The 115,343-nt window shown below is 47.8% G+C and carries 100 protein-coding genes, 5 tRNA genes, 3 pseudogenes and 1 riboswitch (1 of these 109 running past the window's edge); of the genes and pseudogenes, 69 read left to right on the top strand and 39 right to left on the bottom strand.

What is annotated here, in order from left to right; all coding sequences use genetic code 11:
• Positions 1 to 660: the 3' portion of a putative lipid II flippase FtsW gene (gene ftsW / locus BKE30_RS11550; protein WP_076878741.1), read on the top strand. Its footprint begins 519 nt before the window's first position; the window shows 660 of its 1,179 coding nt (coding positions 520-1,179); the start codon falls outside the window, past its left edge; it ends in the stop codon at positions 658 to 660.
• Between the two features lie 124 nt (positions 661 to 784).
• Here the strand turns inward: ftsW and BKE30_RS11545 are convergent, their stop codons facing one another.
• From BKE30_RS11545 to dksA, 3 genes are all read right to left on the bottom strand, one after another.
• Positions 785 to 1,435 (bottom strand): esterase/lipase family protein, encoded by a 651-nt coding sequence (locus BKE30_RS11545; RefSeq protein WP_076878740.1) that lies wholly within the window; start codon positions 1,433 to 1,435, stop codon positions 785 to 787.
• A 231-nt stretch (positions 1,436 to 1,666) separates the two neighbouring features.
• Positions 1,667 to 2,566, bottom strand: coding sequence for a tRNA glutamyl-Q(34) synthetase GluQRS (gluQRS, locus tag BKE30_RS11540; RefSeq protein ID WP_076878739.1), 900 nt, complete (start codon positions 2,564 to 2,566; stop codon positions 1,667 to 1,669).
• A gap of 14 nt (positions 2,567 to 2,580) precedes the next feature.
• Positions 2,581 to 3,126, bottom strand: coding sequence for an RNA polymerase-binding protein DksA (gene dksA / locus BKE30_RS11535; RefSeq protein ID WP_076878738.1), 546 nt, complete (start codon positions 3,124 to 3,126; stop codon positions 2,581 to 2,583).
• Between the two features lie 380 nt (positions 3,127 to 3,506).
• Here dksA and BKE30_RS11530 point away from each other — a divergent pair, with 380 nt between their 5' ends.
• The 3 genes from BKE30_RS11530 to BKE30_RS11520 are packed head-to-tail and all read left to right on the top strand — an operon-like array spanning position 3,507 to position 5,028.
• Positions 3,507 to 4,109, top strand: coding sequence for a PAAR domain-containing protein (locus BKE30_RS11530; RefSeq protein WP_076878737.1), 603 nt, complete (start codon positions 3,507 to 3,509; stop codon positions 4,107 to 4,109).
• A gap of 2 nt (positions 4,110 to 4,111) precedes the next feature.
• Positions 4,112 to 4,654, top strand: a complete 543-nt coding sequence (locus BKE30_RS11525) for a type VI secretion system amidase effector protein Tae4 (protein ID WP_076878736.1) — start codon at positions 4,112 to 4,114, stop codon at positions 4,652 to 4,654.
• A complete protein-coding gene (locus BKE30_RS11520) occupies positions 4,654 to 5,028 on the top strand; it encodes a hypothetical protein (RefSeq protein ID WP_076878735.1) in 375 nt (124 codons plus the stop codon). The genes BKE30_RS11525 and BKE30_RS11520 overlap by 1 nt, the downstream gene beginning before the upstream one ends.
• A 76-nt stretch (positions 5,029 to 5,104) precedes the next feature.
• Here the strand turns inward: BKE30_RS11520 and cpdA are convergent, their stop codons facing one another.
• The 3 genes from cpdA to thiC form a co-directional block, all read right to left on the bottom strand.
• Positions 5,105 to 5,947, bottom strand: coding sequence for a 3',5'-cyclic-AMP phosphodiesterase (gene cpdA, locus BKE30_RS11515; protein WP_083698551.1), 843 nt, complete (start codon positions 5,945 to 5,947; stop codon positions 5,105 to 5,107).
• A 63-nt stretch (positions 5,948 to 6,010) separates the two neighbouring features.
• The gene (locus BKE30_RS11510; RefSeq protein ID WP_076878734.1) at positions 6,011 to 6,637 is read right to left on the bottom strand and encodes an NUDIX domain-containing protein; all 627 of its coding nucleotides are present in this window, start codon (positions 6,635 to 6,637) and stop codon (positions 6,011 to 6,013) included.
• 171 nt (positions 6,638 to 6,808) lie between these two features.
• Positions 6,809 to 8,692, bottom strand: a complete 1,884-nt coding sequence (gene thiC / locus BKE30_RS11505; RefSeq protein WP_076878733.1) for a phosphomethylpyrimidine synthase ThiC — start codon at positions 8,690 to 8,692, stop codon at positions 6,809 to 6,811.
• 78 nt (positions 8,693 to 8,770) lie between these two features.
• A riboswitch (TPP riboswitch) is annotated at positions 8,771 to 8,892 on the bottom strand.
• 182 nt (positions 8,893 to 9,074) lie between these two features.
• Between thiC and BKE30_RS11500 the strand changes: the two genes are divergently transcribed.
• Both BKE30_RS11500 and phoU read left to right on the top strand, forming a co-directional pair.
• Positions 9,075 to 10,541: a TolC family outer membrane protein gene (locus BKE30_RS11500; protein WP_083698550.1), complete on the top strand. Its 1,467-nt coding sequence runs from the start codon at positions 9,075 to 9,077 to the stop codon at positions 10,539 to 10,541.
• Positions 10,542 to 10,659: 118 nt separating this feature from the next.
• A complete protein-coding gene (phoU, locus tag BKE30_RS11495; protein ID WP_076878731.1) occupies positions 10,660 to 11,412 on the top strand; it encodes a phosphate signaling complex protein PhoU in 753 nt (250 codons plus the stop codon).
• Between the two features lie 146 nt (positions 11,413 to 11,558).
• On the opposite strand, the gene BKE30_RS11490 is transcribed toward phoU, so the two are convergent.
• The 3 genes from BKE30_RS11490 to argH all read right to left on the bottom strand — a co-directional run bounded on the left by BKE30_RS11490 (position 11,559) and on the right by argH (position 13,902).
• Positions 11,559 to 11,864 (bottom strand): hypothetical protein, encoded by a 306-nt coding sequence (locus tag BKE30_RS11490; protein ID WP_076878730.1) that lies wholly within the window; start codon positions 11,862 to 11,864, stop codon positions 11,559 to 11,561.
• Positions 11,865 to 12,150: 286 nt separating this feature from the next.
• On the bottom strand, positions 12,151 to 12,438 hold the full coding sequence (locus tag BKE30_RS11485; RefSeq protein WP_076878729.1) for an oxidative damage protection protein: 288 nt from the start codon (positions 12,436 to 12,438) through the stop codon (positions 12,151 to 12,153).
• A 93-nt stretch (positions 12,439 to 12,531) separates the two neighbouring features.
• Entirely contained in the window at positions 12,532 to 13,902 is a 1,371-nt protein-coding gene (argH, locus tag BKE30_RS11480) for an argininosuccinate lyase (RefSeq protein ID WP_406564683.1), read from the bottom strand.
• Positions 13,903 to 14,088: 186 nt separating this feature from the next.
• Here argH and BKE30_RS11475 point away from each other — a divergent pair, with 186 nt between their 5' ends.
• The 7 genes and pseudogenes from BKE30_RS11475 to BKE30_RS11445 all read left to right on the top strand — a co-directional run.
• Positions 14,089 to 15,132 carry a sensor histidine kinase gene (locus BKE30_RS11475; RefSeq protein ID WP_158073186.1) on the top strand — a complete coding sequence of 348 codons (1,044 nt, stop codon included), beginning with the start codon at positions 14,089 to 14,091 and terminating at the stop codon, positions 15,130 to 15,132.
• A 49-nt stretch (positions 15,133 to 15,181) separates the two neighbouring features.
• Positions 15,182 to 15,928 (top strand): LytR/AlgR family response regulator transcription factor, encoded by a 747-nt coding sequence (locus tag BKE30_RS11470; RefSeq protein WP_076878726.1) that lies wholly within the window; start codon positions 15,182 to 15,184, stop codon positions 15,926 to 15,928.
• A gap of 218 nt (positions 15,929 to 16,146) precedes the next feature.
• Entirely contained in the window at positions 16,147 to 17,067 is a 921-nt protein-coding gene (gene hemC / locus BKE30_RS11465) for a hydroxymethylbilane synthase (RefSeq protein ID WP_076878725.1), read from the top strand.
• Positions 17,068 to 17,088: 21 nt separating this feature from the next.
• A complete protein-coding gene (locus tag BKE30_RS11460; RefSeq protein WP_076878724.1) occupies positions 17,089 to 17,886 on the top strand; it encodes a uroporphyrinogen-III synthase in 798 nt (265 codons plus the stop codon).
• Positions 17,887 to 18,031: 145 nt separating this feature from the next.
• Positions 18,032 to 18,958, top strand: coding sequence for a hypothetical protein (locus BKE30_RS11455; protein ID WP_076878723.1), 927 nt, complete (start codon positions 18,032 to 18,034; stop codon positions 18,956 to 18,958).
• A complete protein-coding gene (locus tag BKE30_RS11450; RefSeq protein WP_076878722.1) occupies positions 18,955 to 20,208 on the top strand; it encodes a heme biosynthesis protein HemY in 1,254 nt (417 codons plus the stop codon). The genes BKE30_RS11455 and BKE30_RS11450 overlap by 4 nt, the downstream gene beginning before the upstream one ends.
• Before the next feature lie 56 nt (positions 20,209 to 20,264).
• A pseudogene (locus tag BKE30_RS11445) lies at positions 20,265 to 20,693 on the top strand (acyl-CoA thioesterase); the annotation flags it as partial.
• Positions 20,694 to 21,098: 405 nt separating this feature from the next.
• Here the strand turns inward: BKE30_RS11445 and BKE30_RS11440 are convergent.
• Both BKE30_RS11440 and BKE30_RS11435 read right to left on the bottom strand, forming a co-directional pair.
• Positions 21,099 to 21,174, bottom strand: a tRNA-Glu gene (locus BKE30_RS11440).
• Positions 21,175 to 21,519: 345 nt separating this feature from the next.
• Positions 21,520 to 22,500: an ETX/MTX2 family pore-forming toxin gene (locus BKE30_RS11435; RefSeq protein WP_076878720.1), complete on the bottom strand. Its 981-nt coding sequence runs from the start codon at positions 22,498 to 22,500 to the stop codon at positions 21,520 to 21,522.
• Positions 22,501 to 22,988: 488 nt separating this feature from the next.
• On the opposite strand from BKE30_RS11435, the gene BKE30_RS11430 reads away from it, so the two are divergent.
• Positions 22,989 to 26,390 carry an AAA family ATPase gene (locus BKE30_RS11430; RefSeq protein WP_076878719.1) on the top strand — a complete coding sequence of 1,134 codons (3,402 nt, stop codon included), beginning with the start codon at positions 22,989 to 22,991 and terminating at the stop codon, positions 26,388 to 26,390.
• Between the two features lie 9 nt (positions 26,391 to 26,399).
• Here the strand turns inward: BKE30_RS11430 and BKE30_RS11425 are convergent, their stop codons facing one another.
• Complete coding sequence (locus tag BKE30_RS11425; protein WP_076878718.1) at positions 26,400 to 28,076, bottom strand: FAD-dependent oxidoreductase; 1,677 nt, start codon at positions 28,074 to 28,076, stop codon at positions 26,400 to 26,402.
• Between the two features lie 121 nt (positions 28,077 to 28,197).
• Complete coding sequence (locus BKE30_RS11420; protein WP_076878717.1) at positions 28,198 to 29,766, bottom strand: tyrosinase family protein; 1,569 nt, start codon at positions 29,764 to 29,766, stop codon at positions 28,198 to 28,200.
• Between the two features lie 233 nt (positions 29,767 to 29,999).
• On the opposite strand from BKE30_RS11420, the pseudogene BKE30_RS16640 reads away from it, so the two are divergent.
• Positions 30,000 to 30,403, top strand: a pseudogene (locus BKE30_RS16640) (CDI toxin immunity protein).
• A gap of 138 nt (positions 30,404 to 30,541) precedes the next feature.
• Here BKE30_RS16640 and BKE30_RS11410 read toward each other — a convergent pair.
• From BKE30_RS11410 to gltX, 3 genes are all read right to left on the bottom strand, one after another.
• Positions 30,542 to 30,757, bottom strand: a complete 216-nt coding sequence (locus BKE30_RS11410) for an Arm DNA-binding domain-containing protein (RefSeq protein WP_076878715.1) — start codon at positions 30,755 to 30,757, stop codon at positions 30,542 to 30,544.
• 200 nt (positions 30,758 to 30,957) lie between these two features.
• Positions 30,958 to 31,033: transfer RNA gene (locus tag BKE30_RS11405), tRNA-Ala, on the bottom strand.
• A 43-nt stretch (positions 31,034 to 31,076) separates the two neighbouring features.
• Positions 31,077 to 32,594 (bottom strand): glutamate--tRNA ligase, encoded by a 1,518-nt coding sequence (gene gltX, locus BKE30_RS11400; protein ID WP_076878714.1) that lies wholly within the window; start codon positions 32,592 to 32,594, stop codon positions 31,077 to 31,079.
• A gap of 194 nt (positions 32,595 to 32,788) precedes the next feature.
• Here gltX and BKE30_RS11395 point away from each other — a divergent pair, with 194 nt between their 5' ends.
• The 9 genes from BKE30_RS11395 to BKE30_RS11355 all read left to right on the top strand — a co-directional run bounded on the left by BKE30_RS11395 (position 32,789) and on the right by BKE30_RS11355 (position 43,270).
• Positions 32,789 to 33,808: a sulfate ABC transporter substrate-binding protein gene (locus BKE30_RS11395; RefSeq protein WP_076878713.1), complete on the top strand. Its 1,020-nt coding sequence runs from the start codon at positions 32,789 to 32,791 to the stop codon at positions 33,806 to 33,808.
• Between the two features lie 437 nt (positions 33,809 to 34,245).
• Positions 34,246 to 35,160 carry a 16S rRNA (cytosine(1402)-N(4))-methyltransferase RsmH gene (gene rsmH / locus BKE30_RS11390; RefSeq protein ID WP_076878712.1) on the top strand — a complete coding sequence of 305 codons (915 nt, stop codon included), beginning with the start codon at positions 34,246 to 34,248 and terminating at the stop codon, positions 35,158 to 35,160.
• On the top strand, positions 35,160 to 35,468 hold the full coding sequence (gene ftsL, locus BKE30_RS11385; protein WP_076878711.1) for a cell division protein FtsL: 309 nt from the start codon (positions 35,160 to 35,162) through the stop codon (positions 35,466 to 35,468). Before rsmH ends, ftsL begins: the two co-directional genes overlap by 1 nt.
• A gap of 17 nt (positions 35,469 to 35,485) precedes the next feature.
• Complete coding sequence (locus BKE30_RS11380) at positions 35,486 to 37,318, top strand: peptidoglycan D,D-transpeptidase FtsI family protein (RefSeq protein WP_076878710.1); 1,833 nt, start codon at positions 35,486 to 35,488, stop codon at positions 37,316 to 37,318.
• A gap of 7 nt (positions 37,319 to 37,325) precedes the next feature.
• Entirely contained in the window at positions 37,326 to 38,849 is a 1,524-nt protein-coding gene (locus BKE30_RS11375) for a UDP-N-acetylmuramoyl-L-alanyl-D-glutamate--2,6-diaminopimelate ligase (RefSeq protein ID WP_076878709.1), read from the top strand.
• A 98-nt stretch (positions 38,850 to 38,947) separates the two neighbouring features.
• A complete protein-coding gene (locus tag BKE30_RS11370; protein WP_076878708.1) occupies positions 38,948 to 40,369 on the top strand; it encodes a UDP-N-acetylmuramoyl-tripeptide--D-alanyl-D-alanine ligase in 1,422 nt (473 codons plus the stop codon).
• Between the two features lie 26 nt (positions 40,370 to 40,395).
• Positions 40,396 to 41,514 carry a phospho-N-acetylmuramoyl-pentapeptide-transferase gene (gene mraY, locus BKE30_RS11365; protein ID WP_076878707.1) on the top strand — a complete coding sequence of 373 codons (1,119 nt, stop codon included), beginning with the start codon at positions 40,396 to 40,398 and terminating at the stop codon, positions 41,512 to 41,514.
• A gap of 127 nt (positions 41,515 to 41,641) precedes the next feature.
• A complete protein-coding gene (locus BKE30_RS11360) occupies positions 41,642 to 42,367 on the top strand; it encodes a hypothetical protein (RefSeq protein ID WP_076878706.1) in 726 nt (241 codons plus the stop codon).
• Positions 42,368 to 42,466: 99 nt separating this feature from the next.
• Positions 42,467 to 43,270: a putative RNA methyltransferase gene (locus BKE30_RS11355; protein ID WP_076878705.1), complete on the top strand. Its 804-nt coding sequence runs from the start codon at positions 42,467 to 42,469 to the stop codon at positions 43,268 to 43,270.
• Between the two features lie 77 nt (positions 43,271 to 43,347).
• Here BKE30_RS11355 and BKE30_RS11350 read toward each other — a convergent pair whose 3' ends face one another.
• Positions 43,348 to 46,026: a penicillin-binding protein 1A gene (locus BKE30_RS11350; protein WP_083698549.1), complete on the bottom strand. Its 2,679-nt coding sequence runs from the start codon at positions 46,024 to 46,026 to the stop codon at positions 43,348 to 43,350.
• Between the two features lie 166 nt (positions 46,027 to 46,192).
• Here BKE30_RS11350 and BKE30_RS11345 point away from each other — a divergent pair, with 166 nt between their 5' ends.
• The 17 genes from BKE30_RS11345 (at position 46,193) to BKE30_RS11265 (ending at position 67,937) form a co-directional block, all read left to right on the top strand.
• The gene (locus tag BKE30_RS11345) at positions 46,193 to 47,251 is read left to right on the top strand and encodes a pilus assembly protein PilM (protein WP_076878703.1); all 1,059 of its coding nucleotides are present in this window, start codon (positions 46,193 to 46,195) and stop codon (positions 47,249 to 47,251) included.
• Positions 47,251 to 47,928, top strand: a complete 678-nt coding sequence (locus tag BKE30_RS11340; RefSeq protein ID WP_076878702.1) for a PilN domain-containing protein — start codon at positions 47,251 to 47,253, stop codon at positions 47,926 to 47,928. Before BKE30_RS11345 ends, BKE30_RS11340 begins: the two co-directional genes overlap by 1 nt.
• Positions 47,928 to 48,644 carry a type IV pilus inner membrane component PilO gene (gene pilO, locus BKE30_RS11335; protein ID WP_076878701.1) on the top strand — a complete coding sequence of 239 codons (717 nt, stop codon included), beginning with the start codon at positions 47,928 to 47,930 and terminating at the stop codon, positions 48,642 to 48,644. Before BKE30_RS11340 ends, pilO begins: the two co-directional genes overlap by 1 nt.
• Positions 48,641 to 49,168 carry a pilus assembly protein PilP gene (locus BKE30_RS11330; RefSeq protein ID WP_076878700.1) on the top strand — a complete coding sequence of 176 codons (528 nt, stop codon included), beginning with the start codon at positions 48,641 to 48,643 and terminating at the stop codon, positions 49,166 to 49,168. The genes pilO and BKE30_RS11330 overlap by 4 nt, the downstream gene beginning before the upstream one ends.
• A 19-nt stretch (positions 49,169 to 49,187) precedes the next feature.
• Complete coding sequence (pilQ, locus tag BKE30_RS11325) at positions 49,188 to 51,410, top strand: type IV pilus secretin PilQ (RefSeq protein WP_076878699.1); 2,223 nt, start codon at positions 49,188 to 49,190, stop codon at positions 51,408 to 51,410.
• A gap of 26 nt (positions 51,411 to 51,436) precedes the next feature.
• Positions 51,437 to 51,985, top strand: a complete 549-nt coding sequence (aroK, locus tag BKE30_RS11320) for a shikimate kinase AroK (protein WP_076878698.1) — start codon at positions 51,437 to 51,439, stop codon at positions 51,983 to 51,985.
• A 36-nt stretch (positions 51,986 to 52,021) separates the two neighbouring features.
• Positions 52,022 to 53,131 (top strand): 3-dehydroquinate synthase, encoded by a 1,110-nt coding sequence (gene aroB, locus BKE30_RS11315; protein WP_076878697.1) that lies wholly within the window; start codon positions 52,022 to 52,024, stop codon positions 53,129 to 53,131.
• Positions 53,128 to 53,997 (top strand): hypothetical protein, encoded by an 870-nt coding sequence (locus BKE30_RS11310; protein ID WP_076878696.1) that lies wholly within the window; start codon positions 53,128 to 53,130, stop codon positions 53,995 to 53,997. Before aroB ends, BKE30_RS11310 begins: the two co-directional genes overlap by 4 nt.
• Positions 53,998 to 54,468: 471 nt before the next feature.
• Positions 54,469 to 58,950 carry a glutamate synthase large subunit gene (gene gltB, locus BKE30_RS11305; protein ID WP_198938078.1) on the top strand — a complete coding sequence of 1,494 codons (4,482 nt, stop codon included), beginning with the start codon at positions 54,469 to 54,471 and terminating at the stop codon, positions 58,948 to 58,950.
• A gap of 78 nt (positions 58,951 to 59,028) precedes the next feature.
• Complete coding sequence (locus BKE30_RS11300) at positions 59,029 to 60,453, top strand: FAD-dependent oxidoreductase (protein ID WP_076878694.1); 1,425 nt, start codon at positions 59,029 to 59,031, stop codon at positions 60,451 to 60,453.
• A 256-nt stretch (positions 60,454 to 60,709) separates the two neighbouring features.
• Positions 60,710 to 62,857, top strand: coding sequence for a TonB-dependent siderophore receptor (locus BKE30_RS11295; RefSeq protein ID WP_076878693.1), 2,148 nt, complete (start codon positions 60,710 to 60,712; stop codon positions 62,855 to 62,857).
• A gap of 175 nt (positions 62,858 to 63,032) precedes the next feature.
• Positions 63,033 to 63,920, top strand: coding sequence for a metal-dependent hydrolase (locus BKE30_RS11290; protein WP_076878692.1), 888 nt, complete (start codon positions 63,033 to 63,035; stop codon positions 63,918 to 63,920).
• Positions 63,921 to 64,149: 229 nt separating this feature from the next.
• On the top strand, positions 64,150 to 64,791 hold the full coding sequence (locus tag BKE30_RS11285) for a LemA family protein (protein WP_076878691.1): 642 nt from the start codon (positions 64,150 to 64,152) through the stop codon (positions 64,789 to 64,791).
• 117 nt (positions 64,792 to 64,908) lie between these two features.
• Positions 64,909 to 66,003, top strand: a complete 1,095-nt coding sequence (locus BKE30_RS11280) for a TPM domain-containing protein (protein WP_076878690.1) — start codon at positions 64,909 to 64,911, stop codon at positions 66,001 to 66,003.
• Positions 65,994 to 66,557: a TPM domain-containing protein gene (locus BKE30_RS11275; protein WP_227518396.1), complete on the top strand. Its 564-nt coding sequence runs from the start codon at positions 65,994 to 65,996 to the stop codon at positions 66,555 to 66,557. The genes BKE30_RS11280 and BKE30_RS11275 overlap by 10 nt, the downstream gene beginning before the upstream one ends.
• Before the next feature lie 268 nt (positions 66,558 to 66,825).
• A complete protein-coding gene (locus BKE30_RS11270) occupies positions 66,826 to 67,245 on the top strand; it encodes a pilin (RefSeq protein WP_076878688.1) in 420 nt (139 codons plus the stop codon).
• A 269-nt stretch (positions 67,246 to 67,514) separates the two neighbouring features.
• A complete protein-coding gene (locus BKE30_RS11265) occupies positions 67,515 to 67,937 on the top strand; it encodes a pilin (protein WP_076878687.1) in 423 nt (140 codons plus the stop codon).
• A gap of 179 nt (positions 67,938 to 68,116) precedes the next feature.
• Here BKE30_RS11265 and BKE30_RS16385 read toward each other — a convergent pair.
• Positions 68,117 to 68,386 (bottom strand): annotated as a pseudogene (locus BKE30_RS16385) (transposase); the annotation flags it as partial.
• Between the two features lie 209 nt (positions 68,387 to 68,595).
• On the opposite strand from BKE30_RS16385, the gene tfpZ reads away from it, so the two are divergent.
• Both tfpZ and BKE30_RS11255 read left to right on the top strand, forming a co-directional pair.
• Positions 68,596 to 69,327: a TfpX/TfpZ family type IV pilin accessory protein gene (gene tfpZ, locus BKE30_RS11260; protein WP_076878686.1), complete on the top strand. Its 732-nt coding sequence runs from the start codon at positions 68,596 to 68,598 to the stop codon at positions 69,325 to 69,327.
• A gap of 519 nt (positions 69,328 to 69,846) precedes the next feature.
• The gene (locus tag BKE30_RS11255) at positions 69,847 to 70,398 is read left to right on the top strand and encodes a Uma2 family endonuclease (RefSeq protein ID WP_076878685.1); all 552 of its coding nucleotides are present in this window, start codon (positions 69,847 to 69,849) and stop codon (positions 70,396 to 70,398) included.
• A gap of 68 nt (positions 70,399 to 70,466) precedes the next feature.
• Here BKE30_RS11255 and BKE30_RS11250 read toward each other — a convergent pair whose 3' ends face one another.
• The 9 genes from BKE30_RS11250 to rnr form a co-directional block, all read right to left on the bottom strand.
• Positions 70,467 to 70,886: a type II toxin-antitoxin system VapC family toxin gene (locus BKE30_RS11250; RefSeq protein ID WP_076878684.1), complete on the bottom strand. Its 420-nt coding sequence runs from the start codon at positions 70,884 to 70,886 to the stop codon at positions 70,467 to 70,469.
• A complete protein-coding gene (locus BKE30_RS11245; protein ID WP_076878683.1) occupies positions 70,883 to 71,134 on the bottom strand; it encodes a FitA-like ribbon-helix-helix domain-containing protein in 252 nt (83 codons plus the stop codon). The genes BKE30_RS11250 and BKE30_RS11245 overlap by 4 nt, the downstream gene beginning before the upstream one ends.
• Before the next feature lie 125 nt (positions 71,135 to 71,259).
• Positions 71,260 to 71,724, bottom strand: coding sequence for a bacterioferritin (gene bfr, locus BKE30_RS11240; RefSeq protein WP_076878682.1), 465 nt, complete (start codon positions 71,722 to 71,724; stop codon positions 71,260 to 71,262).
• Positions 71,725 to 72,053: 329 nt separating this feature from the next.
• Complete coding sequence (locus tag BKE30_RS11235) at positions 72,054 to 72,248, bottom strand: bacterioferritin-associated ferredoxin (protein WP_076878681.1); 195 nt, start codon at positions 72,246 to 72,248, stop codon at positions 72,054 to 72,056.
• A gap of 168 nt (positions 72,249 to 72,416) precedes the next feature.
• On the bottom strand, positions 72,417 to 72,806 hold the full coding sequence (locus BKE30_RS11230; protein ID WP_076878680.1) for a RidA family protein: 390 nt from the start codon (positions 72,804 to 72,806) through the stop codon (positions 72,417 to 72,419).
• Between the two features lie 51 nt (positions 72,807 to 72,857).
• Positions 72,858 to 74,981, bottom strand: a complete 2,124-nt coding sequence (locus tag BKE30_RS11225; protein ID WP_076878679.1) for a RelA/SpoT family protein — start codon at positions 74,979 to 74,981, stop codon at positions 72,858 to 72,860.
• 215 nt (positions 74,982 to 75,196) lie between these two features.
• The gene (rpoZ, locus tag BKE30_RS11220; RefSeq protein WP_076878678.1) at positions 75,197 to 75,472 is read right to left on the bottom strand and encodes a DNA-directed RNA polymerase subunit omega; all 276 of its coding nucleotides are present in this window, start codon (positions 75,470 to 75,472) and stop codon (positions 75,197 to 75,199) included.
• Positions 75,473 to 75,549: 77 nt separating this feature from the next.
• Entirely contained in the window at positions 75,550 to 76,257 is a 708-nt protein-coding gene (locus BKE30_RS11215; RefSeq protein ID WP_076878677.1) for an SIMPL domain-containing protein, read from the bottom strand.
• A 65-nt stretch (positions 76,258 to 76,322) separates the two neighbouring features.
• A complete protein-coding gene (gene rnr, locus BKE30_RS11210) occupies positions 76,323 to 78,680 on the bottom strand; it encodes a ribonuclease R (RefSeq protein WP_076878676.1) in 2,358 nt (785 codons plus the stop codon).
• A gap of 262 nt (positions 78,681 to 78,942) precedes the next feature.
• Between rnr and BKE30_RS11205 the strand changes: the two genes are divergently transcribed.
• The 6 genes from BKE30_RS11205 (at position 78,943) to BKE30_RS11180 (ending at position 82,514) form a co-directional block, all read left to right on the top strand.
• A tRNA-Leu gene (locus BKE30_RS11205) sits at positions 78,943 to 79,027 on the top strand.
• 538 nt (positions 79,028 to 79,565) lie between these two features.
• Entirely contained in the window at positions 79,566 to 79,820 is a 255-nt protein-coding gene (locus BKE30_RS11200) for a hypothetical protein (protein WP_076878675.1), read from the top strand.
• Between the two features lie 119 nt (positions 79,821 to 79,939).
• A tRNA-Ser gene (locus tag BKE30_RS11195) sits at positions 79,940 to 80,030 on the top strand.
• Between the two features lie 116 nt (positions 80,031 to 80,146).
• A tRNA-Arg gene (locus tag BKE30_RS11190) sits at positions 80,147 to 80,223 on the top strand.
• 424 nt (positions 80,224 to 80,647) lie between these two features.
• Positions 80,648 to 81,853 carry a YncE family protein gene (locus tag BKE30_RS11185; protein ID WP_076878760.1) on the top strand — a complete coding sequence of 402 codons (1,206 nt, stop codon included), beginning with the start codon at positions 80,648 to 80,650 and terminating at the stop codon, positions 81,851 to 81,853.
• Positions 81,854 to 81,938: 85 nt separating this feature from the next.
• On the top strand, positions 81,939 to 82,514 hold the full coding sequence (locus tag BKE30_RS11180) for a hypothetical protein (protein WP_076878674.1): 576 nt from the start codon (positions 81,939 to 81,941) through the stop codon (positions 82,512 to 82,514).
• A gap of 2 nt (positions 82,515 to 82,516) precedes the next feature.
• Here BKE30_RS11180 and BKE30_RS11175 read toward each other — a convergent pair whose 3' ends face one another.
• Entirely contained in the window at positions 82,517 to 82,966 is a 450-nt protein-coding gene (locus BKE30_RS11175; RefSeq protein ID WP_076878673.1) for a PACE efflux transporter, read from the bottom strand.
• Positions 82,967 to 83,060: 94 nt separating this feature from the next.
• Between BKE30_RS11175 and BKE30_RS11170 the strand changes: the two genes are divergently transcribed.
• On the top strand, positions 83,061 to 83,960 hold the full coding sequence (locus BKE30_RS11170; RefSeq protein WP_143253714.1) for a LysR family transcriptional regulator: 900 nt from the start codon (positions 83,061 to 83,063) through the stop codon (positions 83,958 to 83,960).
• A gap of 146 nt (positions 83,961 to 84,106) precedes the next feature.
• Complete coding sequence (locus tag BKE30_RS11165) at positions 84,107 to 85,438, top strand: YdgA family protein (protein WP_076878672.1); 1,332 nt, start codon at positions 84,107 to 84,109, stop codon at positions 85,436 to 85,438.
• Between the two features lie 77 nt (positions 85,439 to 85,515).
• Here BKE30_RS11165 and hslO read toward each other — a convergent pair whose 3' ends face one another.
• The 3 genes from hslO to BKE30_RS11150 all read right to left on the bottom strand — a co-directional run bounded on the left by hslO (position 85,516) and on the right by BKE30_RS11150 (position 90,724).
• A complete protein-coding gene (hslO, locus tag BKE30_RS11160; RefSeq protein ID WP_076878671.1) occupies positions 85,516 to 86,388 on the bottom strand; it encodes an Hsp33 family molecular chaperone HslO in 873 nt (290 codons plus the stop codon).
• A 121-nt stretch (positions 86,389 to 86,509) separates the two neighbouring features.
• Entirely contained in the window at positions 86,510 to 88,339 is a 1,830-nt protein-coding gene (locus tag BKE30_RS11155; RefSeq protein ID WP_076878670.1) for a monovalent cation:proton antiporter-2 (CPA2) family protein, read from the bottom strand.
• A gap of 126 nt (positions 88,340 to 88,465) precedes the next feature.
• Complete coding sequence (locus tag BKE30_RS11150) at positions 88,466 to 90,724, bottom strand: primosomal protein N' (protein ID WP_076878758.1); 2,259 nt, start codon at positions 90,722 to 90,724, stop codon at positions 88,466 to 88,468.
• 411 nt (positions 90,725 to 91,135) lie between these two features.
• Here BKE30_RS11150 and gspF point away from each other — a divergent pair, with 411 nt between their 5' ends.
• The 5 genes from gspF to ahpF all read left to right on the top strand — a co-directional run bounded on the left by gspF (position 91,136) and on the right by ahpF (position 96,181).
• Entirely contained in the window at positions 91,136 to 92,344 is a 1,209-nt protein-coding gene (gene gspF / locus BKE30_RS11145; protein WP_076878669.1) for a type II secretion system inner membrane protein GspF, read from the top strand.
• Positions 92,345 to 92,480: 136 nt separating this feature from the next.
• Complete coding sequence (gene gspG, locus BKE30_RS11140) at positions 92,481 to 92,936, top strand: type II secretion system major pseudopilin GspG (RefSeq protein ID WP_076878668.1); 456 nt, start codon at positions 92,481 to 92,483, stop codon at positions 92,934 to 92,936.
• A gap of 262 nt (positions 92,937 to 93,198) precedes the next feature.
• Positions 93,199 to 93,534 (top strand): hypothetical protein, encoded by a 336-nt coding sequence (locus BKE30_RS11135; protein WP_076878667.1) that lies wholly within the window; start codon positions 93,199 to 93,201, stop codon positions 93,532 to 93,534.
• 258 nt (positions 93,535 to 93,792) lie between these two features.
• A complete protein-coding gene (gene ahpC, locus BKE30_RS11130) occupies positions 93,793 to 94,356 on the top strand; it encodes an alkyl hydroperoxide reductase subunit C (protein WP_026471538.1) in 564 nt (187 codons plus the stop codon).
• Between the two features lie 268 nt (positions 94,357 to 94,624).
• Positions 94,625 to 96,181, top strand: coding sequence for an alkyl hydroperoxide reductase subunit F (gene ahpF, locus BKE30_RS11125; protein WP_076878666.1), 1,557 nt, complete (start codon positions 94,625 to 94,627; stop codon positions 96,179 to 96,181).
• 50 nt (positions 96,182 to 96,231) lie between these two features.
• Here the strand turns inward: ahpF and BKE30_RS15865 are convergent, their stop codons facing one another.
• Positions 96,232 to 96,696, bottom strand: coding sequence for a hypothetical protein (locus BKE30_RS15865; RefSeq protein WP_143253713.1), 465 nt, complete (start codon positions 96,694 to 96,696; stop codon positions 96,232 to 96,234).
• 110 nt (positions 96,697 to 96,806) lie between these two features.
• Between BKE30_RS15865 and BKE30_RS11120 the strand changes: the two genes are divergently transcribed.
• Positions 96,807 to 97,616, top strand: a complete 810-nt coding sequence (locus BKE30_RS11120) for a YwqG family protein (protein WP_227518394.1) — start codon at positions 96,807 to 96,809, stop codon at positions 97,614 to 97,616.
• Between the two features lie 50 nt (positions 97,617 to 97,666).
• On the opposite strand, the gene BKE30_RS11115 is transcribed toward BKE30_RS11120, so the two are convergent.
• Positions 97,667 to 98,362, bottom strand: a complete 696-nt coding sequence (locus BKE30_RS11115) for a pirin family protein (protein WP_076878664.1) — start codon at positions 98,360 to 98,362, stop codon at positions 97,667 to 97,669.
• A 201-nt stretch (positions 98,363 to 98,563) separates the two neighbouring features.
• Here BKE30_RS11115 and BKE30_RS11110 point away from each other — a divergent pair, with 201 nt between their 5' ends.
• Complete coding sequence (locus tag BKE30_RS11110) at positions 98,564 to 99,631, top strand: CobW family GTP-binding protein (RefSeq protein WP_076878663.1); 1,068 nt, start codon at positions 98,564 to 98,566, stop codon at positions 99,629 to 99,631.
• Positions 99,632 to 99,678: 47 nt separating this feature from the next.
• On the opposite strand, the gene BKE30_RS11105 is transcribed toward BKE30_RS11110, so the two are convergent.
• Genes BKE30_RS11105 through BKE30_RS11095 form a run of 3 tightly spaced genes read right to left on the bottom strand, consistent with a single transcriptional unit; the run spans position 99,679 to position 102,797 of the window.
• Positions 99,679 to 100,374 (bottom strand): glutathione S-transferase, encoded by a 696-nt coding sequence (locus tag BKE30_RS11105; protein WP_076878662.1) that lies wholly within the window; start codon positions 100,372 to 100,374, stop codon positions 99,679 to 99,681.
• A gap of 21 nt (positions 100,375 to 100,395) precedes the next feature.
• The gene (gene lnt, locus BKE30_RS11100; protein ID WP_076878661.1) at positions 100,396 to 101,967 is read right to left on the bottom strand and encodes an apolipoprotein N-acyltransferase; all 1,572 of its coding nucleotides are present in this window, start codon (positions 101,965 to 101,967) and stop codon (positions 100,396 to 100,398) included.
• Complete coding sequence (locus BKE30_RS11095) at positions 101,964 to 102,797, bottom strand: CBS domain-containing protein (protein WP_076878660.1); 834 nt, start codon at positions 102,795 to 102,797, stop codon at positions 101,964 to 101,966. The genes lnt and BKE30_RS11095 overlap by 4 nt, the downstream gene beginning before the upstream one ends.
• Positions 102,798 to 103,098: 301 nt before the next feature.
• On the opposite strand from BKE30_RS11095, the gene tusA reads away from it, so the two are divergent.
• From tusA to BKE30_RS11080, 3 genes are all read left to right on the top strand, one after another.
• Entirely contained in the window at positions 103,099 to 103,386 is a 288-nt protein-coding gene (gene tusA / locus BKE30_RS11090; RefSeq protein WP_076878659.1) for a sulfurtransferase TusA, read from the top strand.
• Between the two features lie 170 nt (positions 103,387 to 103,556).
• Positions 103,557 to 104,189, top strand: coding sequence for a TetR/AcrR family transcriptional regulator (locus BKE30_RS11085; RefSeq protein WP_076878658.1), 633 nt, complete (start codon positions 103,557 to 103,559; stop codon positions 104,187 to 104,189).
• Between the two features lie 26 nt (positions 104,190 to 104,215).
• On the top strand, positions 104,216 to 105,022 hold the full coding sequence (locus BKE30_RS11080; RefSeq protein WP_076878657.1) for a phytanoyl-CoA dioxygenase family protein: 807 nt from the start codon (positions 104,216 to 104,218) through the stop codon (positions 105,020 to 105,022).
• A gap of 80 nt (positions 105,023 to 105,102) precedes the next feature.
• On the opposite strand, the gene BKE30_RS11075 is transcribed toward BKE30_RS11080, so the two are convergent.
• A complete protein-coding gene (locus BKE30_RS11075) occupies positions 105,103 to 106,773 on the bottom strand; it encodes an electron transfer flavoprotein-ubiquinone oxidoreductase (protein ID WP_076878656.1) in 1,671 nt (556 codons plus the stop codon).
• A gap of 201 nt (positions 106,774 to 106,974) precedes the next feature.
• Between BKE30_RS11075 and BKE30_RS11070 the strand changes: the two genes are divergently transcribed.
• The 6 genes from BKE30_RS11070 to BKE30_RS11045 all read left to right on the top strand — a co-directional run bounded on the left by BKE30_RS11070 (position 106,975) and on the right by BKE30_RS11045 (position 112,379).
• Complete coding sequence (locus BKE30_RS11070) at positions 106,975 to 107,622, top strand: DUF1285 domain-containing protein (protein ID WP_076878655.1); 648 nt, start codon at positions 106,975 to 106,977, stop codon at positions 107,620 to 107,622.
• Between the two features lie 155 nt (positions 107,623 to 107,777).
• Positions 107,778 to 108,716 carry a glutamate racemase gene (gene murI / locus BKE30_RS11065; protein WP_083698547.1) on the top strand — a complete coding sequence of 313 codons (939 nt, stop codon included), beginning with the start codon at positions 107,778 to 107,780 and terminating at the stop codon, positions 108,714 to 108,716.
• Between the two features lie 161 nt (positions 108,717 to 108,877).
• A complete protein-coding gene (locus BKE30_RS11060) occupies positions 108,878 to 109,882 on the top strand; it encodes a DUF4062 domain-containing protein (RefSeq protein WP_076878654.1) in 1,005 nt (334 codons plus the stop codon).
• Positions 109,883 to 110,010: 128 nt separating this feature from the next.
• Positions 110,011 to 111,099 (top strand): ferrochelatase, encoded by a 1,089-nt coding sequence (gene hemH, locus BKE30_RS11055; RefSeq protein ID WP_076878653.1) that lies wholly within the window; start codon positions 110,011 to 110,013, stop codon positions 111,097 to 111,099.
• A gap of 72 nt (positions 111,100 to 111,171) precedes the next feature.
• Positions 111,172 to 111,816 (top strand): MBL fold metallo-hydrolase, encoded by a 645-nt coding sequence (locus BKE30_RS11050; protein ID WP_076878652.1) that lies wholly within the window; start codon positions 111,172 to 111,174, stop codon positions 111,814 to 111,816.
• A 140-nt stretch (positions 111,817 to 111,956) separates the two neighbouring features.
• Positions 111,957 to 112,379, top strand: a complete 423-nt coding sequence (locus tag BKE30_RS11045; RefSeq protein WP_083698546.1) for a DUF4377 domain-containing protein — start codon at positions 111,957 to 111,959, stop codon at positions 112,377 to 112,379.
• A gap of 186 nt (positions 112,380 to 112,565) precedes the next feature.
• Here the strand turns inward: BKE30_RS11045 and BKE30_RS11040 are convergent, their stop codons facing one another.
• Positions 112,566 to 112,763: a DNA gyrase inhibitor YacG gene (locus tag BKE30_RS11040; protein ID WP_076878651.1), complete on the bottom strand. Its 198-nt coding sequence runs from the start codon at positions 112,761 to 112,763 to the stop codon at positions 112,566 to 112,568.
• Between the two features lie 248 nt (positions 112,764 to 113,011).
• Here BKE30_RS11040 and BKE30_RS11035 point away from each other — a divergent pair, with 248 nt between their 5' ends.
• Positions 113,012 to 113,623: a class I SAM-dependent methyltransferase gene (locus BKE30_RS11035; RefSeq protein WP_076878650.1), complete on the top strand. Its 612-nt coding sequence runs from the start codon at positions 113,012 to 113,014 to the stop codon at positions 113,621 to 113,623.
• A complete protein-coding gene (locus BKE30_RS11030; protein ID WP_076878649.1) occupies positions 113,620 to 114,891 on the top strand; it encodes a TIGR03862 family flavoprotein in 1,272 nt (423 codons plus the stop codon). The genes BKE30_RS11035 and BKE30_RS11030 overlap by 4 nt, the downstream gene beginning before the upstream one ends.
• A 94-nt stretch (positions 114,892 to 114,985) precedes the next feature.
• Here BKE30_RS11030 and BKE30_RS16045 read toward each other — a convergent pair.
• On the bottom strand, positions 114,986 to 115,343 hold a 358-nt coding region (locus BKE30_RS16045), incomplete at its 5' end, for a hypothetical protein (RefSeq protein WP_198938075.1).

The raw sequence follows: 115,343 nt of genomic DNA, 5'->3' as shown, positions 1-115,343 counted from the left end.
ATTATGCTGGAACCAGACCTTGGCGCGTCGGTGGTGATTGTAGGCAGCATGATGGCGGTGTTCTTTCTGGCCGGTGCGCCGCCCAAGCAATTTGGAGCCATGCTGCTGACCGCAGTGGGTGCCGTGGCTGTTGCAATTCTGGCCTCACCATGGCGGGTTAAGCGCTTGCTGTCATTTACCAACCCCTGGGCGGATGAGCAGGGCGATGGCTACCAGTTGAAGCAAAGTTTAATTGCCTTCGGCCGTGGTGAATGGACAGGCACCGGGCTTGGCCATAGTGTACAAAAACTGTCTTATTTGCCGGAAGCACACACCGACTTTATGCTGGCGATTGTGGGCGAAGAACTGGGTTTTTTGGGTATTTCCATTTTGTTTACCCTGTCATTTCTGATGGTGGCATCGTGTATGCGTATTGGCTATCTGGCATTGAAAAATAATCATCTGCGTGCTGGCTATCTGGCGTATGGCATTTCGGTGATTTTTGTCATTCAGATATGCGTGAATGGCGGCATGAACATGGGTCTGATGCCGACCAAGGGCCTAACCCTGCCATTTATCAGCTATGGCGGCACAGCGCTGGTGGTGTCATTAATGATGATTGGCGTGATTTTGCGCATTGAACGGGAAACCAGTGAAACGGCGACAGTTCGTGAACGCTGATTTGTGTTGATCAATAAAAGGTGGCAATGGCTGCCTTTTGTTTTTTTAAGACTCGGCTTCAACGTTAAAACACTAAAAACAGATTAAATAACGAGGATAAAACATGGGTCGAACTATATCTGAATCACGCTATATCTGAAATGTAATGGTTGCCTTTAATGCGTTGAAGAATTATCTCAGTGACCTGCTTATTCGCTGGTAGTAAGGAGTGAACCACAGGTAATTTAATCTGATCACTGATCAAGACTGAACTTACTTCAGCCAACGACACCACACCATCGTTGGCTTCCAAGCCAAATGGACTCCATTGACCAGAAAAGCCCTTGATGCCAACAATAGCAGTAATGGGGAGGTTTGGAATGCAGATTGCGCTCATTCGTTGTGATGAACCTAATAGATTGCCACAATCCCGTGTCACCCAGCGAAACAAGAGACGAAACATGGGAATAGCCTGAAATTTCTGAGCCAATAAAGCAGCTTGGATGGGGGAACCAAGTAAAAAAATATGTTTAGGGTTGCGGGTTTCTGTTGGTAATGCACGCAGCGCTGACCGAATCAAAACGCCACCTAGTGAGTGGCCAATCAGCACATAATCTCCTTGAGCAGCAACCGCTATAATGTGTTGGGTTAAGCGTTTCTCAATATGATCAAATGATTGCAGGCTAACAGAGTAGGCGAAACTAGCGGTATGTAGCCCTGCTTTTCTGAGACGAAAAAGCATGGGCCAGCCGGATAAAGCTGAACGCCCCATTCCATGTACAAACAAGACTTGCATGACTTATAAATCCTTAAATTATAATAGTTGGATAGCCTGTAAATTTAAAATCTGATAAAAATGACCTACTGAATTTTTATACTAACTAAATGAATAAAAGCAAATATTAATCGAATGATACTTATAATTTACAAGAAGATTTGTTTCTGAGAATAGAAGCAAAATCTACGAGGTAAGGATTTGGTTCAACCTTTATTGGATCAGCTTATTTTCGCAGTCAAATGAGTGTGCTTATTCAAAAATTTGAGTCAGCATCATATTGTGGTCAATAAGCTTTATATCCCACTGATCAACCGCCTGTATCAACATCCTCTGAGGGCTATCCACCTCAACATCCGGTTGATTAAGCGCATGTAACGCTTGCCGGATCAACAGCGGTGCTTGGTTCAAATTCAGCGGCTTGGCCAGATTCTGCTTGGACAGTTTCTGCCCTTGGGCATTCATTGCCAGTGGAATATGACAGTAGTGGAGTGAAGGTACTGCTAAACATTGCCCCAGCCAGATTTGCCGCGCCGTGTTGTCCAGCAAATCAGCCCCACGCACTACATGGGTAATGCCCTGCAATGCATCATCTACCACCACCGCTAACTGGTAACTAATAATGCCATCGCGGCGCTTTAATACAAAGTCACCCACAGTCTGGTTTAGGTTTTCGCAGCAATGGCCCTGAATCAAATCATCAAAGCAAATGGTGTGATCCGTAGTTTTTAGACGAATGGCATGCTGGTCAAACGGGAGGTTTAAATGATGGCAGGTTTGCGGATAAGTGCCTAATCCGCCTAAGCCGTTTGCAGACAAGCCACTAAGCTGCTTGCGGCTACACTGGCAGGCATAAATCAAATGATTGCTTTTTAATTGTTGTAGTGCCTGTTCATAATATTCCAGCCGGTCCTGCTGGTGAACTACCGGTTCATCCCATTCAAAGCCAAACGCTTCCAGCGCGGTTAAAATCGCAGTGGTCGCACCGACCTGAATACGTGGAATGTCAGTGTCTTCAATCCGTACCAGCCACTGACCATTCTGTGCCTTGGCTTCACAGTAACTGGCTAGCGCGGTAATTAGTGAACCAAAATGCAAAGGGCCGGTTGGCGATGGCGCAAACCGGCCCTTGTACGGTATTAAATCATGCATCAGTCCAGCAGCGGTTAACCGTGATTCTGCTTTTCCTTGATTTCAGCCAGCGTCTTGCAGTCAATACACTGTGTTGCGGTTGGACGCGCTTCCAGACGACGCAGGCCAATTTCAATGCCACAGGTATCGCAATACCCATAGTCTTCGTCTTCGATGGCTTGCAGCGACTGCTCAATCTTGCGGATCAGCTTGCGTTCACGGTCACGGGTACGCAGTTCAATAGCAAATTCTTCTTCCTGCGTCGCGCGGTCATTGATATCCGGCAGGGCAGACGATTCATCCTGCATGTGGCTCATGGTGCGATCCACTTCCTGCATCAGCTCATTGCGCCAGGCTTCCAGAATCTTGCGGAAGTGATCCAGCTGGCCTTGCGACATATATTCTTCTTTGGTACCCGGCTGGTAAGGTGCAATACCATATAAACCGGCTGGCACTTCTCCAGAGGCTTTATCTGTTTTCTTTGCAGCAGGTTTGCGGCCACGCTTTGTTGCTGGTGTTGTAATGTCAGCCAGTGCTGCAACTTGTCCGTTTGTTCCAGAATCTTGGTTTTCAATAGCCATTATGGGCATCCTCATCAAACACGTGTTATCTATACGCAAAAATAGGGGTAATATGCAACCCTTCAAACAAAAAATATCGACCAGCCGTTGCAAAAGCGCACGAATAATATAGAGATTCTTCTCAAGTTGATAGTTTAATTGGTAAACAAAGCTTTATCCAATGATTATACATCAGCTATCAAACTGGTTGAACAATCGGTAAATCTATTAAATGCAATACTCTCTACCGATCAGGGCTATATTGTTATGACCTAAATTTGAAACTTATAGTTACAAGTAAATCCCTTGGTATGCGAAACATTTCATGCTTTTAAAAGAAGTTTATCTTAAATATTTTTATGTTTTAATATTTATATTCTTAACTAAAAATAAAACTCCAAATGAAAGCATTAATAACCATCGGTTGTATGACTGATCATGGTGGAATCATTGTTTTGGGTGATTCATCATTTCTTGTTGAAGGTAAAGCTGTACATCTTGATGGGATGACACATTTTTGCCCAAAATGTAAAGTTCAATCTAGAGCAATTGCATCTAATGCAGGCTTTATGATTGTTGGGGGTAAAAGTATTGTTGCTGTCGGTGACAGCTCAACTTGTAGTTCAAAGTATTTTAAAGTTTCTGATTTGGTGGTAATGAGTAATGGTTTTGGGAGTGAACGTAATTCTACCTCATCATTAATTACAGCAAATAAATTAATTGAGCCCCAAAAAGAAAAACTGATTGAGAAAATATATTGGAGCTATGGCGATAAATTTATTCCTTTAGAAGAAAAATCAAGATTTTTTGACGACCTAAATCTGCATGTGGAAACTTTAGGTTATAGCCCAGGAGAAAGTGTTGATATAAAAGTAAATCCAGAATCATCAGAAATATATACTTTTCAATCATTTACTGTTTATATAAAATTAGACCCTAATGGCAAGGGTATTTTTAAAAATGTTTTCCAGGGTAAAACTATAATAATTGATACGGAATACTAATTATGACAGGTATAACTGCAACAATAGGTGGGCAATCTTCTACGATAAAAGCAAAGCGACCTTTATTTTCCGCGTTGTGGGAAAATTATCCAGTAAAAATGCCTGCTGCTGATGTGTATTCTATGGTTGGAGGTCAAGCCTTGGCTTTGTATAGAGAAAATCCAATTGGCTATGCGAATGCATGTGCTTTAAGGCTGAGTAGATCTTTAAACTATGGCGGCATGCCGATTAAGCAGTCAACAAAAGGCTATAAGGTCAACGGGAGCGACGATAAGCCTTATTTATTGAGAGTTCGTGAAATGATTACCTTTGTTGAGCAAAATTTTGGTGGTGCTGATATAAGATTTAAACCTCAGAGTAATGAAGATGTTTCCTTTCAGTTAAGAGGAAAAAAAGGAATTATTATTTTTAAAGTTTCAGGTTGGGGCGATGCGACAGGTCATGTGACATTATGGAATGGAAGTGACTGTGGGGACAGTTGTTACTTTATTCATGATCGCCCAAATGTAAGAACAACAGATATTTTATTTTGGAATTTAAGATAATGAAAGTCATCATTGTGCTCTTTAGTTGTCTGGTTACAGGCTCAGGTTATGCAGCCAGCTCTTTTAAACCTGTATTACATGCAGATGAACTAAATATAAAAAACTTTGGCTTTAGTTATTGCCTTACTAAAAGTAAAGATAGCCTTTTAAGTTCTGAAGCTTCTCTAGCCATGGGAGGGTTCTTTCAAAATGGCACTTATGAGGAACCAGCGTATAAAAACTTGCAAAAATATGTGGATGAATATATTAGTAGTGCAAATGATGTTTATCAAAGTACAGGCAAGTCTGCAATGTTGATTAACTGTCTGGATATGTATAATTCAAATGAATATAAGAGGATTATTGAAAAACAAAAAAATTATTTAATTAAATGAAACTTGTAAATAGTTATGATTTATCTTGCTCACAAATCTCTATTATTATGTACTAAATAAAAGTGGCTAAATACTATTAATAGCCATCACTTTGATAATCAATATAAAAATTAAATTCTTTCAGGCGGCAGACATCGGTTTCAAAATAGCCATTGGCATACAAATCCAGCCAGCGATAACCGGGGTTGGCGGTATCCAGCGTAAACTTGGCGCTCTTGGGCTTAAACTGAAGCGACGTGGAGGGACAGGATAAATAATTGACTTGCTCATGCATCTGCTCAAAAATCTGGTGAACATGCCCATGCAGCACCAGTTTGATATTGTTAAACGGTTGCAGGATTTTAAAAAAGGTCTGGCTGGTCTTAAGCATGTGCTGATCCAGCCATTCACAACCTACAGCTATTGGATTGTGGTGCAGGGCAATCAATACATGCCGGTTGCGCTGGCGTTCCAGTGCCTGTTGCAGGTATTCGAGCGTGCTGTTGCTAAAGCTGCCGGCAATTTCATGGTCAACGGTAGAGTCCAGCAAGATACAGCACCAGTTGCCAATGATGACTTCACATGGTAACTGGTTAATGCGTAGCCCGGAATGATAGGCTTCATCCAGATCATGATTGCCAGGAATGCAAAAATGCGGTGCCCTGATCGGTTCAGTGGTCAGCGGTTGCATGGTGGCTAAAAAGCGCTGGTAGGTTTCAGGTGCTGATTGCTGGGCAATGTCGCCTGTGGTCAGCAATAAGTCAATGTTAGGCTGTTGCTGCTGGATTAACCCGACCACATTTTGAAAGCTGTGCTGGGTATTTAGTCCCAGCAATTTGGTGGTCGGATCGGCAAACAGGTGCATGTCTGAACATTGCACCAGACGTAGGGGACGTTCTTGCGATAGCACCGAAGCCGGAATTTCAACCTGATAAATCACAACGAAACCCGCCTCCTGCCTGCTGTTTTACGAAATACTGTATGCTGGTAGTACCCGACTGTTTTATTGATTGGCCAGCGAGCACTGCATTGCCAGCCATTGCAAGGCTATGATCACAGGACTATTTTTTAAATATGTAGCCTGTCTTAACAATGTATGTAGCTGTTCATATTTTAGCACATGCAACCTGATATTTTCTGCCTCGTCCATGACACCAAAAATCTGGTTTGTGTGACTTAGTTCTGTATCCGCAGCATATAAATGAAACAATTCATTACAAGCTCCGGCAGACGGATAAAAACTGAAGATGAACTGCGGATTTGTAATGGTTACGCCAGCTTCTTCCAGTGCTTCGCGGATCACAGTGTGTTCAGCAGTTTCACCTGCATCCACCAATCCTGCCACAATTTCCAGTTGCCATGCACTGTCTTTATCATCAATAGCGCCAATCCGGAACTGTTCAATTAAGGCAAACAGTTGCTGCTTTGAATCATAGAGCAACACACCGGCTGCTTCTGGCCGCCTGACCAGCTCGCGCTGAATGGGCTTGCTAAAGCTTTGGTCTTCAAACAGGCGATGCCGGATTTCAATCTGTTCAATTTTGGCAAAACCGGAATAAACCGTGTTGCGGCTTAACACCTGTACGTCATCGGCTGAAAACATCAGGTATGGATTTTTTGCAACAGCCATGATTTAACTCCCGGTCAAGCGTGTATGACAAAAGGCAGGAAATCAACCCACCTTTCGTCGCATGGCTTTTTTGTGATAAGGCTTTGTCTTATTCCTGATTTAATGGATCTTTTTATCGAGTTTTGATCACCGGATAAAAAATTAATCAGGAATAAACCAAGCCATGACTATTTAAACTTCCTTATATAGCTGCTTGCCCTGCTTATGGTATTCCTCAGACATGGCATCCATTCCGGCTTGCACTTCTTCGTCACTCAAACTTTGCTGGGCAGCCTGATTTTTGGTGTAATCGCGTACATTCTGGGTGATTTTCATCGAGCAGAACTTCGGGCCGCACATGGAACAAAAATGCGCTGACTTATGCGCATCCTTGGGCAGGGTTTCATCGTGCATGCTGCGTGCGGTATCCGGGTCTAGCGCAAGATTAAACTGGTCTTCCCAGCGGAACTCAAAGCGCGCCTTGGACAGGGCATTGTCACGCACCTGCGCACCGGGATGACCCTTGGCAAGGTCAGCGGCATGCGCTGCAATCTTGTAGGTAATAATGCCATCTTTAACGTCTTTTTTGTCCGGTAAACCCAGGTGTTCCTTTGGCGTGACGTAACACAGCATGGCCGTGCCATACCAGCCAATCATGGCGGCGCCAATGGCCGAGGTAATATGATCATAGCCCGGTGCAATATCGGTGGTCAGCGGCCCTAGCGTATAAAATGGCGCTTCACCACACACTTCCAGTTGCAGGTCCATATTTTCCTTGATCATGTGCATGGGCACATGGCCGGGGCCTTCAATCATCACCTGCACATCATGCTTCCAGGCTTTTTGCGTGAGCTCGCCGAGGGTACGCAACTCGCCAAACTGGGCATCGTCATTGGCATCCTGAATACAGCCGGGACGCAGGCCATCACCCAAACTAAACGACACGTCGTATGCTTTCATGATGTCGCAGATGTCATCAAAGTGCGTATACAGGAAATTTTCCTTGTGATGCGCCAGACACCACTGCGCCATAATCGAACCGCCGCGCGATACAATGCCAGTCAGGCGGTTGGCAGTAAGTGGCACATAGCGCAGCAGTACACCCGCATGAATGGTAAAGTAATCCACGCCTTGTTCGGCCTGTTCAATTAAGGTATCGCGGAACATTTCCCACGTGAGGTCTTCGGCCACGCCATCCACTTTTTCCAGCGCCTGATAAATCGGCACTGTGCCAATCGGTACGGGCGAGTTGCGGATAATCCATTCGCGGGTTTCATGGATGTTTTTGCCGGTAGACAAATCCATGATGGTATCGGCACCCCAGCGGGTGGCCCAGGTCATCTTGGACACTTCTTCATCAATGGACGAACCCAGCGCCGAATTGCCAATATTGGCGTTAATCTTCACCAGGAAGTTACGGCCAATAATCATGGGCTCGGCTTCCGGGTGATTGATATTGGCCGGAATAATGGCACGACCAGCAGCGACTTCACTGCGTACAAATTCAGGCGTAATGATTTTGGGCAGGCGCGCTCCAAAGTTCTGGCCTTCATGTTGGCGCTGGTCGGTGCCTTCATACTGGCGCTGGGTTTCGCGGATGGCAATGTATTCCATTTCCGGCGTGATAATGCCCTGGCGCGCATAATGCAACTGGGTAACATTGACGCCAGTTTTGGCACGACGCGGGTTCTGGATATGGGCAAAGCGCAAGTCGGCGGTTTTAATATCACGGGCGCGCTGCTGGCCAAATTCGGAGGACAGGCCACTTAATTTTTCAGTGTCACCACGGGCATCAATCCACGGGCCGCGCAAATCGGGCAGGCCACGGGTCAGATCAATGGCAACATTGGGATCGGTATAAGGGCCGGACGTGTCATACACCAGCACGGGTGGATTTTTTTCACCGCCCAGTCCGGTTGGGGTATCGGTCAGGCTGATTTCACGCATGGGCACGCGAATATCCGGCGTTGAGCCTTCGATATAGACTTTGCGCGAGGCGGGTAAAATGCGGGTTAAATCCTGTGCTTCACGCTCATGTTGAGAGAGAGCAGGGTTGGGCGCAGTCAGTTGGTTCATGGCAGGATCCATTCTGTCGTGTCACATGGAAAGGAGGAGGATCAAGCAAAACCATAAATAAATATAAGGTACACTAGCCATCTAGTGTTGCTTGATTCCTACGCTGGTATTAACCAGATCAGGTTCAACGGTACTTATACTGCACTGGTTAATAGTGTGTATAATCTCAGCCTGTTCCACAGGCGCTCCGTCAAGCGGTATGTGCTGTAGATTAGTGGTTAATTGATCAATTGTCCATGACAGTTGCACAAAACAAAAACGGTATGCAATACGCCATAGAGGGCTATTTCAGGCGCAGTTCCGCAGTAATCGGCGGTTGGCTGGCATCCTGAAAACATGGCGCGGCATAGGCTTCACAACAATGAAATGAATAGCATGTGACATGATGAAAAAACAGGCAGCTAAAATCCGGACAGGACAGTCGGGACAGTCAAAAGCGTTATGGGTATGTTTGCTGGTACTGGTCAATACATCAGTCAGTACCTTGGGGTTTGCACAGGACTTGCTGGAAACTTACCGGCAGGCGCTGGCGCATGATCCCAGCTGGCAGGTGACCGTTAACCAGTATCTGGCCGACCAGCAGCAGGAACGGCTGGCCTTGGGCGGATTGCTGCCCACGGTGGGGCTATCAGGCGCCATTAATCGCAACCGCTTCCAGTCAGATAATCCGCAAAGCAACATGTTGCTGGGCCAGCCGGTGAATTCATCGGCCTCTACCACGCGTCAGGCCGCACTGGCTATCCGTCAGCCGCTGTTTCGCATGGATTTGTGGCAGCAGTATCAGCAGGCCAAAGTTGCCACCAGCTTAAATGACAGCCGTTTTATCAGTGATCAGCAAAATTTTATTTTAAGGGTGGCCGAAGCCTATTTTGAGGTGTTACGTGCGCAAAACCTGATTGGCACCTTAAATGCCGAAGTCACGGCCCTGCAACGGCAAATGAACATGATGCAAGCCCGCTTCAAGGAAGGCGTAGTGGCACGTACCGATGTCAGTGAGGCCGCTGCCCAGTACCAGAATGCTGTGGCCAATCGCATTGCCGGTGATAATCAGGTGATCAATGCGCAGGAAAATCTGGCAATTATTCTGGGCACTACCCCGCAAAATCTGGCGCCTTTAAGCAATGATTTTGAAGCGCAGTCGCCGGTTCCCAACCAAATGCAGGCCTGGGTTGATCTGGCCAAGCAAAAAAATCCGCAACTGAGTCAGGCGCGCTTGCAGTACCAGATTGCCGAAAAAAACCGCAAAATCCAGCAGTCCGGCTATTATCCGCAGCTGGATGTGGTGGCGCAAACCGGCTGGAACAAGCAAACCCCCGATAGCCTGATTAGCAATAATGGACGCAGTAGTGCCATCGGACTGGAGCTTAATCTGCCCTTGTACCGTGGTGGACGAACCCAGACTGCGGTTACACAGGCCAGTTATCAGGCCATTGCCGCACGTGACCAGATTGATGTGGCTGAACGGCAGGTTACCGGGTCAGTGCGTTCCTCATTTATTAACCTCAATACCGACCGTGCCCGCATCGAAGCGCGACAGCAAGCCCTGCAATCAAGTCGCCTGGTCGCGCAATCATCTCAGGCAGGTTATGATCTGGGGCTGCGTACCATGGTGGATGTGTTGCTGGCGCAGCGTAATTCATTTGCCGCCGAGCAGGATTACATCAATGCCCGCTATGACTATGTAATGAACATGCTGCGGCTGAAACATGCTGCGGGCCAGCTAGACATTGATGCCTTGGCAGAAATTAACCAGTGGCTGGAATACATGCCCGCTGGGAATGCATCCATTGTTAATCCGGCAACTGCCACTACAGCGGGCAAAAATATACCGTCTGGCACCACACCGTAATCCTGCCGGCCAGTTAAACCAGCTTGCACCGCTAAAACGATGTATAACAGGCTAACTGTCATCAAAATGTCATTAAAATTTGCTGTAATCAGTGCTAAAAAATTGAACAGGTTTGTTTATGCCCTCCACCAATAAAGCGGTGTTTAATCACCACATCTCCTCCCAGTTTAATGAAAACCTGCAGGACGTGAACACGCAGTTCATGAGCATGGGCGGACTGGTGGAGCAACAGGTGGCCAATGCCATCCATGCTTTGCTGGAAACCGATGCGGCACTGGCGCTCAAAGTGCAGTATGAAGACCAGACCGTCAACAAGATGGAAACGCAGATTGATGAGTCTCTAACCCTCATTCTGGCACGTCGCCATCCGGCGGCCAGCGATTTGCGTATGGTCATTGCCATTAGCAAGGCCAATACCGACCTTGAGCGGATTGGCGATGAAGCCGCCAAAATTGCCCGTATTGCGCAAACCCTGTGTGAAGAAGGCGAGTCACCACGCGGCTATATGGAAACCCGTCATATTGGAAACCAGGTGCGGGTGATGATTCATGAAGCACTGGATGCATTTGCCCGTCTGGATGCCGAACAGGCCTTGCGGGTGATGCAAGCCGATGCTGACATTGACCGGGAGTATCAGTCTGCAACCCGCACGTTAATGACCTATATGATGGAAGATCCGCGTCATATCAGTCGGGTGATTAATGTTTTGTGGATTTTACGCTCGCTGGAACGTGTGGGTGATCATGCACGCAATATTGCCGAGCAGGTGATTTATATGGTGAAGGGCCTTGATGTACGCCATACCAGCTATGAAGCCATTGAAAAGAAAATTCATGGCGACAGTCATAATAGCGATAATTCCAATAGCTAAGTGAGCAAAACAACGCACAAAATAAAACCACATGCTCTAAAAAGAAGCCTCATTAACAGGCAGCGCACAAAGCGACAGCGCATAAAAAAGCACGCGGTTTATTGTAGACCGCGTGCTTTTTGAAAAAGCTTTATTAATACTTAAAATTAAAACTCAATCTTGGTGACAACATCAGCATGCGCATTCTGGTCTTCCAGATGCTGGCTTTCAATGGTCAGTTTGGCTGGCTTGGCTTTAACGCTGGCCGGTACAGTTTCCTGCTCAGACCACTCTTCACAATAGGTATCATCAGCGCAAATGGCAGTTTGTGCCTTGTTATTGACTGTAAAAGCCAGTTGGCAATAATCACCGCTACAATCCATTCCAGTCAGGGTTGCTTCAACCGGGGCAGCAAAGGCAGCACTGGTGGCAACAACCAAACTGCTGGTGATCAATAAAAAACGCTTTAACATGATTGGAGCTCCAAAAGCACGGCAGGGAAATGGCCAAAATTTATGCGAAATATAGAGTAATTTGTGACCAATTACAACTTAATAACATGACTGGTGAAATCAGTCACATCACTTGCTTTTAAAGCAGAATGACCTAGCAAAAATTTATAAAAATGTAGAGTCAATGCTCTAATTATTAAAGGAAAAATAAAATGAATAAAAATCAAATAAAAGGCTAGACAGAGCTGTCTAGCCGATCTAAATCTATATACAAACAGCCTATAACTTTAGTCGTATAGGCCTTATATCAGGGTGAATTACCTTTAGCTTGACTTTCTGTCCAGCCTTCAGCCTTTTCTACATCCTGATTGTTGAAAAACTTTTCGCGCTGTTCTTCTAAAAATGCACGCGCTGCCGGTTCAAAGGCATTCAGGCGTTTTTCATTAATCAGCAGGGTCTGGTGCTTAAGCCATTCCTGCCACGCCTGTTTGGACACATGGTCAAATACGTCCTGACCTTTGGGGCCGGGGAACGGGGCAAATTCCAGCCCTTCCATGTCTTTTTGATACTTGCGGCAAAATACAGTACGGCTCATGTGATATCTCTATGTCGTGTTGATTCAATCTGTCCGGTTTGCTCTTTATAAAAGAGCAACCCCCTTTCTTAACACAAGAAAACCAGCAAGAATTTAAAGCTGTTCAATACGCTGATGCGCGCGTTCAATCGCGGCCTTAACCTGTGCCGGTGCAGTGCCGCCAATGTGATCACGCGCCGATACTGAACCTTCCAGCGTGAGTACCGCAAACACATCATCAGTAATCTTGTCGGAAAATTGCTGCAATTGCTGTAAGGTCAATTCGGACAAGTCTTTGTCTTCACGTACACCCAACGCCACGGCTTTGCCCACAATTTCATGTGCGTCACGGAAGGCGATGCCTTTTTTCACCAGATAATCGGCCAGATCGGTCGCCGTTGAAAAACCACGCAGCGCCGCTTCACGCATTACCGGAATATTCGGTTGCAGCGCCGGAATCATGTCGGCAAACGCCAGCAGACAGCCACGCACGGTATCCACAGCATCAAACAGTGGTTCTTTGTCTTCCTGATTATCCTTGTTATAGGCCAGTGGCTGGCCTTTCATCAAGGTCAGCAGGCTCATCAGGTCACCAAACACGCGGCCACTTTTACCACGCACCAGCTCGGGCACGTCCGGATTTTTCTTTTGCGGCATGATGGATGAACCAGTACAAAAGCGATCCGGGATCTGTACAAATTTAAACTGGGCAGACGTCCACAGGATCAGCTCCTCGCTCATGCGTGACAGGTGCATCATGATCAGTGAGGCTGCACTGCTAAATTCAATGGCAAAGTCACGGTCAGACACCGCATCCAAGGAATTTTCCGAAACGGCTTCAAAGCCCAGTAGCTCGGCAGTATAGGCCCGGTTAATCGGATAGGTGGTGCCTGCCAGCGCTGCCGAACCCAGCGGCATGCGGTTAACCCGCTTGCGGCAGTCAATCAGGCGCTCGGAATCACGCACCAGCATTTCAAACCATGCCAGCAAATGATGGCCAAAGGTCACCGGCTGTGCAGTTTGCAAGTGGGTAAAGCCCGGCATAATAGTGTCGGTGTGTTTGGCCGCCAGACTTAAAATACCGCTTTGCAGTTTTTTCAGCAAACCCAGCAGTTCATCAATTTCATCACGCAGGTACAGGCGGATGTCGGTGGCCACCTGATCATTACGGCTGCGGCCGGTATGCAGTTTCTTGCCGGTAATGCCAATCCGGTCGGTCAGGCGTGCTTCAATGTTCATGTGCACGTCTTCAAGGTCAATGCGCCATTCAAAACGGCCTGCTTCAATATCGGCCTTAATGGCGGTTAGACCGGCAATAATGTCGTCACGTTCCTGATTGGTGAGTACCCCAACCGAGGCCAGCATGGTGGCATGGGCAATGGAGCCGGCAATATCCTGTTTATAAAAGCGTTGGTCAAATTGCACAGATGCGGTAAATTCAGCCACAAAGGCGTCGGTAGCTTCACTAAAACGGCCACCCCACATGCCTGAGGTCGCATGATCGACAGGATTAACGACGCTTTCCCCAGCGGATGGGTGTTCAGCGGATTGGGGTTCAGCGGATTGAGAGGGTGTGGTCATATGGGTATCAGCAAATTAAAGCTAGGCAAAATAAAACCGATTATAGCAAATCCTGCGCAAAGATCAGCCTCGGCATACATTAGTGGCAATATGAGTAACCCTATACAAAACAAGGACGCGTTTTTTTTACCGGATTTTACGGAAAACCGTGCAGTGCTGGAACTGCTGGTCAGTACCAACCTGCTGGCGGTCATTCTGGCACTGATTGAAGCCAAAAGCCTGACAGACCTGCATTGGGGTTCGCTGGCGCAGTATGTATTTTTTGTCAACTGGGTGACCGTGTCATTTGCCTGGCTGGCTGACCTGTTGCGTGACTGGCTGCGTACCCGGCCACGGCTTGAGGCGGTAATCTGGAGCTTTGTGCTGCTGGAAGGCATTATTGCGTTCACAACCATTGTCTGCAATATCGGGCTGGCCTGGGCACTGGATGTGCAGCATCCCTGGTGGTGGCGGGTATTGTATCACCTGATTCTGGGCGGTTGCCTTGGCATGGTAATCATGCGTTACCTGTATGTGCGCGAGCAAATGATCAAGCGTAACCGAGCCGAGTTGCTGTCTCGCATTCAGGCCTTGCAGGCGCGCATACGGCCGCATTTTTTGTTCAATACCATGAACAGTGTGCTAAGCCTGATCCAGATTGACCCGCCCAAGGCTGAGGCAATGGTCGAAAACCTGTCGCGGCTGTTTCGGGTCAGCTTGAGTGCCAGTGGTGAAATCAGCCTGCTGGATGAAGTAAACCTGTGCAAAAGCTATCTGGATATTGAATCCATCCGGCTGGGTGAGCGCTTGCAAGTGGAGTGGCGGCTGCCCGATGACGATGACCTGTACGATACCAATATTCCATCACTGACCTTGCAGCCATTGCTGGAAAATGCCATTTACCATGGTGTGGAAAGCTTTAGTAATCCTAGTACAATTAGTGTTTTAATCGAGGTGAATGCCAAAGATGTCACAATCGTGGTGACAAATCCGTGTCAAACTGGTAAAACAGGCATACGAGCTGGCAATGGGATGGCGCTGGACAATATTCAGGAGAGGTTGCAGGCGTATTACGGGAAACATGCCCGGTTACAAACGCATCAAACCAATGGATTATTTACAACATATTTAAATTATCCACACGTGGAACAATAAAAAAAACATTGGTTATTTCAAGGATAATCAATGGTGCAAGGAGGAATGCATGAATATTTTGGTTTGTGACGACGAACCATTAGCACGAGAGCGCTTGTCGCGTATGGTCAAGGTGGCTGGCCACGAGGTGGTTGCACAGGCTGCCAATGGATTTCAGGCGCTGGAACAGGTACGGTTGCATCGGCCCGATGTGGTTCTGCTGGACATCCGCATGCCGGAAATGAACGGCATCCAGTGTGCTCAGGCCTTACTTGATCTTGAAGTGCCACCAGCCGTGATCTTTGTGACGGCATTTGACCAGCATGCCATTGATGCCTTTAACACACAGGCCATTGGTTATTTGCTTAAGCCCATTAGTCAGCAACAACTGGAAAATGCACTAAAGCGTGCCAGCAAGCTCAACAGTGCGCAGCTAAAATCATTACAGCAGCATGCAACTGCCGGCGACTCAGACGATCGTCCTGCACGCAAGCACATTGCCGCCCGTACCCATCGCGGTGTCGAGCTGATTCCCATTGAAAACATTTATTACTTTTTGGCTGACCAGAAATATGTCACCGTGCGGCATTCCGGTGGGCAAGTGCTGATTGATGAAACGCTAAAGGAGCTTGAAACCGAGTTTCCTGACCGCTTTATCCGGATTCACCGCAATGCCCTGCTGGCCATTCCCTATCTGGAAGGGCTGGAGTTTGTCGGCACTGGCCAGTATCAGGTACGTTGCCGTGGAATCAATGAACGTCTGGCGGTAAGCCGTCGTCACCTGCCGCAATTACGGGAAAAAATTCATCACATCTAGAAAACTGAATATACGGGGTTCTTCTATAAAAGTGATATCAGGGCAGTCTTTGCGAGTACCAGACCTTTGTCTTCTCAGGGTCTGGTTTTTTTATGCCTGTGGCTAAGCCCTGTTTTGACCAATTGTGCAGGGAAACCATGACTTGAGCGCATCGCACAAATTTGGCATGCTACCCTTTATTATTCCGAATGCATGCTTAACCACAGGATACCCAGCTGATGAATACCCTAAAAATTGCCACCCGGCAAAGTCCTCTGGCCCTGTGGCAGGCTGAACACATCAAGGCGCGTTTGCAGGACTTACATCCGGGGCTGGTGGTGGAGCTGGTTAAGTTTGTGACCCAAGGCGACAAGATTCTGGATACGCCACTGGCCAAGATTGGCGGTAAGGGACTGTTTGTGAAGGAACTGGAAAATGCCCTGCTGGATGGCCGGGCTGATCTGGCTGTGCATTCCATGAAGGATGTACCGATGGATTTGCCGGAAAATTTAACGCTGGCGGTTATTTGTGAGCGCGAAAATCCGTTTGATGCCTTTGTATCCAACCAGTATTTAACGCTGGATGACTTGCCGCAAGGCGCACGCCTTGGTACATCCAGTCTGCGCCGCAAAAGCCAGATTCAGGCCTATCGCCCGGATTTAACCATTATTGATTTGCGCGGCAATGTCGGCACGCGACTGGGCAAGCTGGATGCCGGTGAATATGATGCGATTATTCTGGCTACTGCTGGCCTGAAGCGTTTGCAGCTTGAATCGCGTATTAAACAAATCCTGCCCCCTGATCTGAGCCTGCCTGCGGTGGGACAAGGGGCACTGGGGCTGGAATGCCGCAGCAATGATCAGGCGGTTTTAACGCTGATTGCACCCTTGTCTGATGCCAGTACCAACATTTGCATTAGGGCCGAACGTGCCTTTAACCGTACCTTGCAGGGCGGCTGTCAGGTGCCGATTGCCGGTTTTGCCGTGCTTGAAAATGATCAGTTGTTTATGCAGGGGCGAGTGGGTAGCCCGGATGGCCAGCAATTGTTAAAAGCAGAAATCAGCGGCGCGCCGGCACAGGCCGAGCAACTGGGCCAGCAGTTGGCGCAACGTTTACTTGATCAGGGTGCTGGCGAGTTACTTGCTGCGCTCTATCATTAAGGCCAGCACAGTTCATTGGCCATGCTGCATGTGCTGAATACGCGACCTACCGAGCGGGCTGATGGGTTAAATCAGGCCTTGCAGCAGGCAGGCTACCGGGTGAGTGCATTGCCCTTGCTGGAGCTGGTGGCTGAGCCGCTGGATACCATTCAACAGCCCTTGGCAGAAATCCGGCAGGTTGCTGTGGTAGTGGTGGTAAGTCCGGCCGCAGCCCAGCTTGGCCTTGATGCCTTAAAGCAGCTCAATATTGTGCCCAGCCAGTTAACCTGCCAGTGGGTTGCGGTGGGGCAGGGCACAGCAACCGTACTGGCTCAAGCCGGTATCAAGGCGCATATTCCACTGCTGGAAACCAGTGAGGGCATGCTGGCACTGGATGTATTTCAGCAAGATAGCCATTCGCCTGCCTCAAAAATAATCATGTTCTGGCGTGGGCATGGCGGTCGTCAGTTTATGCTCAGGCAATTGACCAGCCAGCAACAAGTGATCAGTGTAAACCTGTATCACCGGCAACTGCCAGAACACAGCCAGTTGAATTACCAGCAGCTTTTTAATAATCCACCGCAGGTATTGTTGATTAGTAGCGGGGTGTCATGGCAAAACTGGCTACAACTTGGCCAGCAGTTTGGGCCAATTGTGCCTGAGTATATTTTGGTACTGGGTCAGCGGATTTACCAGAAAATTAGCCGGCAGGCACACACCCTGCATCGGTTTGGCCCTGACGGAAAAGCCGTTTATCCTAAAGCCATGCTGCTTGAAAGCCTGAATCCGGCTACCATAGTGGCCGTGCTTGACCAGTTACAAAAGTGTCAGCAGACGTAAATGTAATATTGTATCAATGCCAAAGCTTCTTTATGCTTTGCTGGAAAATTTGCTAAAAAACCAGTGGGGACTGTCATGAGTGGAGAATATACAGTTTGCTAAAGTCTATGCGGCCTGATCCAAGCCGGGCCAGTGAGTGCAAGCTATGAAACAAAAACTGACTCTCCTGCTGGTGCTGGTGGTCGTTGTGGTGATGGCTGTACTGTCGTACACGCTGTATGTGAAAGACCAGCAACGTCAGCAGCAACTGTTACAAAGCCAGCAGGCCGCCCAAAAGCAAATTGCCGACCTGAATGATCGTCTGGTGGCCGTTGCCCGTCAACAGGCCAGCAATGCCAGTACTGCAAACCCGGCTAATGCCTCGCAGCCTATTCGGCTTAGCCCGTCGCAGCAGGTGCAAATTAACCAGCAGCGTAATACCTTGCGGCAACAGCAGCGTCAGTGGACACTCACAGCCCTGAATCTGGCACAGGACAGCTTAAGACAGGGTAATGCTAAAAAAGCGCAGCAACTGTTGCTGGAATTGCAGCAAAATATCATTGAAGACCAGCAGGATTTTACAGATGCCTTTAACAATACCCTGCTGCAAACCCTGAAAATTGACCAGCTTAATATTGCACAGCAAGCCACACGGCAGCAGCAGGCCCGCTCGGGCCTAAACCAGTCACTACTGCAAATTCAGCAGCAGCTTAACCTGCTGGCAGTGCAGGCCCCGCATCGTTTACAGCAACAACCGGCAGACCAGAAAGAATCCGGCATCAGTAACTGGTTTAAACATTTGCTGCTGGTTGAACCTGCTGCACCAGAAGCAGGCCAGCATATGCTGGATCGTAATTTTATCTGTAAGCAGGCCAGTATTAATGTGGCGATTGCCCGCTTGGCACTGAGCCAGAGTGATCAGGTTAATTTCACCAGCAACTTAAATGAAGCGCTAACCCAGCTGTATTTATTACCTGATCCGGCCAGCCGCCAAATTGCGCAGCAACTGGATAAACTCAAAAACCAGCCATGGCCCGCCAGTATTGAACTCACCTCATTGACGCTGCTGACCGGGCAAAAGGGTTCATCATGAAATACCAGCTGCTGCAACATCGGGCCTTGTGGCTGGTTTTGCTGGGCATTGGCCTGATTCTGCTGCTGGGCTTATGGTCTGGTGCTGGTTATGTGCTGGTAGTGTGGCTGGGCTGGCAGGTACAAACCAGTGCAACGGTATTCATGCTGCTGCTGTTTGCCCTCATTCTGGCTGTGATGTACAGCATTCGGACGATTAACCGCTGGATTAAAAACTGGCATTTGCGCCATCCCAGAAAAATCGAACATTACCAGCAACTGTTACCCTTTGAGCAACTGGGCTGTTTATGGTTATTAAATGCCAAAACCAGCAAGCAGCAGGAAATTGAAGCTATTTTTAATCAGTCCGCCAGTTTAAGGCAGTTGGTTAAGGCGCATTTATTGCGCGAAAATGCCCAGCTGGAACAGGCTGCACACGCCTTAAATCAGGGTTCTGCCTTAACGGATTTACTGGTGCTGGAACAGATTGAACTGCATATTGCTGCACAACAGTATGATCAGGCGCAGGCTGCATTAACGGCTTTAGGCCAGCAACCGGTTTCAGCATTTGCCCAATCCTTAAACCCGGCGTGGGATGAATCTATTCAGGGGCTATGGGCCAAATTACTGATTGCACAACCGTGGCTTTTGCTGGACATGGCTGCGGCCCCTGCATTAACGCCAGTGCAAGCATATGGCTGGCTACTGGCCCTGCATCAGCAACTGGCACAGGCTCACCCTGAACAATTACAACAATTGCTTGCCTACTATCAGGTGGCCCAAAACCAGCCGGAGTTCTGGCAGGATATTGCCAGTGCGCGGCAATGGCTGTTTGTGCTAAACCAGATAAATCAGGATGGCATGCCATTAGAACAGCAGCAGTCACTGATCCAGCAGCGTCAGCAACTGGCCGATCAGCTATTGCGGCTGGAGTTTGACCCCCGTATTTTAAATATCTGGCTGCAAAACCAGTTGCAGGAAGGTAATGTGGAGTGCCAGCATTTTACCCAGCGTCTAAATGAGCTGGCGCAGCGCTATCCCGGCCAGCCATCGATTGCACTGGCACAGTGGCATCAGCTAAAAGCCGAGCAGCAAACCGAAGCGGCACAGAATATTTTGCACAACTGGCCGCAGCATCCGGATTTTGGCTATTTGCGTCTGAAAGAAGCCCTAAATAGCCAGCCTGAATTACTGGCGGATCTGGAGCTGTTGTATCAGGCGCGCAGCCAACTGGAAAATCAGGCCAATTCGCAAACCAGCGCAACAGGTTAACATTCAAGTTCACCGCATTATTTGTGTCATTTAAATCCTGAGGTTAGGAAATACGTATGAGTTCCATTAAAGAATGTCCCGTGGTATATCACCAGACTGTAGCCTGGGGCGACATGGATGCCTTTGGTCATGTCAACAACGTCATGTATTACCGCTATATGGAAAGCGCGCGTATTGAATACCTCAGCCACATTGAAGCTTTTAACCATGGATTGGTCAGCGTCATTTCGGCCAGTAGCTGCCGTTATTTGAGGCCGGTGTTTTATCCCGACAGCCTGAAAGTGGGGGTGCGGGTGGTGGAAGTGCGTAACTCCGGTTTTCGCATGGCCTACGTGCTGTACAGTAACCAGCAGGCCCAGGTGGTTGCCACCGGCGAAGCGATTGTGGTGATGGTGGATGCCAAGACGTTTGAAAAAGCAGCCATGCCGCTGGAACTCAAGCAGCGCATTGCAGCACTGGAAGCCAATTTTGGGAATGAACTGGATATTGGCCTACCTGCTGAAAAAACCAGCCTGAGCAATATTGGCCGTGCCTTGCGCGACAACCTGCGCGGTAATATTGAACAAATCGTTCCCAAGATTGGTGGCAAGCACCATGATCGGGATTAAGTTTTAAAAAACCAATGTTAATACAATAACCAGAACAAGTTTAAAGCACTGCAATAGCCAAGGTGGTTATCTGGCATACACGACGGGCCGGGTGAATTTCATATTATCCCGGCTCCGTGCTTTGCTGGTATGGGGTTTGAATGAAAAAGCAAGTGCCGGAAATCTGGCTTGGAACAACACACTGGCTTTGAGAACAAACAGCCTGAATTAAACCATCTGTTTTAATAAAACTGATGTTAAAAATAAAAAAGCCTGCATTGTATGCAGGCTTTTTTATGAATTTGGCGTCCCTACGGGGATTCGAACCCCGGTTACCGCCGTGAAAGGGCGATGTCCTAGGCCTCTAGACGATAGGGACAGTAGCAAGCAAGTTAACCATTCGGTTAAGTGCTTTAACATCTAGGCTTGGCGCAAATTCTATAGCGTTCATTCGGTCAAGGCAAATACTAATTTGACAATATTGCATTGATTGGTTGTTTATTGGCCGTGCCTGACGGTTTTTAAGGGTTTTAAACCCAGCATAGTGGTTTCCACTATAAAGACGTTAACGGCTGGAAGGGACATTGAGCCAGTGATTTATAAATTTGAATTTGACCCATTAATACTGTTTTAAAAACGGCCACATGTTAGGGTGGCCGTTTTTTAAGTCATAAACACACTATATCAGCTTAGGGGTAGTGGTTTTGTGGCTAGGGTGTTTGCTTTAAGCTACCAGTTTTGCGTATTCAACCGGCTGGGTAATGGATTCAATATTTAGGGTAGTGGCGTCCTGCTTGATGTAGGTAACAGTCAGGTCGTGGGAGTTTGAACCGGTGTACATGCCGCGTACAATGCCCGGCACCCGTGCGCCTGATTTTAAGATTAATGTCCCTGCTAGTGTATAGGGCACACTAATGGTACTTACTGTGGCAGCAATCAGCGCCACATAGGTGGAGTTGGCCGGTACAGTCACGGGTGTGTTAAATGACCATGTCTTGGTTCGGGTGGTTGAACCATTCCAAGTATAAGTATTGGTCACGTCCAGCGACACGCTGATTTTGCCTTCCGCCAGAAAAGGAATGCCAGTTTTAAAGGTGGTGCTGACCCCAACTTTGACGGCCAGCGAATCTGACCAGCCTGAGGTTTCTGAAACTGATTCAGAACCACTAATGCTGCTGGTTTGCGACTGTGCGGTGTTGTTGGTGACGCTCTGGCGATACAGGTCAGCCGGGGTGGATTTAATGATTTTTGCCGCCGCCACGTCATAATTAATGCTGGAGATTTCAATATCCACCACTGGATCAATAGCAGTGCTACACCAGACGCCGCCCTGATTGTCACTGGGGCTGGTGCCCTTGTACACGCACAGGTTGCCGTCATCCTGTAGCACTGCAAAATAAGCGCGATCCGGCTGGCTTTGGTTCAGCGCGCCCCAGACAAAGCCCTGGTTGTCGCTTGGGCCAGTCCCTTTATAAACGCATAAATTCCCATCGCCCTGCATGATGCTAAAGTAGTTACCATTGGGCTGGCTTTGACCCAGCGCGCCCCATAGGAAACCTTGGTTGGCATCTGGTGCAGAACCTCGGTAAACGCACAGGTTGCCATCACCCTGCATAATGGCAAAAAATGCGTTGTTGTTTGACACCAGATAATCATTGGTAGATAGGGTCTGGTTGAGTGCAATGAAAGCGCCTTGATTTGACATGATTGGTATCCTTGAGTGTATTAATGATGTAGTGCATTATTTTTGCTAAATATTTTTTACATGTTCTATTTAGCTGCTGCTCATCATTATGGTGTTGAATGATGATGAAACTGACTATAGTCCTAAATATCAGCCGTGCCAGTATCAGTTCGGGATCATCTGCGTGCAGTAGGTTGCCATTAAAGTTATGGATAAAAAACATGCCAATTTTTGATCAGTGGGCTATAACTGACAGGGTTGAGCGCGATCAAAAAGAACATCATGGCGGCTTGAGATTGTTTTTATTATTTTTTATTAATTAATAACTTAATGAATTTTGGTCTAATAATGAAAAAGGCAGCTAATGACCAGTTTTAGCGCTGGGTTTGCTATTGCAATACCTGACAAGATGTCGGGCATTGCAATAGTTTAACTGCTACCATGATCCCAGCTGCAGTTTAAGCAGATAAAGACATAAAGATTTACGCCACGCGAGATAGAGAGCCGTCATGCTAAATGGCCATGAAAATGACAACCTGCCGCACCAGCCCAATGATGGGCGCATCAAATTGAATATTGCCCGGCTAAAGGAAAAGCGCAAACATCTGGGCCTGAGTCAGGAAGCGCTGGCACTACATAGTTTTGAGTTGAAAATATATTTATCGGTCGCTTCCATTAAGCGCGCCGAGTCTGGCAAAGCCGTGCTGTACAGAACTGCCAAACAGTTTGCCAGACTGTACGATATTGCAGTCGAAGAACTGATTATTGCGGCTTTTACTGCCCCTGACCGTGTAGCGTCCCTGCCGCTGGCTGCTCCGGCATTGCTGGTCGATGACAGCCGCAGCATTATTTGTTTAACCGTGCACTATCCTCATAATAGCGGCATTGATATTCAGTCCATCTTGCAAAGCCGTTTGGCATCAGCGCATTTGCCTTGCCATGTGATTGAGGCTGCGCAGGCACTGCACCTGATATTTGGTAGCCAGCAGGCCAGCCAGCATGACATTTTTAACAGTTTGCGTTACGCATGGGCCGTGTATGGCAGTCTGGCAGCGCTGGATAGTCATGCCCAGATCCTGCTGCACAGTGCGCAATGGTATCCGGCCAGCAATAGCCTGAAATTTCAGCATACTGCGATGGCTGCACCGGATGATTGGCCAGTTGCTACTACGGGCCCGGTATTATGGGTTGCGCGGGGTTTACATGTTGAATTTCAAAAACATGCTCTTTTTGCGGATGCTGAGTCTGGAAACACAGGCTTTGAAGGCCCGGATGCTGAAAATAAGCGCCAGCACTATTTGCGCTTGCTGGATTTAACCGATCACTGCCGACAGTGTCCTGCCTTTCAGCAACTGGACATGAGCAGCACCTGTAACCAGTGTCATGCCGGCCTTGACCAGCTCACCCTGTATGGCCGTGACCGTGAACTGCTGCTCATGAAAATGGCCATGGAAGATGTCTTGCAGGATCAGTTAACCACGGTGCTGTATATCCGGGGCGTGGCCGGGGTAGGTAAATCACGCCTGATTGAGGAATTTGCCGGTCTTGCCCAGCAGCATCAGGTGCACTGTTATCATGCCTGGCTCTCGGACAGCCAGCATGAGTTTCAGGAAAGCCTGCTGGCCCAACTGGTGTTTAATACTCTGGATGTGCCGCTACAGCAGCGCCACAGCAATGAATTCATCACTGCGCTCTTGAATGAGCTGCATTTATCAGCGTTACAGCTCACGGCGCTCATGCTGCTAATGAAAGTGCCGCTGGCCCATGAAAATCCGGTATATACCGCCTTGGCTGCTTCGGCCCGCGAAACCCTAAAGCTGGAAGCTGTGGCCGCAGTGCTGCTGCAACTCAGCCTCAGGCAGCCACTGCTACTGGTGATTGAGGATGTGCACTGGGCCAGTCAGCTTGATCTGGAAGCACTGGGCCAGCTACTAATTCTGACTCAGGAAGCCCCCATAATCTGGTTGCTGAGTTCACGCCATGAGCAGGACCCACTGGAGCAGCATTTGCGCCAGAGTATTGTGGACTTAAGCTTTACCTTACTGGATTTATCCCCGTTGCGGCCAGCCGATGCCCTGCAACTGGCTGAACAGTTTCCAGATGTTGACCCGGTATATCGGGAGCGCTGCATACAACATGCCAATGGCAACCCGCTGTTTTTAACCCAGTTGTTGCGGGCCAGACAAATGGATCACCTGCCGGCCACGCTGGCCCACCTGATTCAGGGCAAGCTGGATTACCTGTCGGCACTGGACCGTCTGGTGTTGCGCTATGCCTCGGTGGCCGGACGGCAGGTGTCACTGCCACAGATACTGGCCGTGCTTGAGATTGAATCCTACAGTTTTGATGCGCTGGTCAAGCATTACTTAATGCGTGCGCTGGGTGAGGATCATGTGTTTGTGCATAACCTGATTGCCATGTCGATTTATGAAGCCATGGATGCCACCCAACGGATAAACCTGCACTTGGGCTGGGCAGAGTATTATCAGCAGCGCGATGCTGCCAGCAGTGCCTTTCATTTTCAAAAGGCCAGTGATCCGCGTGCCGTGATGCAGTATTTGCTGGCCATTCAGGCCTATTATGATCGGCTGGACTATCAGGAGGCGCGTCAGCTCATTGAGCAATGCCTGAGCATCGACAGTGCGCATTTTAATGATGATACCCGTTATCGCCTGCATTATCTGGCTGCCAGTACCGCCAACAAGCTGGGGCAAACCCATGATGCGCGGCGCTATTATGAACAGGCCATGCAACTGGCGCCCAATCAGAAGAAAAAACTGACTGCTGCTATTGGCCTGATTCGGACCTTAAATATTCTGGAAGCGCGCGATCATGAAATGGCCTTGCTGGAACAGGTGATGCCTGAGGCACTGGCGCAGCAGGATACTGAAGTACTGGCACAGTTATTTAACATCAAGGCCAATTTAAGCTTTTTCCTCGGCAATATTAGCGACTGTAAAACCTTTCATAATCAGGCCATTCATTATGCTGAAATGACCAACCTGCAGGAAATCCGGGTGCGTTCCTATGGCGGGCTGGGTGATGCCAGCTATGCACAGGGTCACATGCAAACCGCACGGGAATATCTGGAGCGCAGCATTGTACTGGCGCGTGAACATCAGTTACTGGAAATTGAAACGGCCAATCTGTTTATGCTGGCCACCTTGCGGATTTACGCCAATGAAACACAGGCCGCGCTGCAAGATGCCGTGTCTGCCGCCGAGCTGAGCAAACGGGTGGGCAACCGGCGCGCTGAGGTGGTTTCACGGCTGACCGCTGGCTGGGTGCTGATTTCACTGTGCCAGTATGAACAGGCGCATGTGCAGGTCAGTCAGGGGCTGGAACTGGCACGGGCCATGGGTGCGTTCCGGTTTGAAGCATTTTTGCTGGAAAGTCTGGCACGGCTGGCGTGGGTCACGGGTCAGCCGCAGGATGCCAGAAGCTATATTGCCCAAGCCTGGCAAATTATTGAGCAGCATCAATGCTATGCCTTTATTGGGCCGTGGATACTGGCCACCAAGGCCCTGCTAACCGATGACAACCCAGCAGACCATGCAATGGTTCAGCAGGATTTAAGCATTGCACAGCCCATTTTAGACAAAGGCTGTGTGGGGCATAATTATTACCGGTTTTATGTGGCCGTGGCCGAGTATTACCTGATGCGCAATAATCCAGTACAAGCCAGAGTCTATGCCAGAAAATTACGTGACTATACCGCAGACCAGCCTTGTCCATGGAGCACGCATTTTATTCAGTTGATTGAGCAGCATGCGGACTGGCTGGAAGCACCACATGACCTACTACGGCAAGACGCATGGCGCAGGTGTTTTGCCAGCGGCATACAGCTGGGGCTGGCGGGTGTTACCCCGCACTTGTTACAGGCTTATCAGCAGCAAACCCTCAGCCAATAAACCAACCTTTTACCCGGCCTTGCGCTGCATGCTGGAAGGCATAAGCCACTGGCTAACTTGCTGTGCCTGCATCAGGCATTGTTCATGCAAGCCAGCGCCATTGGTCCAGCCCCCACTAAAAAACAGGCGACAGCGCGGCAAACTACCAGCGGCAATGGACGCAGCCTGTTTGGCCTGATAGGCCTGCAAGTCACGCTGGGCCTGCATGCAGTTGGCATCCAGCACATTGTGCTTGAACATAGTCCATGCCTTGCCATTCAGCTCCTGTGGAATCTGCTGCATCTGGCTGGTATAACCCGATTGCAGGGCGTCATCCTGCATGCGCTGCACGGTGGCCTTGGGCAGCACATGACGGATTTGCGGTGAAAGTTGATGCACATAATTCACCCGGTTTAGCATGGATTCTGCTGGAATACGGCTTAAATCTTCTACCAGCGAGACAAAATATTGTGGCAGGCCGGCATGGTCATAGGCGGGGACATTGTGGTCATTCTGGTGCAGGTTAACCACGTAATGAATGTTGTAGGCCTGCGAATCACTGGGCTTGCGAACCGGCACATTGTAGGTGCGCCAGATGTTCTTATTGTGTGGCATGCAGCCTGCATCAGTGTGGCACACTGCAAAACTTCTGGTATAGCGCACTTGTCGCATCAGGCTGCTAAGCTGTTGGCCTTCCTGCGCCAGATCAGGGGCAAAACGAAGTACCTTAAGCGCATCATCGGCATGGGTTGCCATAATACACATGTCATGTTCAACCGTACCCTGAGCAGTTTCGACAATCACTTTATTGGCCGACAGGTGCACCACAGATACCGGGGTGTTGCGCCGGATAATCACCCGGACCTGTGCAGAAGCCATGTTTTTCTGAATATAACTGGACAACATTTCCAGCCATTTTTGTGCCCCACCATCAAAGTAACGGCGATTGGGCTTTTGCGCACCACCTTCCTGAATCCGGTAATAGTTAAACGGCGCGGCCAGTGGCATCAGGCCGGGGCCACGGTCATCGGTAAAATACATGGCCGAGATGCGGGGATAATAAATCCGGTCACGGATATTTTTAATCCGGATTTTTAGCTCAGGGTCATTCCAGTTAACGCTAATGCCCAATTCAGCTGCTGCCATGGTAAGCATGGCCTGGGGCTGGTTCATGCAATCATTAAAAAACTGGGCAACCGTATAACTGGTGGGCAGGTGCTCGTCCTTGACCTTATCCAGACCTGCCTGATGAATCACCTTGATGAGCTGGGCAAACTTGCCGCCATCCACATAGTTCAGGTTAAAGTCCGGGTCACTCACCCCAAAAGTTAAATCATTGTCATCGGTGAGTTCGACGCTGCCATCAGCCGCCCAGTAGCATTCACTGTTTTGCAGCGGTTTGAGGTGTTCCAGATAGCCCACTGCCTGCATCAGTTTTTCGGTTTCCGGATAGGCACTCAGGTTCATGTCATTGACACCAAGGTCTGCCCAGCGCTGATAGCGATGCTGCGACGGATCTTCAGGATTGACCCGCATGCCAAGGTCTACCGTGACGGTTTCTGCATTGCCACCCAGTGCATTTTTGGATTCATACAGGGTCAGGATCAGGCACTGCCCGGCACTGTGTACGCGCTGAATCAGGTAATACAGGCTGGACAAGCCAGAAATACCACCGCCAATCACTGCCACATGTTTAAAATTTGCCATGATGTGTTCCTTTTTTAAAGCAATGAAAAGCTAATCAATCCTGTGTTTTGCAGCTTCTCATCCTCAAGTTTTATAAACGGTTTAATGGGCTAAACGGGGTTTAACCGGTTTTGTGCATTGCTTATCGGGTCTGATAAGCGGATACCTGAATCTTGCGGATGATGACCGCATCCTCATTACTGCTGCCATCAACCGGACTGATTTCCAGGCTAAATGGCTGGTCATGTTGAAAGAATGGGCTGACTTCAAAGTTTTTTTCTTCCATCATGCTATGGGCAGTCATTTCCTCAGGGGAACTTGGCATTGCGTGCGCATGGGATTGGTGCTCAAGTCCAAAAAAGTTGATCACCCCGATAAAATGGCGCTGGTTGTCCTGAACTAAAAACACCTGATAGCTATTGCCCGGATTGCCCTTAATCTCTAGCGCCAGATCCAGTGTCCAGGCTTGAGCCGAGCGGGCAGTGAGCCGTTGCTTGAGCTGGCGCAGGAACCGGAATGGCGACTTTTGGGTTGAGGTCGTTACGCTGATAGTCTGGCGCTGGCTGGTTAGGGGGCTGGCTAATGTTTGTTCCAGCACAACCGACTTAACCAGTGGGCGACTGCTATCTTTTGCTTTGTCAGCCGGATTTCCTGCCTGTTCCAGCAGTTGCGGTGGCATGTCATCGTAACGGTAATCCGGCATGTACACGGCACGATAAATCTCCTGCGCAGTGCGATAGCGCACTGCTTGGCCATTGGCATCAAAGAAAACAAAGGGCCATTGCTGTTGCTGGAGCATTTGCAGGCTGGGACGGGCATAGGGATTATTTTTATTTTTGACATCCCACTTGGCCCACAGCCGGTCAATGGCGGCATGATGCAACCAGAATACCGGGTCAAAGCCGGCACTGCTGACATTGGCCATGAGTCCCGAAGAATCCTTGCCACTGGTTTGCAAAATCGGATTATCAATTCCCTGCCCATCACCGCCCAGATAATCATGCATTTCGCCATGCGGTGACTGATTGATGGCATTGCTAAAGGTCATAAACAGGCTATTGTTGTCCAGTGCAGTAATGGCCCGATTAAGGGTGGCGGCTTCCAGTACATCAATGGTCTGGCCAGCATTCATGTTTTGACGCCGGGCGGGCGTGTATAGCGCACTTTGGTGGGCTGGAATCACTGCGGTGTTTGTCAGGGACACCGGTTGGGCAGGAACCATGCTATTGCGTAGCAATGGTGGTAGGCTCAGGGCTTGAATGTTCTGATAATCAAAATAAGGAATAGTAAAGTCAGTTTTACCGGATAACTGGCGCACCACTGCTTCCAGTCGTGCGGTGTACAAGCGGTGCCACAATAAAAAATTCAGGTCGCTGGCCGGACGTTGCGGACTATGGGAGCTTGCATGGGTGCAATTGCTCCATGCTGTTTTTAATATGGGTGGCTGATTATTTTTGATCACAAAATCGGGACAGTCAGGATTGGTTTTGAGGTTTTGCGGCACCTGATGAATGGCACCCTGATAGTACCAGCTACGCGGATCGGCACAGCCCATTTGCTTCATTTTCCAGAATGCCATTTCCATGGCTTTTAAATTGGCCTGACCCTGTATGCTATTCACATTATAACGCACATATTGTGCGGCAAAGGTTTCGCTTACTGTGCCCAGAGAAAGTGCCAGTAGCAGATATTTGAATTGTTGAATATTCATGTGCCTGAATTCCTTTTTTAACCCTGTTTTAAAGATATACCTGATCCGGCAACTTGCCAGTATCAGTTCAGGATCAGTTCACTTGGACAGAATTGAAATAAAGAGGCAGTATTTAGAATAGGATTAGCAGGAGGGATAGAAGAGAAATGGTTCCTAATAGTGGACATTTTTATAACTCTTTCCACTCTGATGAACAGTACTACTAGGATATATAAGTAATTTGTTTTTAAAGAATGAGGAGAGGTATGAGCAGCTTATTTGAAGAGTGCATAGAAGCTCTAAATCCAAAAGTTTTGGTACTAAAAAATGATGAAGGGAAGATCGTAGCGGATACTTTTTTAAAAAGTGTAAAGCAAACCTCATGGGGACGTATAGACTGGCATGTATGTCCTATGATATTTCAAACATGTAAATTTTCAGAACTAGAAGCGTTTTTTAAAAAAGAAAAATGGGCTAATGAAGAGCTCTATATTTTTGGATAGATATTTCGCATAAGGTTTTAAAAACTGATTTGATATCTTTATTAAGGAGTATAGATGATATAACGGCTGTTAGTTTCGGTACTTTTATATTATTTTCTAAACAAAATCTATTCGTGGAAATATGGTCTGATGAATTTACTGTAGGTATGTATTAGGATTAAAAGTATGCACAAGAAATATGAGGAATATGTAACATTGTGCGCTTAAATAAAATCAACAGGCAAAGGGAGCCAGTACGGAAAAGATAAGAGGTATTAGCAGCAGAGTTTAGTCAATTAAAAAAATTGGATATCTTAGCCTTCTTTGTTTTGTGTAGCTTTTAATGCATCCAGATAATCAGCCCATGCCTGCATCATTGGCTTGCCTTCAAAACGATAGGCCAAGCGCCAGTATTTGCTGCCATTAGAAAAAACATGCAGTTGCAGGCCGCCACCATCACTGTATTTGTCAGGCCTTTTTTCTATATCGGGAGAAGGTTTGAGTTTTTTGATTTTGGTATCGGTAAGCATGATCTAACCCTATGAAATAGTGCTAAAAAAAGCATTTTGTTGGTATGGGTTGGGCTAAAAGAGCATGTACCAACAGAAGTACCAACAACTATGCTTGGATTCAGTTAAATTGCCTAGGATGCCATTGGACAACAAAAAAGCCTTGGAGCTATATGCTTCAAGGCTTTTCGGACGATTTTGGACTTCTTTGAATCTAAATATGGTGGAGATAAGCGGGATCGAACCGCTGACCTCTACAATGCCATTGTAGCGCTCTACCAACTGAGCTATATCCCCATGGGTTGCAGATGTTAAGCAGTTGGTGCTGTCCTGTCAATCATTAAGTGGGATTGATTTCATCATCTGCTGAAATTTTCGGCAGTTGCAGGCTTTCATTCAGTTTTTGCCATGCCTTGGTTTCATTTTTACTCACGCCACCCAGCACTTCCAGCGCTGCACGCAAGCGCGCATAAGTTAGGTCAGCACCCAGAATCACCATGGATTCCATCACGGGTGTGCTGCTGGTTGAGCCGGCAATCGCCACAAAAAATGCTGGCATAAAGTCACGCAGCTTGATACCCATTTGCTCAGCCAGCGTCATCAGGGTCTGGCTCACGGTGTCCTTGTTCCAGCTGACCAGGGCTTCCAGACGCCATACCGCCAGTTGCAGGCTCTGACGCACCTGTTCTTCAGTCAGTTTCTTGCTGGCAAAAGCATCAGGCCCAACTTTGGGGACACGGTTAAAGAAAAACCCAGCCCAGTCAATCGCATCAGACAGGGTATTAATACGGGGTTGAATGGCAGCGGCAATCTGTTCCAGCTTTTCACGGTTACCACGCCATGCCAGAATTTTATCCAGTAGCTGGCCCGGTGTTAAACCTTTAATCCACTGACCATTCAGCCAGTTTAGTTTTTCTACATCAAAAATTGGCCCACCCAAGGACACCCGTTTGAGATCAAAATGGGCAATCATGTCATCCAAGCTAAATTGCTCGCGCTCATCCGGCATTGACCAGCCCATACGCCCCAGATAATTCAGCAGGGCTTCCGGCAAAATGCCAATATCACGGTAATAGGTAATACTGGTTGGGTTTTTGCGTTTGGACAGTTTGGACTTGTCCGGGTTGCGCAGTAGTGGCATATGACACAGTACCGGCATGTCCCAGCCAAAATACTGGTATAGCAACTGATGCTTGGGTGCAGATGGAATCCATTCTTCGCCACGAATGACATGGGTAATTTGCATCAGGTGATCATCCACCACATTGGCCAGATGATACGTGGGCATGCCGTCGGTTTTGAGCAAAATCTGCATGTCCACCTGTTCCCACGGAATTTCAATTGTGCCCCGTAGCATGTCATCAATCTGGCAAGTGCCACTTTGCGGGATTTTCATGCGGATCACATGTGGCTCACCGGCAGCCAGGCGTTGCTGTACTTCAGACTCGGACAGCTTTAAGCCACGGCCATCATATTTTGGCGTTTCACCACGTGCCTGTTGTTCAGCGCGCATCTGGTCCAGCTCTTCGCTGCTGGCAAAGCAGTAAAATGCATGGCCTTTTGCCACCAGGTCTTCAGCATATTGCTTATAAATACCCATACGCTCACTTTGGCGATAGGGCGCATGTGGCCCACCAATATCCGGCCCCTCAGCCCAGCTTAGACCCAGCCAGCGTAGTGAATCCAGAATCATTTTTTCAGATTCAGGCGTTGAGCGGGTTTGATCGGTGTCTTCAATCCTTAAAATAAATTCACCACCATGTTGCCGGGCAAAGCACAGGTTAAACAGCGCGATATAGGCAGTTCCTACATGGGGAAAACCGGTTGGAGAGGGCGCAATACGGGTACGGACAGTCATAGGTCTGGGCAGGCAAAATTTCTAAATTGCAGGGATTATAGCGGAAAATTTACAGCCACGTTCGCTATTCGCAGCAAGGGAGACGCTCATGCGTATAGCAAAAAAACAGATAAGAAATGAAATTTTAATTATTTTTTTAAGTTGAATTTTTTAATTACGCTTGCCAGCAGAACAGACAAACAAGGCCATAATGAATGAAAAACCGGGCAATAAAAGCAGCAGGGCTATTATTTCTGGCTGGCAGTCTTTTGGCATCCAGTGTGTATGCCGACACGCATTCAGCCCATAAATTTTTGAATGTGTCGTATGACCCAACCCGTGAATTTTATCAGGACTATAACCAGTCATTTGCAAGTTTCTGGAAAAAACACACGGGTCAGGAGGTAACGTTTCAGCAATCCCATGGCGGTTCTGGCAAACAGGCCCGGGCAGTCATTGATGGCTTGCAGGCCGATGTAGTCACGCTGGCACTGGCCAATGATATTGATGAAATCAGTGCTGCCGGACTGATTGATAAAAACTGGCAAAAAGAGTTTCCCAGCAATTCGGCACCTTATACCTCAACCGTGGTTTTTCTGGTGCGCAAAGGCAATCCCAAAAACATTAGGGACTGGAATGATTTAACCAAAGGCGGTGTAGAAATTATTACCCCCAATCCAAAAACCGGTGGCGCCCCGCGCTGGATTTATCTGGCCGCATGGGGTTATGCACTTAAACAGCCCGGTGGCAATGACACCAAGGCGCGTGAGCTGGTTAAGCAGTTATACCACAATGTCAAGGTGCTGGATTCAGGCTCGCGCGGCTCGCTTACCACATTTGCCGAACGTGGCATTGGCGATGTGCTGTTGTCATGGGAAAACGAGGCATTGCTGGCTACCAAGGGACTAGGCAAGGACAAGTTTGATATTGTTTATCCTTCGGTTTCCATTCTGGCTGAGCCGTCAGTGGCCATTGTCGATAAAAATGTTGATAAGGATGGTAACCGTAATTTGGCCAAGGGCTATTTGAATTATCTATATTCGCCAGTCGGACAGGAACTGGCCGCACAGCATTTTTTCAGGCCACGCGATAAAAAGGTACAGGCCAAGTATGCTGTGCAATTTCCTACCATTAAGCTGTTTACCATTGGTGATGTGTTTGGAGGCTGGCCTAAGGCGCAGCAAACCCATTTTGTGAATGGTGCCATTTTTGACCAGATTTATGAGGCGCGATAAAGCGAAGCATTGCTTCGCCGCGCCGCAAGGTGAGCAGCTATGCTGTAAGTGGGCGCGATAAAGCGAAGCAGTGCCCAGTTGTGCTGCAAGAAATAGTGGTTATTGGCGAATACGGTGAAGTGCTGCTTCAGGTCACTATCAGATATGAACGATGCTGAGAAAAGGTATAAAGCCCTTGCCACGCATTGTTTTACCAGCTCCTATGCTGCCGGTTTATTGGATGAAGTCAGTATTGAATAAACCGGCAGTGTGGTGAGGCCATAATAGGGTCTTAGTAGAATTAATAGACTTGGGGATAACCAGAAAACTAAACTTTGAATCAGAAACTTAAATAATTCTAATAAATGTGACCTGCTACAAAAAGTTGCTTTGCGCAGCCGTGCAACAACATGATAATGTCGCCCCTTGCAGGTCTTCTTCTTTACAAGTGTTGCGGTATGTCCCATATTTCTGTGCTATTAAATGAAACGATTGATGCGTTACTGGCTGGACGCACAGAAGGAATCTACATTGATGCCACCTTTGGGCGTGGCGGTCATACGCAGGCCCTGTTAAAACGCCTGAGTGCCAACAGCCGGGTCATTGCATTTGATAAAGACCCACAGGCACAGGCCGTCGGTGCAGCCATGGTGGGGCAGGATTCGCGGCTAACCATGGTGCATGCCAGTTTTGCCGATCTAGCCGAGCAACTGGAACAGCTAAATACTGGTTTGGTCGATGGTGTCATGGCCGATCTGGGGGTGTCTTCACCGCAACTGGATCAGGCCGGGCGTGGCTTTAGCTTTATGCAGGATGGCCCGCTGGACATGCGCATGGACAACAGTAAGGGGCTAACTGCCAGCCAGTGGCTACAGGATATTGAAGAAGAAGACTTGGCCAATGTATTATTTCAATATGGCGAGGAGCGGTATAGCCGCCGCATTGCCAGAGCCGTTAAACAGGCAGGCCTGATTGAAACCACGGGTCAACTGGCACAAATTGTCAAGGAAGCACACCCCAAGTGGGAAAAGCACAAGCATCCGGCCACGCGCAGTTTTCAGGCCATCCGTATTGCGATTAATCATGAGCTTGATGATTTAACCCACTTTTTACCACAGGCTGTACAGGCCTTAAAGCCACAGGGAAGACTGGCTGTGATTAGTTTTCATTCACTGGAAGACCGCTTGGTCAAGCAGTTTATTCAGCAGCAATCCACCTTGCCGGAACAACAGGGCTGGTTGCCACAATCAGAAGCAGATCCACGCACCTTAAAAAAAGTGGCACGTATTGCGCCAAGCCCGGAAGAAGTGAGTGAGAATCCGCGCGCGCGTAGTGCCTGGCTACGTGTGGCTGAGCGTCTGGAGCATGCCTAATGGCCATCAGATCAGTATTACATTCCCCTGCCTTAAAAACATGGGTTTTGCCCATATTATTGGTGCTGCTTATTGTTGGTAGTGCTCTGGCTGTGGTTCAGCAGGTATTTATGTACCGGCAGGAATTCCGGGACTTGCAGGAAGTGCGCAAGGCACGCGAAAATCTGGATGTTGAGTGGAGCCGCTTACTGATTGAGCAGCAAACCTTTGGGGCTACGGCACAAATTGGCAGTCGCGCGGTGATGACCCTGCGCATGTACTCACCGCCGCCTTCTCAAACCGTGGTTTTGACCACACCGACGTTGTAAGCAGGCTTATTGCATCAATGAAAAAAAATATTCTTGCTGGCGACCAAAAAAAACGGACAAAACAGCGTTCTGTGACACAAAAGCCCAGCCTTGCGGTTGATTTGTGGCGCTTTAAAATCCTGTGGGGCTGTGTTGCTGCATTTTTTGTGATTCTGGTGGCACGGGCCTTTTATGTGCAAGTACTGGATCACCAGTTTTTGCAGCAAAAAGCCGATGCCATGATATTGCGCACCGATACGCTTAAGGCCACACGTGGTGTGATTAGCGACCGTAATGGGGTGCCACTGGCAATCAGTACGCCCATGGTCAACCTGTGGATGGACCCCAAGGAATACTTTGAGGCCATGGCAGAGCATCGGGAAATTGAGCAAAAGCTCAGGGAAAACCCGACCAGTGCGCGGCTTAAGCGGCAACTGGCCAAGACTAATTTTGATTTAAATGCGCTGGCTGATGCCATTGGGGAAGACCGCGAAAAGCTGATCCAGCTGGTTAACCGCCGCAAAACGTCACGTTATATTATTTTAAAGCGCCAGTTACCACCACCCACTGCAAAGGTGATTTTAAGCCGTAAGTTCCAGTCGGTTTATCCGGAAAATGATTTTAAGCGCTATTATCCGCAAGCCCAGCCCAATGCCCAGATTATTGGCCTCACCAACCGTAATGGCCGTGGTATTGAAGGGCTGGAAATGGCATGGAACAAGCTGCTGACTGGTGAAGATGGCAAGATGCGGGTGATGCGTGACCGCCGGGGTAACCGGATTAAGGATGTCGAGCTGGTTAAGCCCGAAACACCCGGCAAGAACATGACGCTCAGTATTGATTCGCGGTTGCAGTATATTTTATACCGTGAACTTACTGCTGCCGGGATTGCCCAGAATGCGCGCTCTGCCACGGCAGTAGCGGTAGATGTCAAGACCGGTGAAATTCTGGCAATGACCAGTTGGCCATCGTTTAATCCCAATGATCCCAACGGCTTAAATAACAAGGATGCCATGCGAAACCGCGCGGCCATTGACATGTTTGAGCCGGGTTCTACCATGAAACCGATTTCCATGATGGCGGCACTGGAATCTGGTAAATGGCAGGTCAACGATATTGTCAATACCAATCCGGGCAGCATGATGATTGGCAATCACCGGATTAGTGACACGCACAATTATGGCGTGCTGGACATGCGCGGCATTATCGTTAAATCATCCAACGTGGGCACTGCAAAAATTGCCTTGTCGTTACCTTATAGCACCATGCCTACTTTCTTTAAGCGGCTGGGTTATGGCCAGCGTACCGCAGTGCATTTCCCCGGTGAAGCAGCCGGCCTGATTTTGCCTTCCAGATTATGGAATGTGTCTGAAGTGGCCACCATGTCGTATGGCTATAGCCTGAATGCCACTGCATTACAGGTTGCGCAGGCCTATGCCACCTTGGGCAATAGTGGGGTTTCGCATCCCTTGAGCCTTAAAAAGCTGGATAAAGTGCCTGCGGGTGAACAGCTGATAGACCCTAAAATTGCTCAGGAAGTACTTGGCATGATGGAAGGGGTGGTTGAGCCGGGTGGTACTGCCACACGCGCTGCTATTCCAGGTTACCGGGTAGCGGGTAAAACTGGTACAGCGCGCAAGCTGGTTAATGGCCGCTATTCCACCACAGAATATCGTGCCTTATTTGCCGGGATTGCCCCGGTAAGTAATCCGCGCATTGCCATGGTGGTGGTGGTGGAAAATCCGGTCAGTAAATATGGTGGCCTGGCTGCTGCCCCGGTTTTTAGCAAAGTGATGCAGGAAACCTTGCGCTTGCTCAATGTACCACTGGACAAACCACTGGACTTGCCAAAATCAACCCCTGCAGCTTGAGGCCAGCATGTCAAATACCTTATTTCAGCTATGGCCAGAGCACGCCAATGATGCATGGCCTGTCCAGCCGCTAAACAAACTGGTGCTGGATAGCCGTAGTGTTCAGCCGGGTGATGTGTTTTTTGCCTTGCATGGCACCACACAGGCCGCGCGCATGGCCGAGTTTATTCAATCGGCGCTGGATCAGGGGGCCATAGCTGTTTTTAGTGAAGTGGCTGTAAGCCAGTTTGAAACTCAGCCGGTATTTTTGATTGAAGATTTACGCCAGTGGATTGGTGTGCTGGCCCAACGCTGGCTACAACAGCAACAGGCCGTGCATTTACCCCGGATTGCTGCGGTAACGGGCACTAATGGCAAAACCACGGTAACCCGCCTGCTGGCAGAGCTGTTACATCAGGCTGAATTTGCAAGTGCTGTCATGGGCACCACGGGCAATGGCATTTTACCGAATATTGAGCCATCGACCCACACCACCGTGGATGCCATCCACCTGCAACAGCAATTACACCAGTTTGGCCAGCAAGGGGCCTTGTATGCCTGCCTTGAGGCCAGTTCACATGGGCTGGATCAGGGACGTTTGGCCGGAACACCGGTTGAGGTGGCCATTTTTACCAATTTAACCCGTGATCATCTGGACTACCATGGCACGCTGGAACACTATGCCGCTGCCAAGGCCAGATTGTTTGCGTTTCCTTCCCTAAAACACATTATTTTAAATGCCGATGATCCTGCTTCAGCCATCATGCAAGCCAGTGCAGAGCAGGCCGGCCATGGCTCAGGACAAGGTGCAGTCCTCTGGACATATTCCCTAAAAGATTCCAGTGCCGATTTTTATGTCCAGCAAGTGCAGTATTCGCTGGCAGGCGCAATGGTGGCTTTAAAAACTCCGCAGGGGCAATGCAGCCTGCATAGTCCGTTACTGGGCCATTTTAATGTGGCTAATTTACTGGCGGCAGTGGCTGGCGCGCTGGCATTGGGTTTAAGCCTTGCACAAATTCAGCAGTTTGTTCCATTGCTACAGGGTGCGCCGGGGCGCATGCAGGTGGTTAATGACCATGACCGGTTGTTTGTGGTGGATTATGCGCATACACCCGATGCCTTGACGCAAGTGCTGGGTAGTCTCAAGCATCATGTGGCCGGTGAGGGCCAGCTCTGGGCCGTGTTTGGTTGTGGTGGTGACCGTGACCGCGGCAAGCGTCCGTTAATGACACAGGCTGCGCTTGAGTTGGCTGACAAGGTGCTGTTAACCGCAGATAACCCGCGTACCGAGGCTGTTGCACAGATTCTGGATGACATGCTGACTGGTGTAACCGAACAGCAGCACCGCAAACTACAGGTTGAAGCAGATCGCCGTCTTGCCATTCGTCAGGCAGTGGCACAGGCCAGGCCACATGATATTGTAGTGATTGCAGGCAAGGGCCATGAAAACTATCAGGAAATTGATGGGGTACGCCACTGGTTTGATGACGTGGTGGAATTAAGGGCCGCATTAGGCTTAAATGGCACACCGCCATCCGGTTACCCGGCGTAGCTGCTGGTTTTTTTATGCATATTGGGCATATCGAGTAAATCATGGGTCAGTCCGATTCTTTTCAACATAGCGCTTCTTTTCAAGAGTCATCTTCTCAAATGCCATCTTCTGCTGTGCCTGATTCGTGGAGCAGTAAGCAATTACAACTGGCAACACAAGGGCAGTGGCACAACCTGCAAGCTGGGTCGCCACAACAGTTTAAGCAGATTGTGACCGATAACCGTCGCATTCAGCCTAGTGGTGTTTTTTTGGCACTGGTTGGCGAGCGGTTTGATGGCCATAATTTTGTGGCTGACGCTGTTGCCAGTGGCGCAACGGCTGTGATTGTTTCCCGTCTTATCGAACAGTTGGCTGTGCCACAACTGCTGGTAGCGGATACGCGTCTGGCACTGGGCCACTTGGGTGGCTATCGTCGCCAGCAGTGTCCGGATTTAACGGTTTTAGCTCTTACGGGCAGTAGTGGTAAAACCACCGTCAAGGAAATGCTGGGCAGTATTTTACGGATTGGCGCGCCTGCGCTGGTGACCCGTGGCAATTTAAACAATGACCTTGGCGTCCCCATGATGTTGCTGGAGCTATTGCCGGAACACCGCTATGCCGTGATGGAACTGGGTGCCAACCATGTGGGTGAAATTGATTACACCTCAAATCTGGTCAAGCCACAGGTTGCCGGAGTGCTGAATATTGGTACGGCACATATGGGCGAATTTGGTGGCCGTCTGGGTATTGCCCGCGCCAAGTCAGAAATTTTTAATCATCTGGATGAAGCAGGCATTGCCATCGTCCCTGCGCAGGGTGATTTTAGTGATGTGGTGCAGCAGGCCGCCAGTCGTCATAAAACCATTTCATTTGGTACGGGCGGTGATGTCTTTGCCGAGCATATTGAATTACAGGCCAATAGCAGCCGTTTTGAGTTGGTAACGCCGCAGGGCCGGATAGCCATTTCATTGCCTTTTGCCGGACAACATAATATTGAAAATGCACTGGCTGCGGCCAGCTTTGCCTTGGCGATTGATATACCTTTACTACAAATTGCCCAAGGTCTGGAGTCGGCAGTGGGTGCACAAGGGCGCTTAACCTTCAAGCAGCATGGCAATTGGCTCATTATTGATGACACTTACAATGCCAATCCGCATTCCATGCGTGCTGCCGCACAGGTACTGGCTGCACAAGCTGGCAACAAGATACTGGTACTGGGTGATATTGGCGAGCTGGGTGATGCCGCTGCTGATGAACATTTTGCACTAGGGCAGGATCTGGCCAGACTGGAACTGGACGCGGTGTTTGCCGTGGGTGAGTTTGCAGCACAGACCATTGCTGGCCTACAGTTGCAAACATCCCAGATTCAGGCACAGGCATTTACTGAAAAATCCGAATTACTAGCACATCTGCGTCAATTTCTGGCACAGGCAGAAATGCCTGATGCCAGTTTATTATTCAAAGGCTCACGCTATACCAAAATGGAAAGCCTGATTGCCGATTTGATAGATGGCCCGCTTGCTGGCTCAATGGCTGGCTAAACTGCCAATTTAGGGGAGAATGCGTAATGCTGTTATGGCTATCTGAACAACTGGCAGTACACTTTAGCTGGTTTCAGGTTTTTCGATACTTAACCCTGCGGGCATTGTTAAGTGTTTTAACGTCACTGGGTATTGGCCTGATGGTTGGGCCGTACATGATTCGCAAGTTACGTGCGCTTAAATATGGTCAGGCGGTTAGTAATTTTGCCCCGGAAAACCATGCCGTCAAGATGGGTACGCCGACCATGGGCGGGGTACTTATCCTGATCAGTATTGGTATCAGTACGCTGCTGTGGTCAGATTTACGCAATCCCTATGTCTGGATTGTGCTGGGCGTCATGGTGGTGTTTGGTGCAGTGGGCTGGGCAGATGACTGGATCAAGATTCGCTATAAGGACAACAAGGGCCTGCCTGCGCGCAAGAAGTTTTTCTGGACGTCGATTGCCTCATTAGGGGCAGGTATTGCCCTGTATGCCATTGCCGCCCAGCAAACCAATCCGGTGCATAGTGCCGGTATGGTTGACCTGCTGATTCCATTTTTCAAAAACCTGAGTCTGCCATTTTCAGTTGTCCCTTATGGCATTGCCTTTATTGTATTTACCTATCTGGTAATCAATGGCGCCAGTAATGCCGTTAACCTGACTGATGGACTGGATGGGCTGGCCATTATGCCAGTAGTGATGGTGGCGGCGGCACTGGGTGTGTTTGCCTACTTATCTGGCGATGTGCGTTTTGCCGATTATCTGCATATTCCTTATGTGGCCTATGCCAGTGAGCTGGTGGTGATTTGTAGTGCCATGGTGGGCGCTGGGCTGGCGTTCCTGTGGTTTAATGCGCATCCTGCCGAAATCTTTATGGGCGATGTGGGCGCGCTGGCATTGGGGGCAATGCTAGGTACGCTGGCAGTGATGGTACGCCAGGAAATTGTATTTGCCATCATGGGCGGTGTATTTGTAATGGAAGCCGTATCGGTTTTCTTGCAAATTGGCTCGCTGCGCATGCGCCAGAAACGGGTATTTTTAATGGCACCACTGCATCATCATTATGAAAAGCAGGGCTGGAAAGAAACCCAAGTGGTCATTCGCTTCTGGATCATTACCATTATTCTGGTGGTGATTGGCTTGATGACACTAAAATTGCGTTAAGCGGTTTGCCAAACAAACAAATAGAAGCTGGCCAGTCCAGCTTTTTTTGTGGCTATCATTTGCCTGTCACAAATACGGCCTAAAATTTTTGCAGGGTTAAACTGTTGAATTATGCGGAGAGTGTACAGTGGCATTGCCTCAATATTACCGTACGCCTAAGGGAAATCAGGCACTTGAAAACCGTTCCATAAAATTAAGCTCCAGACAGCGGGCCTTGCTGCTGATGATTGAAAATGGCCATACCAGTCATTTAAGCCAGCAGCAGTTACGGCAACTGGCCACGGCGGATAATCTGGCAATCTTGCTGGAGCATCAACTCATTGTTGCAGGTACATCGGCTGTATCAGTGGACTCTCAAATTGCCACGCCGCTTGTTCAGCCTATTGCACTGGTCAGCCAATCCGACATGGATCAGCCGCATGAGCAGCAAATTTCTGCCAATGTATCCATTCAGCCAGCCGTTGACACATGGCCTGAAAGCGCGCATAAGCAAGCAATTGCAGCAGCTCAAGTGCCAGACCTTGCCGGACAGGATATTATTGTTTCCGCTGATCTGCACACGGCAGCCATGCTACAGGCAACACCGGATTATTTAACATTTGATGACGTCAAACAACTGATGATGAACAGCCTGCGTGAATATTGTGGCTTGCTGGCCAGTGCCTTAATTAAAGAGATCCAGCATGCCAGCAGTATCACCAAGCTGCGCATGTGCCAGATGCGCTGGGTGACCACCCTGACAGAAACCCGTGCTTCATCAGCACAAATTGCCATGTGGGTAGAGCAGATTAACTATAGTCTAAGTTGCCCCAGTGAGCAGGTCATCCCGTTATCTGAAGCCTTAACGCTATAAACTTTAATAAGCGGGCCGTTGAAATGACCGACTAAAATTAACTAATGGATAAAAACCTCATACAATAGCGCTGCTTTTAATCAGGATAGCGCCATTACCATGACCATTATTTGCCCCTTGTGCCACACTGACTTGCAACAGGAAAAAACACGCTGGGTATGCCATAACCAGCATAGTTTCGATGTGGCGCGGCAGGGCTATGTTAATTTATTACCGGTACAACATAAAAATAGCAAAAGTCCGGGCGATACAGCAGAGGCAGTACAGGCGCGGCGTGAATTTTTGCAGGCTGGCTTTTATCAGCCGCTAAAGGATAACTTAATGAACTGGCTGGCTGAACTACAGGCGCAGTCAATTTTGGATATGGGTTGCGGTGAAGGATTTTATACCAGTGGCATGCCTGCTGTGGCCACTAGGATTATCGGGGTGGATATTGCCAAAACTGCCGTACAAATTGCAGCCAGGCGTTATGCGCAGATTACCTGGTTAATTGCCAGCGCTGCCAAGTTGCCTATAGCCAGTGAATCGCTGGATGTGGTCACCAGTTTTTTTAGTCCCTTGCCGCGTGATGAAATGGCCCGTGTGCTCAAGCCCAATGGCTACCTGTTGATTGCTACCCCAGCTCCGGGACATTTATATGAGATGCGCGCTGCACTGTTTGAGCAAGTTAATCCGCACCAGCCCGACAAATTTATAGAAACATTAATGCCAGATTTTCAGTTAATCAGGCAGGATGTCTTAACGTATGAGCTGACGCTGGAACAAACCGCATTGCGCCATTTGATTGCGATGACGCCCTATGCCTGGAAAGCCAAAGCTGAAAAACGGCAACAGCTGGAACAGGCTGATTTGCTTAAAACCAGCGCCAGTTTTCAGATTTATTTGTTTCAAAAGCAGGGTTAAAACCTGTTGTCTTCATAAGGTTAAATGAAGACAACAGGTAAAGTAACAATAAATAAAAGACCTTTAAATATCAGCCTTTAAAAAATTTCCGAGGGCGCAACCGGACGTACTGGTGGTTTATTGGCTGGTACGGCAGGTGAAGTTGGCGCAGGATTTACCGGGGTACTGCCACTTGCTGGATTTGCATTACCGGTATTGCCAGCAGGCGGCGTGATGGGCGCAGTTGTTGGTGAGGTAGGCAAACTTGGCAGGTTAAGGTCATCATCATTCACCCCCATGTCCGGTAAATCTGCAAAATCATCCACCACGGTTACCTGCAATGGCTTGGGCTTATATAGTGGCGTTGCAACTGGCGGTACACGGCGCTGCTTACGCTGTTCATCATTGGCTACTAGGTCCAGCATCGGGTCATCAGCATTACGGTCCAGTGTGACCCATTTGCTGGGTGTATCTTTAAGCGCATCGCCCATAAACTTGATCCAGATGGGCAGGGCAGCAACCCCGCCATATTCACGGCGGCCCAAGGTTTTTGGCGTGTCAAAACCCACCCAGGAAATAGTGACCAGATTGCCATTAAAGCCAGCAAACCAGGCATCCTTGGCATCATTGGTGGTGCCGGTTTTACCGCCCAGATCATTACGTCCCAGTTTGAGCGCCGCACGTCCTGTCCCATGCACAATTACATCCTGCAGGATATTGGCCATATCAAACGCTGAGCTGGATTTAATAATCCGCGTGGCCTGCCGGTAGGTTTTATTATTGCTGGCAGAAGTAGTTACCGCCTGCACTGTGGCACTGGCATCTGCATTCTGGTTTTCAGCCGCAGGTGCTGCTTGGTCAACTGTTTTTTCAATAGGCTGGCCCTGCTTATTGCTCAATTCTACCACCTCGCCATTTGTATCGGCTGAAGGGGCAGAACCAGCATTGGCCTGCTCAGGATTGCTCAGGCAACTGGCACAGGCATACAGGGGATTGGCCTCAAACAATAATTGGTTATCCGGGTCCAGTACTTTTTCAATCACATAGGGCTGAATGCGAAAGCCCCCATTGGCAAAAGCCGCATAACCAGTGGCCATTTGAATTGGAAGCACTTGTGGCGTACCTAGCGCAATAGTCAGGTTACGGGGAATCTTGTCTTCTACCAGTCCAAAATGAACCAGAAAGTTACGGGCACGATCCAGCCCAACCGATTGTAACAAACGGATTGAAACCAGATTGCGTGACAGATACAGCGCACGACGCAGGGTAATACTACCCAGATAACGGCCATCCGAATTTTTAGGCTGCCACTTTCCCACTCTTAATGGACTATCGCTAACCACACTATAAGGGGTCATGCCACGTTCCAGTGCCAGAGTATAAATAAATGGCTTAATGGTTGAACCGGGCTGCCGCCAGCCTTGAACGGCACGGTTAAACTTGCTTTGGGCAAAGTCATAGCCACCCACGACTGCTTCTACTGCACCACTATTGGGATTTAAGGCAATCAACTGGCCTTGAACATCAGGAATCTGGGTCAGCACCCAGTTGCTTTTCTTGTCATCGGTAGGGCGCAGGCGAACAATATCATTGAGCTTGACAACCTGACTGGCATTAGCTGGCGTACCCCCGACACGGTCAGCGCTGTAATAACGGCGTGCCCATACCATGCCATCCCAGCCGACCGTAATTTTTTTGCCATCTACAAACTCTGCTTCAAAACTACGTGAATTGACCTTGGTTACTTTGGCAGGCCAGGTATTGGCATATGGCATAAACAGTTTTAAGGGCTTGTCATTGACTTCTGCACCACGCCAGCCATGCCGGCGGTCATAGGCTTCCAGCCCTTCACGCACTGCTGTTTCAGCCATGCTTTGACGCTTGCTGTCTACCGTCGTATAGACCTTGTAGCCAGAATTAATCACCTGTTCACCAAAACGTTTGACCATTTCTGCCCGGATTAACTCGGCCAGATAGGGATGTCTGGTTTTTACCCGGTATTCCCGCATATTGAGCTTAATGGGTTCTTCAACGGCATGCTGGTAAGTTTGCTGGTCAATCGAACCCAGTTGAAGCATGCGTGCCAGAATCCAGTTGCGGCGTTCCAGTGCACGCTCCGGATTAACCACCGGATTATAGCGGGAAGGCGCCTTGGGCAAGCCTGCAACCATGGCCATTTCAGCCACCGTCAGGTCTTTTAAGTCCTTGTTATAATAAATACGTGCCGCCGCAGCAATGCCATACGCATTTTTACCCAGAAAAATCTTATTCACATATAAAGTTAAGATTTCTTCCTTGGTCAGGCTTTGCTCAATCTTGCGTGCCAGAAAAATCTCGGTCAGTTTGCGGCGCAAGGTACGCTCAGGGGTTAAATAATAATTCTTGGCCACCTGCATGGTAATGGTTGAACCACCCGTCTGTGCACCACCGCTTACTGTTTCGCTGACAGCCCGCCCCAGTCCCTTAAAGCTCACACCATTATGTTCAAAAAAAGACGAATCTTCCGCGGCCAGAAAAGCCTGCACCATTTTTGGCGGAATCTGATCGTATTCCACAGGCATTGATAGCTTCTCGCCAAATTCGGCAATCAGTTCATTATCCTTGGTATAAACCTGTAGCGGTTTTTCCAATGCTGCTTCCTTCAGCAAATGCATATCTGGCAAGCTTGGATAAATATACAAGTACATGCCATAAAAGCCCATTGGAATTGCCATAACCATCACAATTGCGAATAAAAAAAATGGATAGATACGGCCCGAACACGATAGCTTTTTCATAACAAGTGCGTTTTAATACCTGCAGGGATCGGAATTGACGCAGTATAGCGCTAGAAACTTAGGATTGTTAGTTTTACTATATTTATTATAGTGGGCTATTCGCACTATGTATTGGCTCAGCTTGTGGTATATTCCGGATGTTTAGAACAATAACAGGGAACTTACGGTGCTTTCCTTTCAGCGTAAACAAAATAAAAGTCTTGTCGGGGTTGATATCAGTTCCACTTCTGTCAAGTTACTTGAATTGGACATCAGGGATGGACGGTACTGGGTAGAAAGCTATGGAATTCTGCCATTACCACCTCATGCAGTTGTCGAGAAAAACATTGCCGATCCTGAAAGTGTTGGCGAGACCATTGAACGACTACTGAACCTGACCAATCCTAAAAGTAATGGCGCCGCAGCGGCCGTGGCTTCCTCAGCAGTGATTACCAAAGTCATTGAAATGGATGCTGACATGACCGATGACGAGCGAGAAGTACAGATTCGTCTGGATGCCGAGCAGTATATTCCATATCCACTGGATGAAGTCAGCCTTGACTTTGAAGTTGTCGATATTTCACCCAATAATCCTAATCGTGTCAGTGTGCTTTTGGTTGCTTCGCGTACAGAAAATGTAGATATGCGCAGTGAAGCCATAGAGCTGGCAGGTTTGGTGCCCCGGGTGATTGATGTCGAATCCTATGCCATTGAACGCGCTTTTTCACTCATTATTGATACGCTGCCGGGCACACCGGATATCGTTGCCATTTTTGATATTGGCCATACCATGACCACCTTAAGCGTGCTTAAGGATGAAAAAATTATTTACAGCCGTGAGCAGTTGTTTGGGGGCAAGCAACTGACTGAAGATATTCAGCGCCGCTATGGATTGTCCTTCGATGAAGCCGGCCGTGCCAAAAAAGAAGGCAACCTGCCAGATGACTATGAGCCTGAAGTACTGCTTCCTTATATGGATGCCATTGTGCAGCAGGCTGCACGCTCATTACAGTTCTTTTATTCATCTACCCAGTACAATGATGTCGATCACATTTTGCTGGCTGGCGGCAATGCCAATATTCCAGGCCTCGCGCGCCTGTTGCAGGAAAAACTGGGGCATCGGGTAACCATTGCCAATCCATTTTTACAAATGGGTTTTGCATCCCAGATTGATGCCAACCAGATTGAAAATGATGCACCGTCATTACTGGTTGCCTGCGGATTGGCTTTACGGAGTTTTGATTAATGGCAAAGATAAACTTACTGCCATGGCGCGAAGCGCTCCGTGAGCAGCGAAAAAAAGAATTTATCAGTATTTCGATTGGGGTTTTCCTGCTGGGCTTGGTGTTATCAGCATTAGCGTGGGCCTTTGTAAATCAACGTTTAAATGATCAGCAACAGGCCAATCAGCTGGTTCAGACAGCTAATAGTGAACTGGATGTACGGTTAAAGGCACTGGATGGCCTGCAAGCTCATCGTGATGAAATTATTGAGCGTATGAAGCTGATTCAGGACTTACAGGGTAAGCGCCCAGTGGTGGTACGCCTGTTTGATGAAATGGCCCGCCTAACACCAGACCAGATGTTTATTACCCGTTTTGAGCGCACGGATAATAAGTTTACCATTACAGGGCGTGCCGAAAGTCCAAACACGGTATCCGAGTTCTTGCGTAATCTGGAAAATTCACCGTGGTTTAGAAATGCTTTCATGAACTCCTACACAGGGCAGGAAGCTAATACCCAGCCAAAGCCATCGGGAACCGTATTGCCACGGCCAGAAGACAATTTTGGCACGTTTCTGGTGACAGTCGATATTAGTGATGAAGCTGCTACATTGGATTTAGCAACTACGGATGCTACTGCACCAGCATCAGTTGCTACCAGTACTTCGGTACCAGCAACAACGACAGGGGGTCAACAGTAATGGATAATTTTGATGACTCTACACTAGAAAAAGATGAATTATTGGCGCCCAAGAAAAAGCCCTTTAATTTCCAGGAATTTATAAACAGCTTTAACTCACTGGATCCCCAGAACATGGGGAGCTGGCCCAGCTCGGTTAAAATTACAATTTATATTTTTGTACTGCTGCTGACGCTGGCACTGGCTTATTTTGTCCTGATCCGGCCTTTGCTAAATGATATTGACAACGCACGTGCACAGGAAGAAAGCCTGCTTAACGAGTATCGTGAAAAGGACTCCAAGCTTAGAAACCTGCAGTTGTATCAACGCCAGATTGAAGACATGGAGCGCACCTTTGGTGAATTGCTACAGCAGTTACCCAAAGAAACTGAAATTCCAGGTCTGGTTGAAGACATCAACTTTACCGGAGTAAGCAGTGGCTTACGCTTTAATACGATCAGTGTGCAACCGGAAGTAAAGCAGGAATTCTTTATTGAACTGCCAATTTCAATTGTGGCACAAGGTGACTATCACGCATTTGGCTCGTTTGTCAGTGGACTGGCAGCACTACCACGTATTGTGACGCTCCATGACTTTGTGATTGAAACCGTACCTGAGTCAGAAACCAAGAGTGAGGTTCCTGTTCTCAAAATGACAGTTCAGGCAAAAACCTATCGATATAGCGACCAGACTGAGGCTGACTCGGCTGCAACACCGGCAGGAGCACCACAACCATGAAGCTCAAGCTACTCATAATTACAGTATCCAGTACTCTTTTGCTGACAGGTTGCAGTTCACGGCTTGATGTTGTGAATGAGCAGATGCAACAAATCCGCAGTCAGCCGCCACAGCCTGTGCCCCCGGCACCGGTATTTTTACCGGTACCTTCGTTTGCTTATTCGGCCCAGCAGCTCAGAAGTCCATTTATGCCACCTAGTCTGGCTATGGAACTTAGCATCGCAGCTGGTCGGCAAATTATGCCTGATCTTTCACGGCCGCCGCAGTACCTTGAACAGTTCCCTATAGAATCCTTGATTATGAAAGGAACCTTAAGACGTTCAAATGGTTCATTATACGGCTTGATTCAAGCACCGGAGGGTGGTGTGGTGCGTGTCGAGAAGGGGAATTATCTGGGCAAAAATTATGGTCGTATTGTTGATATTTCGCCCAGCCAGATTTCTGTCGTTGAAATTGTACCTAATGGTCGTGAAGGTTTTGTTGAGCGTCCACGTAATCTCGTCATGATCGATGTTGGCGCATAAGGAATTTGAGGAAATAAAAATGAGGAACTCAATTAATCAGTTTGGTATGGGGGCAAAACCCGCAATGACTTTTTTTATGCGTCAACTTACACTTGCCAGCGCTTGTGCATTAGCTGTACAGGCAGCAGTTGCGGCTCAAGTAAGCTTAAACCAAGTGATACCACTGGCCTTGCCCAATAATGAAACAGAGTTGCGTCTGGTTTTTAGTAGTACGCCGCCTGAGCCTCAAGCCTATCAAATTGAGCAACCAACCCGTCTGGTACTGGACTTTCCAGAAACCATTAGTGCATTACCCAGCAACCGGATTAGTGTAGCCAGCAAGAATGCGCAAGATGTAAGTGTTGTTGATAATCAGGAGCGTACGCGTCTGGTTGTAAATCTCACTGAAGCAGGTAGCTACAGTACCCGGGTTGAAGGAAATACCCTGATTTTAAAGATTGGCCGTGCCACTGGTGTTACATCAGCTGCTGTAGTAACGCCTGTAATACCTGCTGTAGTTAACACAACTGTAGCGCCTGTACCTGCAGATATCCGGAATATTGATTTTCAGCGTGGCGCTGCCGGTGATGGGCTAATTACCGTGGATCTGTTAAACCCTTCATTGCCAGTTGATGTGCAACAGCAAGGCAGTCGGATTATTGTCCGGTTTTTAGGTGCTAAGGTTCCTTCGCAATTGCGCCGCCGACTGGATGTCAATGACTTTGCTACGCCAGTTTCCACTATTGATGCCTACAATGAAGGCAGCAACGGCATGATGGTAATTCAGCCGCAGGGCGAATACGAATACATGGCGTATCAGACGGATAATAAACTCACCATCAGTGTTAAGCCAGCAGTAAAGCCAGAAGTCACTACCAAGGCACGTGCTGAAGAAGTCTATACGGGGCAAAAACTTTCGCTGAATTTTCAGGACATCGATGTCCGTTCTGTTTTGCAGTTAATTGCTGATTTCACCAATTTGAATCTGGTTGCCAGCGATAGCGTCAATGGACGTATCACCATTCGTTTACAGAATGTACCTTGGGATCAAGCCTTAGATATTATTTTAAAAACCAAAGGATTGGATAAACGTCGTACCGGCAATGTCATTATGGTTGCGCCTGCAATCGAAATTGCTGCACGTGAAAAACTCGAAGCACAAGCAACCCAGCAGGTAGAACAACTGGCCCCTTTGCAAACCGAATATATCCAGCTGAGTTTTGCAAAAGCTACAGATATTCAAACCCTGATTACATCAGGTCGTAACAACGGTACTTCCGGAGGTGGTAACACAAGTAACTCAAGCGTTAACGGGATCGACAGTAATGTCGGCAGTTTATTGTCTGCTCGTGGTACCATTTCTATTGATCCACGCACCAATACTTTGATTATTCAGGATACCGTCAAGAAAATTGATGAAATTCGTGCCATGATTACACGTCTGGATATACCTGTTAAACAGGTAATGATTGAAGCACGTATTGTTAGAGCTACCAGTAATTTTGGTAAGGAAATGGGTGTAAAGTGGGGTATTTTATCGCAAGGCATTACCAATAATAATAGCTTACTGGTGGGCGGATCAGATACAACATTATGGAATCTGCGTGAACCGGAACTAGATGATGAGCTAGGCGGTTATACTTATGAGATTGAGCGGCCTGACAACTTGAATGTGGATTTAGGAGCCTCTAATCAACTTGGTAATCCAGCAAGTCTGGCTTTAGGACTAATTAGCTTATCTGATGTCATGTTAGACTTGGAGTTATCAGCATTACAGGCTGATGGTAAGGGTGAAGTGATTGCTACACCAAAAGTACTTACTGGTGATAAACAAAAAGCCCGTGTTGCTTCGGGGCAGCAAATACCATATCAGAATGCAACATCAAGTGGGGCTACTGCAGTACAATTTGTTAATGCTGAGTTAAGTCTGGAAGTCACGCCAAATATCACTCCGGATGGCAGAATTGGCATGGAGTTGTTTATCAATAGTGATACACCGGGAGCACCAATCACAGGCGGTGTGCCAATTAATACCAACCGTGTAGCAACCAATGTGCTGGTGAATGATGGTGAAACTGTAGTGCTTGGAGGCATTTTTCAAAATGAAACAGGTGACCGGGTTACTAAGGTGCCATTTTTAGGTGATTTACCAGTAGTGGGTACATTATTTAGGAACACGTATAAAGTTGATAACAAGCAGGAGTTACTGATTTTCGTAACCCCACGCTTGGTAACTGATACAACAACGCGTACACCGAAATAAATTGTGTAGGTAAAAAGGACAGTTTTTTGGATTCACATCACTTACACCCAGAGGCTAATACCAGCATTTATCTGGTAGGGCCAATGGGTGCTGGTAAAACGACAGTAGGACGGCATCTGGCAGATTTGCTAGGCCGTCCTTTTATCGACAGTGACCATGAAATTGAAGCCAGAACAGGCGCAAATATTCCGTGGATTTTTGAAAAGGAAGGTGAAGAAGGTTTTCGCCAGCGTGAACAGCAAGTCATTGATTACCTAACCCAGCAGTCTGGTATCGTTCTGGCAACTGGAGGTGGTGCAGTAACACGCGTGCAAAACTGCGAATTCCTGCAACAGCGTGGCATTGTCGTTTATTTATATACCCCGGTTGAAATGCAACTGGCCCGTACCTCACGGGATCGTAACCGGCCATTACTACAAGTGGCAAATCCTGAAGCAAAATTAAAAGAACTATTAGCCATTCGTGACCCGCTTTATCGGCAGGTAGCGCATCACGTTGTGCCTACTTCTGATGGCTCGGCACGCGATTTGGCACAAAAAATTATTCAATTGATTGGCCTAAACACGTTAAGATAAACGTAAAATCTTCAAGGCTACATTTTAGATCATTTTATGCAAACGCTACATGTTGAGCTTGGTGAACGACGTTACCCTATTTTCATTGGCAGTTATCTTCCGGTTGAGGAATGCTTAACGCCCTATATCAAGGGGCGGCAGGTGATGATTGTCAGTAATACAACTGTAGCACCGCTGTATATGGCGGCTTATCAGCAGGCACTGGAACAGGCTGGCAAGCAGGTTGCAACCTGTATTTTGCCAGATGGCGAAGCATTTAAAAATATTGAAACCCTTAACCTGATTTTTGATGCATTACTTGCTGTCCGGTTTAACCGTGATTGTACAGTGTTGGCACTGGGTGGCGGCGTAATTGGTGATATGGCAGGTTTTGCAGCGGCAAGTTTCCAGCGTGGTGTGGATTTTGTACAAGTGCCTACCACGCTACTATCGCAGGTTGATTCCAGTGTTGGCGGTAAAACCGGGATCAATCATCCGCTGGGTAAAAATATGATTGGGGCCTTTAAACAGCCTAGTGTAGTTATGGCTGATATGTCGCAACTGGACACACTGGCCGACCGGGAGCTATCAGCAGGCCTGGCAGAAATCATCAAGTATGCCTTGCTGGGCGATCAGGATTTTCTGGTCTGGCTTGAAGCGCATATGGAGCAGCTAGTGGCACGTAATGCCGATTTGTTGGCAGAAGCTGTTTACCGTTCCTGTACCCATAAGGCGCGGATTGTTGCCGCCGATGAACATGAGCATGGTGAACGGGCATTGTTAAATTTGGGTCATACCTTTGGCCATGCGATTGAATCTTATCTGGGCTATGGTGAGTGGCTGCATGGTGAAGCAGTAGCAGCAGGCATGGTGATGGCCGCCGATTTATCCTGCCGTTTGGGCTGGATTAGTATGGCTGATGTCAACCGGGTACGTCAGATTATTGCACGTGCTCATCTACCCGTCGTATGTCCGGAAATTCCAGTTGAGCAGTTTATGAGTTTGATGGCGCAGGACAAAAAGGTGCTGGCTGGCCAGTTACGCCTGATTTTGCTAAAGCAAGTAGGGCAGGCGGTTATCAGCCGTGACGCCAGTCCTGAACTTATATGCGAAACTATTGTAGCGTGCCAGCAGGTTATATCACGGGTTGAGGGGCACATGGTATGAACCGCACCCGCATCTGGCGAACTGTTCAGAACAGTACCTGGCTACTGGGTGGCCTTGCCATGCTGGTCATTGCCTTTTTCTTATGGATTGGCATGCAGATTCATGACCGCATTACGGTTGAAAAAGACCTTAAGGGTAAAGACGTTCCGGTTGAGCCAGAAAAGGTGCAGTTTTCCCCCACACTGGGCATGATGACAGAAATGGTGCCCGAGCTGGATATTAATCAGGATGTGAGCACCAGTGAGCGTACGGCAGAGTACCGGGGGACAAGTTTTATTAAGTCACAGTCTGGCAACTGGACAGTGCATGTGATGAGCGTGTCGCAGGAAGATATCATCAAAAGCTATCTGGACAAGCGCACGGACCGTGAAAAGTTTTTTTATATGCGGTCGCGTAAACCTGAGCAGGGCGAACGTTATGTACTGGTGTATGGCAGCTTTTCGTCAGTAGGCAAGGCGCTGGATGCCAGCAAGAACATGAGTTTTGATTTGCCACAAAGCGTAAAAGCCTATCCAGTACGTTTTTCAGACTTTAAATCATCAGTGACTGATGATGTAGGATCGGAAGATAGTATTACCAATTTATCAAAGGCTTCTCAGGTCTATCAGGTGCGTTTACGTTCGGTTCCTATTCCTGTAGAAGCACCTGTTGCACCGCCCACGCCAACAGCGCCAATTGATGCAAATGCAAGCGTTCAGCCCCCTGTAACGGGAACACCGGCCACAGTCCCGCCTGCAAGCAGCCAGCCAACAGGTGTAAATAATGGGACAAACCCGGCCAAGCCTGCAGATTCTTCAGCTAGTCCTGCCGTACCCGCAGAAAATAATCCTGCCAGTAGCGGGCCAATTGCTGATCCATTCAATTAGCGCAATTTAATCATTCTGCAATATTTTGCCGCAAAAAATATTGCAGAATTTTAAGGTTAACTGGGTTTTAAAAATAACTTTATAAATCAGTTAATAAAAAATTATCTATCACTGCGTTCGATAAAAATAAAAATGATTATGGTCCAAACTTTGCTTTATAGAGTTTAAGCACAGCACATTTTCAATTTTATGTTGTTTCTTGTTGTGCAATATTGGTTTATTTATTTACGTTTTGTCTGTAAAATACACCGCCGTTTTTCGTTTACACCAGCCTATAGGGGTTGTGCTTATTTGGCCCCGGGCCGTGTTGCCTGCACATTATTGCTAATTGCATGCTTGGCGCTGACAGCATATTTGGGTCGAACAGGTGGTTCACGGGCATAAAGTCAACGATGATTTTTCTGCTCTATTTTTTTCTGCCAGACGTAAGGGTCTGGTTGGACAATACCAAGACAAGGGTACGCTATGCAAATGCCATCGCTTAACACTGTAGCTCCCACTCAATCCGCACAGGGTTTATATCAGCCAGACGAGTTCCGCGATAATTGCGGATTTGGCCTGATTGCCCAGATGCAGGGCGAGGCGAGTCATCATTTGGTTCAAACAGCCATTCATAGTCTCAGTTGTATGACGCATCGCGGGGGTATTGCTGCTGACGGTAAGACAGGCGACGGCTGTGGCTTATTGCTGGCGATGCCGAAGGCGTTTTTTCGTGATGAAGCCCAAAAGCTTGGGGCAAGCCTGACGGATATCTTTGCTGTTGGTACCATTTTCCTGAATATTGATCCGGCACTGGCACAGCATTCCCGTGAAGTATTGAACGCAGAAATCAAGGCAGAAGGCCTTGAGGTGGCGACTTGGCGTAAAGTACCCATTGACGTCAGCATTCTGGGCGAAATCGCACTTCGCTCCCTACCTGTATTTGAACAGATTATTGTTAATAACCCGGAAAATCTGGCTGAGGCCGACTTTAACCGCAAGCTGTTTCTGGCGCGCCGTCGTGCCGAACACAAGCTGCAAAATGACTCGCTGTTTTATGTGACCACATTGGCCAGTACCGTGATCAGCTATAAAGGTCTGATGATGCCTGCCGCCATTGCTGATTTTTATACCGATCTGGCCGACGAGCGTTTAGCCTCACACATTGTGGTGTTTCACCAGCGTTTTTCCACCAATACACTACCCCGCTGGCCGCTGGCCCAGCCATTCCGTTATTTGGCACACAATGGTGAAATCAATACCATTACCGCCAACCGCAACTGGTCGGTTGCCCGTACGCCCAAATTTGAAAACCCGTTATTGCCCGGTCTGCTGGACTTAAAACCTCTGGTTAACCGCACCGGTTCGGATTCATCCAGTCTGGATAACATGCTGGAAATTCTAGTCGGCGGTGGCATGGATCTGTTCCGTGCTCTGCGTATGCTGGTGCCACCCGCGTGGCAAAACGTGGAAACACTGGATTCTGACCTGCGTGCGTTTTATGAGTTTAACTCCAAGCACATGGAAGCATGGGATGGTCCGGCCGGTCTGGTCATTCAAAATGGCCGTCATGCCATTTGTATGCTGGATCGTAATGGTTTGCGTCCGGCGCGCTGGGTGATTACCAAAAATAGCTATATCACACTGGCGTCAGAAATTGGTGTGTGGAACTACAAGCCGGAAGATGTGGTGTCCAAAGGCCGTGTTGGTCCCGGTCAAATGCTGGTGGTGGATACCGAAACCGGTGAGGTACTGGATACGGCAGCGATCAATAACCATTTAAAAGGCATGCGCCCTTATCGCAAATGGTTGCGTGAGCGTGCTTTAAGCCTGCAAGTGGATAATGAGCTGGAAGAGCAGCTGCTGTCGACTGGTCTATACGGCGACACACTAAAAGCCGCGCAAAAAATGTTCCTGGTATCCTTTGAGGAGCGCGACCAGATTATCCGTCCCCTGGCTGAAAGTGGGCAGGAAGCGGTTGGTTCCATGGGTGATGATACGCCTATGGCGGTGCTGTCACGTCAGGTACGCCATCTGGCTGATTATTTCCGCCAGCAGTTTGCGCAGGTGACTAATCCACCGATTGATCCACTGCGTGAAGCCATTGTGATGTCGCTGGAAACCTGTTTTGGTCATGAGCAAAATGTGTTTGAGCAAAGCGCAGACCATGCTGACCGTGTGATTATTTCCAGTCCGGTATTGTCCAACAGCAAAATGCACCAGTTGCGTGAGCTGAACCGTCCCGGCTACGGCATGACTGTTGTCGACCTGAACTATGCAGAAAGCGAAGGCCTGCAAGCTGCATTACAGCGTATTTGTAAGGAAGCTGAAGCGGCTATTGCGACCGGCAACTGCATGCTGGTGCTGTCGGATAAAAATATCCGTGAAGGCTACCTACCAGCCAATGCCATTATGGCAACCGGTGCGGTGCATCATTACCTGTCAGAGGTTGGCCTGCGTGCTGATGCCAATATTATTGTAGAAACCGGGCTGGCCCGTGACCCGCATCACTTTGCTGTGCTGCTGGGCTTTGGTGCAACCGCAATTTATCCATATCTGGCTTATGATGTGATCAATGAGCTGGTTGATAAGGGCGAGTTGCTGGGTGACCCGGTATATGCTCAAGCCAATTTCCGTAAGGGTATTGAAAAAGGCTTGCTTAAAGTCCTGTCAAAAATGGGAATTTCAACCGTGGCTTCCTACCGCGGTGGCCAGTTGTTTGAAGCCATTGGTTTGTCCAAAGAAGTGGTTGAACTGTGCTTTAGAGGCGTTCCGAGCCGTATTGCTGGTGCCAGCTTTATTGATCTGGAAAATGACCAGAAAAAACTGGCCACACTGGCCTGGCAAGCACGCAAGCCACTGGATCAGGGTGGTTTACTCAAGTTTGTTTATAACAAAGAGTATCATGCGTTTAACCCTGATGTGATTGCGGCCCTGCACAAATCAGTGCGCTCTGGCAAATATGAAGACTTCCGCGAATATGCCAATCTGGTGAATCATCGTCCGATTGCCACCATTCGTGATTTGTTTGCGCTTAAAACTGATAACAGCATTGCGCTGGATCAGGTTGAAAGCGTTGAGGATATTCTGCCACGCTTTGATTCTGCGGGTATGTCACTGGGTGCATTGTCGCCAGAAGCGCATGAGTCCATTGCCATTGCCATGAACACCATTGGTGGTCGTTCCAACTCTGGTGAGGGCGGTGAAGATCCGGCACGTTACGGCACCATTCGTAACTCCAAGATCAAGCAAATTGCATCAGGCCGTTTTGGGGTAACCCCGGCTTACCTGTGCTCTGCAGAAGTGTTGCAGATTAAAGTGGCGCAGGGTGCAAAACCAGGTGAAGGCGGTCAGCTTCCGGGTGGTAAAGTCAATGGCCTGATTGCACGCCTGCGTTATTCGGTGCCGGGTGTCACGCTGATTTCCCCGCCACCGCACCATGACATTTATTCCATTGAAGATTTGTCACAGCTGATTTTTGATTTAAAACAAGTCAATCCGCAGGCCATGGTATCGGTCAAGCTGGTGTCTGAGCCGGGTGTAGGTACGATTGCAGCAGGTGTGGCCAAGGCCTATGCCGACTTCATTACCATTTCCGGTTATGACGGTGGTACAGCAGCATCGCCATTAAGTTCCATCCATTATGCCGGTTCGCCATGGGAGCTGGGCTTGGCTGAAGCGCATCAGGCCCTGCGGGTCAATGACCTGCGTGGCAAGGTGCGTGTACAGACTGACGGCGGCTTAAAAACTGGTCTGGATGTAGTTAAAGCGGCAATTCTGGGGGCTGAAAGCTTTGGCTTTGGTTCAACCCCAATGATTGCGCTGGGTTGTAAATACCTGCGGATTTGCCATTTGAACAACTGTGCGACCGGTGTGGCCACCCAGCAGGATCACCTGCGGGAAGAGCATTATATTGGTGAGCCGGAAATGCTGATTAATTTCTTCCGCTTTATTGCTGAAGAAACCCGTGAATGGCTGGCTGCGCTGGGTGTAAGTTCATTGCGTGACCTGATTGGCCGCACCGATTTGCTGGAAGCACTGCCGGGCGAAACCGACAAACATGCCAATCTGGATTTAAGCGCGCTGTTGACCTCGCATCCTTCGGCTGATGGCAAGTCCAGCTATTGTGAAGTGGTGAAAAACGAGCCATTTGACAAGGGCCTGCTGGCCGAGCGCATGGTTGAAGTGATGCTGCCTGCCATTGAAGCGGGTGAAGGCGGTAGTTTTGAGTTTATTGTGAGCAACTGTGACCGTTCTATTGGGGCACGGATTTCCGGTGAAATTGCCAAGCGTTATGGCAATCTGGGCATGGAAATTGCGCCGGTGGTGGTTCACTTAACCGGAACTGCTGGCCAGTCACTCGGGGTGTGGAATGCTGGTGGCCTGCATCTGCGTCTGGAAGGTGATGCCAACGATTATGTGGGCAAGGGCATGGCAGGTGGCCAGATTGCCATTTATCCACCGAAGGGTTCGCCATTTAAATCGCAGGAAACAGCTATTATTGGCAATACCTGTCTGTATGGTGCGACTGGCGGCAAACTGTTTGCAGCCGGTACTGCCGGTGAGCGTTTTGCCGTGCGTAACTCGGGCAGCTTTGCCGTGATTGAAGGCGCTGGTGATCATTGCTGTGAATACATGACTGGCGGTATTGTGACCGTGCTGGGCCGTGTAGGTCATAACTTTGGTGCAGGCATGACTGGTGGTTTTGCTTATGTGCTGGATCTGGACGGTGATTTCTTCGATTACTGCAACCATGAACTGATTGACCTGAACCGTATTTCTACCGAGCCGATGGAAGATTATCGCCATCACCTGCTGGAAATCCTGCAAGATCATGTGCGTGAAACAGGCAGTGCCTGGGGACAAACCATTATTGATGAGTTTGATTCCTACAGCCGCAAGTTCTGGTTGGTGAAGCCAAAAGCCGCAAGCCTGAACAGCCTGCTGAAAACCACCAAGGCCGATCCTCAATAAGTCTTTTTCACTTTCGCACCAGGCAAGTGCTGCCGCCTGTTTTTAATAGAGCGGCAGTACTGACCCACGGAGATAACCATGGCGACTCGCCTAAACAATGATTTTCAGTTTCTGGAAGTGCCGCGTCAGGACCCAGAGAAAAAAGATATTGCTGTTCGTACAGAAGCGTTTGTAGAAATTTATAAACCGTTTACCCAGGAACATGCGGCCAACCAGTCGCATCGCTGTCTGGCCTGTGGCAATCCGTACTGTGAGTGGAAATGCCCGGTACACAACTATATTCCCAACTGGCTAAAACTGGTTACTGAAGGCCAGCTGTTTCGTGCTGCTGAACTGTGCCACCAGACCAACACCCTGCCGGAAGTGTGTGGCCGTGTATGCCCGCAGGATCGCCTGTGTGAAGGGGCCTGTACCCTCAATGATGGTTTTGGTGCAGTCACCATTGGTAATGCCGAAAAATATATTAATGACACGGCGTTTGCACTGGGCTGGCGTCCTGACATGTCCCATGTAAAATGGACTGACAAAAAAGTGGCCATCATTGGTGCTGGCCCTGCCGGTCTGGGCTGTGCTGATATTCTGGTGCGCAATGGGGTAAAACCGGTTGTGTTTGACAAAAATCCAGAAATCGGTGGCCTGCTGACCTTTGGTATTCCAGAATTTAAAATGGAAAAAAATGTCATGGTGCGTCGCCGTGAGATTTTTGAAGGCATGGGTATTGAATTCCGCCTCAATACCGATGTGGGCACTGACGTGACCATTGATGAACTGCTGGCTGATTACGATGCGGTGTTCATGGGCATGGGCACCTACACCTACATGAAAGGTGGTTTTGCCGGTGAAGACTTTAACGGCGTATACGATGCACTGGACTTCCTGATTGCCAACGTCAACCGTTGTCAGGGCTGGGAAAAGAATCCGGCAGATTACATTGACCTTGAAGGCAAGCGTGTGGTGGTACTGGGTGGTGGGGATACTGCCATGGACTGTAACCGTACCTCTATCCGTCAGGGTGCTGCGCATGTGACCTGTGCTTATCGCCGTGATGAAGCCAACATGCCGGGTTCGGTGCGTGAAGTGAAAAACGCCCGTGAAGAAGGGGTGGAATTTTTATTCAATCGTCAGCCTATTGAAATTGTGGGTGATGCAGACGGTAAGGTGATCGGCGTTAAAGTCGTAACCACTCAGCTGGGCGAACCCGATAGCCGTGGCCGTCGCAGTCCTGAGCCAGTACCGGGTTCTGAAGAAATCCTGTCTGCTGATGCGGTGATTCTGGCCTTTGGTTTCCGTCCAAGTCCAGCCAACTGGTTTGAAAACTCTACCATTAATCTGGATGGTTCAGGCCGTGTGGTTGCACCTGAACATCAGGCCTACAAATTCCAGACCAGCAATCCAAAAATATTTGCTGGTGGTGACATGGTGCGTGGTTCTGATCTGGTAGTAACAGCCATCTGGGAAGGTCGTCAGGCCGCCGAAGGTATCCTGGATTACCTAAAGGTGTAATAACAGGGGACTTCATTTTGATATCCTGATCCTGTTTGCCTAAAAGCAGCTTAATCAACCCGTTAAGCTGCTTTTTTAATGCCTATCTGTTAATAAGGTTTGCCTTGCTCATTCTTTGCTTTCCTCTGTTCTTACTCTCTTTTTTCAATTCTTAAGAATTTCTTAAATACTCCTTGTCTTCTTATCTGTGCTTAATTAAAATTACAAATGAAAATCATTACCGTTATTATTTATAAATTTTTAGCTGGGGTTTATCATGTTTCATCGTTTTGTAGTTCCCTGTCGGCTGGCAGCCTTGCCACTGGCGATGGCTTTAACTGCACAGGCACAAGCGGTATCATCACAGGACATTGCGGTAGACAATCAGCTGCAAACCATTGAAGTCACTGCAACAACAGATGAAGGCGCATCCGACAGTACCCAAGCCTATACAATAAAAAATAGTAGCAGTGGCAACCGGCTTGATCTGGCCATCAAGGAAACCCCGCAGACCATTAATGTCGTTACACGCCAGCAACTGGATGATTACCAGATCACCAATTTACGTGATGTGCTACGCAATACGCCGGGAATTACCGTCAGTAGTCAGGAAACCGAGCGTACCACCTACATGAGCCGTGGTTTTGAAATTTCCAATGTATTAATGGATGGCATTGGTTTTCCACTCACCAGCTATAATTATCAGGAAAGTAATCCTGATACCTTTTTATATGACCGGATTGAAGTGGTTAAGGGTGCTGCTGCACTGTCCACGGCATTTGGTGATCCCAGTGCAACCATTAACATGATCCGCAAACGGCCTACCAAAGAGTTACAGGCTTCGGCAGGCATTAGCTATGGCTCATGGGATACCACCCGTTATGAAGGCGATGTTTCCGGTAGCCTAAGCAGTGATGATCGTGTACGTGGCCGCATAATGGCTTATGAGCAAACCGGTGATTCTTATCTGGATCATTATTCACTGGAAAAAAATGGGGTGGCGGCAATTGTTGATGCCGATTTGACCGATAGCACGGTACTAACACTAGGCTATAGCGAAACCAATAATAAATCCAATGGCAATAACTGGGGCGCAAATCCACTGCTGAACAGTGCAGGGAAACAAATCAGTTATTCGCAGAGTTATAACTATAGCCCGGACTGGACTTATTGGGACAATGAAACCCGAGATGCTTTTGTTGAGCTAAAGCAAAAACTCTGGGGTGACTGGCAGGCAACCCTAAGCTATGATGAAAAGCACACCAGTACCCAGAGTGATCTGCTTTATCTGGTGGGCAACCCCAGTGCTATGGATAATACTTCTGGTCTTTTTCTGTATCCGGGCAGATATGTTAATGATGATGACGTGCAGCGTCAGATTGATGCACGCATAGCCGGGACATTTGCTTTATTGGGCTACAACCACGAAGCCGTAATGGGCTATAGCTGGTCAACCAGTGAAATTGGCCAATTGGAATATACCGGCACATTTGGTAATTCTACCACCACTGATCAGGCCAGCTGGACACCAGCAGCTCCGCTATGGAGTGCAACTTCCAGCAGTGGCTCCGATTATAGCCAGAAAAACCAGTCACTTTATGCAGCCACCCGCCTGCATTTGAATGATGCGTTGAAACTCACCCTTGGGGCCAACTATGTTGAGGCCAGCAGTAAGGGCGTTAGTTATTCAGCACCCATGGTCTATGATGAACACAAGCTAGCACCGTATGCTGGCTTCACCTATAACTTCACACCGGAATATACCGGCTACGCCAGTTACACGTCCATTTTCCGGCCACAAACCACAGTAGATGCGACCACTAAAAATGTGGCGGCACCCATTGAAGGCGATAGCTATGAAGTGGGGGTCAAGAGTGCCTGGCTGGATGACCGGTTAACCGGAACACTGGCGGTATTTAGAACCACACAAAGCAACTATCCGCTAAAAGATGCCGACAGCAATCCCTTATTGCATGAGTCACCCATTAGTGATTTGCAGTCACAAGGGGTAGAGGTTGGCCTGGTAGGGGAGTTGACTGATAACCTTAATCTGTCGTTGGGATACTCACAGTACAGTTTAAAAGACCTGAAAAACGGTGGCGCTGCGCGTCGCTATAATCCTGAGCAAACCTTCAATATGCTGGCGACCTATCGTGTTCCTGTGTTACCTCAGCTTAAACTGGGTGCAGGGGTACAGTGGCAGGGTGATATTAGCCAATACAGTTCAAGCTTAAACAGCACTATCCGCCAGGACGATTATGCCTTATTAAACCTGATGGCCAGTTATGACATCAATAACCATGTCAGTGTTCAGGCCAATGGCTATAACGTAGGCAACAAAAAGTACCTGTTTGGGTTTCCTTATTCGCAAGGTTACTATGGCGCACCAGCCAATTACAGTATAGCGCTAAAGTTTAAGTACTAAGCTGTTGTAGTTTTAGGAAACCCGCCCCGTTGTCGCATGACTGGGCGGGTTTTTTAATTACAAATTAAGCCTAAAGTTTGAGCACTTTCGTCACTGGCTGAACATTCATGCCATAGCCTCATTCATTAAATATGACAATACTGTATGTCAACTTAAGATTGTATAGGATATCGCCATGACTGCTCTGGCTAATACAATATCAGATAAGAAATATTTGAATCGCCGTAAAGCCAATGGCATTACGGTACGTCGGCTGGACTTTAATCCTAAACTGATCAAGCGTCATTTCTTTGCAGATTCACCCGTGATGTCGCACCTGCTGACAGCCTTGTCGTCTACCTTTCCCATTGGCGAGCAGTTTTTTGTGCATAGTGTCCGCAACGTACGCGACCGAATTACCGATGAACAGCTACAGGCAGAAATTACTGCATTTATTGGGCAGGAGGCCATGCACTCCAAGGCCCATACTGAATTCAATCAGGCGTGGCGCCGTGATGATTATCAGCTAGACAGCTTTCAGGCCTGGCTTGCCAAGCATGACCATCGCCTTAAAAATGCACCCTATAAGGTACAGCTGGCCATTACCAGCGCGTTTGAACATTTCACAGCATTGCTGGGCGGTTATATTCTCAATCATCCTGAACTACTGGAAACACTGGATGATGATGCCGTTAAACTGTGGGTGTGGCATGCTATTGAAGAGGTTGAGCATCGCAGCGTGGCATTTGATACCTATCAAACCTTATATGGTGACCTTAAATTACGCCGTCAGGTGATGCAGGCGGTAACCACCAGCTTTGCCAGCTTAACCTTGTATGGCACCCAGCGCTTGTTCTGGCAGGACAAATGGAAAAGCCTGCCGAAAATTGGCGGCAACCTCCGTGGTCTGTATCTGGTCGCAAAAATGCTGATTCAGCTGACCCCGGAATATTTGTCTTATTATAAAAAGGATTTTCATCCTTCTGAAATTGATCACTCCAAGGCATTAAGCTACTGGAAAAACCGTCTGGCAAACGAGTATCAGATGGCCAGCTTTATGGAAGCTGCCAGTACCGTTCACTGATCTGTTCTTTATCAAACAATTTTGTGGTTCTCCTACCGCTCTGTTCAGGTCGTTGGCAAGATATTGTAATGCTAACAACCAGAGCAGGGCTTTTTTTAAAGCTATGGATAAGCTGTATCCAGCGTTAACAGTAACAAGCTATTAAAAATATTCACAATTCCATTCTGGAAAAACCTGTCCGTTGCCGCATGATGTTAATCATACACATTGATAAAAACAGGTTAGCATCATGTCGCGTCGGCTATTATCAGCATTATTATTAAGCACCGTACTGGCCAGCAGTTTGCCCGGCTGTGGTTACAACAACCTGCAAGCCAAGGATGAAGCTGTCAATGCCAGCTGGTCTGAAGTGCTGAACCAGTACCAGCGCCGCGCCGATTTAGTACCCAATCTGGTGAATGTGGTTAAAGGTTATGCCAGCCATGAACAGCAGGTTTTAACTGAAGTGACCCGTGCCCGGGCATCAGTGGCTGGTATTCAGGCCACCCCGGAGCTGGTGAATGATCCGGCTGCTTTTCAAAAATTTCAGGAAGCGCAAAGCCAACTGACCGGTGCCTTATCACGCTTGCTGGTTGTGTCAGAAAATTATCCCAATCTAAAGGCTGATGCCGCATTTCGGGATTTAAGTGCCCAGCTTGAAGGGACAGAAAACCGTATTACCGTCGCACGCAACCGCTATATCAGCACTGTTCAGGACTACAATACCTATGTGCGCCAGTTGCCACAGTCGCTAACTGCCAAAGTGATTGGCATGCAGCCTCGGCCCAATTTTTCAGTCAATAATGAAGCTGCTATTGCAACCGCGCCAACAGTCAGTTTTGATAGCACTGCACCTGCTGGTCAGTCAGCCCCACAAGCTGCACAACCTTGATCAATGGATAGCATTTATTGTGAATGTATTAGCTGTAAATAAGCTGACTTTAATCGCCTGATTGTGGATAACTGAATGTTTATCCACTGTTGAAAAGCCAAAACAGAAGACCATGCCATGCAGCAGCCATCAGTTTTAAAGAAAACCATTTATCAATATCCAATAGCAGGTGTATTGATGGCATTGTTGCTGGCTGCTTTTCAGGTCCATGCGGAGCCAGCCAGCCAAACGGATCAGGTGGCAGAAGCTGCCATTGTTTTAAATCAGGCCCAACAAGTAGGTGGCCCGCCACTCAACAGTATTGTTCCACCTATAGGCGCTGCAACTTCTCCTCATCATCAAAACACTCCAGAGTTACCTACGCCAACCATTACTCCGGCTCAACCCGATACGGTTCAGGCCACCTTGCCGGATTTAAATAGCCCGGTGATTGATCAGGCCAGTTTATTAACCAGTGCGCAATATCAGCAACTCAGCCAGCAAATTCTGGCTATTCATCAGGCTGGCCGGGCACAGGTGGGACTGATCATCTTGCCCAGTACCGGGCAGGAAGCCATCTTTGACTATGCAACCCGTGCCTTTACACAGTGGAAACTGGGTCATGAAAAAACCGATAATGGCTTGCTCATTGTAGTTGCAGTCAATGACCGCCGGATTCAGATGTTAACTGGCTATGGGCTGGAAGGCGTCTTGCCTGATGTAGTCATCAAACGTATTATTGAAGAACAAATCACTCCACAATTCCGGCAAGGCAATTATATGGGTGGCCTAACTGCTGGTCTCAACCAGATTGATCAGATTCTAAAGCTTGACCCTGAAATTGCCAAAAACAGTGCCGATCAGCTTGAGCAACAACAAGCCGCTCAGATTGAGCAGCAAAATGCCATGCAAAAAGGCTTATTTGCCCTGGTGGCACTTTGTCTGGCTGGCATGTTTGCCGCCTTGTTTTTAGGTAAAGCATTAAGTGCCAGTATTGCTGGAGCAGTTGGAGTCGGCTGGGGATTAACCAGCGGCCTGGGATTGATTGGCAGTTTCATGTTGGGCGGAATAGTCTTTTTCCTGCTGGTAAGCTCTATTGCCCAACTAATCCTGTTTAGCGTACTGCGTGGCGGTGGAGGTTTTGGTGGTGGACGAGGCGGTGGTTTTGGTGGGGGAGGCTATCGCGGTGGCGGTGGATCATTTGGTGGTGGTGGAGCTTCTGGATCATGGTAACTAATGACACTGACCTGATGAGTAGTCATCAAAAAATCATTGAAAGTGAAAAAAGCCTAAATATTGCACGCTGGTTTAGAAACTTCGTATATCTACCATGGTATACCCGTAAATGTTTTAATACGGAAGTCCGCGCGCAAATTAGCAACGCGGTACAGCAGGCTGAACAGGATCATGCAGGCGAGATACAGGTCATTATTGAGGGGCATTTGCCGCTGGACATTGCTCTTCGTGGTAATACCCGCTTAAGAGCCAAACAACTGTTTGCTGAATATGGCGTATGGGATACTGCCTATAACAGTGGTGTATTGCTGTATATCAACCTGTGTGAGCGAAAAGTTGAAATCGTAGCTGATAGAGGGATTGATCATTTTGTTACAAGTGAGCATTGGAACACAATTTGCGATAACATTACTGCCCTGCTCAAGCAAAAACAGTATTCTGCTGGTGTAATAAGCGGTATTGAGCAAATCGGCCAAGTACTTAACCAATATTATGATAAGAAAATAAAAGACTTAGGTAACGAGCTAAATAATCAGGCTATATTTCTCTAGTAATCTTATAATGAAGCGCAGAGTGACTATTTTTGTATGAATAATTGATAATTGACATAAAGTGTCACTTATTGGCATAAATTGCTTTTAACTAATAAAGTTAAATGTGCGCTAACTAACAGAATTACTTTATTTGCATGTTTTTGCACCGATATAAATTTACAGATATTGATTTGGCACACATAATGCAATATAACAACATGTGTGTTAGAGCGTTGGTCAAAACAACAAGCCAACACTACTATTTTTGTATTCCTGGGAGAATTTTATGAACGCACAAAAGGGTTTTACGTTAATTGAATTGATGATCGTTGTTGCGATCATTGGTATTTTGGCTGCTGTAGCAATTCCTGCATATCAGGATTATATTGGTCGTGCTCAAGTTGCTGAAGGCCCAGCGCTGTTAGGCGGTTTGAAAACCCCTATTACTGAAGCGATTGGCAATGATGGCGTGGCAGCAGGATGTGTTATACCTACAGGTGCTGTGGTTTCTGGTAAATATGTTGCCTCGATTACAGCAACAGCTGGTGGTACAGCAACATGTGCTTTGCTAGCTACTTATGCCGCTACTGGTGTAAATGATGATGTTGCAAGTAAAACTATGACCCATACTTACACTGCTGCAACTGGTGCATGGGTTTGTACTACTACTTTAGCTGCTAAATTTAAACCAAAATCTTGTACATAATTTATGTAAAGTAATTACAAAGAAGAGAGCTTATCGCTCTCTTCTTTAATTTTTATACATTTACTGGCAAAAATAATTATTATAAGATTTGGAATTTTGAAATAAATTTTTGATAATAATCTATTAATTAGAACAATTAAAATTTAATTAAAAACAAGTTTTGTGTTTTTAAGTCTCGATTTGCTAGTTAATTTCATGCAACTATGCATGAATTTTAAACAAATTAATTTTTGGCATAAATTTTGCCTAAATATTCCTAGGAGAATTTTATGAACGCACAAAAGGGTTTTACGTTAATTGAATTGATGATCGTTGTTGCGATCATTGGTATTCTTGCTGCTGTAGCAATTCCTGCATATCAGGATTATATCGCACGTGCTCAAGTTGCTGAAGGCCCTACATTATTAGGCGGCTTGAAAACTCGTATTATTGATGCTATTGGTAATGAAGGAATATCTGCTGGTTGTGTCATACCTGCTAGTGCAATAATTAGTGTTAAATATGTTGATAATATTATTGCTAGTCCAATTGATACAACAGCCTGCGCCATTGAAGCTACTTATAAAACAACTGGCATAGTAAATGATAATATTGCTGGTAAAAAAATTACTTATACATATACTATCTCAAATAATGCTTGGGTTTGTACTACAGATTTGGCTGATAGATTCTCTCCAAAATCATGCCACTAGAAAACTTGTTGTTAGCTTTTCTAAATGAGTAATCTCAATGATTAATTGACTTTTTTGATACAGTTTCTAAGCACATAAAGAGATATAAATCTCTAAAATATAGCTACTTATAGGGTATGCTTTTGTACTATCCAAACCCAAATCCTACTTAAGCCAATGCTTCACTAGTTTGAATCGTTGGCCTTACTCGTTACCAAATTATATATTCCTTTTAATACGCTGAATAAAGTCTCTATTTTATTGCGCTGCCTTAAATTGTACGCATCCGCTTTTAATCACTACACTGCTTGCATGTCTTTACGATGATAGGTAATTAATTCACCATCTTGATCATTTAATCTTAATTTTAATGCTTAACTGATGTAACTCCGATCCGCAGAGAGCTTTGCTTTTAATCCTTTAATCAATTGTTCAACCATTTTAATATCTACAATACGGCCATTGGATAAAAAATCATAACTATATTTTCTCAGAAATTTAGGCTGAGATGACCTCTATGCCATATTAGAGTAGTGTAAGTGACATGTAGCAGGAATATGTGTCAAAATTTCAGGTCTGGACTAGTAATTTAACTTAAAAAATTATTAATTCTCTTGTTAAATCAATGGTCTATTTGTGATACAGCTTTTGTGAGTAACATTAACTTTAGGTAATATCAATGTCTAAACGGATCAAATTTTTTTTAACCCATCTGGCTATTTCTATATTAATTGCAATTTTCGTAAGTGGAGTAATCTTTTTTCTATGGTATCCAATGCCGCTTGCTAAATCAGTTGGGGTAACACATATAGTAATGATAATGCTTACAGTTGATGTTGTAATTGGTCCATTCTTTACATTATTAGTGTATAAGGAAACCAAAAAAACGCTCAAGCTTGATTTAATTCTAGTCATTCTCTTTCAAGTATTGGCTTTCTTATGCGGATTTTATACTATTATACATGGTAGGCCTGCGTGGATCGTTTATAATGTAAACGGATTCGAGTTGATACGTGTTAATGATATTAATCAAAAGAGTTTAAAGAATGCAGAGGAATTTTATCATAAGCCGTCTTGGTTAACTCCTAAATATGTTGCTGTAAAATCTGCGAAAAGTATTAAGCAGCACAATGAAGACGTATTCATGGAAACATTCAGAGGTATATCGCTTGCTCAGTGTCCCGATCGTTATATGCTATTAGAACAAGCTAAGCAGCAATTACAACAGCATGCACAGCGTTTAAAGCTTCTTAACCAGTTTAATGATAAAGCTAGTGTACAAGCAGTTTTAAAGCGTTATCCTGAAGCCAGCGCATGGATTCCACTAAAAGCTACGGTCATAGATATGACCGTATTAATAGACAATCATGGTGAGGTGATCAAAATTGTAGATTTAAGACCTTGGAAGTAAGAGCTAAATCCCCTAGGGTATTTTATCACCCGTTACACCCCTTCTACATTCGTCTAACAGACAAATACATAGATGTTCTCTAGTATTAATACTGTCCCCAAGACAGTAAGACCCCCTTCAGCCCGCCCCCGCGGGCTTTTTTTTACTTTTTTTGTCATCACTCATCTTGTATGGTTCGCGTGCCAAAGACAACTATCGTTAGGGTTCAGACATTGATTTAACGATAGAAGGAACAATTGACTTAAGTACCCTGTTAAAAATAGAACAGGAAATTGATGATTTATTATTGCCTTGGCCGGTGGACTTATCTGTATTATCGCAGATTGACAACTTGGATATTAGTCGAACTTATTAAGCGCAAGGGACAGGTTTTTTATCAAGGCCCTGAGTAAATATGCCAGGAATATAATAATGCATTGCTTGCGCGATTAGCCTTGTCATAGTTTTTATTCTTTTTAAGGCATTCACCATGCTGTGCTATATTGAGTCTGATCAAGCTTTATTTTTACAGGTTTAAAAATGAAAATTGCCAATAAATACCACCTAACTGAACAAGAGTACCTGCAAGGCGAATTACAAAGCCAAACTAAACATGAATTTGTGCACGGTGAAGTATTCGCTATGGTGGGTGCAAGCGCAGGCCATAATCTGATTTCAGGGAATGTTTTTGCGGAACTTCGCGCTCATCTTAAGGGCAAATCCTGTCGCCCTTATATTAATGATATGAAAGTAAAAATAGCACAAAACTTCTATTATCCCGATGTGGTGGTGGATTGCAGCCAGATATCAAATGATGCTTATTTTGTAGAAACGCCAATTTTGATTGTCGAAGTATTATCGGCATCAACCAAAATGTATGATAAAACTTTTAAGTTGCAGCAATATCAGCAAATTCCGACCTTGCAGGAATATGTGATGATCGAACAGGAAACCCAACTGGTAGAGGTGTTAAGTCGGCTGGATGGCTGGCAGCCTCATTATTATGAACCCCATGAGTCTTTTATTTTGCAGTCTGTTGGATTAACGCTATTGGTTGCGGATGTCTATGATGGTATAAACATGAGCAATTGATCCAATACAAAAAGCTATCCTCGCTTTCTGTCCTAATATGCCTTTTTAGCTTTTTTGTCAGAATAAAATTAAAAAGGGTTGAGGACAGTTAGGCCATCAATTTGTGAAAAATCTTTGATATTCCGGGTAACTACAGTCATCTGCTGACAAAGGGCTATACCCGCAATTTGTGCATCTGATTGACTAATTGCAAGGCCCCGGCAAACTCGCTGATTAACCAGGTCTGCATAAAATTCGGCAGAAAATTGATCAAAGCCGCAGATACGGTTTTTAAAATCTTCCTGAAACATGGCTACAGCGGCAATCGCTAATTTCTGTTTTCGTTGTCCCTCAGGCAAGCGAGCAATACCATATAAAATTTCTGCTACAGTAATGGCACTGATATATAGATGAGCCGGGTTTTGCTGATCAAGCCATACCACAACATGAGGGTTAGGCGCACCACGCATTATTTCAGAGAGTATATTGGTATCTAGCAAATATTTCATGCTAGAAAATCAACACCGCTAGCAAGATCCGTGTTGCGAGGAGGCAGCTCTAGCGCGGTAGATGCCAGTGCTGTAAAGCGAGCATGAAGGTGACTGCCAAACGCTTTTTTAACGGGCGCTTCTTTAAGCAAGGTTTCTCTTAGAATACAACGTAGCTCTTCTTCCATGGAGCGGCCATGATGGGCTGCTTGCACACGTAAGCGCTCTTTTAAACTATCCTCTATATTGCGGATAACAAGATTAGCCATCGTAGTTTCCAGTTCTGCTGTCAATGATTACAATGATAGCAGAACCAAAATTAAAATCAATAAAAGATAGCTATAAAAAAACTGGCCTAAAGCCAATTACAGTGACGTGGATGAATCTCTAAAGTCTAAATCTGCGACTGAATAAAGTTTTCCAGCGTTACGCTCTCAATTAAGGCAAGCTGAGTTCCAGTCCAGTCAATATATTCTTCTTCTTCTGCCATAATTGCACGCAGCATGTCACGGGTAACAAAGTCTGCGGATTGCTCGGCATAGGCAATGGCTGCCTTTAAGGTGATATGGGAATCATTGGCCATGCGTAGGTCGCAGGCTAAAATTTCCCGGGTATTTTCACCAATATGTAGTTTGCCTAACTGCTGTAGATTGGGGAGACCTTCCAGAAATAAGATTCGCTCAATTACTTTATCGGCATGCTTCATTTGATGAATGGATTCTTTATAGATATGCTGGCCTAATTTTTCAATGCCCCAGTCCTTTAGCATACGGGCATGAAGAAAGTACTGGTTAATCGCCGTTAGTTGGTTATACAGTACGTTATTTAAGTGAACAATAACTTGACGATCACCTTTCATGGTAATTCTCCTGATTGAGGATAATATAATAAGCAAAGCATTGCCTTGACGAGCATGCTTCGTAAAAAGACAAGAGCTACGCTCGATGTATAGCGGGTTAACTGAGGTACTACTTTTAGCTTGGGTATTTAACTTGCTTATAGATTATAAAAAATAGCTCGGCTTTTCGAGCAGTTTATGGAACCGCAAATGAAAATGACAATCACATTAAGGCCATAGTTTGTAGAAGTGACAAGCCTTGGAATACAGAAAAGGAAAAAGCCCGCTTCAGCTTTATAGTGTTATGTTGAAAACGGGAGAGGAGAAAATGAAACGATGATAGGTAGCGCTTAAGCAGCAACGGAAATACGGCCAGCAATTTCTGAGAGAGCCTGGTCGATTAATTCACGGGTTTCTGGTACACAACGACCACAACAAGTACCAACGTCCAGTTCTTCACGCACTTCACGGAAGCTGGAAGCCCCATTTTCAACACTTTCCCGGATTTGGCGATCAGTTACGGCACGGCACAGGCAAATGTACATAGTCTTTTGTTTCCGTAGTTGGAAGTACAAATAAGATAATAGATATTATTGATAATTATTATCAAATGTCAAGTTGTCGTATTCCAGCTTACAAAAATAATTCCGGTGCTCTATTCCATAAGCAATAAAAAAGCCGCACAAGGCAGCTTAGTAGGTTAATCAATAGTATTAACTTTGGTTATTGATAACCAGAATACCATCCATTTCAACCAGTGCATTACGAGGTAGGGTGTTTATACCCAAGGCGGCACGGGCAGGATAGGGCTGTGTAAAGTATTCACCCATAATCTGGTTAACCAGTTGGAAGTTACCGAGATCTGTCAAAAAGATATTGAGTTTGGCAATATCAGCTAAAGAGCCGCCGGCTGCTTCACACACTGCTTTTAGGTTATCGAAAACGCGGCGAATTTGCGCTTCAATACCGTCCACCAGTTCCATGCTATAAGGATCAAGTCCGATCTGGCCTGACAAATACACCACGTTGTCAATCTTGATGGCTTGTGAGTAAGTTCCAATGGCGGCTGGTGCTTGTTCACTGTGAATGACGATACGTGTCATGAAAGACTCCAATCATTTATAAATTTTGCAGGATGATAACCAATTCCTGAGTCAAGCTAAAGAATCTTGTTTGGCTGAGTATTCACGTTCGCGGATACTAAAGGCGCTATCTAAACGGGTCAGGCTGGGAAAGTCCAGTAAAATACGTAATTCACGAATTAAACGCGCCAGATGATCACGATCGCGCACAATCAGTGACAGATAAGTTTTTTCATCGTCACTGGTCATCTGCTCAAGGCCGGCCTGAAATTGGCGGATTTTATAGATAATTTCAGTGGTTTGCTCATCATCCAGTTTTTCATCAATGCACAGGTATGCCGGAAAACGTGCATCGGCCTGTTCACACTCTTGCCAGGTGAGCGGAATAATATTTTCCGGGTGTTGCTGGTTTTCATGCAACAGGTTACTACAGCGTGCCCGATGGACAATCAGCCCACGACGGGTTAAATGGCCACGAATTGGGTCATCCAGAATAGGCGTGCAGCAATTGGCGTAGCGGACATCAATGCCTTCTGTGCCACGAATCAACTGACTGGAGGTTAGCAGTGCTTGCTGGTTCTGGTCGGCAAACAGGCGCGATGCGACCAGTTGTGGTAACAGGTCACCAATGGCAATTTGCTCAAACAGCTGCTCTTTACTATGGACATGCCGCCAGGTGAGCAGGTTTTCCCAATCCTGTATGCTAAGGTCGGTCAGGCTATGATGGTAGAGCTTAAGCGCACGGTTAAGAGCCTGCTGGCCAACCAGACGCTGTTCTTCGATATCCTGATCGCGCAAAATATTCTGGATAGAACGGCGGGCTTTTTGGGTATTGACGAAACTGAGCCATTCGGGATTGGGGGTTGCCAGTACATCGGTGATGACTTCAACCACTTCGCCACTGTTTAAGGGAGTGCTTAAGGGCTTGATGATGCCATCAATCTTGGCACCAATAGCATGGTTGCCTAAAAACAAACTGGCAGCGTAGGCAAAATCAACTGCAGTGGCCCCACGGGGTAGCTCATGAATATCACCATCTGGCGTTGAAACCAGAATCTTTTCGCGATGCAGGTAATCCAGCAATGAGCTTAAGGTGGTTTTGGCACAATCGCGGTCAATCAGTTCGCTAAGGTTGGTTAGGGAAGCCTGAATCGCCGAGCGACTGGCTTGTGGCGCGGATTCACCCAGTACTACCCCCAGACGCGCTGCTTCGCGCATACGCGGGGTTTGCAGCGTTAAGTCCAGTGTAGTGACTTCGCCACGTAATGATAGTTCGAGGGCCTGATTGCCACCAGGCAGGGGGTTACGAATATGGTCAGCCAGCTTTAATACATGATAATGCTGCTTGAGGTAGGCAGCCAGCTGGTCGCAGGCCGCCACAGTTTCTAGCACAATGTCAAAAGCATGGATATGAATGAGTGAGTTTAAATCGGTTTTATTTTTAAAGAAGCGTTGGAATAGCTGGATATTATTGTCTTTTTCTTCGAGTGTGCCATTCAGGCCAAGGGTTTTGATGGTTTTATCAAGGCGCTCTGCCCAGACTTTCTGATAGGTGCTGCGCTGTGTTCGGGTAGTTTGTAATGCAGTCTGGATACGGGTAAAAAGAGCAGGATCAAGGTTTTCATAACACAGGAGTTCTAGCTGGTCTGCAATGTCATTCATGCCTACCAGTCGCGCCATGGGCACAAAGATATCATAGGTTTCCTGCGCAATCCGCTGGCGTTTTTCCGGGCGTAGGGCATCCAGCGTAGACATGTTATGCAGGCGGTCAGCCAGTTTGATAATAATGACACGCGGATCATGCAGGGTTGCCAGCAGGATTTTACGAAATGAAGCCGCTTTATTGTCCTGTTTGTCCTTGGAGATGGTGAGCTTGGTCACGCCATCAACCAGTTCAGCGACCTTGGCACTAAACAGGTTGGCAATTTCTGATTTACTAATGGGCGTATCTTCAATCACATCATGCAGTAGCGCCGCCATCAGGCTATCTGCATCCAGATGCATATTACCCAGAATACAGGCTACTGCAATAGGATGCAGGATATAAGGTTCACCACTTTTACGGATAACCCCGTTATGGGCATCGTTGGCAAAATCACAGGCAGCAATAATCTGCTGAATTTGTTCAGCATTTAAATAGGCAGCCAGAATATTGGCAAGTTGTTGCTGGGCATGACGAATAACGTCGCCTTGCATGGGCATGATTCCTGAGTAAAGACGGACCTAGGCAAATAAAGTCTACGTTAACCTTCTAATGAAAAGCAAAACGCAGTTCTTGTCAATTGATAATTTATTTTTTATGCATTGCTATGCACAAAAATCAAAAAAGCCTGACTTTCATAAAATCAGGCTTTTCTGGTTACAGCGTGAATGTTACACATGGCTTTAAAACTGAAAAGCAGAAACTGGACTTAAAAACTAAAGTTATCCAGATTCAGGGCAGGAGCCAGTGCCAGATCAAGGCTGGACGGTTGCAGTGCTTCATCTTTTTGCTTAAGGATATCGCGGGTTACATGACCTTCGGCAATTTCACGCAGCGCCATGACGGTTGGCTTGTCGTTGTCCCACGGCAAGGTTGGCTCACTAATGCCACGTGCCAGCTGACGTGCACGCTTGGAAGCGACCAGAACCAGTTCAAAACGGTTTTCTACTGCACCCAGGCAGTCTTCTACAGTTACGCGTGCCATTATGGTTCTCGCTTGCGGTTAAGGTGAGGATTTGGAAAGACCGAAAATTATACGGCTATTACGTGTTGAACTCAAGATTATTTCAATTGAACACTGCCAATTGCCTCAACAATAATCTGGCTCTGACCAGCCTGTATGGGCACGGGTGCAGACGCCGGTGCAGCAGCATCAGCCATGGCTGTTTGATAAATAACAGGCTGCGTAGATTGCGTATTGCTTAAAATTTTAAATCTGACTAGTTCATAGTGAGAGGATTGCCAGGCTTGTTGTGCAATCGCTGCTCTTTGCTGGAAAGTCTTGGAAACTTCACTGATTAGCTGGTTTTCGACCCGCTCACGCTGTTGGGTAGAAACCTGAAACTGTAGGGATTGTAGCATAAGTTGATCCTGCAATATGCCCAGTAACTCACTGACTGCTTTTAAATCGGTACTTTTAAGGATAATTTCAGCATGGGTGGTCCATCCTGTAATCCGTTGTCTTTGATTATAGGTTGGTGAGGTATTTTGCTGACCTGAGCTGACCTTTACGCTGGGATATTTTTTCGCAATATCAAATGCACTATTTAATTTTTGTTGAATCTGCTGGTTTAGTTGTTGGGGATTAGCAGCCTGTTGCTGAGTATAAAGAATGGCAACAGCTTCATCATTGTTGACGTCATGCCATGCCTGAGCTTGCAGCTCGATAATACGGTGTTCCTGCTGACTGGAGGGAGTGCAGGCTGTCAAGGACAGGCCAGCGCTAACAGTTATGAGAATTAAGGCTATCGCACGAAATTTTAAGTGCATGGAAGAATGGCTCTATTTGGGATTTGAAATTAAAGTGCCGTCATCCTAGGGATGACGGCGTTAACTTACTCTTTGGTTTTAGGCTTTGCGTTAGGCTTTTTGGTTTTTTTGCGTGGTTTTTTGACTTTCTTGGGGCTTTCCGCAGGCTCAGTCTTGGCAGGTTTGGAGCCTTTTGCTTTGCTGGCAACTTTCTTTTTGGCACTGGCGTTAGCTTCCGCAGGAGACTGCGCACGAGGTGCCTTCTCACGGATAGCACGGCCCTGAGCAGTTAACTGCTTGACCAAGCCAAAGTCAATTTTGCGTTCTTCCAGATGCACCGCCATGACTTTAATACGGACTTGGTCACCCAGACTAAAACGCTGGCCATGCTGCTGGCCAAACAGACTTTGGCTAATGGCATCATACACAAAATAATCATCACCCAGCTGGCTGATATGCAACATGCCATCAACATATAGTTCAGTAAGGGTGACAAACAAACCAAAGTCAGTGACCGAGGTAATGGTGCCGTCAAACTCTTCACCAATGTGCTGTTCCATATAGTGACATTTGAGCCAGCTCATTACACTACGTGATGCTTCGTCGGCCCGACGCTCAGTTTGTGAGTAGTGCTCACCAGCATTTGACAGCGTTTGACCTTCCAGCTCACTGGGCTTTTGCTTTAAAAAAGCCTTAATTGCACGGTGCAGTAGCAAATCCGGGTAGCGACGAATTGGCGAGGTAAAATGCGTATATGCATCATACGCCAAGCCATAATGACCAAGGTTTTTAGGCCCGTAATAGGCTTGCATCATGGAGCGTAGCAGCACAGCATGAATGCTGGTGGCATCCACGCGATCCTTGGTTTTTTCAATAATGTACTGATAGTCGCTTTGCGTTGGTTTTTCCGGAAAATCAAAACCCAGCAGGCGCACATAATCGCGTACTTTTTGCACACGGGTGGCTTCAGGCGCTTCATGGTTGCGGTATAAAATTGGCAAATCATTTTTAAGCGCAAAATCTGACGCACAGACATTGGCCAGCAACATGCATTCCTCAATCAGGCGATGCGCATCATTGCGGCTACGTGGCAGAATTTGCTGAATGGCACCCAGCTCATCAAAAGTCATGTAGGTTTCTACAGTTTCAAATTCCATGGCACCACGTTCCTGACGAACTGTCAGCAGGGTTTGGAACAGTTGAAACAGCACATTTAATGACTTACGCACCGCTGCCTTGTCAGGCACTGCATCAGTCTGGCCATTCAGGTACGACGCCACCTGATTATAGGTGAGGCGTGCCTGTGAATGCATGACGGATGGGTAAAACTCATAACCAGTAACGCGGCCCTGCCGTGACAGCTTGATGTCACACACCATGCATAGGCGGTCAACCTCTGGTTTTAATGAGCATAGGCCATTGGATAATGCTTCTGGCAGCATGGGAATTACATGGTTGGGAAAATAAACCGACGTACCCCGATCCTGTGCTTCATCATCCAGTGCTGTACCAACCTTCACATAATGGCTAACGTCTGCAATGGCAACCACCAGCCGATAACCACCGCCGGCGCGTTTTTCAGCATATACGGCATCGTCAAAGTCGCGCGCATCTTCACCATCGATAGTAACCAAGGGCAGATCACGTAAATCAATGCGATCCTTACGGTCACGCGCGCCGGGTTCATCAAATTTTGCAGTTTCAGCCAGTACTTCATCGCTAAATTCAAACGGCAGGTCAAAATCCAGAATGGTGGCTGGAATAATAAGCTGGCTATCGGCCTTGTCAGCCAGGTTGGCAATAATATGACCGTTGGCAAACTCATCACGGGTTGGCCATTCATCAATGGCAATCTGGGTCGAATCACCAGGCTTTAGGCCAGCAGTGGCAATTTGTTCAGGTTCCAGCGCAATTGGCTGATGACCATTCGGCTGGGCAGGCTGGACAAAAAAGTCACCTTCATGCTCAACCACTTTACCAATCAGTTCACGCTGCTGGTGCTCAATCACCTCGACAATATAACCAGTCATGCGGCCACGGCGATCCGTACCGTTCTGGCGTACCTTAACGATATCCCCATTAAATACCAGTCGCATTTCGCGCTCTGGCAGGAAGATGTCCATTTGACCTTCCAGTACCACAAAACCAAAACCCTTGGCATTGGTTTGCACACGGCCAATAAGCAGATCTTCATCAGTTGCCACGCGGTAGAGTGGCGGATAGCCCGCAGAGCGAATTAACTGGCCGTCACGCACCATGGCAGTTAAGCGGCGGCTTAGTGCCTCAATGGCGTCCGGCTGGTCCAGCTGGTATTCTTCCACCAGCTCTGCATGGGACAGGCCGTCCTTGCGGGATTCAACGGTTTGTTGAATCAGGGTACGGCTGGGAATCGGGGAGTCGTAGCGTTCAGCTTCGCGTGCGGCATCAGGGTCTTGCCAATTCATAGGTTCTCTTTTATACGCTTTAATAACAAAAATCAGTTTACCTTGCTAAGATACACTAAAATTGATAATGCACGATGACAAGTTGCAGTTTGTTGTATTCATGCTAGATTTTTAGGTGCATGCAGATTTTATATGGGATTAATACTGCTTAATGCAATCTTTTGATTAATTTTGCAACAAACTGATATTTATTAGCTCAAGCATTGATCAGATTGGCTTGACGACTTTCTAAAATATTCCTAATATAGCGCACCTACTGCATGCGGATGTGGCGGAATTGGTAGACGCGCTAGTTTCAGGTATTAGTGTCGCAAGACGTGGAGGTTCAAGTCCTCTCATCCGCACCAAATTTGAATTCTATACTTATCCTTGATAAGGCACAGAATTCACAAAAAGCTCTGATTCTAAAGGATCAGGGCTTTTTTGTTGTCTGGTACTTTTAGGAAATGCCAATTTTATAATAAGCGTAGTTTTACTAAACGCATAAAATCGGTTTATGAATAACGTCTATAAATTGCTGTGTAGACGGCAATTATTTCCTACTGGGCACCTAGCCCTAAAGTTAGTCGTTATGACTGCCTACTATATCTACTTTGCATACTTCAGGTTTTACATAAGTTTTCCTATTCGCTGTTTAGGTTTTCTTGCTGAAAATGCAGCAGAACTTACATAGCGGGATATTTTTATAAAAAGCGCCAGAATTTATGAAACTTTTTGCCAAGTGCTTCACTAAATTGTGATTGTTTGTAGTTTTAAAATTGAGCAGACGGCCTGAACAAGGTTAAGATATAGGCAATAAGCAGTTTTACAGGCACAAAGCTGAATCTGCTTGTTAGGGGTAACGTTGCAAGAAGCAACCTCAATTTTCATGGAGTTGGTTAAAAAATGATAAGTAAGCAAATTTTAGGGCAGGCGGTACTATTGGGTACCATGGCAATGGTATTGATGGGTTGTGATAAAAAACAGGAACCGATCAAGGCCACAGATGCACCAGCTGTACAACAGGCGCACAGCGATAGCGATGATGCGCATAAAAGCGAAAATGACCTTTATATTGAGCGGCTGAATAAAGATGTGAAGGTTGAAAATCCGGATGCGCTATTGGATGAAGTGAATCAGGAAGCCAAAACCACACAATAATTTGTTAAATTGCGCTTTATTTAGCCGTTAGTCACATATTTATGTCGAGTGCGGCTGAATATTGATCAATGAGGGCTTGCTCAAGCCCCCAGCTTTTTGTACTATGTCGACCTCGTTGCGGTGAGATGGGTGAGTGGCTGAAACCACGTCCCTGCTAAGGACGCATACCTGTTATGGGTATCGAGGGTTCGAATCCCTCTCTCACCGCCACTTATATAATGTTTGCAAAACTTGATGTGTTTAATAAAACGACAGACAGTTTGCAAAGATTAAAAAGAAGTTGACGAGGCGCAAACTGCACTGTAGAATGCGCGACACAAAACGACGCGCCCATAGCTCAGCTGGATAGAGCACCAGGCTACGAACTTGGGGGTCGGGAGTTCGAATCTCTCTGGGCGCGCCATCTTCTTCTCAATGAAGATGTTTATTGATACTCATCATATTGGCATCAATAAAAATTATAGCATAATTAATTTATCTAATTCCTAATAATTTCAATTGTTAATCAATCGTCAAATTCAGTTTTTAATATCTCTATTTATTCAATGCATTGTTTAAAAAACTTGTGCTGGTTTATTTTTTAAATTTATATCATATCCTTTTGGTTGTTAAAGCCTTAAAGCCATTTCTGTCACAAATCCTGTTACCGTATATTTTTTCAGTGTTGTCTTTTGTAAGCAATGCAGACGCACCGACAAGCTGATATTGCTTAAAAAATAGTCTAATGCTAATTTCCAGTGCGGTTTTCATGGAGCTGAAACTGGAAAAATTATATGAAATACAATCTTTCACATTTAAAATTAAATCTATCAGTCCTGGGTGCTGCGATGACGATGGCCCTGTTAGGCAGTCAGTCAACTTTGGCAGCCAGCGCTGTGCTTCCTGCACCACCTAATAGCCAGCAAGTGTTTTTTGTGGGGAATAACTGGGATGGCACAGTGACCGTTATTCGCTCGGCTCAGGATTATGCAAAAATTGGTGTCATTAATATGGCGCCGGATCGGGCCGCGCGCTTGCGGGAAATTTACTTAAATCCTATCAAGCTGATTGCCTATCAATATATTCGTAATACGGCCGGTGAGGGCAATGATCAGTTGGTGGATGATATGTATTCCACCCCCGATGGCCAGTCTGTAGTGGCCTCACGCCCCAGTTTTGCCGATGTTGTGTCTATTAATATTACGACTGGCCAGATTAACTGGCGCACTTCCGTTGAAGGTTTCCGTGCTGACCATATGGCGGTGTCACCTGATGGCAAGCGGGTGGCTGTATCGGCCTCTTCGGGCAATGTAGTACAGGTTCTGGATATTAATACCGGTAAGGAATTAGGGCGTTTTGCCACTGGGGACAAGCCGCACGAAAATATTTTCTTCAATGGTGGCCGCAAGATTCTTAATTCCGCGATTGGCAATGTAGAAACGCCACTGGATGCCGCGTGGCAGGATTTTACCAAGGGTAAGCGCTTTATTACTATTGCTGATGCCAATACCTATCAAATCATCAAAAAAATTGATCTTCGTCCGGCGCTGGATGCCGCTGGCCGCAAGGATTTGTCTAATGCGGTCAGGCCGGTGGTGTTTAGCCCGGATGAAAGCAAGCTGTATGCGCAGGTTTCATTTTTTAATGGGCTGGTGGAGTATGACCTGACTCAGGACAAGGTAACGCGTATTGGGCAGTTGCCTGGTAGCAGTACCATTCCATCTGACCGTAGCAAGTGGGTGAATGACTCGCGCCACCATGGCTTATCCATAAGTGGCAATGGTGAGAAGCTGTGCGTGGCAGGCACCATGGATGACTATGCCACTATTGTTGATCGCAAAACGCTAACCGCAGGCAAGCTCATTGCAGCAGGTAAACCTTACTGGGCAACGCAAAGCCCGGATGGCAAGCGTTGTGTGATTTCTGAAAGTGAAAGTGATGTGGTAACCGTGATCGACTTTGAAAGTGGCAACAAGGTATTGAGCGTACCGGTAGGGAATCACCCGCAACGGGTACGGATTGGCTATGCACCGGCAGGTTGGTCAACCCACTAATGTAAATAAAACGGGTTATTCAAACAGGCTAATGCGGCATATGCCTGTTTGAATAAACGGCTTATGCATCAGCAGGATTGCTTATATGCTGCATCGTAAAAAACTTTCTCTGGCTGGAGTAGCATTGTTGCTGACGGGCGTGTTCACTATGGTGCTTACCTCAGGCACTGGCCCATTGGCATCAGCTCGGCCAACAAATAGCAGCTCGCAGGTCGTGCCACTGCATTCAGGAGATTTTTTGGCAACACCAGATCACAGCGGCCAGCGCAATGTCTCTCAGGACGCCACCTTAGTTCGCCCATCAGTGCTTAATTCTGCGCAAGCTGTAACCACAGCGCCAGATGTTGCAGGGCAGCCAGCCAGCAACCCAGTGTTTATTCAGCAACGTGACCAGTTATATAGGGATTTTGAACGTATCAATACTGGGTTAAGCCAGGGTCAGCAGCCTGATTTTCGTGAGGTAAGTGCCTTATTGAGCCAGCAACAGCAACTGGTCAAGGCAGGCGTGTTGTCTATTGAGGAAGCTGTGACATACAGCCGGTTTTTGCGACAAGTTTTGCCTGCTATGGATCATCAGCTTATTCGGCATATTCAGCAACTGGAGCAGCAAAAGCGGCTTGGTTCCCAGCATATCGCTATTGGTACGGGTATAGCGCCATAACGCTAAGTAGACTTGTTGTCTGCACTTGGTTTGGCAAACTTTCGATCGGGTTCGCCAAACCAACGGTCAAAAGCCCACTGAAATATAAATGTGTAGACCATGATAATACTGGTGAATCCAATATCTGCAATAATGGCTTCTATCAGGCTGGTATTTAAAAAATAGGCAATAACAGGCACACCCAATACCAGCAGGCCGCCATCAAAGCCCAAGGCATGCAGCAGGCGCTGCTTAAGGCCACGGCTATGCCAGCCTTTCCGGGCTTCCCATTTTTCAAAGCCATAATTAAAAATAATATTCCACAGTAATGCCAGTACGGTAAGGCTAATGCCTAGCGCAGCACTATGCATTAGGGGCTGTTTGAAAATCAGTGCAACAATAGGAATAAACAGGCTGAGTAAAATGACTTCATAGCTGATGGCCTGAATGACTCGCCGCTTGGTACCTTGCATGATGGTCTCGTCGTTAAACTATAAACACTATTTTAAATGGTGTTTTTTGATAGAAAAAGTGATTAACTTTCAGAAAAATTGAAAGGTTAAGATTGTGAATGTCAGTAAAGAGCTATTAACGGTATTTTTAACCGCCATGCAAAAAGGTTCATTCTCTGCTGCAGCCCGTCATTTAAACCGTGCACCATCGGCAGTGAGCATGGCAATTGCCAATCTGGAAGCAGAGCTTAACCTGAACCTGTTTGACCGTACCGGGCGGGAACCTGTACCGACGCCACAAGCCCTGTCACTGGCAACACAGGCAGTTTTTCTGGTACAGCAGATGCAGCAATGGGAAGCACAGGCCCTTGCATTGTCGCAGGGACTGGAAAGCAAGCTAAGCCTTGCCATTGAACCTGAACTCTTGTCCATGCACTGGGTCGATTATATTGCGCCAGTCGCTGCCCGTTTTCCGCAACTGGAAATTGAAATCATGACCGCGCCGCATGAGGATGCCATGCAAATGCTGCATGAAGGCCGGGTTCAACTGGCCTTGTTGTATGAGCGCAGCGAGTTTGATGGCCGTGAAAGTTTTTGTGAGGTGTTCAGGGAGGAACTGGTGGCAGTTGCTGCACCCAGCCATGCCTTGTTACAGCAGGAAGGGGCAATTCATCTGGATCAGCTGATGAGTGCCCGGCAACTTGTGGTGGCCAGCCGGGAGCAGCCGCATAGCGCCCCGCGTTTGTTGTGGTCACATGTGTACTGGCGCACTGACAGCCACATTGCTGCCCTGAATTTAACCCTGACTGGACTAGGCTGGTCGATTTTGCCGCGCAGTTTTGTGGCACCTTATGTAGAAGCCCAGCAGCTTTGCATTCTTGAAATACAAAACCTGACCAACAGTTTTCCGCTGTGTGTGGATTGGGTCTGGTCACGCCAGCATGCTCTGGGTATGGCCGCACAGTATCTGGTGAGCCTGATTGACCACAACCTGCCCAAACATTCTGTCAGCTAATTGGACAAATGGTTAAGAACACAGAGGTTGTCTAGAGTCATGCGAAAAAATAATTCACATGAAGACCCCCACGACTACAGCTTTTAGGCCAAAGCTTGGTATGATTTGCCCATAAATAAAGGATTAATCACGGATATATCGCAACGATGAATAAAACAGGCGCGGTGGCGGGTACAGTGCTGGTGGTACTGGGTGCAGGCTGGGCAGGCTCCACCTGGTATAGCAGCCAGCAGATGGAAACGTATTATCAAAAAAATATTCATAAATTTAATGCCACCACTTTAAGTCCAGTGGCCATTAAACTCACTTCATTTAAGCAGGGTTTCTTAAAAAGCCGGGCCAACTGGGAAATCAGCCTGACCCTTGATCCATGTCAGCCTGATAACAGCATGGTGCTTACGGGTTATGATGAAATCCAGCATGGCTTTATTCCATCACTGGGCTGGGCCAGCATTGACAGCCATATTATCTGGCCTGATAGCGTGGAAACCAAAATACGTGAGGTGTTTAAGGGGCAGGAACCCTTGACCGTTCATACTCGGGTTAATCTGCTGGGCAGTATTAATACCCGCCTGCAAAGCCCGGCAGCGCAGTGGCAGGGTAAAACTGTTCAGGTGAACTGGCAGGGGATGCAGGGCAGCCTTAAGCTGACCACCAGCAATAAAATCAAGTTCGACCTCAGGGCACCCAAGTTGCTGGTTAACAATCTGGCCTCCAATAGCGGCAGCATAGCCTTTGATGACATGCGCTATCAGGGTGAGCAAAAATCCGGCAATTCGTTGTTGCCCCTGGGCACGACCACACTATCACTGGACAGCATGCAGGCCAGTCTGGCACAGCAGCAATGGGGCTTGCGTGATGTCAAGCTCAGCAGTAAGAATCAGGTAAACAAGGACATGCTGTCCGCTGAGGCCAGTTATAAGGTTGATAAAATTCTGCTGGGCCAGCAGGACATTGGTAATTTTAAAGCCAACCTTACGCTTGGCCATATTCCAGCACAGGCCGCCCAGCAAAGTTATGTGGCGTTTAACCGCCTGCAACGCCAGTGCAACCCGTCGCGTCAGGACATGTTAAAGGCACTTGAACCAGTCCTCAAGGAAGGCTTTCAGGTAAATCTAAGTCAGGCTGATCTCAACCTGTTTCAGGGCACAGCACAGGCCAATGCGTTAATTGTGATGCAGCCCTTACCGGCAGCCGCCCAGCAATCCCCTGAGCAAATCCTGAAAAAAATCATGGCCAATGGCAAGGTACAGGTGTCTGACCAGCTGCTAAGCGGGATTTTTGAACAGATCAGCCGTTTGAAAGGGCAGCCGATTAGCCCGGCAGAGGCAGGACAAACCGTGCAAATGCTGATGCAGGGTATGCTGGAGCAGGGTTATTTTACCAAAACGGCAACTGGCTATCAGGCCACCTTTGCCTTGACCAATGGTCAGCCCAGCATTAATGGTAAAGCCACCAGTACACAGCCTGCCCAATAAATTGCCCAGTTAAATCATCAACATAAAAAAGCTCAGAATGACCTGAGCTTTTTTTATATCTGGCCCAATTTAAACCCTTAACTGACATGCATGCCAAATAATCCAAGGGCTTCTTCCGGGCCAAAACGGTACTGGGCATTGCAAAACTGGCAATCCATCTTGATTTCATTTTGCTCGTTCAGCAGTTCCTGTACGGTTTCCTGCCCCACCTGACGCAATGCCTGTTCACAGCGCTCATGTGAGCAGGTACAGCCAAAGCTTAGATTTTCATGCTCTGGCAACCGGACTTCTTCCTCATTGTACAGGCGATACAAAATTTCTTGTGCAGGCAGGTAAATCAGCTCATCGGCTTTTAGGGTATTGGTCAGCAGGGTCAGGCGTGGCCACAAGTCTTCATCCATCAGCGTTTGTTCTTCATCATTGCGGGGTAGCAACTGAATCAGCAAGCCACCAGCCCGTTCCCCGTCACAGGCCAGTGCCAGCCGGGTTGGAATCTGCGCAGACAGGTCATAATACTGGGTCAGGCACCCGGCCAGACTGGTGGCTTCCAGCGGCACAATGCCCTGATAGCGCTCGCCATGTTCTGGTTCAATATTAATGAACAATACGCCATCTTTTAGCGTACCCAGCGCCACATCGCCATTGTCGGCCTGCATCAGCACCGGATCATCGTTCCACTCTGCCAGCGCCCGCAGTTCGCCCAAATGATTGCATTCGGCCATGGCCCACTTGAGTGAGCCGCTACCCTGAATTTGCAGGCTTAAGCGTCCCTTGATTTTTAGGGTACTGGCCAGCAAGGCACTGCCAGCCAGCAATTCGCCAAGCAATAGCTCAATGGCCTTGGGATAGTCACGCTGCTTGAGGATGGTTTGCAGGGTTTCTGCCAGATGCACCACTTCTCCACGCACAGGACTATGTTCAATAAAAAAACGCTGACGAATGTCGGTCATATCAATTCTCTCCACATGCAGTGTTAAATGGAGTTGCGGCAGATGGAAATCAAGGGGGCCTTAGCACAAGCCTGACCGTTTTGTGACCGATATTGCTAATGAAAACTGCTAATGCAGGTTACTAGTGCTGGTCATTCAAGCCATGCTTAATATTGACATCCCCGCTTTCAATGTCCATTTTACGTGCTGTGCGCATATCGCTGTCAAACAGGCTTTCCAGCTCTACCATGGCGGCCCGGCTACTTTCAATGAGTTGCTGCTCATCCTTGTAAATGGTTTGCTGGCGCCGTAACAGGCTTTCATCGTGCTCGCGGAACAGTTCAATGCCATCAAAGGCTTTTTTACTTTCAATGCCCAGACTCACCAGCGCCTCATAGGACATGCCCAGTGCGGACAAATAAGTTTCGCGCCAGATGTGTTCTACACCGGCTTCACGCAAGCGGTAAACATGCTGGCGGTCACGGGCACGCACCAGAATCTTGATGTGCGGGTAAGTACGTTTAATGTACTTGGCCACTTGCGTACAGTCTTCCACTTCATCCATGGACAGCACCAGCAGGCGCGCATGGGCAATGCCGGCTGCACGCAGGATTTCCGGATTTTTGGGGTCACCGTAATAAACTGCATTACCAAACTTGCGCACAAAATCCACCTGGTTGATATTTTTATCAATGGCGGTAAATTCAATGTTGTGCATGCGCAGCAAGCGGCCCACAATTTGTCCAATCCGGCCAAAACCGGCAATGATCACGGTATGTTCATTGTCAGGGATCTGGTCGTATTTGGGTGACACATGGCGCTTTTTAAAAATGGGTTCGCCCCAGCGTTCCAGCACAAAAAAGGCCAGCGGGGTGAGCATCATCGACAAGGTGACAATTAAGGTCAAGGGTTCAACAATATTGCGCTCCAGTATTTGATACTGGCTGGCACTGGCAAACAACACAAAGGCAAATTCGCCGCCCTGCGCCAGTGCAATGCCCAGCCGGATACTGGTCGACCAGCGATAGCCATTCAAATGGGCAATAATGGCCAGAGTCAAAAACTTGAGCGCCATTAAGCCCAGTGCGCCACCAATAATCAGCCAGGGCATTTCACGCAGTAGATCCAGCTGGACGGTCATGCCGACCGTCATAAAAAACAGGCCCAGTAGCAAGCCCTTAAATGGCTGGATACTGGCTTCCAGCTCATGCCGGTATTCAGAGTCAGCCAGCAGTACTCCGGTTAAAAATGCGCCCAGTGTGGTGCTGATGTCCAGCAGGTTCATCAGTTGTACGACCGACAGGATAATAAACAGGGCCATGGCGGTTAGCAGCTCGGCGGCATTGCTTTTGGTAATAAAGCGGAAAAACGGCCGCATCACATAACGGCTAAACAGGAACAGGCCGGAAAAAGCTGCCACAATGGCCGCAAAATGGGCAATGCCATGATGGGTATCACTAATGCCACTCATCAGCGGCAGCAGGGCCAGCAGTGGAATGACTGCCATATCCTGAAACAGCAAAATGGCAAACGCCTGCCGGCCATGCGTGCTGACCAGTTGCTGTTTTTCAGCCAATAGTTGCAGTACAAATGCCGTTGATGACAAGGCCAGGCCAAAGCCAATTACCAGACTGGCATAAAAACTTAAATCCAGAAACAGCCAGATCAGGGACAGCAGCAAAATGGCGGTAATGCCTACTTGCAGGCCACCCATCACAAAAATGGAACGGCGCAGTTCCCACAGGCGCTGTGGCCGTAATTCAAGGCCAATTAAAAACATCAGCATGATGACGCCATATTCGGCCAGATGCATGATGGATTCGGGGTCACGCTCCACTTTAAAGACATACGGCCCCAGCAGGATGCCGGTAAACAGGTAGCCCAGCACGGTGGCCAGCCCAAGGCGTTTGCCCAGTGGAACCAGCAGCAGGGCAGCGCCCAGAAAAATTGTTATTTGCAGTAACAGCGGCATTGTCGTCAAAACAACTAAAAAATCTTTTATAGCAGTTTAGCGGCAACGTTGCGGTAAAAATATGAAAGCAGTCGCAAAATTTTGCAGGGATTTACTGTGAGCTGGTTTAACTGCGCTGAGCAAATCCTAGCTTAACTCTTGCGCATCAATGTCAATGCTACAGCGCACGCCACGCCGTTCAGGCAGTTTGTACACCTGTAGCCACCAGTGACCCAGCAGGCTATGCAGCAGGCGGCGATCCTTGCAAAAAATCAGCGCATGGGCACGAAATACACCAGCCCGCCGTTCCATGGGTGCAGGGACGGGTCCCCAAATTTCAAGGGGCAAATTTTCCAGTTGTTTGGCATCTGGCTGGGCATACAGCAAGCTCAAAATATGTTGCAGGAATTGCAGCGATTTTTCCGCTTGTGGCGTTTCGGCCCGGATTAGCGCGCAATAGCGATAAGGCGGCAGCAACATGGCTTTGCGCTCGGCCAGACAGGTTTTTGCAAAGGCAGCATAGCCCTGCTGGATTAAAATTTGCAGTAGCGGGTTTTCCGGCTTGAAGGTTTGAATCAGCACCAGCCCGGCTTTTTGGCCCCGGCCTGCGCGGCCTGCTACCTGCATAATCAGCTGTGCGGTGCGTTCCGGCGCACGGAAATCCACATTTAAAAACCCGCCGTCCACATCCAGAATGGCCACCAGCGTCACATGCGGAAAGTGATGGCCCTTGGCTAGCATTTGCGTGCCCAGCAAAATAGCCGCTTTTTCCTGATGCGCGCGTTCATAAATGCGTTCCCAGCTACCCACCCGGCTGGTACTGTCGCGGTCTACCCGTAGCACGTCGGTGTCGGGGAATAATTCATTTAAGCCTTCTTCCAGCCGTGCGGTGCCCATGCCGGTGGGGGTCAAACCACCAAACTGACAGGACGGACAGGCCGTCGGCAACCGGCTTTGATAATTGCAATGATGACAATGCAGGTGTTCGGCGGGCTGGCGGTGTACGGTCAGGTGCGCATCACAGCGCGGGCAGTCTGCTTGCCATGCACATTGCGGACATAGCAGGATTGGCGCATAGCCGCGCCGGTTTAAAAAGATCAGCACCTGTTCCTGTTTTTTCAGGCGCTGCTTGATGGCATCGATTAAATCGCGGGCTAGGCCATGCTCACGTGGCTGGTTTTTCAGGTCAATCAGCTGGATTTTGGCCAAGGCAGCATTACCGGCACGCTGGGTCAGTTTCAGTGATAACAGCTTGCCCTCGGAAACCAGATGCAGGCTTTCCAGACAGGGCGTGGCCGAGCCTAGTACCACTGGACAGTGTTCACGATGGCCACGGCACAGCGCGACATCACGCGCATGATAGCGAAAGGTATCCTGCTGCTTAAAGGACACGTCATGTTCTTCATCAATAATAATCAGCCCCAGCTTGGGCATGGGTGTAAACACCGCCGAGCGTGTTCCAATGACAATTTGTGCGCGGCCGGTTTGTGCCGCTTGCCAGGCCTGCAAGCGCGCCACATCAGTCAGGTTGGAATGCATGGCCACAATCTCGCATTGAAACCGTGAGCGGAAGCGATCCAGCGTTTGCGGGGTCAGGCCAATTTCCGGCACCAGCACCAGCACTTGCTGACCCGCTTCCAGCACGGGCTGCATGGCTTGCAGGTACACTTCGGTTTTGCCACTCCCCGTGAGGCCATCCAGTAAAATCCCTTTAAAACTGCCCAGATGCTGCTTGATACTATCAATTGCATGCTGCTGCTCGGTATTGGGAATCAGCGGCAGTTCGGCCAGCTTCACCGGATGCGGCTGATGCTGGGTTTTTTGCAAGAAGCATTCCGCCAGTCCTTTTTCTTCCAGTAGCTGTAGCTGTTTTTTACTGGCACCCATGAGTAATAGCGCACTTTCAGGCGCGCCGTGTTCATCATGCAATTTTAGCAGGTCAAAGGCTTGCAGTTGTTTGGGCGCACGTTTGAGGCTTTCGCGTTCGGCCGTTGCGGTTAGACGCCAGTATTGTGCCAGCAAATTATACGGACGGCCCTGCCGCAACAGGGTGGGCAGGGCACAGCTAATGACTTCGCCAATTGGATAGTGATAATAGGCCGCTGCCCAGTGCAACAGTTTTAGGCTGGAATCCGGCAATAGGGACTCATCATCCAGCACGGTGTGAATACTTTTTAGCTTGCTAAGCTGAATGTCGCTGCCAGTGGCTTGCCCCAGATAAATACCCACCAGTTCGCGCTTGCCAAACGGGACACACACACGGCAGCCCACGGCAAACGGCCACTGCCCTAGCAAGTGATCGGGTACTAAATAATCAAATATATCAAATAACGGGACGGGCAGCGCTACTTGAATCACTACCGGCATAGCAGTTGGCGCTGGCAAGGGAGCGGCAATGTGCCCCATTAAATCAGGCTGTTTTTGCAGGCTTTCACCATGATTTTCCGGATTTTTGTCCCTGTCCTGCGCATTGCCTTCAGCACTGTTTTGGGTAAAAACCTGCTGTCCAAGTGATGTCATTAAGCTACTCCAGTTCAGGGCATTTTATGCTGAATTGCCATAGCGGGAAAAGCAGTTTTCTCGCTTAATGGATGGCAGGTTATGCAGATAGGGCAGGATGATTCAGTGGTGCTCTGATCGGTATTTGCTGATGCGGTGCTGGTAACCTGCCAATAAGGTCTGCCCAACCAGCCGAATCACAAGGAAAAGCTACCTTTTAAGAAAAATAATTTTATGGCAGGCAATGTCTTTCTATTTGCCTATAAAGCCACCATAATCCATCACATCATTCTGGATAGATTTGAGCAATAACCGCAAATGCCTGCATATCAGTTTACTGCTGTAGACAGTATAGGGAAGCAACATAAAGGTGTGCTGGAAGGTGATTCTGCCCGCCAGATTCGCCAGCAGCTGCGTGATAAAAGCTGGATGCCGGTACTGGTGGAGCCGCTTGAAGAAAGCAAGACCAGCGAAGGCGGCAAGCGTTTTTTTCAAAAGGGCCTAAGCGCCTATGATCTGGCACTGGTGACCCGTCAGCTCAGCGTATTGATTGCGGCTGGCATTCCACTGGAAGAAACCTTGCGCTCCGTGGCACGGCAAACTGAAAAACGCCATGTGCAAAGCCTGCTGTTGTCTGTGCGGGCCAAGGTGATGGAAGGGCATTCACTGGCACAGGGTTTCCGGCAGGCCGGCAAGTTTCCGCCACTGTATATTGCCACCATTGCAGCGGGTGAAAAATCAGGCCATCTGGATTTGATCTTAAACCAGTTGGCGGACTACACCGAAAACCGCTTTGCCATGCAAAAGAAAATTCAGGGTGCCATGATTTATCCGGTACTGCTGATGTTGATGTCGTTTGCCATTGTGATGGGGCTGATGACCTATGTGGTGCCGGATATTGTCAAGGTGTTTGCCAATACCAAGCAGGCGTTACCGTTTATTACCCGCGCGCTGATGGCCATGAGTGATTTTATCCGTGCGGCCTGGCCATTTTTGCTGGTGGGAACCATTGCGTTTGTGGTGGTGCTGATACGTTTTGTGCGTACCGAACCCGGCCGCTATGCGCTGGATCGCCTGACCTTGCGCTTGCCGTTATTTGCCAAATTAAGCAAAGGCATTAATTCCGCCCGCTTTGCCAGTACCCTGTCAATCCTTACCCAGTCGGGCGTGCCACTGGTAGAAGCCCTGCACATTGGGGCTGCGGTATCAAGCAACTGGCTGATCCGCGATGCGGTACAACAGGCAGCAGTTAAAGTGACTGAAGGCGGCGCGCTGGCCACCCAGCTGGAACGTAGCGGCTATTTCCCCCCCATGATGGTACAAATGATCCGTAGCGGCGAGGCTTCTGGCGAGCTGGACAGTATGCTGGCGCGGGCAGCCAATATGCAGGATCGTGAAGTGACGACCCTGATTAGCACATTGCTGGCCTTGCTGGAGCCGCTCATGCTCATTTTTATGGCCGGCATTGTGCTCACCATTGTCATGGCCGTTATGCTGCCAATTGTAAATATGAATAATCTGGTTTGATGCTGTTAAAGATTGTATGCATCACACGGCGGGTCATGGTATCCGCTGGAATTTAGGCTACAATCGGGCAGACGCAACGTACTGTATTTTGGAACAAGCATATTTTGGAACCCTTGTATTTTGGAAAAACAGAGTAATGAAAAAATCGATAAATAACGGCCGTCGTGCCATGCAACGTGGTGCCCAGCAAGGTTTTACCTTAATTGAAGTCATGGTTGTGGTGGTAATTCTGGGTATTCTGGCTGCGCTGATTGTGCCTAACGTGATGGGCCGTGGTGAAAAAGCCAAAGTGGATACCAGCAAGATTACACTGGCTAATGTTGCCAGTGCGCTGGATCAGTACAAGCTGGACAACAATAAGTACCCCACCACACAGGAAGGACTGGACGCACTGATTAATCAGCCTGCCGGGGCCAAAAACTGGATGGCAGGGGGTTACTTAAAAGGTGGCGCTCCCAAAGACAGCTGGGACAATGACCTGCAATATGTAGCACCGGGTTCCGAGGGCCGTCCGTATGACCTGTATTCCTTTGGCGCTGATGGCAAGGAAGGCGGCGAAGGTAACGATGCTGACCTGTATTTTGAAAAATAAGCTTAACCAGCGGTTTTAATAATTTGCTGGTCTTACTCAAAAAGCTGCTTAACTCAAGCAGCTTTTTGAGTGATCAAAATGAAATTGAAAGCCGGAATCATTCTTGTTTTTAAGACTGCCTGAATTCTTGTAAGTACCCAGTTTCTTAGCCATGATAGTCACAAAATAAAAGCCAAAAACTGACGCAAAATAATAGGTTTGCTGCACCACATACGGAATAATAGTCCCAGAACAAAAGCTGCATTATTCAGGAAAAGCAGGCATGAAATATTTCTGGCTCAATCATCAGGTGTACCAACTACACTGGCAGGTATTAAAAAATTCCTTGCTAACGTTACTGTTGCTGCCACTGATCAATCTGGGATATCAGTTTATCCAGCAGTTTCACATGGCTGACCAGATTGTGGTGTACTTTTATGCGCTGAGCTTTGCCACGGTGGCTTTTGTGTTGGCCTTCTATGGCGCACTAAAAACCCTGCACACTGGCCTGACACTGGCAACCAGCCAATTGGGGCAATATTTACTGTATGTTTATCGCCACTTACCCATGCTGTGCTTGGCAGGCATTATGGTTTATTTCAGTTTGTATCTTTTTTAAAAGAAATGTAATTTATTTCAACCATTTGGGCGGATTTCAGGTTGTTTTAGCCTTGTAAAAGACTGATCCTATTAAAAATAGCTTTTCTTTCAAGCAATTAAGCTTAACCATAGAAGAAGGACGTTTAAAAAACTCAATAATAATCGGAAAAAACGATTAATTCAAAAAATAATTACTGTTTGAACAATTATAAAACTGGGCTTAATCTTAGCCCTGCATCCACTCTTACCCAACATTGAAACTTAGGGAGCACGATTAATGAGCTTAATTAATACCGAAGTAAAACCATTTAAAGCAACCGCTTATCACAACGGTAACTTTGTTGATGTGTCTGAAGCAGACCTGAAAGGCAAATGGTCTGTTGTATTTTTCTACCCTGCTGACTTTACCTTTGTATGCCCAACTGAACTGGGTGATTTGGCCGACAACTACGAAGAATTCAAGAAGCTGGGCGTAGAAATTTACTCTGTTTCTACTGACACCCACTTTACCCACAAGGCTTGGCACGATACCTCTGACGTCATTGGCAAGCTGCAATACCCCATGATTGGCGACCCTACGTGGACACTGGCACGTAACTTTGACGTGCTGATTGAAACTGATGGCCTGGCTGACCGTGGTACATTTGTGGTTGACCCAGACGGCAAAATCCAGATTGTTGAAATCACTGCTGGTGGCATTGGCCGCGATGCCCAGGAACTGCTGCGCAAGGTAAAAGCTGCCCAGTATGTGCATGCGCATCCAGGTGAAGTTTGCCCAGCCAAGTGGAAAGAAGGTGACGAAACACTGGCACCTTCCATTGATCTGGTGGGTAAAATCTAAGCTGGCTTGATGGATTGCTAAAAATTATTAATCCATCAGCACTATAGATTTAAACAGGAATCCGCGCTGGCTTGATCAAGTTAGCGCGGATTTTTATTTTTAAAATTGGCCTTGGTCAACGCGGACAATTTTTTAAGGTAAACGTCGCGTCAAGGCTAATTAATCTAAAAATTCGATTAATTTTATAAAATTATTCTGTTTTACCAATCATAAAAGCTAGCCTAAGATAGACCTATTGAACAATGACTGGAACTTTGGAGATTGAACGATGTTAGAACAAGCCATTAAAGACCAACTGGCCACTTACTTGCAGCGTCTGGAATCCCCGATTGAGATTGTGGCGTCGCTGGATGATTCGGACAAAGCTGGCAAGATCCGTGACTTTGTAACGCAGGTTGCCAGTTTGTCGGATCAGGTGACTGCACGTTTTGATGGTACCAATAGCCGTCTTCCCAGCTTTGGCATTGCAAAAACCGGTGAGCAGCCACGCGTACATTTTGCCGGCTTGCCGATGGGTCATGAATTTACCTCATTAATTCTGGCGCTGTTGCAGGTCAGTGGTTATGCGCCCAAGATTTCGGATGAATTACTGAATCAGATTAAAAGTCTAAACCTGAGCAGTAACCTCGAAGTATTTGTGTCCTTAAGCTGCCATAACTGTCCTGATGTGGTACAGGCGCTGAACCTGATTGCCATTTATAATCCCGGCACACAGGCCACCATGATTGATGGTGCGTTCTTCCAGCAGGAAGTCGAGCAGCGTCAGATTCTGGCCGTGCCGATGGTGTTTAGGGACGGCGAACAGTTTGGCCAAGGCCGTATGACGCTGGAAGAAATTGTCACCAAGTTGGATGCCAATAGTGGCGCGCGCGATGCTGAAAAACTGAATGCCAAAGACGTGTTTGACGTGCTGGTGGTGGGTGGTGGCCCAGCCGGTGCAGCTGCTGCGGTGTATGCGGCTCGTAAGGGCATTAACACTGGTGTGCTGGCCGAACGCTTTGGCGGACAGGTACTGGATACGCTGGCGATTGAAAACTTTATTTCTGTAGCAGAAACTGACGGGCCAAAACTGGCTGCTGCCATGGAACAACACGTGCGTGCCTATGACGTGGACATCATGAACCTGCAACGAGCCAAGGCGCTTAAAACCGGTGATCTGGATGACTTGATTGAAATTGAACTGGAAAACGGGGCAACCTTAAAAAGCCGAACCGTGATTTTGTCCACTGGTGCGCGCTGGCGTGAAATGAATGTGCCGGGCGAGGAACAGTACAAAACCAAAGGCGTGGCCTTTTGCCCGCATTGTGATGGCCCGCTGTTTAAGGGCAAGCGCGTGGCAGTCATTGGCGGTGGAAACTCTGGTGTGGAAGCCGCGATTGATCTGGCCGGTATTGTGAAGGAAGTGACTTTGCTGGAGTTTGACAGCAAGTTGCGTGCTGATGCCGTGTTGCAAAAGAAACTCGCCAGCCTGCCAAACGTGCGCGTGATTACCAGTGCACAAACCACTGAAGTGCTGGGTGATGGTCAAAAAGTTACGGGTCTGGTGTATAAAGACCGAATTGGGGACTCACTGAATACCATTGAGCTGGAAGGCATTTTTGTGCAAATTGGCTTGCTGCCCAACACTGACTGGCTCAAAGACAGTGGTGTGGAGTTGTCGCCACGGGGTGAAATTGTGGTGGATGCCCGTGGTGAAACTTCTGTTCCCGGCGTGTTTGCAGCCGGTGATGCCACCACCACACCGTACAAGCAAATCATTATTGCCACCGGTGATGGCGCTAAAGCCGCGCTCAGTGCCTTTGATTATTTGATCCGTAGTAATTGATCAAAGGTGAGTGGTTAATAAAAATCCCGTCGATATGGCGGGATTGTTTATTAACGATTGCCATATAATTTTTGATAGATTATCAGGATAAAATAACTACCAAACAGGCTGCAAACAACACTTAATAAGGTAACCACTATCGCTATTGAAATAGGTGCGGAATTAGATCGAGCCAGCTCATAAATAGAAAAACATAAGCCATTTATAAAGGACGCTATGAGCACATATACTGTATTTCCATCAGTATTTACTGGATCATCCCATGCGGTTAAAAACAGCCACATCAGTTGACAAGGTAAGCCAGATATAAAAACAATTAATGCAAAAAAAGTTGCTAATATAAATGGCGAACTATCGAGTGAAGATACAGGAACATACGATAAACCAGTCATAAGTAACACGATAAATTCCCATAGCATATAAACCACTAGCCAGAACAAAAGACTTGCTACAGTCAGCCTTAATAAGCGTTTCAAATAATTGCTTTGATTGTGATGTGGTGTGACGTGATTCATATTGAGCACACTAATTAAAATTATGGATAGGCCACGCGTCAATGCATGACCAAACTAAGTTGCCCTGTAAACTACAATCCTTTATAACTCAAAAAAACTATAGGAAAGCCATGATGCAGCACATTGATTTATCAAACCTACCAGAAATATTAAAACCGCTGGAACAAGGCATTCAAAGCAGCTTAAAGTCTTATCTTGCCATTGAAGCCAAACCCGCTGCACAGCTTGATTTATGGCAAAGCAAGTTTGGTGGCTTGCCTTATTCACCCTTAGACCAGCCGTATCCTGTGGATGATGAAGGCAGCCCGCTGGTGTTACTGGCGCAATTTAATTTTGCCGAGTTACCAACGCTAGAAAATTTTCCGGATCAAGGCATATTGCAGTTTTATATTGCCGCTGATGATGACCTGTATGGCGCTGATTTTGACCAGCCATTCAAGCAGGATAGTTTCCGGGTCGTGTATTTTGAAGAAGTAATTCGTGATGAAAGTCAGCTTCTGACCGATTTTGGCTTTCTACCCCAGATACCAGATCGTTTAACCCCAATAACCGGACAATATGCTTTACATGCCGTGCTGAAACAGGCACCTGTTTCTCTGAGCGACTTCTCGTTTTCGCGCTGGATGCTGCGTGAACCTTATAGCGGTGATGAAAATGACCAGTTTTATGAAATTTATAATGAACAGTTTGGCAGTACAGGCCACAAGCTAGGTGGCTATCCATTTTTTACACAGGCTGATCCGCGCGAATATGATCAGGATATTCAGGATTATATATTGCTATTTCAAATGGATAGTGATTACTCAAGCGATGTGGATATCATGTGGGGCGATGTAGGTGTGGCTAACTTTTTTATCCGCCCGGAAGATTTAAAAAACAGGGATTTTTCAAAGGTGCTTTATAACTGGGATTGCAGTTAAGATGAATTATAAAATCCCTGCCAAATAGGGCAGGGATTTTAGCTCGTGGATTAAGCCTTGGCTGGCAAATCAAACCACAGCAAATGTGCATCAGTATCGGCAATAATTTCAGCATTGCCTTCAAACACAATCGCGTCTCCGGTTTGTACCACCTCATCATTTACCCGAATCTTGCCTTCAATCACATGCAGGTAATTGAGCGCTTTTTGTGGTTCCAGCGACAAATTTTTACCTTCATGCAGGTAAGCGGCTGAAATCACTGCATCCTGCCGGATGAACAGCGGTGTATCCTGTGTGGGCGATACAATGTGATGCCACTGGTTTGGCTGGTCACGTGGGTCAAGACTCACCTGCTGGTAAGTTGGCTCAGCATTTTGCACATTGGGATACAGCCAGATTTGCAGTAAATGCACTGGCTGGTCAGTGGTATTCATTTCACTGTGCTGCACGCCAGTACCGGCGCTCATCAGTTGCCATTCGCCGGCAGGAATATGCTCAATATTGCCCATACTGTCCTGATGGCTCAGTTTGCCAGACAACACATAAGTCAGGATTTCCATGTTGTCATGCCCGTGACGGCCAAAGCCCTGATTGGCAGCAATAATGTCTTCATTAATCACCCGCAATGCAGACACACCCATGTAACGCGGGTCTTGCCAGCTACCAAATGAAAAGCTGTGTTTGGTGTCCAGCCAGCCTGCTTTGATATGACCACGGTTTTCGCTTTTATGAATATAGTTGTTCATGCTGTTTTTCTCCTGAATATTTATCGTTGCGATAAGTCTATTATGCGGATATTAAATCACCCAACAAGATACGTTTTTGCAACGCTGCGTTGTGGCATGTCTAAACGCTGCAAACCGGATTGATCGGTAGATTGAACAGCATTCACTGGATTGATTTTAATGTTATATTATAACAATATACTTTAACGAACGGTTCAATGCATGCTGAAGCCACTGATTCAGGCCGTGCCTACCCATATCATTACCGGGTTTTTAGGCGCAGGAAAAACCACGCTGCTTAATGGCTTGCTGGCACAAAAACCAGTGGGTGAAACCTGGGCGGTGCTGATTAATGAGCTTGGCAAAATAGGTGTGGATCAGGCGTTGATTCGCCAGCAGGATGGCATTGCCATCAAGGAGGTGATTGGCGGTTGCCTGTGTTGTACCAGCCAGTTGCCCATGCAGGTGGCGCTGTCTCGCTTGTTACAGCAAGCCAAACCAGATCGCCTGTTTATCGAACCGACCGGTTTGGCCCATGCTGATCAACTGATCGACCAGCTCAGCCAAAGCCACTGGCAAACCAGTTTACAGTTGCAGGCCGTGGTGTGTGTGATCAGTGCCACCATGTTGCTGGCCCAGCGCTATCGGCAGCACAGTACGCTGATCAGCCAGCTGGAAGTATCGGATATTCTGCTGGTTTCACATGCAGAGGAGATTCAGGCAGCGCATGAACAGGCCATACAGCAACTTATTGCACAGTATCCCAAGTTTGAGCAGCAGGTTTATCGAGTGGATCAGGGCAGGCTGGATTTTAAAATAATTCAACAATTGCCTGCTGTTAAACCGATACAACGGCAGCCTCTGCTAAATCCGCTTAATATTAGCCAAAGTAAGGTTGGCCCACAGTCAGTTGAATTAACGCAGCAGCAAGCAGATTCCAATGCGCTGGAGCCACCGTTTCATTATATAGAGCAGGCGTTAGGTCATGCGGTGGCAGGCTGGTGCTTTCCGGCGGCGTGGCAATTTGAGCAGCAAGCCTTAATTGATTGTCTGTTAACCGCCTGCAATTGGCTGCGTATTAAAGGCGTAATGCATACCGAACAAGGCTGGATTGCCATTAACTTTACGCCAACCCAGTTGAATTATCATAGCCATGACGGCTTCGGCGATAACCGGCTGGAAATTATTGCATCCACCGAAAACGGGATAGAAAACCAGTCCAGTACAGCGGACTGGCAAGCCTTTGAACGCAATTTACTGGCTCGCCTGCGCTTACCGAAAGTTGAATAATCCGGGCTGTAATGATGATTGCGCACAGACGCTATTTTGCATAAGCCTTAGTTTGCATAAGCATAGGCACCGCCTTTTTGTAGCGCGCGCTGATAGGCTGGCCGTGCATGAATCCGCTTGAGGAAATCCACCAGCTTGGGATATTGCTGCTTGAGGTTGGTACGTTGTGACGCTGCTTCCAGCGGAAAACTAAGCTGGATGTCTGCTGCTGAAAAATCATTCCCTACAAACCAGCCGGATGGTTGCAATTCATTGCTTAAATAATCCAGATGCAGCTTAAGTTGTGGATCAATATAAGTCCCTACCACGCGCTCCGTGATTTTTTGAGCAATAGGACGCGCAAAAAAAGGCATTTTTTGTTTGGGAATCTGGTTGAAAATCAGCTTCATCACCAGCGGTGGCATGGCTGAGCCTTCCGCATAATGCATCCAGTAATCATAACGGATGCGTTCCGGGCTGTTGTTGGCTGGCATCAGGCGGCCATTGCCGTAAGTTTTGACCAGATAATCAATAATCGCAGCCGATTCGGCCAGCGTTACCTGACCATGATGCCCCATCGGATGGCCATCATCGGTAATCACTGGCGACTTGCCCAGCGGATGCACGGCTTTGAGTTCTGGCGGGGCCAGCATGGTTTTGGCATCACGCTGGTAAAACTTGATCTGGTAAGGAATATTCAGTTCTTCCATGAGCCACAAAATCCGCTGTGAGCGCGAGTTATTCAGGTGGTGCAAGGTAATCATGAAGGTTCCTGTGAATTCAGTTTAGCGACGTAAGGGCTGGCTGCTGCGCTTGACCCACCATCCCAATAGCAATAGCAAACCGCTAAGCATTAAAATAGGCCAGTCACCAAAACGCATATAGGGCGTACTGCCCTGCATGGCTGGTAAGTCACCGCGTAATACACCGCGCACATCCTGTTTAAGCAGGCGCTCAATGTGCCCTTGCGGATTGATAAATGCCGTTACACCGGTATTGGTGGCACGAATAAACCAGCGGCCATTTTCCTTGGCACGCATTTGCACCATTTGCAGGTGCTGCCATGGACCATCCGTGCCGGTAAACCAGGCATCATTGGACAGCGTAACCAGAAAATCACTGCGCCGCGCATTGTTACGGGTCAGGTTGGGATACGCCACTTCATAGCAAATGGCTGCCGCCAACCGGTGTCCCTTGACGGATAACGGCTTTTGATCACTGCTACCGGCACTAAAACTGGTCATGCTGACGTCATTTTTAAGCGAGGGCAGTACCCATTTTAGCGTACCTGATAACGGCACATACTCACCAAATGGCACCAGACGCTGCTTTTTATACAAACCCTGCGAATCCTTGCCTGCCGCCATAATGGCATTATAAAACTCATCATAGCTATTGGTGACCGGGTTATAGGTGTTGAGCTCGGCATACGGAATGCCGGTCACCCACGCTGAACCGGACTGCGCGGCATGCTGTGATACCGCGTTAATGAACGGCTGCACATCGGCCTGAAATAATGGGATCGAGGATTCCGGCCACACCACCAGATCACGGCCCCATTCCTGTTGGCTTAAGCCGGCATAAATGGCCAGTGTCTGGCCCTGATATTCAGTCAGCCATTTTAAGTCCTGTGGAATATTGCCCTGAATCAGGGACACGGTGAGCGGCGCAGATTTTTTGGGTATGGTCCATTGAACCTGCCCCAAGCCCACAGCAATGGCCACCAGTAACAGGGAAGGCAAGGCCCATAACAGGCGACCTTTGGCGACCTCCACCAGACTGGCCGCCATAAAAATCACCACAAACGACACCGCATAAATACCAGCCAGCGGCGCAAAGTTATCGAGCTGATACGTAGTAAAGGCATATCCGGCAAACAGCCACGGGAAACCGGTAAAAATCCAAGTCTTGGTCCATTCGGCAAATACCCACAGCGGGGCAAAGGTGAGCGGACTGTGACCAAAAAAGCGCCGGTATAAGGCTGCCTGAATGGCATTAAACAGGCCCATGCCCATACCAACAAAAGCAATCATGCCAAGGGCCAGCGGCATTGGCGTATCGCCATACACATGAATGGAGGTATACAGCCAGAAGCCACCCACCGTCCACAGGCCAAAGCCATAACTCTGGCCAATCCAGAAGGCCTGTTTAGTGGTGCGGTTGTTTAATAACACATAAAAAATGGCGGGGGAAATCAGCGCGAACCACCACCACTCATAGGGCGACAGGGATAGCGGCAGCATGGCACCAGCCAGCAAGGCAAAAATCATCGCACTAATTAATGGCAGTTTTGGATCAGTAGCTTTTTTGCCAGTCTTACTTTTGTTTTTATTCAGGCGTGCAAATACATTTCTCATGCTTTGACAGCTCTAACCAGAATAATGCTGCGGGCATCAGCCTGTAAAATCTTGAAGGTCCATTCATTCAGGTTCACGATCTGGCCTTCCAGATCACTAACCCGGCCGATTTCCTGCAATAGCAGGCCGCCAATGGTTTCCACTTCTTCTGTTGAAAAATCGGCACTCAGTACATCATTAAAATGCTCAATGGGGGTGAGGGCCTGTACCAGCCACGCGCCAGAGATTTCATGGTCTGGCACAATGTATTCAGCCAGCGGGTCATCGACATCATGCTCGTCTTCAATTTCACCCACAATTTCTTCCAGCAGGTCTTCTAGCGTCACAATGCCAGACGTAGTGCCGTATTCATCCACCACAATGGCAATATGGGTTTGCGTGTGCTTGAGCATGCGCAGCACCTGATCAGAACGTGCGGTTTCCGGTACAAAAACCGGCTGGCGCATCAGGCTCTTAACATCAATTAGCTGGTTGGACTGGCCCAGTACGGGCAACAAATCCTTGGCCAGCAAGATGCCTACCACCGTGTCCTGATCGCTGGCAGAAAATATTGGAAAACGGGAATGTGCCGATTCAATCAGTACCGGCAAAATGTCCAGCAGGGCATCGTCTTCAAACACGCTGACAATGGCCGGACGCGGCGTCATGATCTCGCGGATCTGGGTAGCGGGCAGATCCAGTACGCCTTCCAGCATGTCGACGGTATCGGGTTCTAAAAATTTTCGTGAATCATGCACCAGTTTCATCAGTTCATCACGGGTTTCTGGTGCAGTTGATAACCATTTTTTAAGGCCACGCATTGTCCACGACGGGCCTGGTTCCTCACGCATTTTTAAATCTCAAGTCAAAAACAAAAAAGGATAGGGCTATCATAACTGAGCTTGGGCATTCTTGCATTAAAACTTGTAAGGCCCTTTTTAGCCTGTCCAGCCAATGAATTTATAGGAAATTTCCGGGATTTCAGATAAACCGGAAACCTGAAATGGCCGATGACAACCAGCAATAGCCTCAGTTAACGTCATGCTAGGGCTATTAATATGTATAAGGTGAGAAACTCAATTTGGTGATTTTTTTATTTTTTAAATATGATGTTAAAATGTAGGGCGCTACCCTTGGCAATTACCAATTTTTATGTCTGAAAATTCCCAAAACCCTGCTGTTCCTGTGCCGGATGGCGTTGCTCTTGAGCCTATTATTCTGGACACCAGCGGCCTTAACTGCCCTGAACCGGTAATGATGTTGCATCAGGCCGTGCGTAAAAGCCAGTCGGGGCAAATTATTCAGGTAGTGGCCACTGATCCGTCGACCACACGGGATATTCCCAAATTTTGCCTGCATCTGGGCCATGAACTGCTTGAGCAGCAACAGCAGCAACACAATGGTAAAACACAGTATCTGTTTGATATCAAGAAAAAATAAAAGCTGCAAATATACTGGACTAAGCTATTACAGTGACTACAGTTGAATAAATCCAATTAATTGTAAACAAGTACTGGTTTTTAAAGGGATAGGCAGATGGGCAATTGACCTGATGCCCCAGTTCATTCACTATAATCCGATCATCTGTTCGGATTAAATTCGGGTGTTTTATGGTCAGAAAGCCACAGCAGACACGTGCCAAAATCACCGTCGATGCCATTATCGAGGCAGGTTTTATCTGCATGGTGGAACGTGGCATGGAGGGCACGACCACACGGCATATTGCTGAAATTGCTGGTATCAGTGTAGGTTCGCTGTACGAGTACTTTAAAAACAAGGAAGCTATCTACGCTGCCATGGGTCGGCACTTTACCGATGAAGTGCTGATGATGCTGAAAAACATTGCACCATTGCTGGTTCAGGTTGAACTGGAACAGGCGCTGGAAATCATGTTTTATGAATTCAGTAATTTGCTTAAGCGTGACAATGAACGCTACCTGAAATGTGTGCGGTATGTTGGCGCGCTGGAGTACGAGCAATACGTGGATAAAATGGAGCAGGGGCTGATGGAGCTGATCATGCGTTATGTGATGAATAACCCCAAATACCTGCGCGTACCCAATATTCCGGCCATGGCATATATTTGCATCAATAGCGGCATTTTTCCGATTATCCGCCACCTGATCATGCCAAATCCCAATATCAGCTTTGACGACATGATCAAGGGCGTAACCCGCATGATTGTCAGTTATGTGAATGCCGAGCTGGCTGAAAGCGCCAAAAACAGTGAAAAGCAACAGTAGGCAAGGGCAGCATTTTAGAGCACATAATGGATAAAAGCCTGCAACAGCAATACCTTCAAGGGTATAAGCAACATTATCAGCACAAGGGCTATATGATCTTGCCGCAGCTTCTGGACACCTTTCAAATTACCCAGCTTCGCCAAAGTATTGAACCCATTTATCAGCAATGGCTTGGCCAAAACCAGCATAGCCCAGGCTTTGATCAGCTGGTCAATATGCACTCACTCACGCTGCCACAATATTTTGTGCGGCAGACTGAAAAGCGGCTGGAGTTTTTTCAGCAATTGTCCTGCGCCGTACTGGTTGACCATTTAAAGGCATTGTTTGGCGAAAATTTATATTTTCATAACACCCAGCTGTTTTTTAACCCGGCTGACCCAAATAAGCAAAACTACTGGCACCGTGACCTGCAATACAGTCCGATACCTGATGCACAGCAACAGCAGGTGCATGCTGAACTGACCTCATTGCATGTACGCATTCCATTGCTGGATGAAACTGGCATTGAGCTGATTCCGCATAGCCATCAGCACTGGGATTCAGACCTTGAACACAAGGTACGTTTTGCCAAGGCTGGTCATCAGCAACATGATGACTTGCCACACAGCCAGCTCATTACCTTAAAGCAGGGCGATGTGCTGGTGTTTAATTCGCAGATGATTCACCGTGGCCGCTATGACTTCAATACCACACGGCTAGCGCTGGATATTTGCATTGGTACAGCCCATCCACTGATTCAGGGCTTTAGGGACACAGCAGTACAGCCCACTATTGACGAGTTGGCGCAGATTGAAAACAAAAGCTGGTTTGTTGTGGCAGCGAAGTTGGAATAAAAATATTGATTTAAAATTGTTCTTTTCCAGAATAAAAAAGCCCCGATATTAGATCGAGGCTCTTTTCAATCCTATCCAAATTACATATTGGGATAGTTCGGGCCACCACCACCTTCTGGGGTTACCCAAGTGATGTTTTGTGATGGGTCTTTAATATCACAGGTTTTGCAGTGTACACAGTTGGCCGCATTGATCTGGAAACGTGGCTGGTCTTTGTTGGCACCGCCATCATTTACAATTTCATATACACCAGCCGGGCAGTAACGCTGTGCGGGTTCGGCCCATTTTGGCAGGTTGATTTCCACCGGAATGTTCGGGTCAGTCAGCTTCAAATGCGCTGGCTGGTTTTCTTCATGGACGGTGTTGGAAATAAACACAGACGACAAGCGGTCAAAGCTGATTTTGCCATCAGGCTTTGGATAGGTTGGCTTGTGGTTATTTTCCTGAACCGTTTGCAGCGACTTGTAATCCGGCATCAGGTCACGCAGGGTAAACGGAATGCGGAAAATGTTCTGGTCAATAAAGTTAAAGCCGCCGCCCACAAACGTACCAAACTTATGCATGGCCGCGCCAAAGTTACGTGACTTGAATAATTCTTCACGCAACCAGCTATTGTTGAACTTGTCGGTGTACGCCGTAACTTCATCAGCAGAGCGACCAGCTGCAATGGCTTCAAAAATTGCTTCGGCACACAGCATGCCGGATTTCATGGCGGTGTGTGAGCCTTTGATTTTGGCAAAGTTCAGGAAACCTGCATCATCACCAATCAGGCAGCCGCCCGGAAAAGTCAGCTTGGGCAGGGCATTTAAGCCGCCTTTAACCACAGCACGCGCACCGTAGGAAATACGCTTGCCGCCTTCCAGATATTGCTTGATCAGGGGATGGTGTTTCCAGCGCTGCATTTCCTCAAACGGATAGGCATGCGGATTTTTATAGGACAGATCCATGATCATGCCCAGAGTAACCTGATTGTTTTCAGCATGGTACAACCACCAGCCGCCACTTGAACCAGTTTCAGTCAGTGGCCAGCCAGCACCATGCATGACCAGACCTGGCTTGTGCTTGGCAGGGTCAATATCCCACAGTTCTTTAATGCCAATCCCGTAGTGCTGAGGATCAGAATCTTTGCACAAATCAAAACGGCTCATCAGGCGCTTGCCTAAGTGACCACGGCAGCCTTCAGCAAAAATGGTGTATTTGGCCAGCAGCTCATAGCCCGGAGCAAAGTTATGGGTTGGCTGACCATCCTTGCCAATTCCCATGTCACCAGTTACCACACCGCGCACGCTGCCATCTTCATGGTACAGCACGTCAGCTGCAGCAAAGCCCGGGAAAATGGACACTTCCATTTCTTCGGCTTTCTGGCCCAGCCAGCGCACCACGTTACCAAGGCTAACTACATAGTTGCCCGGGTTGTGCATGGTCTTGGGAACGAAGAAATGTGGCATTTCCACACTTTTTTCATCAGACAGCAGGAAATAGGTTTTGTCTTCAGTCACCGGAACATTCAGTGGCGCGCCCTGTTCTTTCCAGTCCGGGAACAATTCGTTTAGCGCGCGGGGTTCCAGCACTGCACCCGATAAAATGTGAGCGCCGACTTCGGAACCTTTCTCTACCACACAAACCGATAGTTCAGGCATGTCTTTTTCAATTGCCAATTGGCGCAGGCGAATAGCGGCAGCAAGACCGGCAGGCCCTGCACCAACGATGACCACGTCAAACTCCATCGCTTCGCGTTCGATGTGTTCCATGAAGGACTCCTCATATGATAAGGGTGGCAACCGTAAGATGCTTCAAGGCAATTCGCCAGGCATTGTCCGGTGCTGCCATGAGTACAGTGAGACACAAAAAAGGTGTGTCTTAAGCATTATCCTATAGTATAAAGTTATTCACAGGTTTAAGCCAATTGGCAATACGTTGATTATTTGGTGTCAACTTGGACATATTAGACAATGAATGAAGCAAACCTACCCAAAAATCAGTCAGAAAGCCAGTCATTAACCCCACAGTCCGAAGCGGTTTCACCCGGTGCCAGCCTTAGCAAAATCGCGGCTTTACTTCAGGATTATGATGGCCACTCCAAGCGGGCGATCCCGCCACTGGAGCGCTGGAACCCGCAGGTATGCGGAAGTATGAACTTGACAGTCAAGGCCAATGGCGAATGGTGGCATGAAGGCTCAAAAATTAATCGGGAACGGCTTGTCCGGCTGTTTTCAACAGTACTATGGTGCGAGGACGACGGCCAGTATTACTTAAAAACCCCGGTTGAAAAGTTGCTTATTGAAGTGGAAGACGCACCTTTGCTGGTGACCCGCATTGAAACAGTGTGTACCGATGGCAAGCAATATTTAACCTGTATCACCCAGACTGATGACGTCATTGTCATTGATGCCCAGCATCCGGTGTTTTTGCGTAGTTATGCGGGTGAAATCCGGCCTTATATCAATGTACGCTGGAATCTGGACGCGCTGATCCATCGCAATGCATTTTACCATTTGCTGAATGAAGGTGAATTTCTGGAGCAGGATGGACAAACCGTTGTAAAATTCAGCAGTGGTGATTTTGAGTTTTGCTTAAATAGTGAGGCGCTGGCAGAATAGCGCAACTGGTTAATTGTGTGATGTTTGACGCGGCTTTGGTACAGCTTTAATCAAAGATTAAAAAAGCAGTCAAGGCATCCCACTGTTTGCCAGAGAAAATATTTTATAAATTGCTGGCTTGTGTCCAGTCCCGCTCACGTGCAAATGCTGCGCCTATGAAGTCTACGCTTACCGATTTTTTGTCTCCTGCATTAGCTGCCAGTCAGGCACAGCATGTCTTTGCCCCGATTGGAGTGTTTGACTCTGGCATGGGTGGCTTGTCCATTGTGCAGGAATTGCAGGCTTATTTGCCGCACGAAGCCATTATTTATCTGGCAGACACCAAGCATGTCCCCTATGGTGAGCGCAGTGATGATGAAATTTGCCAGCTCACCACGCAGGCTGTGCACTGGCTGCATGCACAAGGCTGCAAGGCTGTAGTCATAGCCTGCAATACCGCTTCTGCTTTTAGCCTGACACCCTTGCGTGAACACTATGGGCCGGGGTTTCCCATTATTGGGCTGGTGCCAGCGGTCAAGCCTGCCGTGTTAAAATCCCGTTCAAAGGTTGTGGGTGTGCTGGCAACGCCGGGAACTTTGCGTGGTAATTTGCTTAAGGATGTGATTGCTCAGGTGGCCGTACCAGCACAGGTACAGGTGCTGACAGCAGTAAGTCCGGCGCTGGTGCCTTTTGTCGAGCAGGGCCAGCAGGACAGCAATGCCTGCCAGCAGGAGCTGGAAAGGATTTTGCGTCCGTTACAGCAGGCCGGGGCAGATCATCTGGTGCTGGGATGTACCCACTATCCCTTTTTAAAACACAGTATCCGTGCGGTATTTGGCGAGCAGTTTGTTTTGGTGGATTCGGGGCTGGCAGTAGCACGGCAAACGGGACGGGTACTTGCCGCGCAGGCACTCAATTATCCGGGTCATACCCTGAGTACTGAAATTGAAAGTGCAAAGCAACCAGTAGTTAAGCTACAATGCTTTGTTACCGGAAATGCGAATACAGCACAGCCGGTACTTAACAGTTTAATAAAATCGTTTTCACCTGCTTTAATTTCGGTACAGCAGGCGGATATTGAATCAATATCCGCCAGTTGCGTCGCGCAGAATTGAGCGGTAGACTGCCCAGCGATGAGGACGTAAGCGTAAAATGCTTGTAAATACCACTATTGGGATAAAAGTGACCATTTTTGCAATGAACTTGCAGTATAATGTGATGAATATCACATGCTGACTCTGTGTGCATTGATGGGTGATTTAGCAAGGATGTCGTTATGATTGACAAACGCTATCATGTTTTTATCTGCACCTCAGGTGTAGATATGCAAGCTGAACGCGTTGTATTGTCACAGGCGCTTGTCAGTCAGGGGTTTTTTTCTTGGGGTCTGGAACAGCGTACACCGCTTACCACGGCATTTGCCCGTCGCCAGATTGATGACTGTGATTACTTTGTGCTGCTGCTGGGCGGTTGCTACGGCGACTTGTCTGCGTCTGGCGTTAGCTATATGCACCTTGAATACATTTATGCAGTAACCAAGCAAAAGCCGATTCTGGTGCTCATGCATGAAGCACCCGACAGCCGTGCGCCGGAATTGCAGGAAAAAACCGGTGAAGGCAAATCCAAGTTTAGCGATTTTCGCCAGCAGCTCCAGCGTGAGCGCGATGTGGTGGTAAGCTATCGCAACATGCGTGATCTGGAAATGGCCGTGCGCCATGCCATGCCACAAATGATTGAACGTCATCCTTCGGCAGGCTGGATTCGTCCGCAAAACACCCAGAAGCTACAAGAAGAAGTTGACCAGTTACGCCAGAAAATTGCCCAGCTGGAGCTTAAAAGTAATGTGTTTCGTGAGGAAGCCATCCAGATTCCACGGGTTAATCCTGACGAGCTGTTTGCCTTTGACTATAAAGTCCATGCCTATCAGGATGGTAACTTTAAGGAACTGCGTCCACAGCGTAAAATGAAGTGGGGTGAAATACTTGCGGTGCTGGGACCCGGTTTTAGCCCGGCTGCACCAGAAGAAAATTTTTCCCGCGTCATTAATGAATTTTTAAACCAGACTTCGCTGGGTGATGTACGTGAAGTTATGCCACGCGCACATGCCACAGCACGCAGCCAGATTAATATCCGGGCCTTGCATACCATTAAAATGCAGCTTAAACACAATAACTGGATTGTGCCCACCGGCCGCGATAACCGCCAGCGCCTGTTATGGGAGCTTACGCCACAGGCCGAAAAAACCTTAATGACCATTAATCAGGGCAAAAAAGCCATTTAACTGTGTTTTATCACTCATTCATCGTTTTATCCTTAAATTGCTATTGTATAAATGCCGCTAAAGGTTTTGTAATTTTGGGCCAGCCTTGCTAAGTTTAGAATAATTATTCCTGTCATTGCCTACTGTCCATGCCTGTTTCTGCCAAGCCTGCTGTATCGACCTCTGCTTTACCCGGCACTACGGTATCCAAACCACGTCTGGCCGTTGTTTTGATGAATCTGGGGACACCGGATGCGCCCACACCTGCGGCAGTCCGCAAGTTTTTAAAGCAGTTTTTGTCGGATCAGCGCGTCATCGAAATTCCCCGACTGCTGTGGGCCATAATTCTTAACCTGTTTGTCCTGCCATTTCGGCCCAGGCGGGTGGCCAAAGCTTATGCCAGCATCTGGCAAGACGGCGATTCCCCCATGCGGCTCATCCTGCAACGACAGGTAGATTTACTGCAAACCCGCCTGCAACAACGCTATACCCATGCCGATATCCGGGTGCTTCCTGCCATGAGTTATGGGACGCCCAGTACAGCAGGCGCACTGGACCAGATTAAACATGATGGCATTGAGCATGTCATTGTGCTGCCGCTGTATCCACAGTATTCGGCCACGTCCACAGGCGCTGCCATTGATGCGGTCAACCAATGGACGTCGCGCCAGCGTAATATGTTGTCCATTTGCATGATCAAGGATTATTACCAGCATTCACTACTGATCAAGGCACTGGCGCAAAGTGTACGGGATTACCAGCAACAACATGGCCAGCCTGACAAACTGCTGATGTCTTTTCATGGTATTCCACAGCCGTATGCTGACAAGGGTGATCCCTATCCAGAGCGCTGCCATGCCACGGCCAGACTGGTAGCACAGGCATTGGGCTTGCAGGATGAACAGTGGGCAATTAGCTTTCAGTCACGCTTTGGCAAACAGGAGTGGGTTAAGCCATATACCAGTGACTTGTTGCAGCAGTGGGCTGCGCAGGGCGTTCAACATGTACAGGTGATGAGCCCGGCATTTTCGGCCGATTGCCTCGAAACCCTTGAGGAGCTCTCACTGGAAAACCAGCATATATTCCTTGCGGCCGGGGGCAAGGTATACAACTACATTCCGGCGCTAAATGATCAGCCGCTGCATCTCGACTTGATTGAAGCGTTAACCACCCCATTTATTGATGGGTTCCTGAGTTCAGGTATTGTGGCGGCTACACAGCCTTCCAATCTGGCCTGACCAGTTGAATCTAAATCAACCTGCTGGCTATATTACCGCTGCTTATATCATCGTTGCCTATAGAGATACATCATGTTGCATTACCAAATCCTGACCGTTACCCCTTTTGCGCAAAATTGTACCTTGCTGTGGGACGATGAAAGCCGTGAGGCGGTGCTGATTGACGCGGGTGGTGATGTGGCCCGGCTCAAGCAGGCTATTGAGCAGTTGCAAGTCAAGCTGGTTGCGCTATGGCTGACGCATGGGCATCTGGATCATGCCGGTGCGGTGGGGGAACTGGCACAATGTTATCAGGTGCCAGTAATTGGCCCGCATGCCGAAGATGCCTTCTGGCTGGATGCACTGGAGCAGCAATCAAAAATGTTTGGCTTTCCAGTGCCGCAGCCGGTGGTGGTTAATCAGTGGCTAAACGGCAATGAAACCCTGTATCTGGGCCAGTATCCGGTTGAGGTGCGGTTTACGCCGGGTCATACCCCGGGCCACGTGGTGCTGTACAGCAGGGATTTAAATCTGGTGTGGACAGGCGATGTGCTGTTTGCCGGTTCGATTGGACGTACTGATTTTCCGCGCGGCAACCATGCGCAGTTGATTGAATCCATTCAGCGTGAGCTGTTTAGCCTGCCGGATAACACACGTTTTATTGCTGGACATGGCCCTATGGGAACCATCGGGCAGGAAAAACGAACCAATCCATTTCTGGCAGGGCGCGCAGGATAAAAGCATGTAACTTTTTGTCATAAAATATTTTCTTACAGACACAGTATTTTTCTAAATTGTGTAAGTTACTGGTAATTCATCGAAAAACCTTTACTCTAGGCTTATTACAAAATTTTTAAAATTTTAAACTGGAGTAATGAATGATGAAACACATGCTGCTAAAAAAACTGGCGTTGGCTGCCATCGCATCAGGCACTGTGGCCCTAACGGCCTGCCAGACCAACCACAATATGGACACCAAAGCACCTGTGGTCAAGAACGGCGAGATTAAGGCAGTTAAGGTAAAACCTATTTCCAGCTTCCTGATCGAAATTTCACCACGCAAGGCACTGTGTGACAGCATCAACGGGGGCCAGATTGAATGCCTGCAATACCGCAACCGTTACGAAAGCAACTTTAATCCACTAAAAACCAGTATTGAAGGCTTTAACTTTGAACCGGGCTACTCCTATATTCTGGATGTGAGACAGGATGTTATGCAAAACCCAGCATCAGGCCAGCTGGAAACCAAATGGGTTCTTAACCAGATTATTTCCAAAGCGGTAGCCCCATTGGCCAATTAATGAATCATTGCTGGCTATACTGATAACAACAAAACACTGCACAAAATAGTAACCCTGAAACTCCCGTTAATCATGATGGGAGTTTTTTATTTGCAGCCTTCAAACCATCCTGCCAGTTCAAACCATCCTGCCAGAATGAAACTTACAGGCTTAGCCATCAAGGGAAGCTGTATTTTTAGGCTCAATTTAGTCATTCAGGTCATCTTCAGACTGATGCTCGGTTAGCTCAGGCGCGGTTGGGCTGGCAATCTTGTAGTCTTCATTGGCCCATGCGCCCAGATCAATCAGCTTGCAGCGTTCTGAGCAAAACGGACGCGATGGATTATCATGCCATAGTGATGGCTTTTTGCAGTGCGGGCAGGGGAAGGTAACAGGTTTGGACATGGCATTAACAGGTTTTGCATTCAGGAAATGGTTTAGTGTAAAAGCTTGAGATTTTTTTGCAATGTGGAGTTCTGTACAATCTCAGCAAACTGGTGAAACTCTTGCTAGACTATGCCAAATGCGCTTATCCGGTAAGCTCAGGGCATTTTTATACTGCTTGTAATACACTCTTTACAGCCACCGCATGAGTATGATGTTACGCGTATCAATAGTTAGTTTTAACCGTAAACCGTTTTAGGGGATTGGCCATGTCTGCGCGTTTATTTCAGCCCCAGTACCTGCAAGCGCCGCGCAATTTTGTGGTTCCGCAGTTTGAGCGAGCCATTTGTCTGGAAATTGGTGCAGGCATGGGGCGGCATGCAATTTTGTTTGCCGAGCAGAATCCCGACAAAACACTGGTGGCCATTGAGCGTACCAGTGCAAAATTCAAGGTATTTGTAGCACGTCAGCAGGACCATCAACTGGAAAATTTATATCCGGTGCATGCCGATGCCATTCCTTGGGTGGTGCATGCCGTGTTGCCAAAAACGGTTGAGCAGTTATTTTTGCTGTATCCCAATCCGGAACCAAAAAATCCGGCGCAGCGCTGGCTGAACATGCCATTTTTTGAGTTCCTGCTGTCGCGTTTGCAGGACAATGCCCGCATTACACTGGCCAGCAATATTCCAGCCTATCTGGATGAAGCTGCCAGCCAGCTTGAACAGGTCTGGAAGCTGCCATTTGTGCGGCAGGCGATTGCAGCTGAATCGGCACGTACCCATTTTGAGGTGAAATATCTGGCACGCGGCGAACCGTGTGAGGAGCTGATTATTACCAAGCCTGCCCAGTATCAAACCCGTTTTGATGATTGGGTAAAATGACTACATCAGCCCTGTGGCACGCTATTAATAGGCCTGAAAATACCCGCTCATTAAGCAATTTACCGATAGTGATTGTAGGTGCCGGGCCAGCCGGACTGATGGCAGCAGAAGTGCTGGCACAGGCGGGCCATATGGTGCAGGTGTATGAGCAAAAGCCCTCGGCCGCGCGCAAATTTTTAATGGCAGGAAAAACCGGACTTAACATTAGCCACAATGAAGCCTTTGAGCAGTTTGTGCAGCGCTATGACCAGCCCGAATGGTTAAAGCCCATGCTGGTGCAATGTGACGCCCGCTGGATTCAGGACTGGATGCAGGGCCTTGGCATTGAGTCGTATGTGGGCAGTTCCGGGCGGATTTTTCCGGTGGAAATGAAAGCTGCACCCTTATTGCGGGCCTGGCTAAATCGCTTAAAAGCAATGGGAGTGCAGTTTTTTTACCGACATTGCTGGACAGGCTGGCAAGGTCAGCAACTGGAATTTTTGCATCAGGAGCAAGTGATCACTGTTGAGGCCAAAGCCGTAATTCTGGCAACGGGCGGCGGTAGCTGGGCAAGGCTGGGCAGCGATGCGGCCTGGATTCCTGTATTGCAGGCTCAGGACGTGGACATTGTGCCCTTGCAGCCCTCCAATGTAGGCGTGCAGGTCAATTGGTCGGACTTTATGCAGCCACTGGCCGGGCAACCCCTAAAGCGCATCAAAGCTTGGGTAACACCAGATACTAATGCTGATGGCGGGGTTTATCAGGGTGAGGCAGTGATTAGCCACTATGGACTGGAAGGTGGCCTGATATACCGGCTTGGCCGTGAACTACGCCAACAGCTTGAACAGTTACAGCCGGCGATTATTTATCTGGACTTGTTGCCGGATGTAAGCCAGACCCTGCTGGCACAAAAATTAAAACCAATGGCCAAGCAGTCGCTGAATAATATCTGGCGTAAAGCCGGTCTGGATCAGGCCAAGGCTGCCTTGTTGCGCGAAACATTGCCTAAGGCTGACTGGCAAAATCCGCAGCAGGTCGCTGCTATGGCAAAATGCCTGCCCATTCAGGTACAAGGTTTTCGGCCTATTGATGAAGCCATCAGTACCGCAGGCGGGGTTAGTCTTGCAGCGCTGGACGATCAGTTAATGCTAAGGCGCAAAACAGGTGTTTTTTGCTGTGGCGAAATGCTGGACTGGGATGCGCCAACTGGCGGCTATTTGCTCACAGCCTGTTTTGCAACCGGGCGTCAGGCCGCTCAGGGCGTTATGCACTGGCTGGCCCAGCAATAACCTACATGGTCGTAAAAGAAAAACCGACAGGCGATAGTCCTGCCGGTTTGTTCACTGGGCTATGTTGTCATCAAAGTAATACAAGCAGCTTGAATTACGGTTTATTGACTGGCTGATTTTCAGGGCTTGCTACTTTTTCAGTGAGTTCACCATCGCGGGTAGTATTGGTTGCAGGATTAGCAGCACCATGACCGTCCACAATTTGCTGGTCGGTGTCATGCTGAGACGTTTTGCTGGCATGGGTGTTGTCTTCTGCACCAGTTGTCGGTTCATCAGCAGCCGTTGATGTATTTTTTTCATCAATGAATTCAGCAGGATTATCGGCGATGTGACTGGCATTACTGGCCACAATTTCCGATGCACTGGCCGAAGCAAGGCCGCTTGCATTAGTGCTTATGGTGGCTAGGCTATCCGCAGTATCCGCAGTATCCGCAGTATCCGCAGTATCCGCA

The sequence above is a fragment of the Alkanindiges hydrocarboniclasticus genome (genome assembly GCF_001982605.1).
In the GTDB taxonomy this organism is placed as follows: domain Bacteria; phylum Pseudomonadota; class Gammaproteobacteria; order Pseudomonadales; family Moraxellaceae; genus Alkanindiges; species Alkanindiges hydrocarboniclasticus.
Note: the sequence above shows the minus strand (reverse complement) of the source record. Positions and strands in the feature narration are given on the sequence as shown.

Bases quoted from the DNA above. Each gene is read 5' to 3' on its own strand.
- thiC (WP_076878733.1), bottom strand. From the start codon at position 8,692: ATGAACCAACTGACTGCGCCCAACCCTGCTCTCTCTCAACATGAGCGT.
- BKE30_RS11355 (WP_076878705.1), top strand. From the start codon at position 42,467: ATGACCATTATTTGCCCCTTGTGCCACACTGACTTGCAACAGGAAAAA.
- mraY (WP_076878707.1), top strand. From the start codon at position 40,396: ATGCTGTTATGGCTATCTGAACAACTGGCAGTACACTTTAGCTGGTTT.
- hemH (WP_076878653.1), top strand. From the start codon at position 110,011: ATGCCTGTTTCTGCCAAGCCTGCTGTATCGACCTCTGCTTTACCCGGC.
- BKE30_RS11180 (WP_076878674.1), top strand. From the start codon at position 81,939: ATGCTGCATCGTAAAAAACTTTCTCTGGCTGGAGTAGCATTGTTGCTG.
- BKE30_RS11530 (WP_076878737.1), top strand. From the start codon at position 3,507: ATGAAAGCATTAATAACCATCGGTTGTATGACTGATCATGGTGGAATC.
- aroB (WP_076878697.1), top strand. From the start codon at position 52,022: ATGCAAACGCTACATGTTGAGCTTGGTGAACGACGTTACCCTATTTTC.
- bfr (WP_076878682.1), bottom strand. From the start codon at position 71,724: ATGAAAGGTGATCGTCAAGTTATTGTTCACTTAAATAACGTACTGTAT.
- ahpF (WP_076878666.1), top strand. From the start codon at position 94,625: ATGTTAGAACAAGCCATTAAAGACCAACTGGCCACTTACTTGCAGCGT.
- tfpZ (WP_076878686.1), top strand. From the start codon at position 68,596: ATGTCTAAACGGATCAAATTTTTTTTAACCCATCTGGCTATTTCTATA.
- gluQRS (WP_076878739.1), bottom strand. From the start codon at position 2,566: ATGCATGATTTAATACCGTACAAGGGCCGGTTTGCGCCATCGCCAACC.
- rnr (WP_076878676.1), bottom strand. From the start codon at position 78,680: ATGAATTGGCAAGACCCTGATGCCGCACGCGAAGCTGAACGCTACGAC.
- dksA (WP_076878738.1), bottom strand. From the start codon at position 3,126: ATGGCTATTGAAAACCAAGATTCTGGAACAAACGGACAAGTTGCAGCA.
- gspF (WP_076878669.1), top strand. From the start codon at position 91,136: ATGCCTGCATATCAGTTTACTGCTGTAGACAGTATAGGGAAGCAACAT.
- BKE30_RS11450 (WP_076878722.1), top strand. From the start codon at position 18,955: ATGAAATACCAGCTGCTGCAACATCGGGCCTTGTGGCTGGTTTTGCTG.
- BKE30_RS11110 (WP_076878663.1), top strand. From the start codon at position 98,564: ATGCTGAAGCCACTGATTCAGGCCGTGCCTACCCATATCATTACCGGG.
- BKE30_RS11395 (WP_076878713.1), top strand. From the start codon at position 32,789: ATGAAAAACCGGGCAATAAAAGCAGCAGGGCTATTATTTCTGGCTGGC.
- BKE30_RS11030 (WP_076878649.1), top strand. From the start codon at position 113,620: ATGACTACATCAGCCCTGTGGCACGCTATTAATAGGCCTGAAAATACC.
- BKE30_RS11475 (WP_158073186.1), top strand. From the start codon at position 14,089: ATGAGTAACCCTATACAAAACAAGGACGCGTTTTTTTTACCGGATTTT.
- BKE30_RS11095 (WP_076878660.1), bottom strand. From the start codon at position 102,797: ATGCGTGAGGAACCAGGCCCGTCGTGGACAATGCGTGGCCTTAAAAAA.
- BKE30_RS11150 (WP_076878758.1), bottom strand. From the start codon at position 90,724: ATGGGGCACATTGCCGCTCCCTTGCCAGCGCCAACTGCTATGCCGGTA.
- BKE30_RS11350 (WP_083698549.1), bottom strand. From the start codon at position 46,026: ATGAAAAAGCTATCGTGTTCGGGCCGTATCTATCCATTTTTTTTATTC.
- BKE30_RS11430 (WP_076878719.1), top strand. From the start codon at position 22,989: ATGCTAAATGGCCATGAAAATGACAACCTGCCGCACCAGCCCAATGAT.
- BKE30_RS11040 (WP_076878651.1), bottom strand. From the start codon at position 112,763: ATGTCCAAACCTGTTACCTTCCCCTGCCCGCACTGCAAAAAGCCATCA.
- gltB (WP_198938078.1), top strand. From the start codon at position 54,469: ATGCCATCGCTTAACACTGTAGCTCCCACTCAATCCGCACAGGGTTTA.
- BKE30_RS11520 (WP_076878735.1), top strand. From the start codon at position 4,654: ATGAAAGTCATCATTGTGCTCTTTAGTTGTCTGGTTACAGGCTCAGGT.
- BKE30_RS11460 (WP_076878724.1), top strand. From the start codon at position 17,089: ATGCTGCATGTGCTGAATACGCGACCTACCGAGCGGGCTGATGGGTTA.
- BKE30_RS11485 (WP_076878729.1), bottom strand. From the start codon at position 12,438: ATGAGCCGTACTGTATTTTGCCGCAAGTATCAAAAAGACATGGAAGGG.
- gltX (WP_076878714.1), bottom strand. From the start codon at position 32,594: ATGACTGTCCGTACCCGTATTGCGCCCTCTCCAACCGGTTTTCCCCAT.
- BKE30_RS11285 (WP_076878691.1), top strand. From the start codon at position 64,150: ATGTCGCGTCGGCTATTATCAGCATTATTATTAAGCACCGTACTGGCC.
- BKE30_RS11035 (WP_076878650.1), top strand. From the start codon at position 113,012: ATGTCTGCGCGTTTATTTCAGCCCCAGTACCTGCAAGCGCCGCGCAAT.
- murI (WP_083698547.1), top strand. From the start codon at position 107,778: ATGAAGTCTACGCTTACCGATTTTTTGTCTCCTGCATTAGCTGCCAGT.
- BKE30_RS11340 (WP_076878702.1), top strand. From the start codon at position 47,251: ATGGCAAAGATAAACTTACTGCCATGGCGCGAAGCGCTCCGTGAGCAG.
- hemC (WP_076878725.1), top strand. From the start codon at position 16,147: ATGAATACCCTAAAAATTGCCACCCGGCAAAGTCCTCTGGCCCTGTGG.
- BKE30_RS11455 (WP_076878723.1), top strand. From the start codon at position 18,032: ATGAAACAAAAACTGACTCTCCTGCTGGTGCTGGTGGTCGTTGTGGTG.
- BKE30_RS11490 (WP_076878730.1), bottom strand. From the start codon at position 11,864: ATGTTAAAGCGTTTTTTATTGATCACCAGCAGTTTGGTTGTTGCCACC.
- BKE30_RS11310 (WP_076878696.1), top strand. From the start codon at position 53,128: ATGAACCGCACCCGCATCTGGCGAACTGTTCAGAACAGTACCTGGCTA.
- BKE30_RS11280 (WP_076878690.1), top strand. From the start codon at position 64,909: ATGCAGCAGCCATCAGTTTTAAAGAAAACCATTTATCAATATCCAATA.
- BKE30_RS11165 (WP_076878672.1), top strand. From the start codon at position 84,107: ATGAATAAAACAGGCGCGGTGGCGGGTACAGTGCTGGTGGTACTGGGT.
- BKE30_RS11420 (WP_076878717.1), bottom strand. From the start codon at position 29,766: ATGAATATTCAACAATTCAAATATCTGCTACTGGCACTTTCTCTGGGC.
- BKE30_RS11215 (WP_076878677.1), bottom strand. From the start codon at position 76,257: ATGCACTTAAAATTTCGTGCGATAGCCTTAATTCTCATAACTGTTAGC.
- BKE30_RS11105 (WP_076878662.1), bottom strand. From the start codon at position 100,374: ATGATTACCTTGCACCACCTGAATAACTCGCGCTCACAGCGGATTTTG.
- BKE30_RS11370 (WP_076878708.1), top strand. From the start codon at position 38,948: ATGCCATCTTCTGCTGTGCCTGATTCGTGGAGCAGTAAGCAATTACAA.
- tusA (WP_076878659.1), top strand. From the start codon at position 103,099: ATGTCTGAAAATTCCCAAAACCCTGCTGTTCCTGTGCCGGATGGCGTT.
- BKE30_RS11115 (WP_076878664.1), bottom strand. From the start codon at position 98,362: ATGAACAACTATATTCATAAAAGCGAAAACCGTGGTCATATCAAAGCA.
- BKE30_RS11080 (WP_076878657.1), top strand. From the start codon at position 104,216: ATGGATAAAAGCCTGCAACAGCAATACCTTCAAGGGTATAAGCAACAT.
- BKE30_RS11295 (WP_076878693.1), top strand. From the start codon at position 60,710: ATGTTTCATCGTTTTGTAGTTCCCTGTCGGCTGGCAGCCTTGCCACTG.
- BKE30_RS11470 (WP_076878726.1), top strand. From the start codon at position 15,182: ATGAATATTTTGGTTTGTGACGACGAACCATTAGCACGAGAGCGCTTG.
- BKE30_RS11510 (WP_076878734.1), bottom strand. From the start codon at position 6,637: ATGGCTGTTGCAAAAAATCCATACCTGATGTTTTCAGCCGATGACGTA.
- BKE30_RS11525 (WP_076878736.1), top strand. From the start codon at position 4,112: ATGACAGGTATAACTGCAACAATAGGTGGGCAATCTTCTACGATAAAA.
- BKE30_RS11060 (WP_076878654.1), top strand. From the start codon at position 108,878: ATGATTGACAAACGCTATCATGTTTTTATCTGCACCTCAGGTGTAGAT.
- BKE30_RS11545 (WP_076878740.1), bottom strand. From the start codon at position 1,435: ATGCAAGTCTTGTTTGTACATGGAATGGGGCGTTCAGCTTTATCCGGC.
- BKE30_RS11265 (WP_076878687.1), top strand. From the start codon at position 67,515: ATGAACGCACAAAAGGGTTTTACGTTAATTGAATTGATGATCGTTGTT.
- BKE30_RS11175 (WP_076878673.1), bottom strand. From the start codon at position 82,966: ATGCAAGGTACCAAGCGGCGAGTCATTCAGGCCATCAGCTATGAAGTC.
- pilO (WP_076878701.1), top strand. From the start codon at position 47,928: ATGGATAATTTTGATGACTCTACACTAGAAAAAGATGAATTATTGGCG.
- BKE30_RS11120 (WP_227518394.1), top strand. From the start codon at position 96,807: ATGATGCAGCACATTGATTTATCAAACCTACCAGAAATATTAAAACCG.
- pilQ (WP_076878699.1), top strand. From the start codon at position 49,188: ATGAGGAACTCAATTAATCAGTTTGGTATGGGGGCAAAACCCGCAATG.
- BKE30_RS11155 (WP_076878670.1), bottom strand. From the start codon at position 88,339: ATGCCGCTGTTACTGCAAATAACAATTTTTCTGGGCGCTGCCCTGCTG.
- BKE30_RS11270 (WP_076878688.1), top strand. From the start codon at position 66,826: ATGAACGCACAAAAGGGTTTTACGTTAATTGAATTGATGATCGTTGTT.
- BKE30_RS11235 (WP_076878681.1), bottom strand. From the start codon at position 72,248: ATGTACATTTGCCTGTGCCGTGCCGTAACTGATCGCCAAATCCGGGAA.
- gspG (WP_076878668.1), top strand. From the start codon at position 92,481: ATGAAAAAATCGATAAATAACGGCCGTCGTGCCATGCAACGTGGTGCC.
- BKE30_RS11500 (WP_083698550.1), top strand. From the start codon at position 9,075: ATGATGAAAAAACAGGCAGCTAAAATCCGGACAGGACAGTCGGGACAG.
- BKE30_RS11375 (WP_076878709.1), top strand. From the start codon at position 37,326: ATGTCAAATACCTTATTTCAGCTATGGCCAGAGCACGCCAATGATGCA.
- ahpC (WP_026471538.1), top strand. From the start codon at position 93,793: ATGAGCTTAATTAATACCGAAGTAAAACCATTTAAAGCAACCGCTTAT.
- BKE30_RS11185 (WP_076878760.1), top strand. From the start codon at position 80,648: ATGACGATGGCCCTGTTAGGCAGTCAGTCAACTTTGGCAGCCAGCGCT.
- hslO (WP_076878671.1), bottom strand. From the start codon at position 86,388: ATGACCGACATTCGTCAGCGTTTTTTTATTGAACATAGTCCTGTGCGT.
- BKE30_RS11300 (WP_076878694.1), top strand. From the start codon at position 59,029: ATGGCGACTCGCCTAAACAATGATTTTCAGTTTCTGGAAGTGCCGCGT.
- BKE30_RS11410 (WP_076878715.1), bottom strand. From the start codon at position 30,757: ATGCTTACCGATACCAAAATCAAAAAACTCAAACCTTCTCCCGATATA.
- argH (WP_406564683.1), bottom strand. From the start codon at position 13,902: ATGTGGGGTGGCCGTTTTAGTGAAGCTACCGACGCCTTTGTGGCTGAA.
- BKE30_RS11045 (WP_083698546.1), top strand. From the start codon at position 111,957: ATGATGAAACACATGCTGCTAAAAAAACTGGCGTTGGCTGCCATCGCA.
- BKE30_RS11200 (WP_076878675.1), top strand. From the start codon at position 79,566: ATGATAAGTAAGCAAATTTTAGGGCAGGCGGTACTATTGGGTACCATG.
- BKE30_RS11380 (WP_076878710.1), top strand. From the start codon at position 35,486: ATGAAAAAAAATATTCTTGCTGGCGACCAAAAAAAACGGACAAAACAG.
- ftsL (WP_076878711.1), top strand. From the start codon at position 35,160: ATGGCCATCAGATCAGTATTACATTCCCCTGCCTTAAAAACATGGGTT.
- BKE30_RS11085 (WP_076878658.1), top strand. From the start codon at position 103,557: ATGGTCAGAAAGCCACAGCAGACACGTGCCAAAATCACCGTCGATGCC.
- BKE30_RS11255 (WP_076878685.1), top strand. From the start codon at position 69,847: ATGAAAATTGCCAATAAATACCACCTAACTGAACAAGAGTACCTGCAA.
- lnt (WP_076878661.1), bottom strand. From the start codon at position 101,967: ATGAGAAATGTATTTGCACGCCTGAATAAAAACAAAAGTAAGACTGGC.
- BKE30_RS11330 (WP_076878700.1), top strand. From the start codon at position 48,641: ATGAAGCTCAAGCTACTCATAATTACAGTATCCAGTACTCTTTTGCTG.
- BKE30_RS11070 (WP_076878655.1), top strand. From the start codon at position 106,975: ATGAATGAAGCAAACCTACCCAAAAATCAGTCAGAAAGCCAGTCATTA.
- rsmH (WP_076878712.1), top strand. From the start codon at position 34,246: ATGTCCCATATTTCTGTGCTATTAAATGAAACGATTGATGCGTTACTG.
- BKE30_RS11245 (WP_076878683.1), bottom strand. From the start codon at position 71,134: ATGGCTAATCTTGTTATCCGCAATATAGAGGATAGTTTAAAAGAGCGC.
- BKE30_RS11250 (WP_076878684.1), bottom strand. From the start codon at position 70,886: ATGAAATATTTGCTAGATACCAATATACTCTCTGAAATAATGCGTGGT.
- rpoZ (WP_076878678.1), bottom strand. From the start codon at position 75,472: ATGGCACGCGTAACTGTAGAAGACTGCCTGGGTGCAGTAGAAAACCGT.
- BKE30_RS11290 (WP_076878692.1), top strand. From the start codon at position 63,033: ATGACTGCTCTGGCTAATACAATATCAGATAAGAAATATTTGAATCGC.
- BKE30_RS11230 (WP_076878680.1), bottom strand. From the start codon at position 72,806: ATGACACGTATCGTCATTCACAGTGAACAAGCACCAGCCGCCATTGGA.
- BKE30_RS11050 (WP_076878652.1), top strand. From the start codon at position 111,172: ATGTTGCATTACCAAATCCTGACCGTTACCCCTTTTGCGCAAAATTGT.
- BKE30_RS15865 (WP_143253713.1), bottom strand. From the start codon at position 96,696: ATGAATCACGTCACACCACATCACAATCAAAGCAATTATTTGAAACGC.
- BKE30_RS11225 (WP_076878679.1), bottom strand. From the start codon at position 74,981: ATGCAAGGCGACGTTATTCGTCATGCCCAGCAACAACTTGCCAATATT.
- BKE30_RS11135 (WP_076878667.1), top strand. From the start codon at position 93,199: ATGAAATATTTCTGGCTCAATCATCAGGTGTACCAACTACACTGGCAG.
- BKE30_RS11425 (WP_076878718.1), bottom strand. From the start codon at position 28,076: ATGGCAAATTTTAAACATGTGGCAGTGATTGGCGGTGGTATTTCTGGC.
- phoU (WP_076878731.1), top strand. From the start codon at position 10,660: ATGCCCTCCACCAATAAAGCGGTGTTTAATCACCACATCTCCTCCCAG.
- BKE30_RS11435 (WP_076878720.1), bottom strand. From the start codon at position 22,500: ATGTCAAATCAAGGCGCTTTCATTGCACTCAACCAGACCCTATCTACC.
- BKE30_RS11075 (WP_076878656.1), bottom strand. From the start codon at position 106,773: ATGGAACACATCGAACGCGAAGCGATGGAGTTTGACGTGGTCATCGTT.